Annotated in this window: 97 protein-coding genes, 2 tRNA genes and 2 pseudogenes (2 of these 101 only partly in view); 56 read left to right on the plus strand and 45 right to left on the minus strand. The window is 72.0% G+C overall.

What is annotated here, in order from left to right:
- From JJJ15_RS01860 to JJJ15_RS01885, 6 genes are all read right to left on the minus strand, one after another.
- On the minus strand, positions 1–2287 hold the 5' portion of the coding sequence (locus tag JJJ15_RS01860; RefSeq protein WP_200511256.1) for a DUF5682 family protein. Its footprint begins 1088 nt before the window's first position; 2287 of the gene's 3375 nt are visible here — the first part of the coding sequence; it begins with the start codon at positions 2285–2287; the stop codon falls past the left edge of the window.
- Positions 2284–3363: an AAA family ATPase gene (locus tag JJJ15_RS01865; protein WP_106109273.1), complete on the minus strand. Its 1080-nt coding sequence runs from the start codon at positions 3361–3363 to the stop codon at positions 2284–2286. The genes JJJ15_RS01860 and JJJ15_RS01865 overlap by 4 nt, the downstream gene beginning before the upstream one ends.
- Positions 3363–5978 carry a hypothetical protein gene (locus JJJ15_RS01870; RefSeq protein WP_200511257.1) on the minus strand — a complete coding sequence of 872 codons (2616 nt, stop codon included), beginning with the start codon at positions 5976–5978 and terminating at the stop codon, positions 3363–3365. Before JJJ15_RS01870 ends, JJJ15_RS01865 begins: the two co-directional genes overlap by 1 nt.
- A gap of 218 nt (positions 5979–6196) precedes the next feature.
- Positions 6197–7042, minus strand: coding sequence for a DUF4132 domain-containing protein (locus JJJ15_RS01875; RefSeq protein ID WP_200511258.1), 846 nt, complete (start codon positions 7040–7042; stop codon positions 6197–6199).
- Between the two features lie 309 nt (positions 7043–7351).
- On the minus strand, positions 7352–7876 hold the full coding sequence (locus JJJ15_RS01880; protein ID WP_200511259.1) for a hypothetical protein: 525 nt from the start codon (positions 7874–7876) through the stop codon (positions 7352–7354).
- A gap of 23 nt (positions 7877–7899) precedes the next feature.
- Positions 7900–8799 carry a hypothetical protein gene (locus JJJ15_RS01885; RefSeq protein ID WP_200511260.1) on the minus strand — a complete coding sequence of 300 codons (900 nt, stop codon included), beginning with the start codon at positions 8797–8799 and terminating at the stop codon, positions 7900–7902.
- Between the two features lie 957 nt (positions 8800–9756).
- Between JJJ15_RS01885 and JJJ15_RS01890 the strand changes: the two genes are divergently transcribed.
- On the plus strand, positions 9757–10542 hold the full coding sequence (locus JJJ15_RS01890; RefSeq protein ID WP_200511261.1) for a hypothetical protein: 786 nt from the start codon (positions 9757–9759) through the stop codon (positions 10540–10542).
- A gap of 3 nt (positions 10543–10545) precedes the next feature.
- On the opposite strand, the gene JJJ15_RS01895 is transcribed toward JJJ15_RS01890, so the two are convergent.
- Both JJJ15_RS01895 and JJJ15_RS01900 read right to left on the minus strand, forming a co-directional pair.
- Positions 10546–10956, minus strand: coding sequence for a hypothetical protein (locus JJJ15_RS01895; protein WP_200511262.1), 411 nt, complete (start codon positions 10954–10956; stop codon positions 10546–10548).
- Positions 10957–11001: 45 nt separating this feature from the next.
- Positions 11002–11460 carry a helix-turn-helix transcriptional regulator gene (locus JJJ15_RS01900; protein WP_200511263.1) on the minus strand — a complete coding sequence of 153 codons (459 nt, stop codon included), beginning with the start codon at positions 11458–11460 and terminating at the stop codon, positions 11002–11004.
- Positions 11461–11758: 298 nt separating this feature from the next.
- Here JJJ15_RS01900 and JJJ15_RS13350 point away from each other — a divergent pair, with 298 nt between their 5' ends.
- The 29 genes from JJJ15_RS13350 to JJJ15_RS02045 all read left to right on the plus strand — a co-directional run bounded on the left by JJJ15_RS13350 (position 11759) and on the right by JJJ15_RS02045 (position 39509).
- Positions 11759–11893 carry a hypothetical protein gene (locus JJJ15_RS13350; RefSeq protein ID WP_281433030.1) on the plus strand — a complete coding sequence of 45 codons (135 nt, stop codon included), beginning with the start codon at positions 11759–11761 and terminating at the stop codon, positions 11891–11893.
- Positions 11890–12399, plus strand: coding sequence for a hypothetical protein (locus JJJ15_RS01905; RefSeq protein WP_200511264.1), 510 nt, complete (start codon positions 11890–11892; stop codon positions 12397–12399). Before JJJ15_RS13350 ends, JJJ15_RS01905 begins: the two co-directional genes overlap by 4 nt.
- Positions 12396–12707, plus strand: a complete 312-nt coding sequence (locus tag JJJ15_RS01910) for a hypothetical protein (protein WP_200511265.1) — start codon at positions 12396–12398, stop codon at positions 12705–12707. The genes JJJ15_RS01905 and JJJ15_RS01910 overlap by 4 nt, the downstream gene beginning before the upstream one ends.
- Positions 12708–12852: 145 nt before the next feature.
- Positions 12853–13128 carry a hypothetical protein gene (locus JJJ15_RS01915; RefSeq protein WP_200511266.1) on the plus strand — a complete coding sequence of 92 codons (276 nt, stop codon included), beginning with the start codon at positions 12853–12855 and terminating at the stop codon, positions 13126–13128.
- Positions 13122–13460, plus strand: coding sequence for a hypothetical protein (locus tag JJJ15_RS01920; RefSeq protein WP_200511267.1), 339 nt, complete (start codon positions 13122–13124; stop codon positions 13458–13460). The genes JJJ15_RS01915 and JJJ15_RS01920 overlap by 7 nt, the downstream gene beginning before the upstream one ends.
- Positions 13457–14293 (plus strand): hypothetical protein, encoded by an 837-nt coding sequence (locus JJJ15_RS01925; protein ID WP_200511268.1) that lies wholly within the window; start codon positions 13457–13459, stop codon positions 14291–14293. Before JJJ15_RS01920 ends, JJJ15_RS01925 begins: the two co-directional genes overlap by 4 nt.
- A gap of 12 nt (positions 14294–14305) precedes the next feature.
- The gene (locus tag JJJ15_RS01930; protein ID WP_200511269.1) at positions 14306–15085 is read left to right on the plus strand and encodes a hypothetical protein; all 780 of its coding nucleotides are present in this window, start codon (positions 14306–14308) and stop codon (positions 15083–15085) included.
- Between the two features lie 97 nt (positions 15086–15182).
- On the plus strand, positions 15183–17648 hold the full coding sequence (locus JJJ15_RS01935) for a phage/plasmid primase, P4 family (RefSeq protein ID WP_200511270.1): 2466 nt from the start codon (positions 15183–15185) through the stop codon (positions 17646–17648).
- 15 nt (positions 17649–17663) lie between these two features.
- Positions 17664–17999, plus strand: a complete 336-nt coding sequence (locus JJJ15_RS01940) for a hypothetical protein (RefSeq protein ID WP_200511271.1) — start codon at positions 17664–17666, stop codon at positions 17997–17999.
- 467 nt (positions 18000–18466) lie between these two features.
- Positions 18467–18925 carry a hypothetical protein gene (locus tag JJJ15_RS01945; protein WP_200511272.1) on the plus strand — a complete coding sequence of 153 codons (459 nt, stop codon included), beginning with the start codon at positions 18467–18469 and terminating at the stop codon, positions 18923–18925.
- A gap of 36 nt (positions 18926–18961) precedes the next feature.
- On the plus strand, positions 18962–19750 hold the full coding sequence (locus JJJ15_RS01950; protein ID WP_200511273.1) for a hypothetical protein: 789 nt from the start codon (positions 18962–18964) through the stop codon (positions 19748–19750).
- Between the two features lie 111 nt (positions 19751–19861).
- Positions 19862–20296: a hypothetical protein gene (locus JJJ15_RS01955; protein ID WP_200511274.1), complete on the plus strand. Its 435-nt coding sequence runs from the start codon at positions 19862–19864 to the stop codon at positions 20294–20296.
- A 5-nt stretch (positions 20297–20301) separates the two neighbouring features.
- Positions 20302–21549, plus strand: coding sequence for a PBSX family phage terminase large subunit (locus JJJ15_RS01960; protein ID WP_200511275.1), 1248 nt, complete (start codon positions 20302–20304; stop codon positions 21547–21549).
- Positions 21550–21618: 69 nt separating this feature from the next.
- Entirely contained in the window at positions 21619–23118 is a 1500-nt protein-coding gene (locus JJJ15_RS01965) for a phage portal protein (RefSeq protein ID WP_200511276.1), read from the plus strand.
- Position 23119: 1 nt separating this feature from the next.
- A complete protein-coding gene (locus tag JJJ15_RS01970; RefSeq protein WP_200511277.1) occupies positions 23120–24229 on the plus strand; it encodes a phage minor capsid protein in 1110 nt (369 codons plus the stop codon).
- 18 nt (positions 24230–24247) lie between these two features.
- A complete protein-coding gene (locus JJJ15_RS01975) occupies positions 24248–24865 on the plus strand; it encodes a hypothetical protein (protein ID WP_200511278.1) in 618 nt (205 codons plus the stop codon).
- Positions 24866–24875: 10 nt separating this feature from the next.
- Positions 24876–25823, plus strand: coding sequence for a major capsid protein (locus JJJ15_RS01980; protein WP_200511279.1), 948 nt, complete (start codon positions 24876–24878; stop codon positions 25821–25823).
- Positions 25824–25932: 109 nt separating this feature from the next.
- Positions 25933–26331, plus strand: coding sequence for a hypothetical protein (locus tag JJJ15_RS01985; protein WP_200511280.1), 399 nt, complete (start codon positions 25933–25935; stop codon positions 26329–26331).
- 2 nt (positions 26332–26333) lie between these two features.
- Positions 26334–26666 carry a hypothetical protein gene (locus JJJ15_RS01990; protein WP_200511281.1) on the plus strand — a complete coding sequence of 111 codons (333 nt, stop codon included), beginning with the start codon at positions 26334–26336 and terminating at the stop codon, positions 26664–26666.
- Positions 26667–27016: 350 nt separating this feature from the next.
- A complete protein-coding gene (locus JJJ15_RS02000; RefSeq protein WP_200511283.1) occupies positions 27017–27409 on the plus strand; it encodes a minor capsid protein in 393 nt (130 codons plus the stop codon).
- Between the two features lie 11 nt (positions 27410–27420).
- Positions 27421–27987, plus strand: a complete 567-nt coding sequence (locus JJJ15_RS02005; protein ID WP_200511284.1) for a hypothetical protein — start codon at positions 27421–27423, stop codon at positions 27985–27987.
- 1403 nt (positions 27988–29390) lie between these two features.
- Positions 29391–32945: a tape measure protein gene (locus tag JJJ15_RS02010; protein WP_200511285.1), complete on the plus strand. Its 3555-nt coding sequence runs from the start codon at positions 29391–29393 to the stop codon at positions 32943–32945.
- Between the two features lie 275 nt (positions 32946–33220).
- A complete protein-coding gene (locus JJJ15_RS02015; RefSeq protein WP_200511286.1) occupies positions 33221–33778 on the plus strand; it encodes a hypothetical protein in 558 nt (185 codons plus the stop codon).
- Positions 33779–33783: 5 nt separating this feature from the next.
- Positions 33784–34926, plus strand: coding sequence for a hypothetical protein (locus tag JJJ15_RS02020; protein WP_200511287.1), 1143 nt, complete (start codon positions 33784–33786; stop codon positions 34924–34926).
- Between the two features lie 1478 nt (positions 34927–36404).
- Positions 36405–38087 carry a GH25 family lysozyme gene (locus JJJ15_RS02025; RefSeq protein ID WP_200511288.1) on the plus strand — a complete coding sequence of 561 codons (1683 nt, stop codon included), beginning with the start codon at positions 36405–36407 and terminating at the stop codon, positions 38085–38087.
- A 28-nt stretch (positions 38088–38115) separates the two neighbouring features.
- Positions 38116–38391, plus strand: a complete 276-nt coding sequence (locus JJJ15_RS02030) for a hypothetical protein (protein ID WP_200511289.1) — start codon at positions 38116–38118, stop codon at positions 38389–38391.
- A complete protein-coding gene (locus JJJ15_RS02035; protein WP_200511290.1) occupies positions 38391–38903 on the plus strand; it encodes a hypothetical protein in 513 nt (170 codons plus the stop codon). The genes JJJ15_RS02030 and JJJ15_RS02035 overlap by 1 nt, the downstream gene beginning before the upstream one ends.
- Positions 38891–39160 (plus strand): hypothetical protein, encoded by a 270-nt coding sequence (locus JJJ15_RS02040; protein ID WP_200511291.1) that lies wholly within the window; start codon positions 38891–38893, stop codon positions 39158–39160. Before JJJ15_RS02035 ends, JJJ15_RS02040 begins: the two co-directional genes overlap by 13 nt.
- Before the next feature lie 28 nt (positions 39161–39188).
- Positions 39189–39509 (plus strand): hypothetical protein, encoded by a 321-nt coding sequence (locus JJJ15_RS02045; protein ID WP_200511292.1) that lies wholly within the window; start codon positions 39189–39191, stop codon positions 39507–39509.
- 61 nt (positions 39510–39570) lie between these two features.
- Here JJJ15_RS02045 and JJJ15_RS02050 read toward each other — a convergent pair whose 3' ends face one another.
- The 7 genes from JJJ15_RS02050 to nadD all read right to left on the minus strand — a co-directional run bounded on the left by JJJ15_RS02050 (position 39571) and on the right by nadD (position 44562).
- Positions 39571–40716 carry a site-specific integrase gene (locus tag JJJ15_RS02050; RefSeq protein ID WP_200511293.1) on the minus strand — a complete coding sequence of 382 codons (1146 nt, stop codon included), beginning with the start codon at positions 40714–40716 and terminating at the stop codon, positions 39571–39573.
- An 82-nt stretch (positions 40717–40798) separates the two neighbouring features.
- Positions 40799–40871 (minus strand) — tRNA-Ala (locus JJJ15_RS02055).
- An 18-nt stretch (positions 40872–40889) separates the two neighbouring features.
- Positions 40890–40962 (minus strand) — tRNA-Ala (locus tag JJJ15_RS02060).
- A gap of 138 nt (positions 40963–41100) precedes the next feature.
- Positions 41101–41871: a histidine phosphatase family protein gene (locus JJJ15_RS12805; protein ID WP_246742111.1), complete on the minus strand. Its 771-nt coding sequence runs from the start codon at positions 41869–41871 to the stop codon at positions 41101–41103.
- A gap of 2 nt (positions 41872–41873) precedes the next feature.
- The gene (gene rsfS, locus JJJ15_RS02075; protein WP_106109276.1) at positions 41874–42266 is read right to left on the minus strand and encodes a ribosome silencing factor; all 393 of its coding nucleotides are present in this window, start codon (positions 42264–42266) and stop codon (positions 41874–41876) included.
- A gap of 27 nt (positions 42267–42293) precedes the next feature.
- Positions 42294–43868 (minus strand): hypothetical protein, encoded by a 1575-nt coding sequence (locus tag JJJ15_RS02080; RefSeq protein WP_200511294.1) that lies wholly within the window; start codon positions 43866–43868, stop codon positions 42294–42296.
- Positions 43861–44562 (minus strand): nicotinate-nucleotide adenylyltransferase, encoded by a 702-nt coding sequence (gene nadD, locus JJJ15_RS02085; protein WP_281433031.1) that lies wholly within the window; start codon positions 44560–44562, stop codon positions 43861–43863. The genes JJJ15_RS02080 and nadD overlap by 8 nt, the downstream gene beginning before the upstream one ends.
- A gap of 229 nt (positions 44563–44791) precedes the next feature.
- Between nadD and JJJ15_RS02090 the strand changes: the two genes are divergently transcribed.
- On the plus strand, positions 44792–45568 hold the full coding sequence (locus JJJ15_RS02090; RefSeq protein ID WP_106109279.1) for a DeoR/GlpR family DNA-binding transcription regulator: 777 nt from the start codon (positions 44792–44794) through the stop codon (positions 45566–45568).
- Positions 45569–45620: 52 nt separating this feature from the next.
- Positions 45621–47807, plus strand: coding sequence for a 1,3-beta-galactosyl-N-acetylhexosamine phosphorylase (gnpA, locus tag JJJ15_RS02095; RefSeq protein ID WP_200511295.1), 2187 nt, complete (start codon positions 45621–45623; stop codon positions 47805–47807).
- A 21-nt stretch (positions 47808–47828) separates the two neighbouring features.
- On the opposite strand, the gene JJJ15_RS02100 is transcribed toward gnpA, so the two are convergent.
- From JJJ15_RS02100 to JJJ15_RS02130, 7 genes are all read right to left on the minus strand, one after another.
- Positions 47829–48920, minus strand: a complete 1092-nt coding sequence (locus JJJ15_RS02100; protein ID WP_200511296.1) for a DUF998 domain-containing protein — start codon at positions 48918–48920, stop codon at positions 47829–47831.
- Positions 48898–50229, minus strand: coding sequence for a glutamate-5-semialdehyde dehydrogenase (locus tag JJJ15_RS02105; RefSeq protein WP_106109282.1), 1332 nt, complete (start codon positions 50227–50229; stop codon positions 48898–48900). Before JJJ15_RS02105 ends, JJJ15_RS02100 begins: the two co-directional genes overlap by 23 nt.
- 192 nt (positions 50230–50421) lie before the next feature.
- Positions 50422–51510, minus strand: a complete 1089-nt coding sequence (proB, locus tag JJJ15_RS02110; RefSeq protein ID WP_200511883.1) for a glutamate 5-kinase — start codon at positions 51508–51510, stop codon at positions 50422–50424.
- 134 nt (positions 51511–51644) lie between these two features.
- Positions 51645–53219, minus strand: coding sequence for a GTPase ObgE (obgE, locus tag JJJ15_RS02115; protein WP_200511297.1), 1575 nt, complete (start codon positions 53217–53219; stop codon positions 51645–51647).
- Positions 53220–53309: 90 nt separating this feature from the next.
- The gene (rpmA, locus tag JJJ15_RS02120; RefSeq protein WP_106109284.1) at positions 53310–53564 is read right to left on the minus strand and encodes a 50S ribosomal protein L27; all 255 of its coding nucleotides are present in this window, start codon (positions 53562–53564) and stop codon (positions 53310–53312) included.
- 61 nt (positions 53565–53625) lie between these two features.
- Complete coding sequence (gene rplU / locus JJJ15_RS02125; protein WP_246742112.1) at positions 53626–53934, minus strand: 50S ribosomal protein L21; 309 nt, start codon at positions 53932–53934, stop codon at positions 53626–53628.
- Positions 53935–54229: 295 nt separating this feature from the next.
- Complete coding sequence (locus JJJ15_RS02130) at positions 54230–57040, minus strand: Rne/Rng family ribonuclease (RefSeq protein WP_200511298.1); 2811 nt, start codon at positions 57038–57040, stop codon at positions 54230–54232.
- Between the two features lie 481 nt (positions 57041–57521).
- Here JJJ15_RS02130 and JJJ15_RS02135 point away from each other — a divergent pair, with 481 nt between their 5' ends.
- From JJJ15_RS02135 to JJJ15_RS02150, 4 genes are all read left to right on the plus strand, one after another.
- Positions 57522–59009: a cytochrome ubiquinol oxidase subunit I gene (locus tag JJJ15_RS02135; RefSeq protein WP_200511299.1), complete on the plus strand. Its 1488-nt coding sequence runs from the start codon at positions 57522–57524 to the stop codon at positions 59007–59009.
- A 31-nt stretch (positions 59010–59040) separates the two neighbouring features.
- Positions 59041–60171, plus strand: a complete 1131-nt coding sequence (cydB, locus tag JJJ15_RS02140) for a cytochrome d ubiquinol oxidase subunit II (RefSeq protein ID WP_106109288.1) — start codon at positions 59041–59043, stop codon at positions 60169–60171.
- 388 nt (positions 60172–60559) lie between these two features.
- Positions 60560–62011: an anaerobic sulfatase maturase gene (locus JJJ15_RS02145; protein ID WP_200511300.1), complete on the plus strand. Its 1452-nt coding sequence runs from the start codon at positions 60560–60562 to the stop codon at positions 62009–62011.
- Positions 62012–63019 carry a sulfite exporter TauE/SafE family protein gene (locus JJJ15_RS02150; protein ID WP_200511301.1) on the plus strand — a complete coding sequence of 336 codons (1008 nt, stop codon included), beginning with the start codon at positions 62012–62014 and terminating at the stop codon, positions 63017–63019.
- 331 nt (positions 63020–63350) lie between these two features.
- Here JJJ15_RS02150 and JJJ15_RS02155 read toward each other — a convergent pair whose 3' ends face one another.
- Positions 63351–63998, minus strand: coding sequence for an extracellular solute-binding protein (locus JJJ15_RS02155; protein ID WP_200511302.1), 648 nt, complete (start codon positions 63996–63998; stop codon positions 63351–63353).
- A gap of 33 nt (positions 63999–64031) precedes the next feature.
- Positions 64032–65063 (minus strand): LacI family DNA-binding transcriptional regulator, encoded by a 1032-nt coding sequence (locus tag JJJ15_RS02160; protein WP_200511303.1) that lies wholly within the window; start codon positions 65061–65063, stop codon positions 64032–64034.
- 168 nt (positions 65064–65231) lie between these two features.
- Between JJJ15_RS02160 and cydD the strand changes: the two genes are divergently transcribed.
- The 3 genes and pseudogenes from cydD to JJJ15_RS02175 all read left to right on the plus strand — a co-directional run bounded on the left by cydD (position 65232) and on the right by JJJ15_RS02175 (position 70874).
- A complete protein-coding gene (cydD, locus tag JJJ15_RS02165; protein WP_200511304.1) occupies positions 65232–67067 on the plus strand; it encodes a thiol reductant ABC exporter subunit CydD in 1836 nt (611 codons plus the stop codon).
- Positions 67064–68878: a thiol reductant ABC exporter subunit CydC gene (gene cydC, locus JJJ15_RS02170; protein WP_200511305.1), complete on the plus strand. Its 1815-nt coding sequence runs from the start codon at positions 67064–67066 to the stop codon at positions 68876–68878. The genes cydD and cydC overlap by 4 nt, the downstream gene beginning before the upstream one ends.
- A pseudogene (locus JJJ15_RS02175) lies at positions 68871–70874 on the plus strand (GAF domain-containing protein). Before cydC ends, JJJ15_RS02175 begins: the two are co-directional and overlap by 8 nt.
- A gap of 5 nt (positions 70875–70879) precedes the next feature.
- Here JJJ15_RS02175 and JJJ15_RS02180 read toward each other — a convergent pair.
- From JJJ15_RS02180 to coaD, 6 genes are all read right to left on the minus strand, one after another.
- Positions 70880–71533: a response regulator transcription factor gene (locus tag JJJ15_RS02180; protein ID WP_106109296.1), complete on the minus strand. Its 654-nt coding sequence runs from the start codon at positions 71531–71533 to the stop codon at positions 70880–70882.
- A 33-nt stretch (positions 71534–71566) separates the two neighbouring features.
- Positions 71567–72589, minus strand: coding sequence for a bifunctional DNA-formamidopyrimidine glycosylase/DNA-(apurinic or apyrimidinic site) lyase (gene mutM / locus JJJ15_RS02185; RefSeq protein WP_200511306.1), 1023 nt, complete (start codon positions 72587–72589; stop codon positions 71567–71569).
- Positions 72582–73388 (minus strand): ribonuclease III, encoded by an 807-nt coding sequence (rnc, locus tag JJJ15_RS02190; RefSeq protein ID WP_200511307.1) that lies wholly within the window; start codon positions 73386–73388, stop codon positions 72582–72584. Before rnc ends, mutM begins: the two co-directional genes overlap by 8 nt.
- Positions 73388–73960, minus strand: coding sequence for a DUF177 domain-containing protein (locus tag JJJ15_RS02195; protein WP_200511308.1), 573 nt, complete (start codon positions 73958–73960; stop codon positions 73388–73390). Before JJJ15_RS02195 ends, rnc begins: the two co-directional genes overlap by 1 nt.
- Before the next feature lie 91 nt (positions 73961–74051).
- Positions 74052–74603, minus strand: coding sequence for an ATPase (locus JJJ15_RS02200; RefSeq protein ID WP_106109300.1), 552 nt, complete (start codon positions 74601–74603; stop codon positions 74052–74054).
- A gap of 75 nt (positions 74604–74678) precedes the next feature.
- Complete coding sequence (coaD, locus tag JJJ15_RS02205) at positions 74679–75173, minus strand: pantetheine-phosphate adenylyltransferase (RefSeq protein ID WP_200511884.1); 495 nt, start codon at positions 75171–75173, stop codon at positions 74679–74681.
- 147 nt (positions 75174–75320) lie between these two features.
- Here coaD and rsmD point away from each other — a divergent pair, with 147 nt between their 5' ends.
- Positions 75321–75890 (plus strand): 16S rRNA (guanine(966)-N(2))-methyltransferase RsmD, encoded by a 570-nt coding sequence (rsmD, locus tag JJJ15_RS02210; RefSeq protein WP_200511309.1) that lies wholly within the window; start codon positions 75321–75323, stop codon positions 75888–75890.
- 21 nt (positions 75891–75911) lie between these two features.
- Here rsmD and JJJ15_RS02215 read toward each other — a convergent pair whose 3' ends face one another.
- Positions 75912–77408, minus strand: a complete 1497-nt coding sequence (locus JJJ15_RS02215; protein ID WP_200511310.1) for a sulfatase-like hydrolase/transferase — start codon at positions 77406–77408, stop codon at positions 75912–75914.
- A gap of 606 nt (positions 77409–78014) precedes the next feature.
- On the opposite strand from JJJ15_RS02215, the gene JJJ15_RS02225 reads away from it, so the two are divergent.
- Entirely contained in the window at positions 78015–78476 is a 462-nt protein-coding gene (locus JJJ15_RS02225) for a substrate-binding domain-containing protein (protein ID WP_246742217.1), read from the plus strand.
- 8 nt (positions 78477–78484) lie between these two features.
- On the opposite strand, the gene JJJ15_RS02230 is transcribed toward JJJ15_RS02225, so the two are convergent.
- The 3 genes from JJJ15_RS02230 to JJJ15_RS02240 all read right to left on the minus strand — a co-directional run bounded on the left by JJJ15_RS02230 (position 78485) and on the right by JJJ15_RS02240 (position 84299).
- Positions 78485–79864 (minus strand): MFS transporter, encoded by a 1380-nt coding sequence (locus JJJ15_RS02230; RefSeq protein WP_200511312.1) that lies wholly within the window; start codon positions 79862–79864, stop codon positions 78485–78487.
- Between the two features lie 93 nt (positions 79865–79957).
- Positions 79958–82363, minus strand: coding sequence for an ATP-dependent DNA helicase RecG (locus JJJ15_RS02235; RefSeq protein WP_200511885.1), 2406 nt, complete (start codon positions 82361–82363; stop codon positions 79958–79960).
- Between the two features lie 85 nt (positions 82364–82448).
- The gene (locus tag JJJ15_RS02240; protein WP_246742218.1) at positions 82449–84299 is read right to left on the minus strand and encodes a DAK2 domain-containing protein; all 1851 of its coding nucleotides are present in this window, start codon (positions 84297–84299) and stop codon (positions 82449–82451) included.
- 692 nt (positions 84300–84991) lie between these two features.
- On the opposite strand from JJJ15_RS02240, the gene rpmB reads away from it, so the two are divergent.
- Positions 84992–85183: a 50S ribosomal protein L28 gene (rpmB, locus tag JJJ15_RS02245; protein ID WP_003785965.1), complete on the plus strand. Its 192-nt coding sequence runs from the start codon at positions 84992–84994 to the stop codon at positions 85181–85183.
- A 326-nt stretch (positions 85184–85509) separates the two neighbouring features.
- Complete coding sequence (locus JJJ15_RS12810; protein ID WP_246742114.1) at positions 85510–86148, plus strand: hypothetical protein; 639 nt, start codon at positions 85510–85512, stop codon at positions 86146–86148.
- Positions 86149–86395: 247 nt separating this feature from the next.
- On the opposite strand, the gene JJJ15_RS02255 is transcribed toward JJJ15_RS12810, so the two are convergent.
- The 5 genes from JJJ15_RS02255 to JJJ15_RS02275 all read right to left on the minus strand — a co-directional run bounded on the left by JJJ15_RS02255 (position 86396) and on the right by JJJ15_RS02275 (position 93218).
- Positions 86396–86863, minus strand: coding sequence for a GNAT family N-acetyltransferase (locus tag JJJ15_RS02255; protein WP_200511314.1), 468 nt, complete (start codon positions 86861–86863; stop codon positions 86396–86398).
- Positions 86864–87082: 219 nt separating this feature from the next.
- A complete protein-coding gene (locus JJJ15_RS02260) occupies positions 87083–89059 on the minus strand; it encodes an ABC transporter ATP-binding protein (protein ID WP_200511315.1) in 1977 nt (658 codons plus the stop codon).
- A complete protein-coding gene (locus tag JJJ15_RS02265) occupies positions 89056–90789 on the minus strand; it encodes an ABC transporter ATP-binding protein (protein ID WP_200511316.1) in 1734 nt (577 codons plus the stop codon). Before JJJ15_RS02265 ends, JJJ15_RS02260 begins: the two co-directional genes overlap by 4 nt.
- Positions 90790–90958: 169 nt before the next feature.
- Positions 90959–92056, minus strand: coding sequence for a thiamine-phosphate kinase (gene thiL / locus JJJ15_RS02270; RefSeq protein ID WP_200511317.1), 1098 nt, complete (start codon positions 92054–92056; stop codon positions 90959–90961).
- A complete protein-coding gene (locus tag JJJ15_RS02275) occupies positions 92043–93218 on the minus strand; it encodes a D-alanine--D-alanine ligase family protein (protein WP_200511318.1) in 1176 nt (391 codons plus the stop codon). Before JJJ15_RS02275 ends, thiL begins: the two co-directional genes overlap by 14 nt.
- 69 nt (positions 93219–93287) lie before the next feature.
- Between JJJ15_RS02275 and JJJ15_RS02280 the strand changes: the two genes are divergently transcribed.
- Positions 93288–93983: an AMIN domain-containing protein gene (locus tag JJJ15_RS02280; protein ID WP_200511319.1), complete on the plus strand. Its 696-nt coding sequence runs from the start codon at positions 93288–93290 to the stop codon at positions 93981–93983.
- Positions 93984–94102: 119 nt separating this feature from the next.
- On the opposite strand, the gene JJJ15_RS02285 is transcribed toward JJJ15_RS02280, so the two are convergent.
- From JJJ15_RS02285 to murA, 3 genes are all read right to left on the minus strand, one after another.
- On the minus strand, positions 94103–95146 hold the full coding sequence (locus JJJ15_RS02285) for an NAD(P)H-dependent glycerol-3-phosphate dehydrogenase (RefSeq protein ID WP_200511320.1): 1044 nt from the start codon (positions 95144–95146) through the stop codon (positions 94103–94105).
- On the minus strand, positions 95143–96075 hold the full coding sequence (locus JJJ15_RS02290; RefSeq protein WP_200511886.1) for a lysophospholipid acyltransferase family protein: 933 nt from the start codon (positions 96073–96075) through the stop codon (positions 95143–95145). Before JJJ15_RS02290 ends, JJJ15_RS02285 begins: the two co-directional genes overlap by 4 nt.
- Positions 96076–96148: 73 nt before the next feature.
- A complete protein-coding gene (murA, locus tag JJJ15_RS02295; protein ID WP_106109311.1) occupies positions 96149–97471 on the minus strand; it encodes a UDP-N-acetylglucosamine 1-carboxyvinyltransferase in 1323 nt (440 codons plus the stop codon).
- 247 nt (positions 97472–97718) lie between these two features.
- Here murA and JJJ15_RS13355 point away from each other — a divergent pair, with 247 nt between their 5' ends.
- From JJJ15_RS13355 to JJJ15_RS02340, 9 genes and pseudogenes are all read left to right on the plus strand, one after another.
- Positions 97719–99044: a glycosyltransferase gene (locus JJJ15_RS13355; RefSeq protein WP_129591479.1), complete on the plus strand. Its 1326-nt coding sequence runs from the start codon at positions 97719–97721 to the stop codon at positions 99042–99044.
- Positions 99041–100246 (plus strand): annotated as a pseudogene (locus JJJ15_RS02305) (glycosyltransferase); the annotation flags it as partial. The gene JJJ15_RS13355 and the pseudogene JJJ15_RS02305, both read left to right, overlap by 4 nt.
- A gap of 237 nt (positions 100247–100483) precedes the next feature.
- On the plus strand, positions 100484–101572 hold the full coding sequence (locus tag JJJ15_RS02310) for a glycosyltransferase (RefSeq protein WP_348641499.1): 1089 nt from the start codon (positions 100484–100486) through the stop codon (positions 101570–101572).
- Between the two features lie 64 nt (positions 101573–101636).
- Positions 101637–103355 carry an ABC transporter ATP-binding protein gene (locus JJJ15_RS02315; RefSeq protein ID WP_200511888.1) on the plus strand — a complete coding sequence of 573 codons (1719 nt, stop codon included), beginning with the start codon at positions 101637–101639 and terminating at the stop codon, positions 103353–103355.
- Complete coding sequence (locus JJJ15_RS02320; RefSeq protein ID WP_200511321.1) at positions 103352–104656, plus strand: phosphotransferase; 1305 nt, start codon at positions 103352–103354, stop codon at positions 104654–104656. The genes JJJ15_RS02315 and JJJ15_RS02320 overlap by 4 nt, the downstream gene beginning before the upstream one ends.
- A complete protein-coding gene (locus JJJ15_RS02325; RefSeq protein ID WP_200511322.1) occupies positions 104653–105699 on the plus strand; it encodes a serine kinase in 1047 nt (348 codons plus the stop codon). The genes JJJ15_RS02320 and JJJ15_RS02325 overlap by 4 nt, the downstream gene beginning before the upstream one ends.
- 187 nt (positions 105700–105886) lie before the next feature.
- On the plus strand, positions 105887–107206 hold the full coding sequence (locus JJJ15_RS02330; protein ID WP_200511323.1) for a UDP-glucose/GDP-mannose dehydrogenase family protein: 1320 nt from the start codon (positions 105887–105889) through the stop codon (positions 107204–107206).
- Positions 107207–107244: 38 nt separating this feature from the next.
- Positions 107245–108678: a HAMP domain-containing sensor histidine kinase gene (locus JJJ15_RS02335; protein WP_200511324.1), complete on the plus strand. Its 1434-nt coding sequence runs from the start codon at positions 107245–107247 to the stop codon at positions 108676–108678.
- 23 nt (positions 108679–108701) lie between these two features.
- Positions 108702–109370: a response regulator transcription factor gene (locus tag JJJ15_RS02340; RefSeq protein WP_200511325.1), complete on the plus strand. Its 669-nt coding sequence runs from the start codon at positions 108702–108704 to the stop codon at positions 109368–109370.
- A gap of 24 nt (positions 109371–109394) precedes the next feature.
- On the opposite strand, the gene JJJ15_RS02345 is transcribed toward JJJ15_RS02340, so the two are convergent.
- The 3 genes from JJJ15_RS02345 to leuC form a co-directional block, all read right to left on the minus strand.
- The gene (locus JJJ15_RS02345) at positions 109395–109748 is read right to left on the minus strand and encodes a hypothetical protein (protein WP_200511326.1); all 354 of its coding nucleotides are present in this window, start codon (positions 109746–109748) and stop codon (positions 109395–109397) included.
- 340 nt (positions 109749–110088) lie between these two features.
- The gene (leuD, locus tag JJJ15_RS02350) at positions 110089–110742 is read right to left on the minus strand and encodes a 3-isopropylmalate dehydratase small subunit (protein ID WP_106109319.1); all 654 of its coding nucleotides are present in this window, start codon (positions 110740–110742) and stop codon (positions 110089–110091) included.
- Between the two features lie 23 nt (positions 110743–110765).
- Complete coding sequence (gene leuC, locus JJJ15_RS02355; protein WP_200511327.1) at positions 110766–112319, minus strand: 3-isopropylmalate dehydratase large subunit; 1554 nt, start codon at positions 112317–112319, stop codon at positions 110766–110768.
- A gap of 174 nt (positions 112320–112493) precedes the next feature.
- Between leuC and JJJ15_RS02360 the strand changes: the two genes are divergently transcribed.
- From JJJ15_RS02360 to JJJ15_RS02370, 3 genes are all read left to right on the plus strand, one after another.
- Positions 112494–113246, plus strand: coding sequence for an IclR family transcriptional regulator (locus JJJ15_RS02360; protein WP_106109320.1), 753 nt, complete (start codon positions 112494–112496; stop codon positions 113244–113246).
- A 1062-nt stretch (positions 113247–114308) separates the two neighbouring features.
- Complete coding sequence (locus JJJ15_RS02365; protein WP_210338796.1) at positions 114309–114965, plus strand: DUF6318 family protein; 657 nt, start codon at positions 114309–114311, stop codon at positions 114963–114965.
- 233 nt (positions 114966–115198) lie between these two features.
- A protein-coding gene (locus JJJ15_RS02370) for a zinc transporter (protein WP_200511328.1) crosses the window boundary here: on the plus strand, positions 115199–115343 show its start. Its footprint extends 449 nt past the window's final position; only the first 145 of its 594 coding nucleotides appear in the window; it begins with the start codon at positions 115199–115201; the stop codon falls past the right edge of the window.

Raw genomic sequence — 115343 nt, forward strand, 5'->3', positions numbered from 1 at the left:
CCATACGCCAGCGCTGGGCCGGGGAGAAGGCCAGGTCGGCCAGCCCGAGCTGGGCCAGGCGGCGGCGGGCCCGGGTGTCGTAGCGGGCGGCGGCGACCGTGTCCTTAAGGCTGAGGACCAGTGCGGGGGCCGGGCCGAGCTGGTGGGCCAGGTCCGCCAGGAGGCGCTCGCGGTCCTCGGGTGCCAGGACGTCGAAGCCGCCGCGCAGGGCGGGCAGGATAGCGACGAACTCGGCGTCGGCCATGGTGGAGACCTCCTCCACCAGGGCCCGGGTGGCGGTGGCGGTCTCCAGGCGGCTGCCCGCCGTGACCAGCAGTCCCGCCAGTCTGCGGCGCAGGTCGTGACGGGCCTGGGCGGTGGGGGCGCTCAGCCAGGAGACGAGGCGCCGGGAGAGGTCGTCCTGGCCGGGGGCGTCGAGCAGGAGCCCTGAGGCGGCCCCCTGCATGAGCGGGGAGCCGTGGGTGGTCAGGTGGGCCAGGGCGTGGGACAGGCCCAGCTCGTGGTCGGCCGCCTCGGTGGCGAAGGCGGCCAGGGCCGCGGCGTCCTCCAGCCGGTCCGATCCTGACAGGCCGGCCAGCTCCCGCAGTGCGGCGCCGGTGAGCTCCTGACGCAGCAGCCCGGCCCGCCGGCGTACGTCCTGGGGCAGGAGGCCGGCCCCGGGCACGCGGGCCAGGGCCACGTCGGCCAGGGTGCCGCCCAGGGCGACGGCGTCGGTGAAGCCGACCTGCGCCACCTGGGGGGCGAGGTGGTCCAGGGCCCGCTCCAGGGCCGGGGTGCTGGCGCACTGCGCGGCGTCGGTCAGCAGGCGGTGGAGCGCGGGGGTGTCGGGCAGGGGCCGGGTCATGAGCGTGCTGGTGGCCACCTGCTCGGGGGTGAGTCCGCGAGGGGCGGCCAGCTCGATACCGGCCTCGGTGGCGGCGCTCCAGGCCAGATGCCAGGTCAGGGTGACCCTCGGGGCCCCTCGCCAGCTGCGGGGGTCCTCACAGGTCCCGTAGCCACTGCCTCCGGTGAGCAGGCGGTGGAGCAGGACGTGGCGTTCCAGCTCACGTCCTCCCCGGGCGGGAGCGAGCGTGAGGGTGCGGGGCCGGTCCACGGGCAGTCCCAGGCGCTCCAGCTCGGCGACGACGGCGTCGCGCAGGGGCGCACGCGGGGTCCCGGGGGCCAGGGAGCCGCGTCTGTCACCGACGAGGACGTCCTCCAGGACCGAGGCGACCGCCCGCCCGCGTCCCAGGACCTCGCCCTGGGCGAGCACGGAGGTGGTGGCCTCAATGAGCTCACGGCGTGAGGGGGCGCCCAGGCCCCGCAGGGTGGCCAGGTCCAGGGCGAGGCGGGCGGTGGCGGTGGCCTCACCGGGCCCGGCCGGGTGCCCGGCGTCACGCAGCCCGCGGGTGACGAGGGTCACGACCTGGGTGGTGTCCTGTCTGATCCGCTCAGGATCCAGGCCGGAGTCGACGACCAGCTGCTGCCACGCGGGGTCGCGGATACCAGCCGGGTAGCCGGAGCGGGAGTCGAGCTGGGCGAAGCCGTAGGCCACGACGCAGCCGACGACCCCGTCAGGGTCCTCAGTCCCCTCCGCCTCCTGGTAGCCGACGACGTCGAGCAGCGCCGGGGCGTGGAAGGCCCCGACGAGGGCGGCCACGCGCCTGCCGGCGGCCAGGTGGCGGGCGGTCCGGCGGCGCATGGACTCCTCACGGGCCAGGGTGAGGGCGTCGGGGCGCCCGGCCCGGCAGCGGGCGGCCCAGCCGTGGGCCAGGGCGGCGGTGCGCACCTGCCCGGGAGTGGATCCGGGGGCGTGGGCCTCCACGAGCCGGTCCCAGATCTCCTCGGCGTCCTCGGTGCGCGCCCTGGCCCGCCGGGCCAGGGCCTGCCAGAGGGCGCCCCCCGGCTCCTCGGACCGGGCGCCCTCCTCGTCCTCCTCCTTGAGGCCGCCGGGATCCTCGGGGTGTGCCGCCCCCACGGGCAGGTCAATGCAGTCCACCTCGACACCGTGGTCGCGGGCCCAGCGCAGGGCGACCAGCTCGGGTGAGAAGTCGGCCATGGGGTAGAAGGCCATGTCCCCCTCGTGGGAGAAGGCCAGGGCCAGGGGGGCGCGGGCCCGGGGGTGGGTCAGCCAGCCCAGCCACCCCCGGGCCTGGGACGGCAGCTCAATGGCCAGGACCTGGGGGTCGGCCTCCTCCAGGAGCGCAGGCAGGACGGCCGCCAGCGCGGGCGAGTGGTGGCGTACGCCCACCAGGTAGGGCTCCCGGCTGGCCACCAGCCGGTCCACGACTCCGGCGGGGTCGGTCATGTCTCGAGCACGTGGCGTTGCTGCCACAGCTGGACCCAGCTGGGGCTGCCCTGCTCGGCCCGCCGCCTGACCACCGCGTCCCAGTAGGCCAGCAGGCGGGCCCCGTCCTGGGGGTCGTCCTTGCGCACGGCCCCCAGCAGCTGGCCGGGGACGAGGCGCAGGCCGTCGCGGGCGTGGGGGAAGAAGGCCCCGGCCAGGGCGATGGACTCCGAGACCGCCACGGCCTCGGCGGTGGAGAGCACGGTCGAGGGCCGCTCCACGGCCCACCCCTCCTGGCTCACGCCCCCGCGCAGGTCCCGGAAGGCGGTGACCAGGGTCCGCACGACGACGTCGTCCACGCTGGCGGGGGCGCCCACGCCTTCAAGGGCCCGGCGGGTGCGCTCCCGCACCAGCTCGACCTCGGCGTCGGCGTCGGCGATGGGCTCCACGGCCTCGAAGTTGAAACGGCGTTTCAGGGCGGCGCTCATCTCGCTCACGCCCCGGTCGCGCAGGTTGGCGGTGGCAATGAGGCAGAACCCGGGGCGGGCGGCCACGGCGTGGTCGCCGAGCTCGGGGACGGCCAGGCGGCGCTCGGAGAGCACGGAGACCAGGGCGTCCTGCACCTCCGGCAGGCAGCGGGTGATCTCCTCCACCCGGACCACCCGTCCGCTGGCCATGGCGGCCATGACCGGGGAGGGCACCAGGGCCTCCGGGGCGGGTCCCGCGGCCAGGAGCTGGGCGTAGTTCCACCCGTAGCGCAGCTGGTCCTCGGTGGTGCCGGCGCTTCCCTGGACGGTCAGGGCGCTGGTGCCGCAGACGGCGGCGGCCAGGAGCTCGGAGAGCATGGACTTGGCGGTGCCGGGCTCGCCCACGAGCAGCAGCGCCCGCTGCCCGGCCAGGGTCACCACGCAGCGCTCCACCAGGGAGACGTCGCCGACGAACTTGCGGCTGACGTGCAGTCGTGGTGAGCCGCAGACGAAGGCGACCACGGCCTGGGGGGTGAGCCTCCAGCCCGGGGGGCGCGGGCCGGTCTCCTGGGCCAGGCGCTCCAGCTCCTTGGCGTAGAGGACCTCTGGTGGCGGGACCTGCTGCTCCATCAACGTCTCCTGGTCTGGGTGCTCGGCTCGGTGTAGCCGGGGCGGTCCCCGTCACGGTAGCGCCGCCACGCACCGGCGAAGACCTGCCCCAGCGGCAGGAGGGGCAGGACGGCTGCCAGGCGCGGGCGCACGCGGTCGCTACGGTCGAGATCGTACAGGGGCGCCTTCCACGCCTCCATCGGATGGTGGGGGGCCCGGGCCGGCATCCACCCGCCGGGCAAGAAGAGGCTCCGGCCCGCGCGCTCCCGCCTGGCCTCCACCACCAGGCCCCGGGCCAGCAGGTCGGCGCCCGCCTGGCGCAGCCGGGCGGCGCCCCAGTGGTTCCAGGACCTCACCTGCCGGTCGGCGGGGTGGTGCAGGGCCAGGAGCTGGAGCCAGTAGCGGGCGGCGTCAGCTCCCAGGCCCAGGGCCGCGGAGACGTCGGCCACCACCTGGGGGGCGCTGGCCAGCGGGTCCTGGCCGGCGCCGGTCCCCGCGACACGCAGGTCGGCGACGAGCTCGTCGCAGCGCCCGGAGAGCAGGACGACGGGAGCGTGCAGGTAGTCCGCCAGCTCCCCCAGGGCGGCCACCCGGGCGGCCTCGGCCCGCCAGTCGGTCACCTTGGCGGGCTCCCACACCAGGTGGCCTGCCCGCCCGTCCGTGAGAGTCCACGCCCCGCCGGTGCGCCCGTCGCCGACCCGGCCGTCCGCACGCGGGGGCAGTCCCAGGACGGCGCACGCCTGGGCGCCGTCATCGACCCGGACCTGCCAGGAGCGCTCACGCCAGCTCCCTTTGAGCACCTCGAGCTGGTCGGCGAGCCAGGGGCGGGCGGGGTGGTCGCGCTCCAGGCGGGAGGCCAGCCACAGCAGGGGCTCCAGGCGGGTACGCTGGTCCACGCCCCGGCGCATGAGGGCGTACAGGTCGATGTCGGCCTCCCGCCCCATGACGGTGAGGGCCTCGGGCGCCAGGACGTCGGGCAGGACCACCCAGCCCGCGCGGTGCGCCCGCCAGTAGTCGGCCATGGCCTCCGCGTCCAGGCCCTGGGCTACCACCCGCGCGGGGTCGGCCGCCCCGGCGCCGATCATGCCCACGAGCAGGGCGGGGTCCAGGTGGCTCAGGAAGCCGGACGCCCCCTGCGCCTGGGCCGCGCTCAGGTGCAGGCGCCTGCGCAGGTCCTCCAGGACGGCGCGCGGCCAGTTCCACAGCATCGCCGGGATCTCGGTCAGCAGGAGCTGGGCGGCGGCCACCGACCAGCCGGTGCCCTGCGCCAGGGCCTCGGCCCGACGCGGGTCCCACGGGGGCGGTCCCTGGCGGAGGAGGTGGGTGAAGGCGTCGCTGACGGCGTCGGCCCCCACCCCTGAGGAGTCCATGAGCCTGGTCGTCGGGTAGGGGCCGACACGGGCGGGTACCGTCCCGGTCAGGGACAGGACCGTGCACACCGTGAACTCGTCCTGGTTGATCCGTGACAGCCTCGTGTCAATGACCGTCCCCGTCGCCTGGTCGTCACCCACCCGGGTGCCGCGGGCGTAGGGCTCGGCGCCACGGGGGAACGTGAAGGAGTAGGCCGTGGTCCGTGGCGTCACCAGGCCGGCGTCGGCCAGGGCGGCGTGGAGCGCGGCCGCACCACGCACCCAGTCGGGCCTCTGGCCGGGCACGGCGGCGCAGTGGCTGGGCATGGCGGCGCAGGCCAGCAGCACCTCGGGGTGGGTGACCGCCACGAGGACGAGCTTGCCCATGTAGCCCATGGGGGTCGGCTGGCCGTGCATGGTCCGGCCCAGGGCCAGGATGTCGGCCCGGGTGGGGGTGCGGCTGCCGGCCCGGGGCTGCGCCCAGCTGACCACGAAGGCGTCGGGCTCCACGGACGAGGGGGCCGGGGCCGCCTGCCCGGTAGGGCCGGGGGCGGCCTGCGCCCGGGGGCCGGGACCGGGGTCGTCGGCCAGGGCGCGGCGGATCCGGGGGTTGGAGCGGATCAGGTCCTCCAGGAGGCGCCTGGCCTGGGGGTTGGTGTGGGTCAGGGTGGTCAGGGTCTGGTGGTGGGTCCTCCAGAAGCCTGCCGGGGCCCGGGAGGTGGCCGGCAGGGGCAGCAGGGCTGTCAGCAGGCGGGCCTGGACCTGCCCGGGGTCCACGCCCGCGGCCACGGCCAGACGACCCAGGTCCGCCCCCAGGGACGCGTAGGGAGGCATCCCCCCACGCACCCGCTCCACGTTCAGCCCCAGGAACGCCTCCAGGGCCTCACCCGGGGTGGCACGCCCCGGCAGGGACCGCGCCAGGCGCCCCATCTCCCCGGCACCCACCGCCCCCGCCAGGGCGAACTCCAGGAACACCTCACGGTCACGCTCCTCGTCCACCACCAGGCCGTGCACCCGCTCGGCCTCCCGCGCCAAGGAGAACAACCGCGCCGCGCACACCCTGTTCCCCACCCCCAGGAACACCCGCGCCCCCTCCTCCAGGAACGTCGGCAGGAAGTGCGGCGCGCACCCACCCAGCACACCAGCCACCTCCTCCACCACACCCATCGCCCGACCCGGACGCGCACCCGCCAGACGCGCCACCCGCCCCAGGTCCCCCACCAGACCCAGCGCCAGACCCGCACCCTCCGGGTCGTGCACCACCACCCACCCCGGGAACCCCACCACCCTCCCACGACCAAACCCCACACGCACACAACCCACACCCACCAAACCAACCACACCACACAACGCATCCTCCACACCCACCAAAGACTCCGACACCAACCTCACCACACGACGATCACCCAACACCCCACAAGAATAAGAACGAGCCACAAACCACACACCACCACCCCCACTACTCAAAGCCACACCACCACAACCAACAACCACAGAATCACTAATCACTTTTCCACCTCGATCGTGCGTCCGGCGTAGATGAGCCCGGCCATGCGCACTCCCTCGGAGTAGGCCACCGGCCCCACACTGGCCACCGGCAGGACGGCGTCCTCGCTCTCCCAGTACAGCTCGCCGGTGCTGGTCTCGTAGTCGGGGTTGTCCACACCGATCCAGTAGCGGGCCACAACCTGGTGGCCGTTCTCCCAGACGGTGGTGGTGGCATAGCCGCCGGAGATCTTGAACCCTTTGCTGACGGCCCGTGCCGCGGCGAAGCGCAGCTGGTCGAACTCCCCGCCGGCCCAGGTCTCCAGGGTCCTGACCTCCGGATCCGGTGGCGGGGAGGGCAGGCGGTGGATCTCACGGAAGAGCTGGTCCAGGCGCTGGGTCACGCCCAGCTCGACGGCGAAGGCACGGATCTCCTCCAGCTCGGGCAGCAGCACCGGGTGGGGGATGAGGACCCGGTCGGCCGTCAGGAGCAGGGACTCACCGTCCAGGTCGACGACGCCGAGGCCCTCGTCGTCGGCGGCCCGCAGGAACCCGGTCTGGCCCTCCTCAGTGAGGACGACGGTGTCGGTCAGCCAGGAGCGCCAGGCCTCGTCGGCCCAGACCTGGGTCAGCAGGACGCGCGGCACGGGCAGGGAGCGCAGGAACCAGCGCTCCACCTGCTCCCCGACCTCGGCGTCGTGGGTGCGCAGGAAGTCGAGGAGGGCGGCCAGGGACTCATAGGCCTCCGTGTCCCTGGCCTTGGGCGGTACGGTGGCCAGGACCCTGCCCCTGGCGTTACGAGCCACCACGGCGCCGTCGCGGATCGTGAGCTCGTACCCGGTACCTGTCGGGGTCCACTCCTGCATGTCCGTCTCCTGTGTGGCACGGCGGGAAGTACACCGGAACGTTACCAACAAGACGATACCTGGTACAAACCACCCCGGCAGGACGCCGGGAGGACGGGGAGCCTGTGGAGCTAGGGGGATTCGAACCCCGCAAGCGGGGGACCGCGACAACCGCAGGGTACCACGGTTTTCGTGGTGGTGGCGCCGGAAGGTCCGTGCGTCTAGGCCCCTCCGCGTAGCGTCCTCGCCCGCCTGTCTCGCGCCTTCTGCGTGTCACGTGACACGACGGGCGTACCGCGTGTCACGTGACACGATGGGTGCCGAGGTGCCTCACCCCTCGCTCCTGCGATGCAGCGGGAGGTGCGCGACGTTGTCAAAAGCCGCCTGGTTCTCCTCATCGCGATCCTGCGTGCTGCTCGCCTGCACACAGATCCACAGGAAGAGGAACTGGTAGCTCGTACTGGTCAGAAGGAGTCCACCGCACGCCTCAAGCAGAAGCACAGCCACTCCCCCGGGCACCGGGAGGAGCGTGGTGATCGCGAAGAGCATTGTCATTGTCGGGAGGCCGAACAGGCTGAGTACCTGACGAGAGAGGGACTTGCCGAACTGCTTACGCAGGTTACGGAAGACGAGACCACGCTCGGAGAGCAGGAACGCGCTGGTGATACCGGCTATAGAGGCAAGAAACCCTGCGGCGGTCAGGACCCCGTTGACAATATCGTTGAAACCTTCTGGCCTTCTTATCGGAGCCTGCGTCAAGACTGATGAAACCAGGTGCGCCAGCGGGGGCAGGAGGCTGGCACCAGCGAGGAGGAAGGGGTTGTCGGCAATTTTGCTTACGTCGGGTCGGCTCACTTGTGACCTCCTAGCGTGTCCGATCAGGAACTCAGGTACTCTCTATTATCCCATATTGCCTGCGTCAGCGCACGCAAGGCCTCCTCGTGAGACAAAGGCGTTCCGTCGTCGCACTGGATCACCGCCCGCGCTGTGAGCCTGTCACTAATAAAGTCCACCACCTCCGTCCTGGTGCTCTCGCAGTCGTCAACGAGCAGACGTGCCGTAGCTTTCTGAGCGCCGGGTAGCTCGGATAGCCTTACGACCTCGTCAAGGAGCTGGGACTCGCTGTCCCGCCCTTTCTTGTGGTGTCCGAGACTGAAGGAGAAGGTCACGTCCCCCTCTCCGCCAGCCATACCTCTGCTTGCCTCGAGTACCCGCTTTATGACTCCTGTTGACCCGTCTACGCTGACCGGGACCTTGACGGTGAACCCCAGGGCCCCATGCGCCCGCCTCAGCTTCTCCCTGGCGTCCTTGCGCATCACGGGGAGCAGACGGACCTCGAGGTTGGCGTCACCGAGTCTGGACACATGGGTCATCCAGTCCGCTATGGCGGCGGGGCGGGGGCTGCCTGACGTACCCATGACCGCGATGTAGGGGGAGTGGGACAGGTGCGCGACGTAGGCCTGCTCGATGAGAAGTCCCTTGAGGACGAGGGGCTGTGGCATGTCGGCGCCCACGGTGAGGCTGGGGTTGTCCACGGGCGAGCGCTTCTTGCCGACGATGAGGAAGTCTTTCCCCACGACGTCGGCAGTACTCGCCCACCCGGTGTAGTCCAGGCCGTTACGTCGTGTGCTGCGGTGCTCCGGGGAGGGTGCGGCCATGCAGTGGGTGTGGACCAGATCGAAGATCTGGTCCGCCTTGCCGGGTACGGGGTGTTCGTCGCGGTCGATGACCTTGACCTCGAGGAACCGGACGGTCCGGTTGACGTTTCGTGTCGCCATGGGTGGTGTGCTCCTGCTCGGATGACGCGCTCGGGTCACCCTGGTCCTGGGGCGCGGGCAGGTGGGGTACGGGGGTGCCGGGCTGCGGGGTGGGGTACACGGTAGCCCTTGTCTGGGGCAGTGGTGCCTTGGTCGTGGTGGCGAGTCGCTGCTACCACGCACCATGACATGGACCTTGGTCCTACTTGTTCGCGGGGTTCGGGGCCCGGACCAGCTACTGCCTTAGATGCCCGCCCTGGCCGGGGCGGGAGGTGTCCTGGGGTCCGGGCACCGAGGGCACCGATTTTTCGGAAACCCCTTTTCAGGGAGACGGGCACCGATCGGGGCCAGGCACCGACCCAGGGTTTTCGTTGGTATCACGCCAAAAGGTCCAAGTCCGGGCACCGAGGGCACCGATTTTTCGGAAACCCCTTTTCAGGGAGGCGGGCACCGATCGGGGCCAGGCACCGACCCAGGGTTTTCGTTGGTATCACGCCAAAAGGTCCAAGTCCGGGCACCGAGGGCACCGATTTTTCGGAAACCCCTTTTCAGGGAGGCGGGCACCGATCGGGGCCAGGCACCGATCGGGGCACAGTTTTTTCGGCGTCGTTCCAACGAAAGGTCGGAACGGGCACCGATATGGCCCTCGCTGGGAAAGTTTCTCTCACGCGCGCGCGCGTATAGGGAAAGTTTCCGAAAAATCGGTGCCCTCGGTGCCCGGTGCGACTTTTTGTTGGTATCACGCTGAAAAGTCGGGCACAGTTTTTTCGGAAATCGGTGCCCGATCTGTGCCCGACTTGGACCTTTCGGCGTGATACCAACGAAAAATCGGTGCCCAAATCGGTGCCCGGACCTTGGTCCCATGCCATCGGGTCACCAGCCCCCCGGTCCCAGCCAGCCGAGGCACCTGCGCACGGTCCCCGCGGTACGATCCAGGTACCCTACACAGCCCGTCCTCTACCGAGGAAGACCCGGCCCATGCGCACCGTACGCGCCACCACCGTCCTCCTGGCCGCCCTCGCCCTGACCACCGCGTGCGGCACCGCCCACCACACCACGACCACGACACCATCACCCTCCCCCTCCACGTCTACGTCGCGGTCGGCCGCACCCAGGCCCACACCGACACCCGAGCCCCTGCCAACCTCGCCGTCCCAGCGAGCCGTCGATCTCTCCTGCCAAGCAGACGGCAACTACTCCAGCAGGCTCTTCTTCCGTACCCTGACCGACGCCTGGACCTCAGGACACGCCCTGACCTCCTGCGAGGCCACCAAGGCACCCCCGGCCGGCACCGTCCTCCTCGCCGCTGAGGAGCAGGCCGTAAAGGCCTCCGGGGGACGGGCACTCGCAGCGATGTACGCCCAGTGCGCACGCCCACGCCTCGGCTACCCGGACACCATGACCTCGCTCAGCAGGCCCCAGGTAGACGAGGCCTCAGCCCTGCTGCTCCTGTGCCCGGACCACCCTGACGCGGCCACCGTCCAGACGATGATGACGCAGGGCGAGCAGGACCATGCGGACGTGGCGGCAGGCCGACTGGTCTACGCGGGCTTGCACCACGTCGGCACGGACATCCAGGTCGGCACCTACGTCGCCGAGAGCACGACCGGTTTCCAGGCCTGCTACTGGGAGGCGCTGGATCCCGCCGGGGAGATCCTGGACAACGGCTTCCACGCAGGCGCCTTCCGGGTAGAGATGACCGTCCCGGCTGGCGCGTACTCCGTCCGCGTACAGGGGTGCGGAGGCTTCCGCCTCCAGGGGTAGCTCCTATGCGCCAGGAGCGTCGCGCTCCCGCCTTCCCGCCCGTCTGAGCGCGTCCTGGTAGGCGACGACGACCCAGGTGGGTACCTCCAGCTCTGCGGCGAGGGCTCCTACGGCGGGACCGGCCACGGCCTCGGCGGCCGCGTACCGGCCGACGTCGAGCAGACGACAGGCCACCTGCCTGTCGATCCTGGCCTCCACCCCGCGCCCTTGGTGGCCGGCATCCCCGCGCTCCACGTGGTACAGCTCGTGCATGAGGGTCGGCACGGCCGCCCAGCCCGGCATTCCCGCCCGCAGGTAGATCCGCCCCTCGGCGGGCACGTACAGGCCCCGTAGCGTCCCCGGCAGGTACGCCTCGACCACGGTCAGCCGGTACCGCGCGCACTCGCCCACGAGGGCCTCCAGGGACGGCCTCACGGCGTGAGGGTAACCCCACTTAGCGACGTCCCCCTCTTGGTTTGCCTACAGGGCGCCGAATGCCTCGGTCTCGGCCTCCGGGTTCGTCCCCGGGTCGTGGGCGGCCACGTCCCACTCCCCCAGGTCCGCGGGGGCGTCCACCAGGGGCAGCCCCCGACCGAGCGTCCCGCGGCGCCTCATGGGCACCACGTCAGGCCGCGAGCGCGCGGCCTCTTCCGACCCCTCCTCTTCTATGAGATTGCTCACTCTAGCTTCTGTGATCAGCTGCGCCTCGGCCTCACGCAGCACCTCGACAGGCGCAAGGCCCAGCGCCCTCACGATCGCGACGAACTCGCCAAGAGTCATCGGCCGATCCCCACGGAGCACGTCGTTTGCCCGAGTCCTTGCCACTCCTGCCCGTTCCGCAAGGGCGCGAACAGAGAGTCCAGCGCCGGTGCGAGCCGACTCAAGCAAGACGAGGACGCAGCGGTCGATCTGCGTGACAGCGAGGCTTCGTGATCCCATGCGCCGATTGTCCCCTCTTGCCACCAAGTCGACGAGAGGACCCCAACATGCCCACACCAGCTGCCCTAGTCGCTGAGATCCGCGCCGAGACTGCTCGGCAGGGCCTCACGACCAGCGCCCTAGCCCGAAGGGCTGGCATGCGTAGACAGAACCTGTCTGAGAAGCTCAACGGACGTCGCGTCATCACAGTGCCAGATTTTCTCGCCGTTGCTACGGCGCTCCAGATCCCAGCTTTTGAGCTGTTCCGCCGCGCAGAGTCAGCCATGTCCCTCACCGGCCGTGAGAGGGGTGAGGGCCGGTGAGCGTGGTCGTCGAGATCCGTCTGCGCCTGCCGGTGCCTGTCATCCTGCCGGACGATGACCGGACCGTGATTGACACGGCGCTGCGCGCCTGGCAGGCCGCCACCAACGCCGCCGAGGAGGCCCTCTCATGAGCGCCGTACCGCCTGGGTGGGGGCGCCCGGACCGGGTATGGGCCCGCCACGTGCGCCGCCGCGACGTCGTGTGGGGCCAGGGGTGGCACGGCCGGAGCATCGAGGAGGTGGTGCGCCTGGCCCGTGCGGCGGAGGACGACATCGACCTCCTGCTCGACCAGGTGAACCTCCTCCGAGACGCCCTCACCCAGATCCAGCGCCTGGCCGAGACGGAGGACCAGGAGATCGAGGTCGTCGGAGCGGACAACCTCCTGGGCTCCGTCTGGACGGCAGCACACGACGCCCTGAGCGGGAGGCGCTACCCGTACCTCCCAGCTCACGGAGACCACCCACGCCCGCAAACCCTTGAAGAAGGACGAATGATGCCACCCTACGACTACGACCGCGGCTACGACGGCGGCCTGGACATCGGCTACTGCCCCAGGTGCGGGCAGGACATGACCGGTGAGCCCCCGTCCACCAGCGTGTGCACCACCTGCCTGGCCCTGGACGGGGACGAACGATGACGTCCCTCGCCGGCCTCCCCCCTGTCGTCAGCCTGGAGGAGGCAGCCCGCTTCCTGCGCCTGACCACGGGCACCACACGCCGCCGCCTCGCCGCCGGCGACATCATCGGCTGGAAGGAGGGGAGCGCTGGCTGGCGCACCACCCCCCAGGCGCTCGCCGACTACATCCAGGCCCGGACCCGCACCACCACACCAGCAGGCCCACCAGGCCCACCAGGTCACCGCACCGCCCAGGCCACGGCCCCTAGGAGCCCACGCGCCAGGGCCATGAGAGCCCGCCGCAACACCCGCAGCAAGGAACAGCCGTGAGAGGACACCACCTGGCAGCCACATGGGGCGCAGCCGCAGCAGCAGCCCTGCTCACAGCCGGCCTGGCCAGCGGGTACGTGCACCCAGTGGGACTGGCACTCGCCATCCTGTCAGCCCTGGTCCTCCTCCATGGAGAGACCAGACCATGACCCCCACCAAGGCCCTCACCCACATCCACACCCTCCTACGCCACCACGTACACGTCAGACACATGACCCTCACCCCCGACGGAGACCTCACCATCGGCCTGACCAGTCGCCACCAGGTCACCACAGCCCGCGACCTCCTGGCCCCCTCCGCAAAAGTCACCGACCACACCACTATCGACCTCCTCGGCACCACCACCTGGGACCTCACGGTCAACGCCGGAGACCTCCACCTCACCCACCAGTCCACCGAAAGGCCCACCACGCCATGCTGACCGCCGATCAGATCATGACCCTCACCGACCTCACCACCCGCTACACCAGGCTCAGGGAAAAGCTCGAGGAGACCAGGGCAGAGCTCGACACCATCACCACCGCCATCGCCGCCCTCGCCCCGAAGGGCACCACACAGGTCGGCGACGTCAAGATCACCGTCACCACACCCGGCACGCTCAACATCAAGGCCCTGACCATGGCCTACCCCTACGACGAGCACCCCGACCTCTACACCCACAGGATCAGCACCAAGGCCGTCAGGGACACCCTCGCCCCCAACGCCCTGACCTCCTTCACCCGCACCGGCTCCCCGAGGGTGACCATCAAGTGACCACCACACCACCAGCTCCCACCCCGACCCCGGCAGGCATGGACCACGACCTCTACGGCGACTACCTCGCCCCCTACACAGGAGCAGGCGCCGAGACCGCCTTCACCCAGGTCCGGAACATCATCGAGTACCGGCTCTCCCACTCCCCCCGGTCCCTCCAGAGGCGCATCGGCCCCTCCGAGCTGGGCACCCCCTGCGACCACTGCCTCGCCGCGAAGCTCGCAGGATGGGAGGAGCACACCGGCAGCCCGTCCTGGTACCCCGGGGTCGGGACAGCCGTCCACGCCATGTTCTCCGACCTCCTCATCCAGGAGGTCATCACCCGACGCGCCACAGACGGCACAGGCGCGGAGTGGCTGAGCGAGCAGACCGTCACCGTCGGCCGGGTAGGAGGCGTACCCATCACCGGCTCCTGCGACCTCTACCACGTACCCACCGGCACCGTCATCGACTTCAAGGTCGTCGGCCCCACCACGATCACGGCCGCCAGGACGTCAGGACCGTCAGAGACCTACCAGGCACAGATCGACCTCTACGGTACAGGCTGGCTCAACCAGGGCATGCCGGTCACCGAGGTCGGCATCTGGTACGTCCCCCGCAACGCCCCCACCCTCGCCCGCGGGCACGTCTACCACCGCCCCCACGACCCCGACCACGCCCAGAGGGTGCTGGACCGCGCCGACAGGCTCGCCCAGCAGGCCTCCACCCTCGCCCAGGTAGTGGGCGAGCAGGCACGAGACGCCTGGATCAGCCAGCTCCCCCGCGCCGATGGGTGCCGCTCCTGTGAACGCTACCCCGACTACACACCAGCCCTCGACCAGATCACCGCCTAAGGAGACAGGAAGATGAACCCCATCACCAACCCCCTCGACGCCATCGACGCCGCCCTCGCCGTCGGCGGACGCTCCTTCTTCAACCGGGACACCCCCATTGGTGCCTCCGTCACCGGCACCGTCACCAGCGCGACCCTCCAGCAGATCACGGACTACGTCACCAAGCAGCCCAGGACCTGGGACGACGGCCGCCCCCAGCAGCAGGTCGTCATCACCCTGGAGACCAACCTGTGTGACGGCCCCGACGACGACGGCACCCGATCCGTCTACATCAAGACCTGGGGCATCCAGGGTCGGGCCCTGCGTGACGCCATCCGCGCCTCCGGAGCCACCCGCGCCTCAGAGATCCTCATCCCCGGCACCGTCATGACCGCCACTCTCACCGGCACGACCCCCTCCTCCATGGGCACCCCTGCGAAGGTCTACGCCTACACGTTCCAGAGAGGCGCCGCCGCGGGCCTGGACCAGGCACTCACCCAGGGCGCCCCCACGCCAGCCCCACAGCCCGCCTACCAGGCCCCCACGCCAGCCCCACAGCCCGCCTACCAGGCCCCCACGCCAGCCCCACAGCCCGCCTACCAGGCCCCCACGCCAGCCCCGGACACGGACCCCCGCCCCACCCAGGCCCCCACGCCAGCCCCACAGCCCGCCTACCAGGCCCCCACGCCAGCCCCGGACACGGACCCCCGCCCCACCCAGGCCCGGACCCTCGCCGCCACCGGCCTCACCACCGAGCAGATCGCCGCCGCCCTCGCCACCACACCCACCCAGGTCCAGGACTGGCTCGCCTAGACCACCCAGGGGCCCCACGAAAAGGCGTGCAGCCCGTCCGAGCCGGGCGGCCCCACCACACCACCCGCACCAACGGCGACAAGACGAAGGAGAACCCATGACCACAACAGGCCATGACACCACACCCACCACGAACTCCGTCCTCGCCGCCGCCCTCACTGCCCACGCCACCGGCTACTCCCCCATCCCCATCCGCCCCGCCGACACCAACGGCGACAAGCGCCCCGCCGTCCCCTGGAAGCCCTACCAGACCACCCCCGCCACGACCGACCAGATCCACACCTGGTTCGACCAGCCAGGTCGCTACGGGCTCGCCGTCGCCACCGGCGTCGGCAACCTCCTCATGATCGAGCTCGAGGGCCGCGCCACCAGCCACCTCGCCGACCTCACCACCACCGCCAACAATAACGGCGCCAGCGCCCTGTGGACCAGGGTCCTCACCGGCTGGCTCGAGTCCTCCCCCTCCGGCGGCATCCACGTCTACGTCCGCACCACCAGCCCCACACCCGGCAACGAGAAACTCGCAACCCGCCCCGCAACCCAGGAGGACCACGCCGACGGCTACCAGGGCAGGACCGTCACCCTCGCCGAGACCCGCGGACAGGGAGGCTACACCGTCATAGCCCCCACCCCCGGCACCTTCCACCACACCGGACGCCCCTGGACCCTCCTGGCCGGAGGCCCCACCACCACACCCACCCTCACCGACGACGAGCTCACCACCGTACTCGACCTATTCCGCTCCCTCCACACCCCCACCCAACCACCCACCCCACCCGCCCCCACGCCACCAGCAGCAGGCACGAAAGAGGGCACGACCCCCGGCGACAGCTATGAGGCCACCACCACCTGGCCCCAGATCCTCACCCCCCACGGATGGCGGATCCACCACGAGGACGCCACCACCACCTACTGGACCCGCCCAGGAAAGACCACCGGCATCTCAGCCACCACCGGCCACGCCGACGACCGCGACCGCCTCTACGTCTTCACCACCAGCACCGACTTCCAGCCAGAGACCCCCTACACCAAACTCGGCGCCTACGCCCTCCTCAACCACGGAGGCGACATGCACGCAGCAGCCCGCCACCTCGCCCACCAAGGCTACGGCGAACCCGCCCGCATGAGCACAGACACAACCGTCATCGACCTCCCCACCAGGAACACGACACAGAACAACCCCGACCCAGAGACACCACACACCCCCACAGCCACCACACTCCTCCACACCGACGACGCCAACGCCCTCCTCCTCGCCCGACAGCACACTACCACCCTCCGCCACATCACCGACCGCGGCCGCTGGGCCACCTGGGACGGCACCCGCTGGCGCATCCAACCCACCACCGGCGGACTAGCCCGCGAACTCGCCAAGACCACCGCCCGAAACCTCCCCGAAAATAACAAAACCGCACAATCACACAAAAAATACTCACTATCAGCTAAAGGAATTACAGCAATGCTTACCCAAGCAGCCACAATCCCAGACCTCACAACAACCACTGACCTCCTAGACGCCAACCCAGACCTCCTCAACACCCCAGACGGCACCCTCAACCTCCGCACCGGAACCCTCAACCCACACGACCCACAAGACCTCTGCACCCGCATCACCACCACCACACCAGACCCCACCCACCCCACCCCCATGTGGGACACCTTCCTCACCCAGACCTTCGGCGACACCCCCCAAGGCCACGAAGTACGCGACTACGTCCAGACCCTCCTCGGCTACGCCGCCACAGGACATAGCAACCTCCACCTCCTACCCTTCCTCCACGGCGCCGGAGCCAACGGCAAGTCCGTCCTCCTCGACGTCACCACCACCCTCCTCGGCGACTACGCCACCACCGCACCCGCCGCCTTCCTCATGGCAGGTCGTCAGGACGACTCAGCCATCGCCTCCCTCGCCGGAGCCCGCCTCGTCGTCGCCTCAGAGGTCAACATCACCGACCGCTTCGACGAGGCCAAGGTCAAGACCCTCACCGGCGGCGACCGCATCACCGCACGCTACCTCTACCACGACTACTTCACCTTCACCCCCTCCCACACCATCATCCTCATGGGCAACAGCCAGCCCCGCATCACACAGGGAGGCGTCAGCCTGTGGCGACGCCTACGCCTCATCGACTTCCCCAACACCGTGCCAGCCGACCGGAGAGACCCCGACCTCGCCCACAGGATCATCACCCAAGAGGCCCCCGGCGTCCTCGCTTGGATCGCCACCGGGGCCCGCACCGCCCTCACCCAGGGCATCACCACCCCCACCTCGGTGGAGCAGGCCACCGCCAGCTACGCCGTGGAGGAGGACCACCTCACCCGCTTCATCGCCGACTGCCTCACCGTCGGCGGCGGCGACCAGACCCGCGCCCACTCCTCCCAAGTCATCGTCGCCTACCGGGCCTGGTGCGCCAACGAAGGCGAGACCCCCATGAGCCCCCAGGCACTCGGCCGCGAGCTACGCACCCGCACCGGCACCCGCACGATCTCCAGCCACGGACGCCGCTTCTACACCGGCCTCACCGTCACCACCCCAGACCCCCTCGACCTCACCACGATCTGAAAGGAAACCAGACCCATGCCCATCAGTATCTACAGGACCCGCCCCGCCGTCGTAGAGGCCGTCCGGTGGGGCACCGAGGACCCCGCCACCGTCTGGAATTGGCTGGAGGCCCACGGCTGCCCCTGGCTAGTCGGAAACGCCCTGACCCCCTCCACCCTCCGCCCACGAGATGGCGGCCCGGCCGACCACGGCATCTGGATCCGTCCCGTCGACGGCCACCTCATGATCCGGACCCCCACAGGCGATACCACCGTCATGCCGGGCGACTACATCGTCCACGACGCAGCAGGCGGAATCCACCCCCTCCACCCCGCCGCCTTCGAAGCCACCTACGAGAACGTCCTCCCGTAACGAAAGAAAGCCATGCCCCGCCGACGTCGCCCAATCCCAGCCCTTGTTGCCACCACCATCGAGACCCGTACCGGCATCCACCCTCACCTCGCTAACGGCCGCACCCACACCACCCGCTGCCCCCACTGCCACACCCTCGTCCTCACCGGCATCACACCCCACCCCTGCGGAGCCAACTACACCATCGACCCCACAGCCCTCACCCCCCAAGGGCTCACCGCCGCCATCATTCTCAACACACCCACCTGGACCCTCCACCCCACCCCCACAGGTTGGACAGCCGAGGACCACACCTGGCCGGGCATCCCAGGCACCTGGGCCACTCCAGGACCTCACGACATCACCGCGCCAGCCCACCAATGCGGCCGCACCCTACCCGGCACACCCATCCCACCCCGCCCCAGAACCACGCCAGGGTACGACCTCCACCAGCCCATCCCCTACCTCAAAGACCAGGAACCCCCACGATGGTAAACCGCCCCAAACAGATCGGTACCCGCGCCGAGACCGCCGTCACCCGCTACGCCCGCACCCACGGCCACCCCCACGCCGAACGCCTCGCCCTCCACGGCGCGACAGACCTCGGCGACATCCGCCTTCACCCCGGCCTCATCGCCGAGGTCAAGGCCGGCCACACCGCCGAGACCGCCTCCCCCACCCAGATCCAGACCTGGTGGCACCAGACCATCACCGAACGCCACAATCACGGTGCCACAGCAGCACTCCTCATCACCAAACGCGCCGGTTACAGCCCTAACCGGTGCGGATACTGGGACACCCATATGGACCTCACCACCCTCCTCACTCTCCTCGACGCCCCCGCACCCCAGGACACCACCCCCCTCACCCCCCTCATCCGCATGAGCCTCGACTCCGCCCTCACCCTCACCACCCACTGGGCAGCCCGACAGCCCACGAGCCACTGACCACCGAACACACAGAACCCCAGACAGGAAACCCATATGGCCACCACCGACCGCACCATCATGGAACTCACCGACCTCGCACAGTGGGCCCCACTCCTCACCGACGTAGGCACCGCTGTCCTCGACCCTCACACCCCCCGAGGCCGCACCCACACCACCCCCACCCACTTCCCCTTCCACCTCGACCAGACCTGGGACCACGACGAGGACGGCGCCACCGGCGTCCGTACCCAAGCCGGCCTCGAGGACCTCCTGACCAGCATCGCCCGCCCCGTCGCCACCCTGCTGGACGAGACCATCACCCCCACCGTCTACGCCTACCTCGCCACCCGCTGCGAGTGGATGGCCGAGCACGACGGCGACTGGGACACCACCCAGGACACCATCCACCAGGCCTGGGCCACCCTCGCCCACCTCACCGGCCACACCCCCCAGAACCTCGGCTCCTGCCCCGTCCCAGGATGCCCCGGCACAATACAGGCCGCCACAGGCCGCCAGGGCCGCTCCGACCATGCCTTCTGCGACACCTGCGACACCTACCTCCCTACCGACTACACCAGCCTGGACAAGGACTACCTCCTGCGGATCCTGCGCCCCACCATGCGCACCGCCACCGTCCCCTCAGATGCCGTCGTGGAGATGACAGAGCTTGCCACCATCTGGGCCCCCGACGTCCCCCGCAACACGCTAGAGGTCTGGGCCAAGCGCGGCGTCCTGACCAAGTACCACGACCGAAGACGAACCGTATACCGGCTACGTGACGCGAACACGGCGATCATCGCCCGCCTACCCCTGCACAGACGACCCCCACATCGTGTACCATAAAGCCGTCCAGCAGTGTGCCGAAAACGCCCCCTACGACACCACGTCGTAGGGGGCGCTCCCAACCCAGACCACCAGCAAATGAGCCGCCCATCGCTTCCCCAGGAGGACACCATGGGAGGTAAGAAGACCCGCACCCCAGCAGGCACCAGACGCGACGCACACCGCCGTGAACGCATCCGCCAGGCCCTCGAGCACCGCATCAGCGGCGCCACCTACGGCGATATCGCCACCCAGATGCGCATCAGCCGCTCCACCGCCTACACCTACGTCCAGGACGCCCTCAAGGAGATCACCCGCGAACCCGCCGAACAGGTCCGCACCCTGGAACTCCAACGCTACGACGCGCTCCTCACCGCCCACTGGGCCACCGCCCTGCACGGCGATCAGGCCGCCACAGACACCTGCCTGAAGATCATGGGCCGCATCGAGCTCCTCCACGGAGTCAAACCACCTACCGAGTCCGACGACACCCGCCGCACCTCCAGTCTGCTCGCCACCATCGCCGCCAACGCAGCCACCCTCGCCACCACCCACACCCAGGAGTAAAGCCCATGCCCCTGTCCGTCAAACAGGGGCAGGTCATCCACGCCATCCTCAACGGACCAGCCCGCAGCATCGTCCTCGACGGCGCGATCCGCTCCGGCAAAACCCTCAGCACGCTCCTCGCCTGGGCCACCTGGATAGACCAGAAGGCACCCGCCGGACCCCTGGTGATGATCGGCAGGACTCGGGACACGATCCAACGCAACCTCATCGAACCACTGGCCGAACTGGACCACGGCATCGTCACCCACGTCACCACACGCTCCACCACCGCCACCGTCATGGGCCGCAAGGTCTACCTCATAGGCGCCAACGACGCCCAGGCCGAGTCCAAGATCCGCGGCCTCACCCTCGCCGGCGCCTACGTTGACGAAGCCACCCTCCTGCCCGAGGCGTTCTTCGTACAGCTTACCGGCCGCCTCAGCGTCCCTGGGGCGACCCTCATCGCCACCACCAACCCCGACAGCCCAGCCCACTGGCTCAAGACCCGTTACCTCGACAAGGCCGGCTCCCTGGGATGGGCCTACTACCAGTTCACGATGAACGACAACCCCGCCCTCACCCCTGAGTACGTAGAGGCAAAACGCCGCGAGTTCACCGGCCTATGGCGGCGTCGCTTCATCCAGGGCGAGTGGGTGAGCGCCGAGGGCGCCGTGTACAGCATGTGGGATCCCACCCAGCACGTCGTCCCGCACGACAGCTTGCCACCTACACGCGCCGTCCTCGGCGTCGGCGTGGACTACGGCACCACCAACGCCTCCGCCGCCATTATGCTCGTCCTCGGTACCGACGGCGTCCTCTACGCCGTGGATGAGTGGAGAGAAGACTCCACCGAGACCACCAGGTACACCGACGGACAGCTCTCCAACTCCCTCCGCACCTGGCTCACCTGCCCCCACCTGCCACCCACGGACACCGAGGGGCTCCTCATGACCCCCAGATACATCTGCCTCGACCCCGCCGCCGCCTCCTTCCGAGCCCAGCTCGCTGCCGACGGGGTACGCACCGAGCGCGCCGTCAACAACATCGCTCCTGGGATCGCCCTGGTAGCCACAGGCCTGTCCGAGGGCTGGCTCAGGATCAGTGACCGCTGTACAGCCCTCATTCGGGAGATCCCCGGCTACTCCTGGGACCCCAGAGCCACCGCCGTCGGTGTTGACCGACCTATCAAGACCGCCGACCACTCCTGCGACGCCCTGCGCTACGCCGTCGCGACTCTGGAGTCCCTCTGGCGGCCCCACATCCGCCGACGATAAACAAGGGGGAGGATGCAAGTGTCTCAGCCGTGGACTCCTACTCCCGGGCAGACATGGCCGCCACCAGCCATGGCTGACCTCTGGGCCACTATGACCGTGTGGGACGCCTGGTGGACCGGAACCCCCGCGGCCCTACGCTCTGCCATGGCCGTACCCACTAGTCGGCCCACGAACCACCCGTCTCAGTACCGGGGCGGCATCGTCGGCAGGATCGCACGCTCTTTCTGGGGCCGCCCTCTGCCTGAAGGCGACAGGCCCAGCCGTGGCGACCTGCATCTGCCTCTCGCCTCCGACCTCGCCCGCACCAGCGCGGACATCCTCTATAGCGACCCGCCTACTATCACTACCACCGTACCCACTGCCCAGGACCTCATCACCCAGTACATTGAGGACGGAATCACGGACACCCTGATGGGAGGCGCCGAACTGGGAGCAGCCCTCGGTGGCCGCTATCACAGGGCTACCACGGATCCTACCCACACCCAGGGCTGCCCCTTCGTCACTACGCACGGCCCCGACGAGGTCATCCCCGTCTTCCAGTGGGGCCGCCTTACTGCCGCCACCATTATCAGTGAGTTCACCGACTCTGCTCACCCCGGTGTGGTCTGGCGTCATCTTGAAGACCACTGGACCGACCAGGGCGGGTACGGGCACGTCCGCCACACCCTCTACGAGGGCGCCAACAACCTGCTGGGTCGCCCGGTACCGCTCACTGACCGGCCGGAGACCGCCAGTCTAAAGGTGGACCCTACTGGGGAGTGGGTAGGTAGCGGCCTCACTCCCGGCCTCGCCGTCGTCTACGTTCCTAACCTTACTCCCCAGCGGGCCTGGAGGAAGCACCCGGTAGGCCGCTATCTGGGCCGCTCCGACATCGACGGGCTCACCAGCCTCATGGACGCCCTTGATGAGACGTGGTCCTCCTGGATGCGTGACCTGCGCCTGGGCAAGGCCCGGATCCTGGCAGCCCGCAGCGTCCTGGAGGGTGGTACCGGCGGCCAGCCCTACACGATGGATCTTGACCAGGAGGTCTTCACTGCCCTTGACGTCCTTGACAAGGGCGAGCACACGCCTATCGAGCAAGTGCAGTTCGCTATCCGTGTCACCGAGCACGAGCAGACTGTACGGGCTCTGACGGAGACGATTATCAACCAGGCCGGTTTCTCCCTGGGCACGTTCCAGGAGTCCTCGGACACCGACATCACGGCCACTGAGGTCAAGGCTAGGGAGAAGCGGACCCTGACCACCAGAGGGCGTAAGGCCGCCCACGAGAAGCGGGCTCTGACCGCCCTTCTGACCAAGATGCTCGCCATACAACAAGTCATACCAGTGGATCTCACGGTCACATTCCCTGAGGTCGTTCAGGAGAACCCCCTAGAGCAGGCCGTGAGCATCGCCGCCGTCAAGAACGCATCCCTGATGTCTATGAGGGTCGGTGTCCAGCTTCTCCACCCCAGCTGGGACGCCTCCACCGTGGACGCGGAGGTTGCCGCTATCCGCGATGAGATGGTCACCCCGATCGAGGATCCCACCACCTGGCATCCTGACTATGACGATGACAGGACCAGGTAGAGTGGGTACTGTTCCAGGCCTCGAGTGGCAGGTACTCACCAGTCGGGTCGCCGCCTACTATGCCGACGCCGAGCTGCGGATCATTGAATATCTTGCTGACCGCCTCTATCAGGATCTCGGTGCACCCGAGTGGGCTGTCACCCGTCTCGCTGAGCTGGAGACTGCACGTCGCCACATCGACGTTGTTCTGGGCCGCACCGAACACGGCATAGCCCGTCTGGTGGACAGCATCTTGAACATGGCTCATGATGCGGGACAGGGACGGGCAGTCACCGACCTGGAGGCGGCTGGCCTGCCCGCTACCCTTCCTCCGGCTACTGCGAACGCCGTCGCCGTCATCGCTGCTGACACCATGGCCTACCTGTACCGGATGAGGCCCGTGGCGCTCAGGGCGGTCACGGACGCCTACCAGCACGTCGTCGCCGAGGCCAGTGCCGGTACCGTCTTGAGCGCGCAGACCAGGGCGGACGCCGCGCAGACCGCTCTGACTCGGTTCGCTCGCCACGGTATCACTGGGTTCACCGACAGGGCTGGACGCCGATGGCGCTTGGATTCCTATGCTGAGATGGCCGTACGCACCGGCATCATGGCCGCCATGACCGTGGGGCACGTCAACACCTTGGCTGCCGTGGGGCACCACCTCGTGCTTGTCGCGGGGCACGGCTACTCCTGCCCTCTGTGCTCACCGTGGGAGGGCAAGGTCCTGTCCACCGACGGCCTGCCCGCAGGTACCTACTGGATGCTCTCTGCCGTCACGGACGAGCAGGTGCAGGTGCGAGTTGCGGGGACCCTGGATCAGGCCAGGGAGGCGGGGTTGCTGCACCCAAACTGCGCTCACGCCCTGGGCCTCTACCTTCCCGGGACCAGCCCCTCGATCCGCCCGGGCAGACCAACCCCGGAGGGCGGGTACGAGGCCACGCAGCGGCAGCGGGTCATCGAGCGGGAGATACGTCGTTGGAAGCGCAGACTTGCTGCCGCCCTCACCGAGGAGGTGGCACACGCTGCCCGCGTGAGGATACGCCGATGGCAGCAGGAGCGTCGCCAGCTTCTTGCCCAGTACTCGGATCTGCGTGCCAAACCACGTCGTGAACAGGTCAGGACAGCCCACTAAAGACCCAGGAGTGAACCAATGGACACCACCAACCTTGCTGCAACCACCATTGAGCCTGCTGCCCCTGAGAAGCAGCAGTCCACCATTGAGCCTGCTGGCAGCCCGGAGAAGGCTGACAACAGCGAGGAGCCACAGGACGTGAGCGCTCTTCCCCAGTGGGCACAGAACCTCATCCACAAGACCCGCACCGAGGCCGCCGAGGCCCGCACCCAGGGAAAGAACGCTGCAACCCAAGCCCGCGACGACGTCGTCCAGGCCATCAGCAAGGCCCTTGGCCTTGCTGATGACACCAAGACCCCCACAATCGAGGACCTCACCACCCAGGCCCAGACCGCCCAGGCACAAGCTATCGAGGCCCGTCGTGAGCTCGCTATCATCCACGCCGCCGTCGCCCTCCACGTAGACGCTGCCACCCTGACCGATTCCCGGTCCTTCATGGCAGCCGTCGCCTCTCTCGACCCCGCTAACACCGACGCCATCATGACGGCGGTCCAGGAGCACGTCAGGACCCACCCCCACCTCGCGGCAGGCCCCCAGGCGGGCGCCTCCGCCGTAGACCAGCCCGGCCAGGCGCCCGGCCGGCACCACACCGCAGGCAGCCTCGCTGAGGCCGTCACCCGCCACTACCAGCACTAAGGAAAACGCTATGTCCGTCACCCTTGAGCAGGCCAAGCTGAGCACCCAAGACGATATTGATCTCAACGTCATCGACGAGTTCCGCACGAACCCTGTCCTGGATCGCATGGTCTTCGACGACTGCGTCAACCCCGCAGGAGGAGGCGCCACCCTCACCTACGGGTACACCCGTATCGCCACCACTCGTAAGGCTGCGTTCCGTGCCGTCAACGAGGAGTACATGCCCTCCGAGGTCACCCGGAAGCGCTACGTTGTCGATCTTAAGCCCCTCGGAGGCTCCTTCCAGATCGACCGGGTAATCGCCAACCTCGGCCCGGCCGCCTCTGGTGAGATCACCCTCCAGATGAGCCAGCTCATCAAGGCCACTCAGGCCAAGTTCGGTGACGCCGTGGTCAACGGCGACTCCACCAAGGACGTCAAAGGGTTCGACGGACTTGCCAAGGCCCTCAAGGGATCCTCCACCGAGGACACCACCGAGCACGACTGGACTGGTGCTATGGACACCACCAAGGCGCTCAGTATCCTGACCGATGTCGATGACCTCCTGTCCCGGCTCGACAGCCAGGCCACCCTGCTGCTCGGCAGCCGCAAGGTCATCCAGTTGGTCAAGGCAGCTTCCCGTTTCGCGAACCAGTACGTGGAGCACGTCGGCCCACGTGACACCGCGCTGCCCGCCTACGCCGGCGCGGTCCTGGTGGACGCAGGTCTCAAGGACGGCTCCGCCGAGGACGTCATTCCCGTCACCGCTGGCGTGTCCGCTCTCTACGCTGTACGGATCGGTCTTGATGGGTTCCACGCCGTGTCCACCTCCGGTACCCCGCTGGTGCGTACCTGGATGCCGGACTTCAGCACGTCCGGTGCGGTCAAGACCGGTGAGGTCGAGCTCGGACCTGTCGCTGTCGTCCTCAAGGCGTCCAAGGCCGCAGGCGTGCTGACGAATATCAAGGTGGGCGCGTGAACGTCGAGCGGCTCGGGGCACCGTTGCAGGACGTCTCCACGGGCCCTGCCCCGGACACGCCAGGCACGAAGAAGAGTCCGGCTCCTGCAACGGCGGTGAAGGAGGAGGAGTGAGCGAGCTCGCTACCGTCGCCGATCTGGCTGCCGCCGGGATCGACACGACTGATGAGGTCAGCGTAAAAGCCCGGCTCAGGGCCGCCACCCTCACCGTCCTGGCCGCCCTGCGCGGCTGCGTCTACGACCCTGAGGACACGGCCTTCAGGCAAGTGGCACGAGACGCAGTGGTAGCCCAGGTGGCTGCCATGGCCGCCTACGGCATAACCCCTGGTCAGCCTGTCCGTCCGGTAGTGGTCTCCTCCAAGAGCCTTCAGTCCGCGTCCGTGTCCTACGCAGACGCTACCGCCCTCACCGGTGACGGGGCCAGGCTCCGGACAGGCGGCCTAGCCCCCGGGGCGCAGGCCGTCCTGGAGATCGCGGGCCTGGCCCCGTACGTCACCACCAGAGGATGAGCATGGACGAGTTCACCGAGTTCTGGTCCCATCAGGTAACCGTCACTCCTGTCTCCGAGACCGGGGTGACCGACGACTACGGGTACCCCTCTACCCAGCCGCCCTACACGGTGGACGGCTGGGTAGAGGAGACCGTACGCATGGTCCGTGACCGGACCGGGACAGAGGTGACCAGCACGGCCACCCTCATCCTGCCGTACACGGCAGCCCGTATCCCGCTGGAGTCCACTGTCACCCTCCCTACAGGGAGGACTACCACGGTTCTGACTGTCACGACGTCACGCGACGCCACAGGCCTGGGCCTGCCCGCCCACACCACTTACCACCTCACCTGACAGGGGGACCCTATGGGCAGCACATGGCGTCTGCCAGCTGTCTCACAGGCCGCGAAACAGGCTGCCAGGCAAGGCCTCAGTCTTGCTGCCGAACACCTCCTGACCGCGTCCCAGGCACAGGTCCCCGTGGACGAAGGCACCCTACGAGGCTCTGGGACCGTCTCCCAGGATGGGGACACCGCCACTGTCTCCTATTCCACGCCTTACGCCTGCCGCCAGCACGAAGAGCTCGGCTGGCACCACCCCAAGGGCGGCAAGGCGAAATACTTGGAGGATCCCCTCCACGAGGAGCAGACAATCATCCGTCACATTATCGCTACCCAGATCCGTCGAGCCCACGGAGGCGGGGCATGACCGCAAGCCTGGATGAGTGGGAGGCAGCCGTCCGCGCCCGCCTCGCCGCCTACCTGAATAAGGTCAAAGTCACCATAGGGGTCATGCCCGCTACGCCGGACCAGTGCGTGACCGTGAGGGCCTACGCCGACTCTGTACCAGCAGACCCCGCCAATGACATCAGGCTGATCCGCCTACAGGTCCGCTGCCGCCAGGCTCCGTGCGCGTCCCCGCCGACCGCCACCCGCTTGGCTGAGGCGGCCCAAGCAGCCCTCCTCGGCCACGGCCTGGTCCTCGCCCTGGACCTGCCCAGGGCGAGGGTCACACACCTGTCCACCGCTGTCCTCGGCGTAGACGCCGAGCGACGTGACGAGCGCACCGACAACTACCTCATCACCACCACACGCTAAGGAGTAGCACTATGCCACCGACTCCCCCAGGGGGGACCACACCGCAGGTAGCTAATAACCCCAACCTGGACGAGCGCACCTACTCCTACGAGTACGGCGCCGCCGTGGACTCCGGGACCTCTGACGCGCCGAAGTGGAACATGATCCGCTGGGCGTCCGCTATTGACCCGTCTCGTAGCCCGAAGACGAAGGACGCCGCCACCTACGATGACAAGGGTGCTGCCAATGCACCGGTTGTGGGTGAGGACTGGACACTGTCCTTTACCATGCAGGGGCGCCGCGACACTGCCACCGGCCGGTACCAGCCTGAGCTGGAGGCCCTGCTCGCCTGTACCGGCCCCGAGGCGGTCGGCACAAGGGCTACGGCGCACGTCATGTGGTTCGACAAGCCAGCCGACCCGACGTCGAAGCCTAACCCTGACGACGCCTTCGAGGGGTACGGCACTGTAGACATCAAGCGTGGTGCCACCGACAACGACAGTATCGGCCAGTTCAACGTCACGATCACGGGACAGGGGCGGCGCACGCGCATCAAGAACCCCTACGACCCGGCCACAGGCACCCTGAAGTTCACCTGACAGGGCGTCGTCACAGACAGCCGGTCACGGGACAGGGGTGCTCCTGGGTCACCGCCCCTGTCCCGTGACCGGCCACCATCTCGACCCAGGAGACCCGTATGGAGACCATTGACCTGACCCCCTACCTACCTGAGCCCCTGCGCATTACCCTCGGGGACGGGCGGGAGTGGGTCATCCCGCCCCCCTCGGCTGAGGCCGGGATCGCACTTGCCGCTATTACCGCTCTCCAGACCACCCGGGCCGTCACCGCGGACCTGCCTGAGGAGGAGCAGCTCAGGGCCCTGTCCGAGCTGCCGTCCGGGGTCATGGAGACCTTGCGGGAGCATTCCGAGGACGTCCTCGCCGACCTAGCGCTGACGCCGGGTGTTCACGCAGCGATGCGGGAGGCGGGACTATCCGCACCTGCCATTGATATCGCCTCCGCCTATTCGGCCACCTACTGGGTGACCGGGTCCCGCGACGCCGCCGACGCTGTGGTTCGTGCAGCCGCTCAGTCGCGCCTGGGCAGTAGTGCCGCCGATATGACTGAGGATGGTGACGCCCCAAAAGAAGGCTCCTCACCGTTGACGACTGGGCTCCGTACGGGATCGGGGAGCCGGACGAGAACGGATGGTACCCCGACTACCGGACCCCACCGGCCTGTCTCCGGCCGCTCTCACCGAGGCAACAGGAAGCACGGGAAACGCAGGAGACGGCACAGGTGACTTGGTGGGACATCCTGACCAGGTGGGGGACAGCTTGCGCTGATCTCGCTGAGCGCTACGGCCTGGACGAGGAGGACCCTGCCATGTGGCGGCGGTCCTGGCCCTGGCTGCGACGTCGTATCACGGGTCTAATTACCGTCCCTGGTACGCGCCTGTCCCAAGCCCTCACCCGGTAGAATCCTTAGTTGCTGGGGCTCGCGGCGAGTGCCGGGAGGCCTGACGAGCACCTCCACTGCATGGCTGCTACGAGGGTCTCACGTACTGTACTGTCGGATAGGGCATCCCCCCGGGATGAGCGGGCGCGGACGGTAGGTAGTTGCTGACATGGCGTAGGAGTCCGCCAGTACAAGGGGATCCGTGGCTGCCGTCATTCCTGTGTAGTCACCCATACACCCAGTCCGCGACCTGCTTGATCTGGGTGTCAGAGTACTGGCGCCGATCAAGGCTGGCGGCGGCCGCGACGATCTGCACCCAGGCTGTGTCCTCGTCGAACTGGGTAGGTGTCGCGGAGAGCGTTGGTGACGGGGCGGCGGTAGCAGGGGCCTGTTCCGTAGTAGGGCTGGAGGCTGTCTGCCCGGCTTCTGGGGTACCACCACCGTTTGATCAGGCTGATAAGGTCATGATCACAGTAGCGATAGCGGGGAAGAGCACACGACATCGGGTCATAATCCCAAATGTAGTTAAGGAGAGGCGACACAGATGTCCCTGACTGTCGGTAACCTCGTCGCCTACCTCCGTCTGGACGACTCGGACTACACCTCCAAGACCAGCCGTGCCAGCCAGACCTGGAGCACCCTCAGCAGCTCCCTGAAGACCGGGGCCCAGGCTGCCGCTGGGGCCATCGGTGTCACCGCCGCCGGGGCCGCTACCCTCACGGTCAACCTCGCTAAGACCGGGGCGGCGTACAACAGCCTCCAGCAGAACAGCAGGGCGGCCCTGACCGCCATCATGGGTGGTGCCGAGCAGGCGAATGCCCAGATGGACAAGCTCGACGAGTTCGCCACCAAGTCCCCGTTCAGTAAGTCCACGTTTATCACCGCCCAGCAGCAGCTCCTGGGCTTCGGTATGGCCGCCGAGAAGGTTATCCCGACCCTGGATGCCATCCAGCAGGCTGTTGCTGCCACGGGCGGCTCCTCCCAGCAGGTCGGCGACCTGGCTTTCGTACTCGCCCAGGTGTCTGCGGCAGGCAAGGTCACGGCTGCCGACCTGATGCAGCTCGGACAGCGCGGCGTGGACGCAGCGACGATTGTTGGCTCCCAGATGGGTAAGACTGGCAACGAGGTCCGTGATCTCATCAGCAAGGGCAAGATCGACGTCAACACGTTCCTTGATTCTCTAACCACAGGAATGTCGCAGAAATTCGCCGGGGCGACGGCGAACGTCAAGGCCCAGTGGTCCGGAGCCTCTGACCGTATCAAGGCTGCGAGCAGGGACATTGGGGCCACTATCGCCCGCCCGTTTATCGACCCGCACGGCGGTGGGCAGGCCGTGACCTGGGGGAACCAGGTCGCTGATGTCCTGCGCGCCGTCCAGGGTAAAGTCACGTCTCTCACGGCTGTTGTTGAAGGTCGTATGAGTGGGGCCTTCAGCGCGGTTACCCGCAAACTTGACGCCGCCCGTGACGCGGTCGCAGGTTTTGACGCGGGTCGTATCACCCGCGGCTGGGACCAAATCAAGGCGTACGCACCTCTTGTGTCCGGTCTTGCTGGTGCGATTACCGGGCTCAACGCCTCGATGCTCACTGGTGTCCCGGTTATCGGGCGGTACGCGGCCATGCTCAATCCCCTGGCTCTGGGTATTGGCGCCCTGATCGCCGCGTCTCCTGCCGCGCGGGCGGCTGTCACAGATTTCGCGCGGGCCCTTGCCCCTACCGCCTCCCATCTCAGGTCCGCGGGAGTAGGTGCCGCGGACTTCGCTATGAGTCTCCTGGACCAGCTCACGCCGGCGTTCGCAGCTGTTCTCCTGGCTGCTGCAGGATTTATCAACGGCCTGGCTCCGGCGGGCAGGGCCCTGGCCGAGGCCGGCCGTGGTATCGGTGACCTCGCCGTACGTGTTGTTGGGGACCTCACCCCGGCCCTTAGCAGTCTTCTGCCGGCGGCGGCGCAGGTTATCAGCGCTCTCGCTCCGATGGCGCCCACGCTGGTCGGTCTGATGAGCGCCTCCGAGCCGCTGGCCGTCACGATCGCTTCCCTCGTGCAGTCGGTCTCGGGTCTGCCGACTCCGGTCCTAGCTGCTGTCACCGCAATGACTGCCTTCACGACGGCCATGCCTGGGCAGGCGATCCTGTCTGGCCTGGTCTCAGCCGGCACCCAGGTTGTTGGTGTCTTCAGGGGGATCGGGCAGCACCTGACCGGTGCCGTCCAGGAGGGGATGAGGGCCTACAGCTACGGGCTGAGCAGGACCTCTGCGGCGCTGGTCTCGGTCTCCGCGGCTGCTGCCCCGGCGAAGAGCGCGCTGAAGGGGCTGTTGTCCTCTATCACCCCGATGGGGTGGGCTCTGGCTGGTGTCACCGCCGCTGTGGGCGTCTACGCCTACGCTCAGGCACAGGCTGCCCAGAAGCAGCAGCAGGCCAAGGATGCCGCTGATCGGCTCAGGGACTCCCTGGATAACGTGAGCGGTGCTCTCACGGCAGCCTCCCGCGAGGTCATCACCCAGAACCTCAAGAACTCGGGCCTGGACGATGATCTTAAGGAGCTCGGCTTGTCCTACCAGGACTTGACTGACGCTGCTACGGGCGTCCCTGATGCTCTGGCAAAGGTAGACGCTGCGATTAAAGCCACTGAGAAGACCAGCACGGCGTACGACTCAGCCCTCGGGCAACACTCCTACACCACGCTCTCTACTGCCGCCCAGAATGTCCAGGCCGCGCTGAAGGGTCAGCAGCAGGCCCTTGAGGACGGGAAGAAGTCCTGGCAGGACCAGGCCGCGGTCACGCAGGCCGCCTCTCAGTCGGCCGAGGGCCTGGCAAAAGCCTATCGGGGTGTGAAGCAGGCTCAGGACGACCTCAACCAGGCCTCTATGAGTCTTGACGAGCACCTGGACCGGCAGGCTGAGCTGCTGGAGACAGCCGCCCAGAAAGTCAATCTGTATGGTGAGCAGCATGCTGACGCTACTGGACGTTTTGACGCCAGTACCGCGGCTGGTAGGGAGTACAACTCCACCCTGCGTTCTATGGCCTCCAACTACAAGTCGATCACGGAGGCGATGATAAAGGCCGGGACGCCTATCGCCGATGCTCGCGTGAAAATGGATGAGCTTCGTAAGGAGTTCATCGCCAACGCGACTGCCATGGGTGCTACCGAGGAGCAGGCGGCTGCCCTGGCCGACAGGTACGGGCTCATCCCCAGTCAGGTCACCACTAACGCGGTCCTGGACACCAAGGCCGCCCTGGAGTCCAAGGACGAGCTCATCGCTACCTTTGACGCCTCTACGGGGACCCTGAAGATCAACGGGAACCCCGCTCCGGCGTCAGCGACCCTGGGTGACATCATCGGTAACATTGACTCCTCTGACGGCACGGTTACCATCAACGGGGAGAAGTACCCCGCGACAGCTACGCTCGAGGAGTGCCTGGGACTCATCAACAACTCCGACGGTACTGTCTCAATCCTGGGTGACTCCAGTGGCGCACGCTATACCAGGGACCAGTTGAAGATCAGTATCGACCGTACGTCAGGGACGCTCAGCATCTACGCTGACGGCTCCTCTGTCGCAGCTTGGCAGGGACAGTGGAACGGCGCTACCGTCGGCTGGGGCCAGTACATTATCCGCGAGGTCCTGGTCGGTGCGTCTATCGGGGCTGCGATAGCGACTATGGCCGACGGCGGCTACGTGGGGTCAGACCAGGCGTCACACCACTACGCTGCCGACGGCCTAGCTACCAGGCAGGCCGGCTTTGCCACCGGCGGCTCCTGGATTACCTGGGCTGAGGACGAAACTAGGGGCGAGTGGTACATCCCCGCCGCCTGGGAGAAGCGGCGCAGGTCAGTCCAGGTCCTCGCTGACGCTGCCGCCCACTTCGGTCTCACCCTCACACCGCAACCAAGACAGCAGTACGCGAACGGCACCGACACGGGTGACCACACCCCCAACGGCGTAGACACCGTCACGCTCGCACAGGCCGTCGCCGCCGCCCTTAATGGCGCTGAACTGACTCTCACCACCGACCAGGGTGGCCTCACCGCTTATGTGGACACCCGTGTCCGGCACGGCCTGAGCATGACCGCCATGTCACTGGCAGGGAGGAGGCACTGATGCCGTCCGTGTACATAGAGGCCGAGGACGCCACTGCCCGCGCCGGTCATCCAACAGCCGGGATCACGCTCAAGGGTACAGGCCCCGTGACCGTGACTCGGACGGTAGGTACCACCGTCCGCCCTGTCCGCTCAGTCGCTCCTGGTACACGGATTGCGGGCGAGCTCTTCGTGGAGGACCACGAGTGTCCCGTCAGCGTTGAGGTGACCTATCGTCTGGTAGCTGAGGACGGGCAGGAGGCGACTGCCACAATCACCCTCCCTGACGGAGGCGCCATGTGGCTGTCCGACCCCTTGGACTGGACCTCCTCTATCCGTCTGGGTACCCAGGTGGAGGACTGGTACCAGGGCGGATCCACGATTCAGCGGGACAGTCTGACCGGGACGGTACGGACCCTCCAGGTCCGGGAGGTGCTGCCTCTGGGTGCCAGGGTGCCCGTGGTCCTCGGCGGGGTACGCCTCGCACCCCAGGACGTCCCCCTCGCCCTGCGCACCACCGGGGCGGACACCCTAGGGCTCGTCTCGCTCCTGGATGCCGGGGGCGTACTCCTGTTACGCGGCAGCGGACTGGACGCGGGCTTGGTCGCCCCAGGCGGGGCCATGTACTTCGTGGGCGACTGGACAGCTACCAGCATCCTCACCACCGGCGAGGTGCTCTGGTCCTGCCGCGCCCGACAGGTAGCTCCACCGTCGGCGCTGATAAGCGTCACCAGGTACACCTATGCGGGCGTACATACTATGACGCTGGGCATGACCTACGCCGAGGTCCGGTCCCGGGCATGGGGGGCGACCTACGCCCAGGTACGCCGTACCCCGGAGAGGGTCAGTCGATGATACCCATGACTGAGTGGGCACTAGCCTCCCTGACAGGCTCCAGGACAGGCGAGTCGGTGCGGGTGACCGCTCGCGTAGGCTCCGTGGTAGTGGACGTGACCGAGGTAGGTGGCGTCAGCACGTGGTGGCTGGAGGCCGACGCTTCCCGGGCCGTCCAGACCCAGGGAGGTATGACGGTAGCTGACCCCGACGGCGTGCTGACTCCCTACCTGCCTGGTGACCCCCTGGCCCCGGGCGGGAGGATCCAGATAGCAGTCGTCATGGGGGACGGGTCGCAGGTACCTAGGGCTACGATGGTGATCACCGAGTCCATACCGATGGACTCCTGGCGCCAGCGTCAGGGGGTGTGGCAGCGCACCGGCTCCACGGTCAGCCTGTCCCTGAGTGACCTGGCTGTCCTCCTTCAGCGGGACCGGTTCCAGACACCCTGGTCCCGGGCAGGTGCCTCTGCGCTTACCGAGGTGCAACGCATGTGCGCTGGGATCGTGAACACTATCACCGACACGACCAGCAGTGCTGGTGTCCCTGCTGACTTCGTGGCTGAGAGGGAGCGTCTGGACGCCATCGACGACCTACTGCACCATGCAGGTCTAGATCGGCGCCTCGACGGCGCTGGCGTCCTCCATATCCTCGACCCCACCAGGAGCAGGATCCCCGTGTGGGAGGTGAGCGGGGGTGACGGGCAGGCTCTTGTGGAGGTCAGCCGGTCTATGAGCCTGGTCGACGTCGTGAACGCCGTTGTCGCGACATCCTCCGCCACGGGCGGCGCGAATCACACGGAGCTCGTGGGGCGGGCCTACCTGGAGGACGGCGTCGAGCGGTGGGACGGCCCTCTGGGCAACTGTACCGAGTTTTACGCCTCACCGCTCATCACCACCCAGGAGCAGGCCCAGAAGGCCGCCCGTACCAGGCTGGACAACCTCACGACCAATGCCACCACGTCAGTCAACCTCACGACCCTGCCGCATCCCGGTATCGAGCTGCATGACACCGTCCGTGTCCAGTTTCCCTCGGCCTCCAGGCCCCTGACGCTGACTGGCACTGTTACACGGTGGCGCCTGGAGGCCGACGAGAAGGGGATGAAGCCCATGACCATGACCCTGACCCTGCCACGCCGCGAGATGCTGAGGATGAAGTGGCGGTGGTAGACCTCGCTGCTGCCGTCGCCGGGGCAGCAGCCCATGGTTCAACGAGCCTGGTCGCTGGGACCGTCGTCGCCCACAATGGGCGTCTCGCCATCACGATTGGTGGCGCCCTGGTACCTGCCCGCTGGCTGGCCCATGTGGTAGACGCGCGGGTAGGCTCCACCGTTCTCGTCGCGGTCTCCCAGGCGTCAGTCGGACAGGCCTCCGTCATCGTACTCGGCACCCTGGCTGGGGCGCCGCCGACGACGACGCCGGACACGCCCCTGAGGGTGATGAGGCAGGGTACCTCCCTGCCGTCGGCTGGGACCACGATCGTCCCAGCACTGACTATGGGTACCTGGGTGGCCGGAGCCCGGGGATCTGGCGACGTCCTTCAGGGGACTGACTCTCTCAACCGCCGCTACGCAGGCGCGATCGGGTACGGCGACCAGCTCCGAGCCCTGGGGGACGTGCGGGTCATCAGAGCCGTCCTGACCTTGGGGGGACGCAGCCAGGTTGGGGACAGCACGACGCCGCTGGTGCTCGGACTCGGACTGTCCGCTGACGGGTACATCACCTCAACACCGTCCACCACGCAGGTCGCGACTTTGACGGTTCTGCCCTCAACCACGTGGCCAGCACAGGCAGAGCTGCCTGCAGCGCTTCTCCCGGATCTGCCGCAGGCTGGTTCGATAGCTCTTACCGGTACCCAGACTGGGGGCGTGACGGGTCCAGGTACGGGGACCCTGACAATTACCTGGAGAAGGAGTAATAAGTAATGCCTCTGACTCTCCCGTCCGGGATCGTCGTACCAGTTGATACGGAGCAGTTTGACCCCTCAGGGGATATGCGTCGTATGGGTAGGACAACTCCCACCATCAAGGCCTGCGCCTCTCTCATGGAGGCGCAGGAGTACGTACTGGCTCTCCGGCGCGAGGGAACTCCGGTTCAGCCTGCTACTCCTGCTTTCGTGTGGAGGACAGATCTTGAGGAGCTCCACGTGTGTACAGGTATACAGTGGACTCACCTGCCGTCTCAGAGCGATATTTCCTACATGCTTACGCCCAGCGCAGGATGGGACTGCGGTTTCGAGGAAGGTGTCCGCACCGGTCGTGTGTGTACCGCGATCATGCGTCTGACACTGACAGAGCCTTGGACAGTCGATGACACGCGGACCTACGTGGCCGGCACGATCCCCTCAGAGCTGTCCTCCAGCTGGGGGTGGCGGGGACTGTTCCCCACTGCAGGCCCCAATATTTATGTTGACGTGCAGGGTACCGAGGTAAAGATCATGTCCGTCAAGACGGCGATAATGGAGGCTGGGCGTCACTGGGTGGGCCTGGTGTGGCACACCCGACCCAGGGCATGAAAGTTCCGTTCCTACCACCACACTCAGGTCTGGGTGTGATCTTATACCAGATCCCTGCCGCAATGAGATTTTCCGTACCTGACAGAGAGAGGAGACCCGGTAATGGTGACAGTAATTCCAGGAGGAGGCTCTTGTGGGTGAGAACGCCGTCGCGAGGCACGCGGCGATCGAGATGCGGTACCTGTGTACAACGACCGACCACGGTGGTGTGGGGTACTCCCAGACCCGCCGGGAGTCGGTGTGGGGGGCGCTGGACTGGGCCGGGAACCTGGTCGGCCCGGCCGAGATGGACTGCTCCTCGGCCGTGGCGGCGGCGGTGAGCATCGCCGTGCACGAGGTCGTCCCCGGCCGGTACGCCGACCTGCACGTGCCCATGGACACCTGGACCGGCAACATGATCCCCCGCCTGACCGCCAGGGGGTGGGCGGACATCGGCGACTCCTGGACCGGCAGCGTGCCTGACGGTGGCTTCCGCCCCGGGGACCTCCTCCTGGTCGCCCCCGGGCACGTGGCCATGGCCGTCTACGAGGCCCCCGGCGGGGTCGGCTTCACCCCCGACGACCCCCTGCTGGCCGAGGCCCAGATCGACGCCGCCTGCGACGTCCTGGGATCCGACGGCGACGACGGCTCCCCCGCCGACGACACCGGCTGGGAGACGCGGGTCGTGCGCTACTCCGACCACCCCTACACCCACTCCGCCTCCTGGTCCACCTGCCTGCGATACACCGGCCCCGACACCGACACCACCACCGGCACCGGCACCGGCTCCGCCTCCTCCGAGGCCACCCCGCCCGCGGGTGACGGCTGGGTGCCTCCCCGGACGGTGCGCATGACCGGTATCGACGTCTCCTCCCACCAGGCCGGCCTGGACGTCGCAGGCGTCCCCTGCGACGTGGTGGTCGTCAAGGCCACCGAGGGCGTGGGCTTCGCGGACCCCGGCTGGCGGGCCCGCGCCGACGCCGCGCTCGCAGCCGACCGGTGCCTGGGGCTGTACCACTTCGCCCGCAACGACCCGCCCGACCCCAACGACCCGCGCGAGGAGGCGAACTGGTTCGTCTCCCAGGTCGACCCCTACGTGGGGCGGGCGGTCCTGGTCCTGGACTGGGAGGCCGCCGGCGGGACGTCAGACACGGCGTGGGCCCTGGCCTGGCTGACCCGGGTGCGTGAGACCACCGGGGTGACCCCCATGGTCTACACGAGCGCGTCCGTGGTGGCCGCCTCCGACTGGGACACGGTCTCCTCCTGGGGCTACCCCCTGTGGGTGGCCGGCTACCCGGACGGCGCCCCCACCACCCTGGCCACCCCGGACTGCCCCTGGGACGTGGACCCCTGGGGCGCGCCCCTGGCCTGGCAGTACACCAGCGAGGGTCGCGTCCCCGGCTGGGACGGGGACGTGGACCTGGACGTGGTCTACACCGACCCCGCCCGCTGGGCCGAGCTCGCCCGGCCGGGCTGGGTGCCCCTGGAGACCGACGGCGTCTGGGGGCGGCGTACCGCCGCGAGGATCCGCCAGGTCCTGGGCGTGGCCGAGGACGCCCCCTGGGAGACCGCCTGCCGGGCCCTCCAGTACGCCCTGTCCTGGCAGGTGGACGCCTACCGTCTTCAGGCCGCCACCGGTACCGACCGCGTCCCCGTCACCGGCGTGGACGACGCCATCACCTGGGGGGCCTTCCAGGCCTGGTGGAACGCGTCCGGCGTCCCCGAGGGGCACCGGATCCCTGTCACCGGGCAGTGTGATGAGGAGACCATCCGAGCAGTCCAGATCACCCTCAACCACTCCTGGGCCGGCAGCCGAGGCCTCGCCATCCGACCCTGACCCAGGACCCAACTGATAGGAAAACACTATGGATACTGCTGCTACCCTGGCTACCCCGGCCGCTGTCCTGGCCCTGGTCACCCTCGCCCGCGACCTCGGCCTGCCCGCACGCCTGGCCGCCCTGACCGCCGTCGTCCTGGGCGTGGCCCTGTCCCTGGCCGACCACGCCCTGGCTGGCACCGGTGCCTACTCCGCCGCCACCACCGGCCTCGTCCTGGGTCTGGCCGCCGCCGGCCTCTACGACACCGCCCGCCTCGTCAGCCCCCGCACCGGCCCTGCCAGCGGGGCGGAGGCCGGGTCCTGATGGGAGGGCGGCCGTGGTCCACCGTGTGGGGCACGCTCCACGAGCCCAGGGTGGTCACGGCCGCCCAGGTGACCGCCTACGCGCTCCTGGCAGCCACCGGCGCCCTGGTCCTGACCGCCGCCCACCTGGACGCCGACGTCGCCCTGGGAGCGGTCCTGATGATCCTGGGCGGGGCTGTCGGTATCCCGTCGGCATGGCGGGGGTGGTGGGGGGTGGAGGCGCCGGCCGCCGCCCTGACAGCCCTGGGCCTGGTCCTCGTCACGGTAGCGGACCTGCTCCGTGGTCCTGGAGGCCACTGGGGGGCCTGGCCCGCTCCCCTGGCCTGCTACGCCGTGGTCGCCCTGGTCCAGCGGGTACTACGCACCTGGGGCCGCACATGGGCCCCAGGGCGTGAGCCTGACACGCGGCTGCGTCGTGTCCAGACCGCGCTGCGCGTGGAGCGTGTGCTGGAGGCCGACGCCGTGGCCCGCGCCCAGGAGCGTGGAGGGGAGGAGACAGGGTGCGGGACCTGATCACCATCCTCGTGGCCGTCCTGGGCGGCGGCGGGGCCACCCAGCTGATCGCCCTGATCGTGCGGGCTGCCAGGCAGGTGCGTCGGGAGTCCAGGGACCGGGAGACCCGCGTACAGGCCGCTGAGCGTGAGGCCCGCTCCTGGGAGCTGGTCGCGGTGCGTACACGCCGCGTCGCCGTCGAGCACGGGGCTCCCCTGGACGCCCTGCCCCTGGGGCCAGGGGAGCAGCCTCTGCACCCCCTGGACGACCAGCCGTAGACAGGAAGAGACACCATAAGGAAGGAATATGACCACATCCTCGCACGCGATCCTAGGGGTCGCCCAGGACCACTCCCTCCTGTCACGGGCCAAGGCCCTGGGAGCGGGCATGGGGCTGACACCCATGGAGATGGACGCCAACGCGCTACGCCTGGGCTCCCTGCCCGTCAACGCGGACGGTGACACCGTCGCCTCCGTCTACGAGTACGCCGCCAGCAAGCGGCAGGAGGCGCTGGACGCCGTCCCGCCACCGCCGGGCGAGGACCCGGCGGCCGTGACCGACGCCCACCTGGTCTACGCCCTGTCCAGGCTCCAGGCTGACCTCCACAAGGACGACCCCTCTGCCTGACCTCGTCAGGCAGGACGCGGCCCCTCCACCTCACCGAGGTGGAGGGGCCGCTCTTCTCGTCTCACCAGCTGGACAGCAGCGTGTCCATCGCCTCAGCTGCGCCCGCGTACGCCTCGGGGGCCAAGTGTCCGTAGGTGTCCACGGTCGTCTGGATGGACTCGTGCCCCAGCCTCCGCTGCACGACCGGCAGCGGCACCCCAGCCATGATCAGCACCGAGGCGTGCGTGTGCCGCAGGTCGTGCACCCTGGGCCGCGGCTCCAGGCCCACCGCCGCCACAGCCGGCCTCCAGGCGTGGGTGTGGAACGTGCTGCCGCCGAGCCTGCCGCCCCGCTTCGCGGAGAAGAGGAGGGCGTCGCGTGCCCGGCCCCTCGCCTGCTCCACCAGGACCTCCGTGAGTGAGGCGGGAACGGTCACGGACCGTACCGCGCGCCTGGTCTTGGGTGCCCCTAGGTAGGCGCCACGCTCGCCCTCCTTCCAGGCCCTGGTGACCCTCACGAGCGGGTGCCTGCCACCGAGGGAGAGGTCTGCGGGCGTCAGGGCGGTGGCCTCGCCCCACCGCAGTCCGAGCCCGTACAGGGTCAGGACGAGCGGCCGGTAGTAGGGCTCCATCGCGTCCACGAGGGCGACGACCTCCTCACGGGTGAGGATCCGCATGTCCCTGCGTACAGTGTCGCTGGGGATCTTGACGCCCCTGGCGACGTTGCGGTCCAGGACGCCGTCGTCGACGTAGCGCTGGAGGACGGATGAGAGGACGGCGTGGGCGTTCCTGATGGTCTTGGCCGCGGGCGGCTGCCCGGCGTGCGCCCCACGGGTCAGGGGCGTGGTGCGCATGGTAGCGACCCAGCGTGTCACGGTGTCACGGGTGATGAGCTCGACAGGCAGGTCCCCCATCGTGGTCAGGAACGTCTGCTCGGCGATCCGACGGTACTTGCTGGTGGTGCCGGGGGTGGTGGACGCTGCCAGGAGCTCGAGGTGCCTCCTGAGGGCCTCACGGAGGGTGGGCGTGGTGGTCCCCCTGTGGTCGGCGGCGTCCCTGGCGGCTCGGGCGGCGGCCCCGCCGACCTTCTCGACGAGCCGGGCGAACCGGGTGGCGTCCTGGACGGTCTCGAAGGTCTCGACGACGGGGTTTCCGCCTGGAGCGATACGGAAGCGGACGCGCCAGGCAGTGGTTCCGTCGGCGCGCCTGTGGGGCTTGGGGGTGGGCATAGTCAGGCCTCCTGTGTCACTACCCGTGTCACAGCCCCTTGACCACATAGACTTTTCGGCGGCATCACACCGTTCTACTGTGTGGAGCTAGGGGGATTCGAACCCCCGACCTCTTCCATGCCATGGAAGCGCGCTACCAACTGCGCCATAGCCCCGAGCCGACTGCGTCGGAGTGGAGCTAGGGGGATTCGAACCCCCGACCTCTTCCATGCCATGGAAGCGCGCTACCAACTGCGCCATAGCCCCGAACGGGCGCCGCCCGCGGGCGACGGCGACAACTTTATGGAGTCACCGGCCCAGAGGCAAATCATTTTCCAGTGCGGTACCTCACCCGCACCCGGTGGCACCCACCCACCGCGCCGGTCCCGCCCGCAGCGGGGAGGCTCAGGAGGTCCACAGGCCGGCGTCCCCGGCCTGGCAGGTGATCGTGTTCCAGGACACGACCATCCAGCCCGGCGCCCGCCCGGAGCGGCGCAGTACCGCCCAGTGGGCGTTGTCCAGCCCCTTGAGACCGAACCACGCCGAGGGGTCGGCCCCCAGCAGGTAGGTGGCGCCCAGGGTGATGGCCGAGCCGTGGGCGACCACCACCACCGGACCGGCCACCGGGGGCTGGTCCGCGCCCCCCCCGACAGGCCCGGCCCCCCCGACGGGCCCGGCCTGCCCGCGGGAGCTGACGGGGGCTGGCCCGCAGGAGCTGACGGGCGCCGGCCCACCGCCGCCTGACCGGGCCATGAGGGACTCAATAGCGCTGCCCACGCGCGCGGCGGCGTGGGCCCGGGTCTCCACCCCGACGCCCTGGGGGTCCCCCCCGGCCCGCCACACCTGGGCGGCCTCGGGCCAGCCCGTCTCGATCTGCGTCCGGGTCAGCCCCTCCCACGCCCCGAAGGAGCGCTCGACCAGGTCCTCAACGACATCGACCGGCACGGCCGCACCCGTGCCACCGCCCAGCTCCTCGGCCAGCACCTGGGCGGTGGCGCGGGCACGGGCCAGGGGCGAGGAGACGATCCGGCTGGGGCGCAGGGCGGCCAGGGCCCGGGCCGCCTGCACGGCCTGGGCCGTCCCGGTGGCGTTGAGGGGCACGTCGACGCGCCCCTGGACACGGCCGGCCACATTGTGGTCGGTCTCCCCGTGGCGCCACAGGACGAGGTCGGTCACGCTCAGTACGCCTCCGCCGCCGCGGCCACCTCGGCGAGGTCGTCCGGCAGCGCGACGGGCGGGCAGTCCTTCCACAGCCGCTCCAGGGCGTAGAACTCACGGTCCTGCTCCTGGAGGACGTGGACCACGATGTCCCCGAAGTCCAGGAGCACCCAGTGGGCCTCCTGCGTCCCCTCACGGAACCGGCGTCGGGCCCCGGCCCTGAGCAGGGCCTCCTCCACGGCGTCCACAATGGCCCGTACCTGGCGGTCGTTGGAGCCGGAGAGGATGAGGAAGACGTCGGTCAGGGCGAGGCGCTCGGAGACGTCGATGGCGACGATCTGCGTGGCCTTCTTGAGCGCCCCGGCCCTGGCGGCCAGGGCGGCGAGGGCGGCGGTCTCCGGGTTTGCGGTCACAGGACTCCTTGACTGTGTGGTGCGGAACTAGAGGAGCAGGGGCGTGCTGACGCCCGTGGCGGCAGCGTTGCTGTCAGCCTGCGTCACGACGTACCAGGCTACCGTGCCCAGGACCAGCAGGAGGACCAGGATCAGCAGCCCGATGAGAAGGTAGTGGCCCAGCCGGGACCCGCCCTCCGGCTCGTAGCCGACCTCCAGGTTCGTGACGGACTCCTCCACGAAGGCCTCCTCGTCCGGGAAGACGGGCTCCGGTGCCGGGGCCGGTGCCGGTGCCGGGGCGGCCGCGCCCGTGGCGGCGCCCCGGGCGGCGTCCTTGCGGGCGATGCTGTCGTGCAGGGCCCTCCACTGGGGGGTCTCCAGGCCGTCGAACTCGGCGTCCACCGGCTGGACGTTCTGAAGCACCCCGGTCTCGTGGTCCACCGTGCGCACCCCCTGGACCCCTGAGGGGATCCGTACGATCGGACGCCGTGAGGGCGTGGCGGGGGCCGGGGCGGGGACACGGTCCGTCCCCGCCGACTCCGGGGCGTCGGTGGCCAGGCGGTTCATGAGGGAGCGCCGGGCGGGCACGACGGCGTCGGCGGGGTCAGCCGACTCGGCCGAGGGCGGCGAGAGGGGCACCGGCTCGTCCTGGGCCTCGGCGGCCGGCAGGAGCCCGGTGGAGACGGCGGAGATCTCCTCGATCTGGGAGTCGGAGAGCTTGGTGGCGCTGGTGGTGGCACCCACCACCTGGCTCAGGCGTCCCTTGCGCCCCGGGGTGCGCCCGGAGGTGTCCGGGGACGAGGGCGTCGGGGCGTGGTGGGTGTGGTGGGGCCTGGTGCCACGGTCCCCGGCAGCGGGGGCGGAGGACGGAGGCGCCGGCTCCCTGCGGGTGGCCATCCCGTGGCCCCCGGTAGCGGGGACGGGGGACACGGCCCGCAGCGGCTCCCAGGGCGTGGGGACCGGGCGGGACACCGGCTGCGTCCGGCCGGGTACGGGGTCCTCCTGCGCCGCCGGGCGCGCGGGCGCCTGCGCACCGGACCGCCCCGGTAGCGGGCGGGAGGCCGGGGACGGGCGGGCGGGCGAGGCCGGCCTGCGGGCCTCGCGGACGACCGGGGTGCGTCCTGTGGTGGGCACGGGGCGGGTGGACTGCTGGGTGGCGGAGGCGCGCCCGGAGACAGGCACCTGCCGGGTGGGCTGCCCCGCGGCCGGGACCGGGCGGGCGGGCGGGGCGGCCACAGGTCGCGGGGCGGGGCGGGCGGCGGGCGCCGGGCCGCCTCGGCCCGGTATCCCGGCCCGACCGCGCTCCCGAGGTGCCGGTGTCCTGGCGCCCGCGCGGGCCGACGAGGCAGGCAGGCCGCCGCCCTCCTCCAGGAGGGGGTTCTGGAGGGCCCGCGCCTCCTCGGGGGTGATCTCACCGGCGGCGACGGCCGCACGCAGGGCCTCGGCCTCCTCACGCAGGCGCTTGAGCTCCCGACGTGTCAGTAGAGGCTGCTGTCCTGTGATATATGCCTCACGTTCTGCGGCGCGCTCCGCAGCACGCTTGGCCCGCCGGCTCGAGCCGCGGCCTCCCGCTGGAGCGGCAGCGGGGCCACCAGAGTGGGCGTTGACGTCGTTGTCACTCATCGACGTTCTCCTTCCTCATGGACTGCTCCCGCGCGACACGGGCGGTCATCGACGTCACGGACGCCGTCCGTTCGGCCCTGCGGTACAGGCCGTACTTGCGAATGTATTGCACGACACCATCGGGTACGAGGTACCACACCGGGCTCCCCCGCCCGACACGCTCCCGGCAGTCGGTGGAGGAGATCGCCATGGCGGGTACCTCGACCAGGGAGACGTTCCCCGGCAGGCCGGGGTCGGTCAGGACGTGGCCGGGGCGGGTCACGCCCACCAGGTGCGCTAGGTTGAAGATCTCCTCATTGTCCTTCCATGTGAGGATCTGCGCCAGCGCGTCCGCACCGGTGATGAAGTACAGCTCCGCGCCGGGGTACTCGGCGGCGATGTCGTGCAGGGTGTCGATCGTGTAGGTGGTCCCGCCCCGGTCGATGTCCACCCGCGAGACGGTGAAGCGCGGGTTGGGGGCGGTGGCGATGACGGTCATGAGGTAGCGGTGCTCCGCCTTGGAGACCCGGCGGTCCCTCTTGAAGGGCTGGGCCCAGGTGGGCACGAAGATGACCTCGTCCAGGGCGAAGACGTCCTGGACCTCGCTGGCGACCACGAGGTGGCCGTGGTGGATGGGGTCGAAGGTGCCGCCCATAATGCCGATGCGCAGGCGACGAGAGTCGGCTGCGTCACGCTCCTGCGGGGGCTGAGGCACGTTCCCTCTCCTTGACATGTACTCGCGCGTGCGACCGGGCTCGCACTACCTACCATCCTGCCACGTCTCCTGAGTCACGTGCAGGTTACGACCTCGCCCGCGATCACGACCTATGATCTGTAATGATGCTATTATCGCCTGACCAAGCACCCGGTTGCTCATAGCGAGCGGTCCTTCAGCGTAGCTTCCACGATCTTGCCACCGCCGTCATCATCCCAAGGAGAACGAGATGACCCGTCACGAACGCCTCTCGGCCATACTCGGCATCGTCGTCGAGGAGGGCAGCATCCACATCGACGACATCATCACACGCCTGAACGTCTCCGCCGCCACCGCCCGGCGGGACCTCGACCTGCTGGCCAACCAGCAGCTCGTCACCCGTACCCGGGGCGGTGCCTACGCCAACCGTACCTCCGCCGAGCTCCCCCTGCGCTACCGGGCCTCCCGCATGGCCGACGAGAAGACCCGGATCGCCCGGGCCGCCACCGCCCTGGTCAGGGCCGGGGACACCGTCGGCCTCAACGGGGGGACCACCACCACGGAGGTCGCCCGCGAGATCGCCCTGCTGCCCGTGGGCATCGACCCCGACCGTCCGGTGACGGTCGTCACCAACGCCGTCAATATCGCCTCCGAGCTCACCGTGCGCCAGAACGTGCGCGTGGTGGTCACCGGGGGCGTGGCCCGGGCCCGCTCCTACGAGCTCACCGGGCCCCTGAGCGACCTCATCCTCCCCCGCATCTCGGTCGACACCACGTTCCTGGGCGTGGACGGCATGGACGCCACGGGGGCCTACGCCTTCCACGAGGGCGAGGCCGCCGTCAACTACGCCCTGGCCCGCGCCGCACAGCGCGTCGTGGTCGTCGCCGACCACACCAAGCTCTCCAGGAGCACCTTCGCCCTGATCTGCCGTGCCGACGAGATCAACATGCTGATCACCGACATCGGCGCCACGGAGGAGCAGCTCGCCCCCATCCGTGAGGCGGGCATCACGATCCGCCAGGTCTGAGGCCCCGCGCCGGCACCCGAACCGCACTCCCCCACCGCCCTCAAGGAGAACCATGCCCCGTACGACCGGTCGCGTCACCATGCCCATCCAGGAGGGCATTGACGACCAGATCCGTGAGCTCGCCGCCGCGCTCGGCGCCGACGCCGTACGCAACTCCGACGGCACCTGGCTGCCCGAGATCGCCTCCGAGCTCGTGGACAAGGTGTACTCCACCTACTTCCCGGCCCGCGGGGACCAGGAGTGGGCTCTGGCCCACCCCGACACCCTCGTCAACCAGTACCTCATGAGCGAGCGCGTCACCGCCACGGGCCCCGGCCCGCTGCGGATCGACGTCCTGGCCGGGTACTACCGGGAGCAGTTCCGCCCCTGCTACGAGCGCGTCGAGCGCTTCTGGGAGGTCATTGACCGCACCACCGGCCAGGTGGTGCCGGTCCCGGGCTGGGACGTGGAGGAGTCCACCGGCGTCCTGACCGTCCACGAGCCCGTCCCCTGGCACGAGTACACCGTCGGGTTCCTGGCGGACCAGGTGTGGGACACCACCCAGATGTACAACTACATCACCAACGGCTGGGGGCAGACCGACCCCACCCGCGTCAGGGAACGCCCCTACGACGTGCGCAAGGACGGGGTGTGGGAGCACGCCCGGCAGGCCCTGACCACCTGGCTCGCCGAGCACCCCGAGGTGGACGTGGTGCGCTTCACCACCTTCTTCTACCACTTCACCATCGCCTTCAACGACCAGGCCAAGGAGCGCTTCGTGGACTGGTTCGGCTACTCGGCCTCGGTGTCCCCCCAGGCCCTGGACGCCTTCGAGGCCGAGTACGGCTACGCCCTGCGGGCCGAGGACTTCGTGGACGCCGGCTACTACAACTCCCCGTTCCGGGTGCCCTCCCCCCGCTTCCGCGACTGGATGGACTTCACCAGCCGGTTCGTGGCCCGGCGGGCCAAGGAGCTGGTGGACATCACCCACGCGGCGGGCCGTGAGGCCATGATGTTCCTGGGCGACAACTGGATCGGCACCGAGCCCTACGGGGAGCACTTCGCCTCCATCGGCCTGGACGCCGTCGTGGGCAGCGCTGGCAGCGCCGCCACCACCCGTCTCATTAGCGACGTCCCGGCGGTGAGGTACACCGAGATCCGCTTCCTGCCCTACTTCTTCCCCGACGTGTTCAACCACGACGGCGGGGACCCGGTGGGCCAGGCCAACGACTCCTGGATGACCTCCCGGCGGGCCGTGGTGCGCCACCCCCTGGACCGCATGGGCTACGGCGGCTACGTCTCCCTGGCCCTGGAGTTCCCCGACTTCGTGTCACGCATTACGCAGATCGCCCAGGAGTTCCGCGACATCCACGAGTTCTCCGGCGGCCAGCGCCCCCAGGACGCGCCCGTCGTCGTCGGCGTCCTCAACCACTGGGGCGCCCTGCGCTCCTGGCAGACCCACATGGTGGCGCACGCCCTGCGCTACAAGGCCACCTACTCCTACGTCGGGGTCCTGGAGTCCCTGGCCGGCCTGCCCTTCACGGTCCGCTTCCTGGCCTTTGAGGAGGTGCTCGCCAGCGGGGTGCCCGACGACGTGGACGTGCTCGTCAACGCCGGGGCGGCGGACACCGCCTACTCCGGCGGCCCGGTCTGGGACGACCCGCGCCTGGTGGAGCTCCTGCGCTCCTGGGTGGCGGCTGGCCACGGCCTCATCGGGGTGGGTGAGCCCACCGCCTACGCCAAGGGCGGATCCTTCTTCCAGCTCTCCGACGTCCTGGGGGTGGACGAGGAGCGTCAGCTCACCCTGTCCACCGACCGCTACCCCACCATGGTGGACTCCCACCCCGTGACCGCGGACCTGTCGGGGGCCTTTGACGACGGCGAGGGCGCGGGCCACGACATCTACGCGGTGAGCCCCCGCACCCAGGTCCTGTCCTACCAGGACGGCACCGTGCGCATCGCCGCCAACGAGTTCGGGCGGGGGCGGGCGGTCTACTTCTCCGGGCTGCCCTACTCCCACGAGAACTCACGCACCCTCCAGCGCGCCCTGTACTGGGCGGCCGGGCGTGAGGACCTGGTGGAGACCTGGTGGTTCACCTCCGACACGGCCACCGAGGTGGCCTGGTACCCGGACCGGGGACGCTTCCTGGTGACGAACAACGCCTACGAGCCCGTCTCCACCACCGTCACCGGCCAGGGCCGCTCCTGGGAGCTGGAGCTGGAGCCCATGGGCTGGGCCTGGGTGGACGTGGAGGACTGAGGCCAGCCGGGCCCGGGTGCCTCACCCGGTACCCGGGCCCGACCGTGGGCGGGCGCGGCCGCGACCCTGCCGGTACAGGTCCGCGGCCACCCCCAGGCACCAGACCAGGACCACGAGCAGGTGGACACGCTGGGCCACGCCGGCCCCGCGCCCCACCAGCTCCAGGACGCCGGAGAGGACCGAGTAGACCACGGTGACCGCCAGGACCACCGGGGAGAGCCGCCGGGTCACCTGCCAGGGGCCCCGGGCCGGGGTGCCGCGGGTAGCCAGGAAGGCGCCGAGGTGCACCGCCACCCAGGCCGCGCCCACCACAATGGAGGCGGCCTCGTGGACGTGGTGCCTTAGGGACGTGTGCTGGGCCAGGTGGGCCTGGCAGGAGCTCAGGGAGAGCGCGCAGTCCATGGGGGCGGCGGCGTCCACCAGGGTGGCGGTGGCGGTCACCACCAGCCCGCCCCACCACAGCCACCAGCCCCACCGGGTCCACCCCCGCCGACACCGGGCCAGGGCGTGCCATCCCCCCGCCTGCGGGGGGCCGCCGGCGCCCGGGGAGGGGTGGTCCGGGCGGGCGGCGCCGTCCCACCGCGCCGGAGCGGCGCCGCATCCGGGATCCCTGCCAGCCACACGATCCGTGCCGTCCCGCCGCGCCGGGGCGGTGCCGGGCAGCGGGCGCAGGACCGCCAGGCAGGCCAGGAGGCACAGGAGGGCGAAGGTGACGTCCCCGGCACGGGCCGCCGCCGCCGTGGGGCGCCCCGTGGCGGCCAGCTCGGAGACGTAGGCGTCGCGGACGGACAGGCCCGAGGTCCACATGGGGGGCAGCAGCCACAGCGAGTAGGCCAGGGCGGCCAGGGTGAGCAGGACCGCACTGGTGCGCAGGCGCCGGGGGGCGCGCGGCGCGGTCCGGCCGTCCTCGGGCTCCCCGCCCGGTGCCGTACCGGGGTCCCGGTCCCCGCAGGCCCAGGGGGTATCGGCCCTTCGCCCGGGGCGCGCCCGACGACGAGGGCCGCAGGAACGCGGGAGTCCTGCGTCGGCCCCCCGACGTCCGGGGCGGGCGTCCCCGGCTCCGGCCCGCGCGTCCCCGGCTCCGGGACACTCAGGGACGGATATGCCCGTCACCCTGGACGATCCACATGGTGCTGGTCAGGGCCTCCAGGCCCATGGGGCCGCGGGCGTGGAGCTTCTGGGTGGAGATGCCCAGCTCGGCACCCAGGCCCAGCGCCCCGCCGTCGGTGAACCGGGTGGAGGCGTTGACCATGACCACCGCGCTGTCCACCCCCGCGACGAAGGCGTTGACCACCCGCACGTCCCGGGCCAGGACGGCCTCGGTGTGCCCGGTGCCGTAGGCGCGCACGTGCTCCACGGCGGCGTCCACGTCCGGTACCACGCGCACGGCCAGGTCCAGGGAGCCGTACTCGGTGGCCCAGTCCTCCTGACCGGCCTCCGCGAGCAGGTCCTCACGCCCCCGGGCCGCCTCGGCCAGGACGGCGCGGGCGGCGGCGTCGGCGTGCAGGGTGGTGCCCGCCTCCCACAGGGCCGCGGCGGCGGCAGGCAGGTAGTCCCCGGCCACCGCCTGGTGGACCAGGAGGGTCTCGGCGGCGTTGCACACCCCCACCCGCTGGGTCTTGGCGTTGACCACGACGTCCACGGCCTGGGCCAGGTCGGCCGAGGCGTCCACGTAGACGTGGCAGTTGCCCGACCCGGTCTCAATGACCGGGACGGTGGACTCCTCCACCACCGTGCGTATGAGCCCCGCCCCGCCCCGGGGCACCAGGACGTCAATGAGGCCGTGGGCGCGCATGAGGGCCCGGGCGCCCTGCCGCCCGGCGGCGTCGATACTGGACACCAGGTCCTCCCCCAGGCCCACCGAGGCCAGGGCCGAGCGCAGGGCCGCGACAATGGCGGCGTTGGAGTCCCGCGCGGCGGAGCCCCCACGCAGGACGACGGCGTTGCCGGACCTGACCGCCAGGCCCGCCACGTCCGCGGTGACGTTGGGACGGGCCTCGTAGACCATGCCGACCACCCCCAGGGGCACCCGGACGCGGCGCACCTCCAGGCCGTTGGGCAGACGTCGGCCGTCAACGACCTGCCCCACCGGGTCGGGCAGGGTGGTGAGCTCCTCCAGGGCCCCGGCGACCCCCTCCAGGCGGGTGGTGCTCAGGGCCAGGCGGTCCACGAGACCCTCCCTCATGCCGGCGGCTCGGGCCCGCTCCACGTCGGCGGCGTTGGCGGCCAGGACGTCCGGGGCCCGGTCGCGCAGCGTCCGCGCCATGGCCTCCAGGGCCCGGTCCTTGAGCTCCGTGGTGGCCGCGGCCAGGGGCCTCTGGGCGGCGCGGGCGGCCCGGGCGACCCGGGTCACCAGGGCGGTGGCGTCAGCCCCGACGCCGTCGGGCACCTGGGAGCTCGGATCCGTCTGTGTCTGCGTCATGACCCCACTCTACACAGCCCCCTGGGGCGGCCCCCGCCAGAGCCGACCCGGGCGGCGTCGCGGGCGGGTGCCTGCGGGCGCGCGGTGCCCGACGCCGGCGCCGGCGTCCTCGTAGCAGGGGCGCACCACGGGCTCGTCGGCCCTTCGCCGGCGCCGGTGCAGGAGCCCTGGGTGAGGGGCCCGGCACGGGGCTCAGGGGATCCGGGGCAGCTCGGCCAGGTCGTCACGGTGGACCACGGGGGCCACGTGCTCGGGCACCGCGCACCGCGAGCCCCGCAGCGCCAGCACCTCGGCGACCTCGGCCGCCGCGTAGCGGCAGACGCCGCGCGCCACCGGGCCCCGGGGGCCGACGACCTCGACCACCGCCCCGGCCTCGAAGTCGCCGTCGACCCCCGTGACCCCGGGCAGCAGGAGGGACTTCTTGCCCACTGTCAGGGCCCGGGACGCCCCGGCGTCGACCAGCAGGCGCCCCTCGGGCACGGAGGCGTAGGCCATCCACAGGCGTCGGCTGGGGCGGTGCGGGCCGGTGGGGGCCAGCCAGGTCCCCAGGTCGTCCGGGAGGGCGGAGCCGCCCAGGAGGGGCACGGCGTCGTCGGCCCGGGCGATGAGGGTGGCGGTTCCGCAGGCGCAGGCGATGGCGGCCGCCTGGACCTTGGTGCGCATACCCCCCGTGCCCAGGGCCGAGCCCCTGTCGGAGACATCCACGCCCGCCAGGTCGGCGCCGCCGGCCACGTAGCGCAGGGGGCGGGCCCCGGGGGTCCCGGGCCGGGCCGTCCACACCCCGTCCACGTCGGTCAGCAGGACCAGGACGTCGGCGGTGACCAGGTGGGAGACGAGGGCCGCCAGGCGGTCGTTGTCCCCGAGGCTGAACTCGGTGGTGGCCACCGCGTCGTTCTCGTTGACTATGGGCACGGCCCCCATGGTCAGCAGGGCGTCGAAGGTGGCCCGCACGGTGCGGTAGTGACTGCGTACGGCCACGTCCTGGGCGGTGAGCAGCACCTGGGCGGCCACGGTCCCGTAGGCGCTCATGGCCGTCTGCCAGCTGGCGACCAGGCGCCCCTGCCCCACCGAGGCGGCCGCCTGGAGCAGACGCAGCTCCGTGGGACGGCGCTCCATGCCCAGGGCGGGCAGGCCCGCGGCCACGGCCCCGGAGGAGACCAGGACCACGTCGTGCCCGCGGTGCCGCAGGCTGGCAATGAGACGGGTCAGGACGTCAATGCGGTTAAGGTCCAGCCCGCCGTCGTCACGGGTCAGGGAGGAGGAGCCGATCTTGAGGACCACCCGGGCCCCTGACGGCAGGCGGGCAGGCCGCCCCGGGCCCGCAGGCTGTGGGCCAGCCTGCCGGTCCGCCCCGCCGGGGGCCTCGGCCCCGTGGCCCACGGCCAGCTTCCCGGGACGCTCGACGCCGCCCACGCTCACACCCCGTCCGTCTCGTCCCAGGCCCCTGGGTCGGTCCACAGGCCCTGCTCGGCCTCCTCGCGCAGCTCGGCCCGGGCGGCCTCCTTGGCGTCCATCCACCGGTGGTAGGCCGCCCGACGCTCCGTGTTGGTACGGCGGTGGTAGTCCTCCACCCGCGTATCGGTTCCCCGGGCGCCCAGGAGCTCGGCGCCGGTGGTCACGGTGGGCTCCCAGGTGAAGAGCACCCCCCCGTCCAGCTCGCCAATGAGCACGGGGTCGCCGGCGTGGGCCCCCGCCCGCACCAGCTCCTCCTCGACCCCGGCGGCGGCCAGGCGGTCGGCGAGGTAGCCGACGGCCTCGTTGTTGGCGAAGTCGGTCTGGAGGACCCAGCGCTCGGGCCGCTCCCCGCGCACCTGGTAGACGTGGCCCTCCACGGGGTGGCCCACGCGCCGGACGGTGGCGACGGGCTCCTTGGCACGCCGTCCCACGGAGGCGGGGCGGATAACAGGGCGCTGGGCGCAGGCGGCCTCGTGGGCGGCGGCGTCCTGGCGGGCCCGCTCCACCAGGGAGGCCAGGGCGAAGGACAGCTCACGCAGGCCTGTGCGGGCCACCGCCGAGACGGCGTGGACCGGCAGGCCGCGGGCCTCCAGGTCGGGGGTGACGAACTCGGCCATCTCGGCGGCGTCGGGGACGTCCACCTTGTTGAGCACCACCACCCGGGGACGCTCCATGAGGGGGAGGCGCCCGGTGCGCTCCGGGTCGTTCTCCTCCCCCAGGCGCTGGGCGTAGGCGGCCAGCTCGGCCTCGATGGTGTCCAGGTCGCTGAGGGGATCCCGGTCCGGCTCCAGGGTGGCGCAGTCCAGCACGTGGACGATGACGGCGCAGCGCTCCACGTGGCGCAGGAACTCCAGCCCCAGCCCCTTGCCGGTACTGGCCCCGGGGATGAGGCCGGGCACGTCGGCAATGGTGTAGCGCACCTGCCCGGCCTCGACCACCCCGAGGTTGGGCACCAGGGTGGTGAAGGGGTAGTCGGCGATCTTGGGGCGGGCGGCGCTCATGGCGGCGATGAGGGAGGACTTGCCGGAGCTGGGGTAGCCCACCAGGGCCACGTCCGCGATGCTCTTGAGCTCCAGGGTGACGTCACGCACCTGGCCGGGCAGGCCCAGGAGGTGGAACCCGGGGGCCTTGCGCCGGGAGGAGGCCAGGGAGAAGTTCCCCCGCCCCCCGGTACCGCCCTGGGCCACCACGACCTGGTCCCCGCCCTGGAGGAGGTCGGCCAGGACCTGCCCCTGGTCGTCCTTGACCACGGTGCCCTCGGGCACGGGCAGGACCAGGTCCTGGCCGTCCGTACCGCGCCGCCAGCCGCCCATGCCGGGGGTGCCGGACCCGGCCCGCCGGTGGGGTGAGCGGTGGTAGCTCAGCAGGGTGCTGGTGCGTGGGTCGGCCACGAGGGTGACCGACCCGCCGTGCCCGCCGTCGCCGCCGTCGGGACCGGCCAGGGGTCTGAACTTCTCACGGTGGACGGAGGTGCAGCCGTCGCCGCCGGCCCCGCCGCGGGCGTGGAGGACGACGCGGTCGATAAAGGTGGGCATGTGGGTCTCCTGTGGGGTGGGGGGCGGCCTACAGCACGAGGGCGGACGGCTACGGCCGTCCGCCCTCAGGGTCTGCGGGGCGCAGGAGGCTCAGGCCCCGGTCCGAACGTTGACGACCTTGCGGCCGCGGTGGGTACCGAACTCGACGCTGCCGGCGACCTTGGCGAACAGGGTGTCGTCGTTGCCGCGGCCCACGTTGAGGCCGGGGTGGAAGTGGGTTCCACGCTGACGGACAAGGATCTCGCCGGCCTTGACGACCTGGCCGCCGAAGCGCTTGACACCGAGGCGCTGGGCGTTCGAGTCACGACCGTTGCGGGAGGAGCCGAGGCCCTTCTTGTGTGCCATGGTGAGGCTTCTTTCTTCTCGTGCGGGAGCGTTCAGGACGCCGGGCTAAGACGCCGGGAGGTCACTTGATGGCGGTGACCCTGACGGCCGTGAGCTGAGCGCGGTGGCCCTGGCGCTTGCGGAAGCCGGTCTTGTTCTTGAACTTCAGGATACGGATCTTGGGGCCCTTCTCCTCACCGACGATCTCGGCGGTGACACGGGCCCTGGCCAGGTCGGCAGCGGTGGCGGTGACCTTGTCGCCGTCCACCAGCATGACGGGGGCGAGGTTGACCTCGTCACCGACCTGACCGGCGAGCTTGTCGACGACCACGACGTCGCCGACGGAGACCTTCTCCTGACGGCCGCCGGCCTTGACGATCGCGTAGACCACTTGTTGCTCAATTCTGTCGAGTGCGTCTCAGACCGCCACGACCTCGGCCCGGACGGGCAGGAGGGCGATCTCCTGGGCAATGGTGCGCGAGGCACCGGCAGACAACTCTAGGGGATGTCCGGCCGGGGGCCAACCTCGGGGGCAAGCGGGTGCCTGTGTTATTCCGCACGCCAGCGCGGTGGCCCCGCCGCGTTAGGCACGGGGCGGCTACGGGCCGTGAGCCACTCCGTCAGGATCCGCGGGCCGGCGTCGGGCACGGGGGCGCCCCCGTGCCCGACGCCGGCACCCATCCCGGTCAGGCGTCGGAGTCCTCCTTGGCCTCGTGGGCGTGCTCAGCGGCGGCGGCGATCTGGGCCAGGGCGCCGCGTACGGCGGCACGGGCCTCGTCGTGCTCGGGGGCCGGTGCGGCCTCCGCCTGCCCCGGCGTATCACCGGCGTCCTCGGCCTCTTGGGGGGCCTCCTCCTTGGCTGCCTTCCTGGCCGCCTTGGCGGCGCCCTTGGTCTTCCTGGGGCCCTCGGAGCGGGACCGGCGAGGGCGCCGCTCGGCGGAGCGCGAGGCCGAGGCGGACATGTCCACCTGCTGGTTCTCCACCGGGGCGTCGTGGACGATAAAGCCCCGGCCGCCGCAGCACTCGCACGGGGTGGAGAAGGCCTCCACGAGCCCCTGACCCACCCGCTTGCGGGTCATCTGGACCAGGCCCAGGGACGTGACCTCGGTGACCTGGTGGCGGGTGCGGTCCCGGCCCAGGCACTCCACCAGCCGGCGCAGGACCAGGTCCCGGTTGGACTCCAGGACCATGTCCACGAAGTCGATGACCACCATGCCGCCGATGTCGCGCAGCCTCAGCTGGCGCACGATCTCCTCGGCGGCCTCCAGGTTGTTGCGGGTGACGGTCTCCTCCAGGGTGCCCCCGGCCCCCGTGAAGCGGCCGGTGTTGACGTCGATGACCGTCATGGCCTCGGTGCGGTCAATGACCAGGGTCCCGCCGCTGGGCAGCCACACCTTGCGGTCGAAGCCCTTGGCGAGCTGCTCGTCAATGCGGTGGGCGGTGAAGACGTCCTCGGGATCCACCCAGTGCTCGAGACGCTCCACCAGGTCCGGGCTGAGGTCGGAGACGTACTCGCTAATGGTGCGCCAGGCCTCCGGGCCGGAGACGATGAGCTTGCGGAAGTCCTCGTTGAAGACGTCACGCACCACGCGCAGGGCCAGCTCGGGCTCGCCCTTGAGGAGGGCCGGCGCCTTGGCGGAGCCCCTGAAGATGGACTGGGACCTCTTGTCAATGGTCCTCCACTGCTTGAGGAGCCGCTCGACGTCGGCCCCCAGCTGCTCCTCGCTGGCGCCCTCGGCGGCGGTGCGCACAATGACGCCGGCGTCGTCGGGGACGACCTTCTTGAGGATCTTCTTCAGGCGCGCCCTCTCGGTGTCGGGGAGCTTGCGGGAGATGCCGGTCATGGTGCCCCCGGGCACCAGCACCAGGTAGCGGCCCGCCAGGGTGACCTGGCTGGTCAGGCGGGCGCCCTTGTGCCCGATCGGGTCCTTGGTGACCTGCACCAGGACGGGGTCGCCGCTGGAGAGGGCGTCCTCGATACGGCGCGGCCTGCCCTCCATGCCAGCAGCGTCCCAGTTGACCTCGCCGGCGTACAGGACGGCGTTGCGCCCCTTGCCCAGGTCCACGAAGGCGGCCTCCATGGAGGGCAGGACGTTCTGGACCCGCCCGACGTAGACGTTGCCCACCATGGAGGACTGGGTGCGCCGCGCCACGTAGTGCTCCACCAGGAGGCCGTCCTCCAGCACGGCGATCTGGTTGAGGCCGTCGACCTCCCGGACGATCATCTGCCGGTCCACGGACTCGCGCCGGGCCAGGAACTCGGCCTCGGTGACGATGGGCCGGTGCCGTCCCGCGGCCCGCCCCTCCCGGCGGCGCTGGCGCTTGGCCTCCAGGCGGGTGGATCCCTTCAGGGCGGTCACCTCGTCACGCACGTCCCGTCCACGCGCCTCCCGGGCGTCGGAACGGGACCGGGAGCGCCGTCGCCGCCGACGTGTGGACGAGGTCGGCTCGGCCTCGGGCGTCTCGACCGCCTGGGCGTCCTCCTCGCCGTCCGGCTCGCCCTGACCGGTCTGCTCGGGGGCCTCGGCGCCCTGCCCCCGGGAGCGCCGACCCCGTCCGCCGCGGCGGCGCCTGCGGCGGGCGGTCCCCTCCTCCGGGACGTCGGCCTCCTCCGGGGCGGGGCCGGCCTGGTCGGGGGCCTCACCGGCCTGGTCGGGGGCCTGGGGGGCGGTGGCGGCCGCGGCGGCCTTACGACGGCGGCGCGTGCGACCACGGGGCCCCGCGCCCTTGGCGGTGCCCTCACCGCCAGCGTCCCCGCCGTCAGCCTCCCGGCCGCCAGCGTCCTGGTCGGCCTGGGCGTCCTCCTGGGGAGGGTCCTGCGCGGCCCGGGGGGCCGGCGCGGTGGCGGCCGCGGTGGCCTTGCGCCGGCGACGGGCCCGGGAGGGGTCGGGGACCTGGAAGAGCAGGGAGGCCGCTGGCAGGTGCAGGACGGCCTCGGGCTCCTGGTCCGGATCCGTGGGGGAACCAGGCGCCTCGGGGTCCTGGTCGGGGCCGGGCCCCTGGTCCGCTGCCCGGGGACCGGTCCCCTCGTCCTGGGTGGGGGCATCGTCCTGGTCGTCCTGGTCGGGGGCCTCGTCCTGGGTGGGGTCCTGGTCCTGGTCGCTGACCTGGACACCGGTCTGGTCGGGGGCCTGGGGGGCGGGCTCGGGGGCGGTGGCGGCCGCGGTGGCCTTGCGCCGGCGGCGGGGCTGGCGGCCCGGCGCCTCCCGGGGCGAGTAGTCCTCGGCCTGGTCCTCCCGGGTGGCGGCCGTCTGTCCCCCGGCCGGGGAGGCGGTCGGCTCAGGGGCTGGTGCCGGGTCGGCGTCCTGGGCGGCGTCCGGGTCCTGGGCGGGGCCGGCGGGGCCCTGGGTCAGGTCCTGGTCGGGGGCCTGGGGGGCGGGCTCGGGGGCGGTGGCGGCCGCGGTGGCCTTGCGCCGACGCCTTGGGGCACGGGCAGTGGGCTGTTCCGCCGTCTCCTGGGGCTCCTCGGGCGTGGTCGTCTGTCCAGTGGGTGCCATATGGGGGCTCTACTCTCCGGGCGTCCGCGACGCCGTCGTACCACCGGCGCCGCGGCGCGGTCGTTGCTCCGCGGGTGACGGAGCAGAAAGTCTGTGCGCGCACGGTGGCGCCGGCCCGCGGGTACCCGCGCAACCAGGACTGCGGCAACGCTCTGGGCGGCGCAAGGCTCCTGGTCGGGGTGTCCCGCAGGGGTCGGGCCCCTGCACCGGTACGAGGCGCGGAGGGCCGGCGCCATCTTCTCACAGGTAGCCACCCGCCCCGTCCCCCGTCCCCGGGCCGACGGGCCGGTATCGCTGTAGGCGCAGGCGGCGCCAGCGACAGCACAGTGAAAGATGTGTCACATCCTGGACGTCACCTGCGAGGGGACCCGGTTTTTGCGACACCCTGTCATCCTGTGGCAGTACACTCCGCCTATATATCCCTGACCTAGGTCATGGACCTACCTATCAGTCTTATAGTCGTCCTCGAAAGGTGGCGTCGATGGTCCACGTACCCCTGGCGCTGGACTCCCTCGACCTGGCTCGATGGCAGTTCGGCATCACGACCGTCTACCACTTCTTCCTCGTCCCCCTGACCATCGGCCTGGCCCCGCTGGTGGCGGCCATGGAGAGCCTGTGGCTGCGCACGAGGAACCCGCAGTGGCTCACGGCGACCAAGTTCTTCGGCAAGCTCTTCCTCATCAACTTCGCCCTGGGGGTGGCCACCGGCATCGTCCAGGAGTTCCAGTTCGGCATGAACTGGTCGGAGTACTCCCGCTTCGTGGGCAACATCTTCGGCGCGCCGCTGGCCTTCGAGGCGCTCCTGGCCTTCTTTATGGAGTCCACCTTCCTGGGCCTGTGGCTCTTCGGCTGGGACCGCCTCTCCCCCCGGCTCCACAACGCCTGCATCTGGATGGTGGCCCTGGGCGTGAACTTCTCCGCCCTGTTCATCCTGGCCGCCAACTCCTGGATGCAGCACCCCGTGGGAGCCGTCGTCAACCCCACCACCGGGCGCGCCGAGCTCGACGGCGTGGGCGGGTTCGTTCAGATCCTCACCTCCGAGCTGACCTGGGTCACCTTCGGGCACGTGGTCACCACCGCCTTCCTCGTGGCCGGCACCGTCATGATGGGCGTGTCGGTGTGGTGGATGGTCAGGGCCTCCCGCGCCGGGCAGGAGGTCGAGGCCCGGTCCCTGTGGCGGCGTACCGCCCGCCTGGGCGCCTGGGTCATGCTGGTGGCCGGGGTCCTGGTGGTGGGTACCGGGCACGTGCAGGGGCAGCTCGTGGCCAGGGAGCAGCCCGCCAAGATGGCCGCCGCCGAGGCCCTGTGCGAGACCACGGCGGGGGCGGGCTTCTCCGCCATGGCCTTCGGCAGCTGCGAGGACGGCGTCGTCCACCTCATTGAGGTCCCCGGCGTCTACTCCTTCATGGCCACCAACGACCCGGGCGCCACCATGCCCGGCCTGAGCGACCTCCAGGACAGCTACGCCAGGGCCTACGGTGCCACCGACACCGCCGGGAACCCCGTTGACTACACCCCTGACGTCATGGTCACCTTCTGGTCCTTCCGCATGATGATCGGCCTGGGCACGGTGTCCGTGGGGGTGGGGGCGGTTATCCTCTGGCTCAGCCGCAGGGACCGTCTCATCACCGCCAGGCCGTGGGCCCGGGTGGCGCTGTGGACCATGCCGCTGCCATTCATAGCCGCCTCCTTCGGGTGGATCTTCACCGAGATGGGACGCCAGCCCTGGGTGGTCGTCCCCAACCTGGCCGACCCCACCTCCATGGTCCACATGCTCACCGCCGACGGCGTCTCCAGGGTGGTCTCCTCAGCCACCGTCCTGGCCTCGATGGTCGTCTTCACCCTCCTGTACGCGGGCCTGGGCGTCGTCTGGCTGCTCCTCTTCCGCCGCTACGTCCGTGAGGGCGTACGCACCCCCGTGAGGAAGGACGACGGCGAGGTCGCCCCCGGCCTGTCCTTCGCCTACTGACCAGGGAAGCACAAGGAAACAAGGACACACCATGACGCTCTCCACCCTCTGGCTCATCCTCATTGCCGTCCTGTGGACCGGCTACCTCACCCTCGAGGGCTTCGACTTCGGCGTGGGCATGCTCATAAGGCTCCTCGCACGCGACGAGCGCGAGCGCCGTGCCATGCTGCGCACCATCGGCCCCCACTGGGACGGCAACGAGGTCTGGCTGCTCACCGCCGGCGGGGCCACCTTCGCCGCCTTCCCCGAGTGGTACGGCACCCTGTTCTCCGGGGCCTACCTGGTCCTGTTCCTCATCCTCCTGGCGCTCATTGTGCGCGTCTGCGCCCTGGAGTGGCGGGCCAAGATCAATGACGAGACCTGGCGCGCACGCTGGGACTGGGCCCTGACGGCGTGCTCCTGGCTGCCCGCCGTGCTGTGGGGCGCGGCGTTCGCCAACCTGGTCTCCGGCATGAGGATCGAGGTCATTGAGACCGCCTCAGGCGCCGCCGTCCCCGCCGCGGAGGTGCCCGCCGGGACCCTGCTGGCGGGCACCGCCCACCAGCTCACCGGCGGCTTCTGGAGCCTCATCACCCCCTTCGCCCTCCTGGGCGGGGCGGTGACCGCCCTGCTGTTCCTCAACCACGGCGCCCTGTACCTGGCCCTCAAGACCGGGGGCGACCTGTCGGTGAGGGCCGGCAGGCTCGCACGCAGGACCTCCCTGGCCTCCACGGCGGTCACGGCCGTGTGGGCCCTGTGGGCGCAGCTGGCCTACTCCCCCAACGTCCTGTCCTGGATCCCGCTGGTCCTGGCTGCCGCGGGCCTGGTGGCCTCCTACCTGGCCTGCCTGCGGGGACGCGACGGCTGGGCCTTCGCCCTGCACTTCGTGGGTATCGGTGCCGCGGTGGCCTTTATCTTCGCGGCCATGGCACCCGACGTCATGCGCTCCTCGATCGACCCGGCCTACTCCCTGACCTACGTGGCGGCCGCCTCGGCGGACACCACCCTGGTCATTATGCTGGTGGCCGCCGTCGCCTTCGTGCCGGTGGTGCTGTTCTACACGGTCTGGGGCTACAAGGTCTTCTCGGCCCGCGTCCACGCCGAGACCATTGACCCCGACGAGGGCCTGCACCCCACCAGGGTGCGTGACTCCGCCCAGCCCGAGGCGCACATCGGCTACTGAGGCGCGACGCGGTCGGGTGCCCGGTGGCCGCCGTCGCCCACGAGCAGGACACCTGTCAGCTGGCGGCCACGGGCGCTCATCCGTCCGTGTGGCCCGCCCCCTGCGGAGGGTGGGCCACACGTGTCGTCGAGGGCCGAGGACCAGCGGCGACCACCTGGGGGGCGCCTCCCCTGAGACCGGCCACCTGGGGGCGCGCCCTTCGCAAACCAGCCGCAACCTGCGCAGACGTGGTAACCACCTCCTCGCGGAGCCGGTAGCGGACGTGACAGACTGGGGCCTGCCGCCGGTCGGCGCCCGCCCGACCTCGACACCCGGCACCGTAGCCGGGTGGGACGGAGGCGCGGCGACAGCACCCGTGGAAGGCACCCGGGCGAGAGGAGGACTCTGAATGGACCACACGGCTCCGGGGGCGCCCGGCGGCCCCCTGGCGCGACGGCGCCTGCCCCTGTCCGTGGTGGCCAAGCCCACAGGTGCGGCCTGCAACCTGGACTGCCAGTACTGCTTCTTCCTGTCCAAGGAGCTCCTCTACGACGTCCCCCGTCAGCTCATGCGCGAGGAGACCCTGCGCACCTACGTGGCGGAGTACCTCGCGGCCAGCGGCGACGGCGAGGTCACCATGCTCTGGCAGGGCGGGGAGCCGACCCTGCGGGGCCTGCCCTTCTACCGCGAGGTCGTCCGGCTCTGCGAGGTCTACCGGCGCCCCGGGCAGAAGGTGGTCCACGCCCTGCAGACCAACGGGACCCTCATTGACCGGCAGTGGGCGGACTTCCTGGCCGAGAACGACTTCCTGGTGGGGGTCTCCCTCGACGGCCCCCCCGCCCTGCACGACGTCTACCGGGTCAACAAGGGCGGGCGGGGCACCTACGCCCTGGTACGGCGGGGCTGGGACATCCTCCAGGAGGCCGGGGTGCGCACCAACGTCCTGTGCACGGTCCACCACGCCAACGAGGCCCACCCCCTGGAGGTCTACCGCCACTTCCGCGACGACCTGGGGGCCCGATACCTCCAGTTCATCCCCATTGTGGAGCGGGTCAACGCCGCGGACCTGGCCCGGGCCGAGCTGGGCTGGGGCCGACGGCGCCCGGCGCCCCGCAGGGCTGGGGGTACAGGGGCCGGCAGTACCGGGGGCACAGGGGCTGGCGGCACCCGCCCCGGGGGCCCGGGCGGCCCCGAGCACAGTCCCGGCGGCCCGGGCGGCCCGGGCGGCCCCGAGCCGCTGGTCCCGCTCATGTACCAGCAGTGCGGGGACGCCGTCACCTCCCGCTCCGTCACCCCCCAGGGGTACGGGGACTTCCTGACCGCGGTGTTCCAGGAGTGGGTGGCCCACGACGTGGGGGACGTGTTCGTGCAGGACGTCGACTCCGCCCTGTCGGCCCTGTTCGGGATCTACCCGACCTGCGTGCACGCCCCCGAGTGCGGGGTGAACCTGGCCCTGGAGTTCAACGGGGACGTCTACGCCTGCGACCACTGGGTCGAGCCGGACTGGCTGCTGGGCAACGTCGCCGACGCCTCCTTCGCCACGCTCGCCGCCACGCCGCGGATGCGTGACTTCTCCGCCAAGAAACGGGTCCAGCTCCCCGCGGGCTGCCTGAGGTGCCCGGTGCTGCCGCTGTGCCACGGGGGCTGCCCCAAGGACCGGTTCGTCCGCACGGCCGACGGCGAGGAGATGAACTACCTGTGCCCGGGCTACCGGGCCTTCTACACCCGGATCCTGCCCGACCTGCGGACCATGGCCCGGCTCATCCAGGTCGGCCGCGCGCCTGCGGAGATCATGACCCTGCGTCAGCGCCCCCGTCCCGACCGGGCGGAGCGGCTGGCCCTGAGCACCCAGGAGCACTGAATGGCCCTTCTCCTCGCACTCGGCATCGGTACCGGGGTCGGCCTCATTGTGGGCGCCCTGGGAGCCGGCGGCGGCATCCTGTCGGTCCCCGTCCTGGTCTACGTCCTGGGGCAGAGCCCGCACCAGGCCGCCTCCGGGTCCCTGGTGATCGTCCTGGTCACCGCGCTGGTGGCCCTGCCCTCCCGGGCCCGGCACGGGCAGGTGCGGTGGCGCGACGGGGCGCTGTTCGGCCTGCTCTCGGCCGCCGGGGCCTGGGGCGGCTCCTGGCTGAGCGCCCAGGTGGACGGGGAGGCCCTCATGGTCATGTTCTGCGCCCTCCTGGTCGTCGTCGCGGCGCTCATGGCCCGCCGGGCCCTGCGGGAGCGCCGCGACGAGGGCCTCCAGAGGGGGGCCCTGGGTGGGCCGGACGCCATAGGCGGCACGGGCACGGACGCCGCGGGTGGGTCAGGCACCGCAGACGGACCCGGCGCCGTAGGTGGGCCAGACACGGATGCCGCAGACAGGCCCGGCACCGTAGATGGGCCCGGTGGCCGCACCACCCCCGTACCGGACGCCCCCGCCTCTGGCTCACCTGGCCAGGGTCGGGGCGCCGGGCCGGACCAGGGCGCCGGACCGAGTACCCCGGGGGGTGCGGGCCAGGGCGCGAGGAGGGTCCTCATGGTGGTGCTCACAGCCACCCTGACCGGGCTGCTCACGGGGTTCTTCGGGGTGGGCGGGGGCTTCGCCGTCGTCCCCGTGCTCCTGCTGGTCCTGCACTGCGACGTGCGGGAGGCGGCAGGGACGTCCCTGCTGGTCATGATTATCGCCGCCCTGGTCTCCCTGGCCCAGCGGGCCAGCGGGGGCCTGGAGGTAGCGTGGGGCACGGTGGCGCTGTTCACCCTCGGCTCCACCGCTGGCGGGCTCGCGGGAGGCCCCCTGTCCCAGCGCCTGCGGGCCTCCACACTCAACGCCCTCTTTGCCGCCCTGCTGCTGGCCGTCGCGGTCGGCAGCCTCATAGGTGCCACCTGATTGCCCGCCTGGCCCCGGGATCCGCCAGGGACGTCGGGGCACGTCCACGCCGAAGAAGATCCGCCCGCCTGGCCCCGGGATCCGCCAGGGACGTGCCTTAGCCGTCGGGGACGTACCTTAAAGGTACGTCCCCACTGACCAAGGTACGTCCCCACTGACCAAGGTACGTCCCGGAGGCGGTACCACCAGGCGGCAGGTAGGCGGCACCCGCCCAGGACCGCACCGGCTGGCCGGTCCTGTGAGGCAGCTGTGAGCATGCCCGTTCTCAGCACAATCAAGTACCGTTCTCGCGACGAATAAGTACCGTTCTCGCGAAGGAGGGGAGGCGGCCTCAGCGCGCCTGGGGGCTGGGTCGCACGGGGGTGGTCAGGACCGCACGGACCGGACGCCCCGCCACAATGGCCCGGGCGGCGGCGCGGAACTCCTCCCAGGTGGTGGGCACCTGCACGCCGGCGGCCTGGAGCATGTCCTGGTTGGCGAAGACCAGGCCGCCCATGGTCACGTGCAGGGGGACGGCGTAGGTGGCGCCACCGGCCTGGCGCACCTGGACCCCGGCGGGGACGAAGTCGTCGAGGAACCCCGGCTCCTGCTCCAGGAAGCCGTTGAGGGACATAATGTTGCCGTCCGCGCCGAACCGGGTGGCCCAGAAGCCGCCCGGCTCCTCCACCAGGTCGGCGGTGTCCCCGGAGAGGAAGTCGGCGGTCAGCTTCTGCTGGAGGTCGCTCCACTGGAAGGTCTGGACGGTGACCTTCACGCCCTTGTCGGTCTCGAACCTCCTGATCACGTCGAGGTAGGGCTGGTAGTCGTGCCCGGCGGAGAGGTAGAGGAGGAGCTCCTTGCCGGTGCGCCCACCGGTGACACCGGTGGAGCCGGCGTCGGCCCCACCGACCCCGGCGGGCGAGCTGCAGGCCGCCAGGGCGGTCAGGCCTGCGCCGAGCAGGAAGGAACGACGGGCCAAGGTCCAGGGGGTACGCGTCATTGCGTCTCCTATGCTGAGTTGGGAAGATCCTGGTCAGAGCCCCACCGCGGGTGTCGTCCCGCGGGGGACCAGCCGCCATCGCTCGGTGATGGCGGACGCCTGGGTGGAGTCGTCGCTCAGACGGCTCCAGAAGTGCTCCAGCACGGCGGCGATAGAGGCCTGCGTCATACCGATCGTGCTCAGCGGCGGGTCGAGGTACTCGGCGTCCTGGGAGTTGCCGGTGCCCAGGACGGACATCCGGGCGGGGACCGGGATGCCCAGGTGCTGGGCGGCGAGCACGACGCCGATGGCGGTGCGGTCCGCGGCGCAGTAGACGGCGTCCGGCAGCGCGTCCCGGTCCCTGGCCTCCCGCAGCACGGCGACCGCCTGCTGGTAGGCGCAGGCGATGTCCGGCGCGCAGGTCATGAGCAGCCCCGGCTCCTTGCCGTGGGCCCCCATGAACCGCGCGTAGGCCTGCCAGCGCAGGTCCGAGCGCACCTGCTCCTCCTGGCGGTGCTGGCCGGCGAAGAGGACGCGGCGGGCCCCGGCGTCCCACAGGCCGGCCAGGGCCTCCTCCACGGCCTGGGGCTCCCCGGTCATTACCACGTCGTAGCCCGGGCAGGGGGCGGTGGCCCCCAGGAGCAGGACGGGCAGCGGGGGCGTCGGCTGGGCGGCGACCAGGCGCAGCCCGGTCTGCTCCGAGCAGGCCACGAGCGCCCCGTCGCACATCCCGGAGCGGATCGCCTCGACAATGGTGTCCACCTCGCCGTCCACCACGGCGATCGCCACCAGCAGGTAGCCGCGCTCCCGCAGGGTGCGCACCGCCTGGAGCTGGTAGCGCTCCACGAAGCGGTCCATGGGCGCCTCGTAGAAGAGCGCCACGGTCCGGGTGCGCCCCTGCCTCAGGGAGCGGGCCGACCGGTTGCGCACGTACCCCAGGTCACGCGCCGCCTCCACGACACGCCTGCGGGTGCCCTCGTTGAAGCGGCGGGCCCCGTCCTTGCCGCTCAGGACGTAGGAGGCGGTCGACACCGAGACGCCGCTGCGTGCGGCGACGTCGGCGAGCTGGACCCTCCTGGCTGGCATGGCACTATGATGCACACCATGGCTTTCTGAGGTGAAACGTTTGAACAAACGATTGAAATGCGATTCGTCACATTTGTGCGCCTCTCCTCGCTGCCGTGCGCCTGACGTCCTCCCACCGGATCCACCCCCGTGTCAAGGCCCAAGGTCCCGACCGCCTATCCTGGGAGGGTGAAGCCTCTGGATCCCCGCCTCATGCGGTACGCCCGCGCGGCGCGCCGCTACATTGTGACGACGGCGGTCACCGGGACCCTCACCGCCGGCCTCCTCGTAGCGCAGGCCTACCTCGTCTCCCGCGCCGTCTCGCCGGTGGTCACCCACCCCACCGCGCCGGGGGCCGTCGCCACGCTCGCCACCTGCCTGGCGGCGGTCGTGGTGGCGCGCGCCGTCGTCCTGCTGGTCCAGGAGACCCTGGCCCACCGCGCCGCCCGGGACACCGTCGCCCAGCTGCGCCGTCGGGTCCTGGAGCACGCCGCCGCCCTGGGGCCGCGCTGGCAGGCCACCCACGCCGCCACCACCTCCACGCTGCTGACCCGGGGCCTGGACGACATCGAGCCCTACCTCACCCGCTACCTGCCCCAGCTGCTCATGTCCGCCACGGTGACCCCCGCCGTCGCCCTGGTCATGCTCACCCAGGACCTCGCCTCCACCGTGGCGGTGGTCCTGACCATCCCCCTCATCCCGGTCTTCATGGTCCTCATCGGACGCCTGACCCAGCAGCACTCCCGGGACCGCCTGGCGGCCATGGAGCGGCTCGGCGCCCAGGTGCTGGACCTCATCGCCGGCCTACCCACCCTCAAGGCGCTGGGCCGCGAGCAGGGGCCAGCCGCGCGGGTGGAGCAGCTGGGGCGCGCCTACAACCGCACCACCATGTCCACCCTGCGCGTGGCCTTCCTGTCCGGGGCCGTCCTGGAGTTCCTCACCACCCTGAGCGTGGCCGTCGTGGCCGTGGAGGTCGGCTTCCGCCTCGTGTACGGCGACCTGGACCTGGCCACCGGCCTCCTGGTGCTCATGGTGGCGCCCGAGGTCTACCAGCCCCTGCGGCAGGTCGGCTTCCAGTTCCACGCCTCCGCGGGCGGCACCGCCGCCGCCCAGGCCGTCTTCGAGATCCTGCAGGTCCCCCTACCCGAGACCGGGACGGGCCCCTGCCCCGACCTGGCCACCGCCACCATCGAGCTCGACGGCGTCGCCGTGGCCGCCCGCGGCTCCTGGGCCCCGGCCCCGCTGAGCGCCACCATCCGGCCCGGGCGGCTGACGGCCCTGGCCGGGCCCTCGGGGGCCGGCAAGACCACCACCAGCCAGGTGGTGCTGGGGCTCCTGCGCCCCGACCGCGGGCGCGTCCTGGTACGCGGGGCCGACGGCGACCTCGCCGACCTGGCGGGTATCGAGCCCTCGGCCTGGTGGGAGCAGGTCACCTGGGTGCCCCAACGCCCCGTCCTGTCCCCCGGCACCGTCCTGGACAACGTCATGGGGCCCGAGGCGGCCGGACGCGCTGGGGGTCAGGCGCCGCCCGAGGTCGTCTCGGCGGCCCGCGCCACCGGGCTGGCGGAGGTCCTGGCCGCCCTGCCCGACGGCTGGCTCACCCGCATCGGCCAGGGCGGGGTCGGCCTGTCAGTGGGCCAGCGCCAGCGCCTGGCCCTGACCCGGGCGCTGGCCTCCACCACTCCCCTGGTGGTCCTGGACGAGCCCACGGCCCACCTCGACGCCGCCAGCGAGGCCCACGTCCTGGAGGCCGTGCGGGCCCTCATGGGGGCCGGCAGGACCGTCCTGGTCATTGCCCACCGCCCCGCCCTGCTGGCCCTGGCCCAGGACGTCATTACGGTGCGCAGCGAGCCCGACCCGGCCCTGGCAGGCGTCCAGGACGCCCCGGCGGCCGGGGACAGGCTGGCAGCCGGGGCGCCTGACGCCCCCACGGCGCCGGGGGCGGGGCCGAAGCCCCCCGGCGGTCGGACGCCGACGGGGCCTGCCACGACGACGTCGGCCCACACCGCCGAGGGGGCCCGATGAGCCTGGTCCTGACCCCCGCCGAGCGCCGGGCGCTGCGCCGGGCCACCACCCTGCTGGACCTGGACCGTGGCCGCCTGGCCTGCTCGGTGCTGGCCGGCAGCCTGTCCCTGGCCAGTGCCGTGGGCCTGTCCGCCGTGGCCGCCTGGCTCATTGCCCGGGCCTCGCAGATGCCCGACGTGGCCGCCCTGGGCGTGGCCCCCGTGGCGGTGCGCCTCTTCGGCGTCAGCCGGCCGGTGCTGCGCTACTGCGAGCGCCTGGCCTCCCACGACACCGCCCTGCGCGGCATGACCGCCCTGCGCACCCGCCTGTACACGGCCCTGGCCGCCTCGCGCGCCGACGTGGTCGCCGGGCTGCGGCGCGGCGACGTGCTGGAGCGGGTCGGCCGCGACGTGGACGCCGTGGGCGACCTGGTGGTGCGCGCCTACCTGCCCATGTGGGTGGCGGGCGTGGTGGGGGCGGCCACGAGCCTGGGGGTGGCGCTGGTCCACCCTCCCGCCGGGGCCGTCCTGGCCGCTTGCCTCCCGCTGGCCGGGGTCGTGGGGCCGGCCGCCACCGTCCGGGCGGCCCGGGCCGCCGAGCTGGCCCGGGCCGAGCACGCCACCGAGCTGTCCGCCACCGTCATGACGGTGGCGGAGGGTGGCGGCGAGCTGGCGGTCAACGGCCGCCTGGCACAGGTCATGGACGGCCTGGCGGACCTGGAGGGCCGTCTGGCGCGCGCCCGTGACCGCGCCGCCCGCCCCGCCGCCCTGGCCGCCGCGGTGGACACCCTGGCCATGGGCCTGGCGGTCCTGGGCTGCCTGGCCGTGGGGGTGCCCGCGGTGGCCTCCGGGACGCTGGACCCGGTCATGCTGGCCGTCACCGTGCTGGTCCCCCTGGCCGCCTTCGAGGCCACCAGCGCCCTGGGGCCGGCCAGCGCCCAGCTGGTGGCCTCCGCCGGGGCCGCCGTACGCATTGTCTCCCTGGTGGAGTCGGCCGAGGCCTCCACGGCGGCCCTGCCCGCCCCCCGGCACCTGCGCCCGGCTCCTGACGGCGGCCCGGTCCTGGTCGCCCGCGACCTGGCGGTGGGCTGGCCCGGGGGGCCGGTGGTGGCCCGGGGCATCGACCTGGAGCTGCGTCCGGGCAGGCGCCTGGCCGTGGTGGGCCCCTCCGGGGTCGGCAAGACCACCCTGCTGCTGACCCTCGCCGGGCTCCTGGAGCCCCGGGCGGGCACGCTCACCCTCAACGGCGTCGCCCCCTGGGGCGCGGCGCGCCAGGAGGTGGCCGCACAGGTCACCCTCACCGCCGAGGACGCGCACGTCTTTGACACCACCGTCCTGGAGAACCTGCGGGTGGCCCGCGGTGACGTGACCGCCTCCCAGGCCACCGCCCTCCTGGAGCGCGCGGGCCTGGGGCCCTGGCTGGCCTGCCTGCCCCGGGGCCTGGACACCCCGGTCAGCTCCGACGCCGCCACCCTGGCCGGCGGGGAGAGGCGCCGCCTGCTCCTGGCCCGGGCCCTGGCCTGCCCCGCCCCGCTCATGCTCCTGGACGAGCCCGGCGAGCACCTGGACGCCGACACCGCGGACCGCCTGGTCGCGGACCTCCTGCGCGCCGGGGCGCCCACCTCCGGGGACGGCGGGGCAGCGGGGGACGGGCGGGGGACCCTCCTGGTCACCCACCGCCTGAGCGCCCTGGGCCACGCCGAGGAGGTCCTGGTCCTGGGCCGAACCGGGTCGGGGCCCGCCACGGTCGTGCGCCGGGGCAGCCACGCCGACCTCATGTCCGCTGACGCCGACTACCGTTGGACCGTGTCCCAGGAGCAGAGCGATGACTGACACCCCCACCCCCGCAGACCTCCCCCGGTCCCAGGAGCCCCTCCCGCCCCAGGAGTCCCAGGACCGTCCCGCGGTCTTCCCGGGGATGCCCGACGACGACCTCCTCCTGGTCCTGCCCACGGGCCCCAGCCCCGAGGAGGACGCCGTCGGCCCCTACGCCGTCCACTCCCAGGCCGCCCCCCACCTCCAGAAGGACACCCTGCGCCTGGTCCGGGCGGCACTGGGCCTGACCAGCTCGCTCAAGGTCTCCGAGGCGCTGAGCCGGCTCGTGGAGTCGGCCTGCTCCATCACCGGGGCCACCTGGGGCACCATCTCCGTGCTCAGCCACGCCGACCCCTCCCAGCGGCAGGACGCACCGGTCACCCTGACCTGCGGGCAGGCCGAGGCCTCCCCCGCCCAGCTCGACTCCCTCCTGGAGTCGGCCTGCCCCACCGGCCCCCACCAGGCGGGCGTCCTGGTCGACAACGACCTGGCGGTGACCGGCGCCTTCACCGGCGTCATCGAGGAGGGGGCGGCCAGCTCGGTCCTGTCCGCGCCGCTGAGCCTGCACGGCCAGGTCTACGGGCGCCTCTACCTGTGCGACAAGCCCGGTGGCTTCGACGACGGCGACGTCACGGTGGTCCTGACCCTGGCGGAGGCCGCCGCCGTCGCCGTGGAGAACGCGCGCCTGTACCGCGAGGCCCGCGAGCGCGAGCAGTGGATGTCGGTCTCCCAGGAGCTGACCACCCTGCTGCTCTCCGGCGCCGAGGAGGACGACGCGCTCAGCCTCATCGCCCGCCGGGTGCGCACGGTGGCCCACGCCGACACGGCGGCCCTCATCCTGCCCAGCGTCGGGGACACCTGGGTGTGCGAGATCGCCGAGGGCACCCACGCCTCGGAGCTCATTGGCGTCCGCTTCCCCGCCCGGGGGCGGGCCCTGACCACGCTGGCCCACCAGACCGGCCTGCTGGTGGAGTCCCTGGCACGGGCCTGGGCCGAGGGGGACCTGCTGGTGGAGTCCCTGGCGCGCCTGGGCCCCGCCCTGTACGCCCCCATGCTCCACCGGGGCCGGGGCGTGGGGGTCATGCTGCTGGTGCGCTAGGAGGGCGCCGCCCCCTTCACCCACCAGGACCTGGAGATCGCCGAGCTGGTGGCGGGCCAGGCCACCATGGCCTTTGAGCTGGCTGACGCCCAGCACGCCCAGGAGGTGGCCACCCTCCTGGACGAGCGTCACCGGATCGGGCGCGACCTGCACGACCTGGCCATCCAGCAGCTCTTCGCCACCGGGATGCAGATCTCGGCGGCCAAGGAGCGCCTGGAGGCCCAGTCGGAGGGCTGCGGGGCGGGGCGGGACCAGCGGCTCGCCACGGCCTGCCGGGCCCTGGAGGCCTCCCTGGCCGCCGTGGACGACTCGGTGCGCCAGATCCGCTCGATCGTGCGCTCCCTGCGTGACCGTGACGAGGACGTCTCGGTGGTGGAGCGCCTGCGCCGGGAGGCCTCCCTGGCGCGGACATCCCTGGGTTACGCCCCCTCCCTGCTGCTCAGCGTGGACGGGCGGGGGCTGTCCGCGGCCGACCGGGCCGGGGAGGACGAGCTCATCGCCCTGATCGACGCGGCGGTGGACCCGGAGGTCGCCGACGACATGGTGGCCGTGGTCAGGGAGGGCCTGGCCAATGTGGCCCGTCACGCCCATGCCTCCTCGGTGACCGTGGACGTCAAGCTCGAGGGCGTCCTGCCGCCGGGGCAGGGGGGCGGGCGGGCGGGCGCGGCGCTGCCCGCCGAGGGCCCCGCCTCGGGCAGCGCGCCGACCTTCAGCGGCTCCCCGGTGGTGGAGATCGTCTGTCGGGACGACGGCGTCGGGGTGGATCCCACGGTGGCCCGCCGCTCCGGGACCTCCAATATGGCCGAGCGGGCGCGACGTCACGGCGGCAGCTTCGTCATCGGGCCGCGGGCCCGCTCCGACGGGGAGCGCCGCGGCACCTGCTTCACCTGGCGGGTGCCCCTGGACGGGGCCTGAGCACCTCAGCCGTTGCGCCAGCCGCTGGCCCGCTGGCCCGCGACCCAGGCGGCCACCTGGGTGCGCCGCTGGAGGCCCATCTTGGCCAGGAGGGAGGTGATGTGGTTCTTGACGGTCTTCTCCGCCACGCCCAGGCGCTCCCCGATCTCACGGTTGGACATGCCGTCGCCAATGAGGTCGAGGACCTTGCGCTCGGCGTTGGTCAGGTCCGCGGTGGGGTCGTCGTGGTCGGCGCGCCGCCGGGTGACGGTGCGCTCGTCCAGGAGGACCCGGCCGGAGGCGACCGCCCGGACGACGTCGCTGATCTCGGCGCCGTGGATGGTCTTGAGCAGGTAGGCACGGGCCCCGGCCTCCAGGGCCTCGGCCAGGGCGTCGTCGTCGTCGAAGGAGGTCAGGACAATGGGGAAGGCGTCCGGGACGAGGTCACGCAGCTCGTGCATGAGCTCAATGCCGGTGCCGTCGGGCAGCTGGAGGTCCACCAGGACGACGTCGGGGCGCATGAGCTCGGCACGGCGGACCGCCTCGGCGCGTCCCCCGGCCTCCGCCACGACCTCCATGCCGTCGGCGCGGTCAATGATCTCAGACACTCCACGGCGGACGATCTCGTGGTCATCCACGATCATGACGCGGATGGTCTCTGCGGAAGGGACGTTCGGCATGCCCCTGAGCCTAGCAGCGCCCGGGGACCTACGTCACACAGATCGTGGCGGACGGTCCGGCCCGTGCCCGCCCGCGCCCGGGGCGGACGTCCCGGGTGCGGGGCTGGCCGGGTGGCGCGGGCGCCTCTGGCAGCGCGGGCAGAAGGTGTGGCTGCGCGCGCCCACGGTCTCACGGCGGAGCGCGGTGGCGCAGCGTCGGCAGGGCCAGCCGGCCCGCCCGTAGACGGCCAGCTCGCGGGCGAAGTACCCGGCAGCGCCCTCGGCGTCCACGTAGAGGGCGTCGAAGCTGGTCCCGCCCGCGGCCAGGGCCCGCCGCATGACGGCGGCGACCAGGTCCAGGAGGCGGTCGGCCACGCGCGGTCCGAGCCAGGTGCCCGGGCGCAGGCCGTGGACGCGGGCCTCCCACAGGCCCTCGTCGGCGTAGATGTTGCCGATCCCCGACACGAGGCCCTGGTCCAGCAGGAGGGTCTTGACGGCCCGCCGGGAGGCGCGCATCCGGGCCAGCGCCCCGGCGCGGTCGAGGTCGGGGTCCAGGAGGTCGCGGGCAATGTGCGTGGCGTCGGCGGGCAGGAGCGCCAGGGGGCTGCCCGCGCCGCCGGGGGCGCCGTCAGGGGTGGGGACCAGGTCCACCGTGTGCAGCCCGCCGAGCATGCGCTGGTCCACCAGGTCCAGGGAGGCCCCGCCAGGGTCGTCCCCCGCCGCGGGCTCCAGGTGCAGGCGCACGCGCAGGTGGCGTCGCGCCGCAGGTACGTCCCGCACGTACCGGGGCCGGTCAGGGGCGCAGCGCCGGGCCGCCCCGCGCACCAGCAGCTGCCCGGACATGCCCAGGTGGGCGCTCAGGGCGCGCCCGTCGTCCAGGGGCAGCCACAGGAACTTGCCGCGCCGCACCACGGCGGTCAGCGTGCGACCGGTCAGGGCGCGCACGAGGGCCTGGGGCCCGCCGGCCTGACGGCGCAGGGGGCGGGGGTCGAGGATCTCCACGTCCCTGACGACACGGCCGACCAGGTAGCGTTCCAGGCCCGCACGGACCACCTCGACCTCGGGCAGCTCAGGCACCGGGTGGCGTGGCGCCGGCGTCCTGCGCGTGCGCGACCAGGTCGGCCCTCAGGGCGTCGTTGACACCGGGCAGGTCCAGGCCCCCGTCCCCGCGGGCGGCCAGGATGGCGGCGTAGGCGGCCTCGGCGGCGTCGTGCTCGGCCACCTTCTTGGAGCTGCCGGTGCCCGTGCCGTAGACCTCGTGGTCGATCACGGCGGTGGCGGTGAAGACGCGGGCGTGGTCGGGGCCCTCGCCGGTCACCTGGTAGACGGGCGCGCCCAGGTCGTGGACGGCGGCGAGCTCCTGGAGGCTCGTCTTCCAGTCCAGCCCGGCGCCGCGGGTGCGGGCCTGGGCCAGGAACCGGGAGACCAGGCGCTCGACCACCACGCGGGTGGGCTCCAGGCCGTGGGTGAGGTAGGTGGCGCCGATGAGGGCCTCGACGGTGTCGGACAGGATGGAGTCCTTGTCCCGGCCCCCTGAGAGGGTCTCCCCCTTGCCGAGCCGTATGAACTCCCCCAGGCCCAGGTCCCGGCCCACGGCGGCCAGGGCCGGCTCGGAGACGGTGGCCGCCCGCATCTTGGCCAGCTGCCCCTCGGGGACCGTGGGGTGGGCGCGGTAGAGGTACTCGGTGACGACCAGGCCCAGGACGGAGTCCCCCAGGAACTCCAGGCGCTCGTTGGTGGGCAGGCCGCCGTTCTCGTGGGCGAAGGAGCGGTGGGTCAGGGCCAGGACGAGCAGGTCGGGGTCGATCGTGGGGCCCCAGCGAAAGACGAGGGTCTCCACGTCACGGCGGGCGGCGGGGGCGCTGCGACGGCCCATTAGGCGCGCCCCTGGCTGTCGGCGTCGTCCTGGGGGGTCTGGGCCAGGAGGCTGGCCAGCACCGACCAGCGGGGGTCGCGGTCCTGGTGGTGGTGGCCGGGCGGCAGGTCGTCCAGGCGCTCACCGCACCTGGGGCACAGCCCCCGGCAGTCGGGGCGGCACAGGGGGCGGAAGGGCAGGTCCCCGACCAGGGCGTCACGCAGGGCCGGCTCCAGGTCCAGGGTGGTCTCCCCCAGCAGCAGGACGTCCTGGTCCTCCTCATCCTCCTTCGCGGCGGCCCCGTGGGGCAGGTGGTAGAGCTCCTCGAGGCGTACCGTGCGGTCCTCGTCCAGGTCCTGCAGGCAGCGCACGCACTCGCCGTGGACGTGCAGGTCGGCCGTGGCGCGCACCAGGACGCCGTCCTCAAGGACGGTCAGGGTGGCGTCCACGGCGACCGGGCTGCCCTCGGGGGTGCCGATGACGGCGGTGCCCAGGCCGGGCGGGGCGGGGACCCGCAGGCGGACGTCCTTGGTGGCCCCGACGGCGTGGGGCAGGTCGACGATGTCAATGACGAGTCCGCTCGGGGCGCTCACGTGTCCTCCTGGGGTACGTCCTGCCGGGTGGCCGGTGCTTGCGGTACCGAATGTACCGCGTCCCGGCGTCCTCTCGGCCTACCGGGGCGGCTCAGCGGGTGGCGGAGGGGTCCACCGACCACACGGCGCGGCGTCGGGGCTCCTCGACGACCGCGGGCTGCGCCTGGGGGGCGGCGGTCTCCCCGATACGGGAGGCCAGGACCTCCCGGCCCGCCCGGACCTGGTCACCCACGCGGGCGAGCTCGCTCTCCAGGCCGGCCAGGACCTTGTCGCAGTAGTCGTCGGCCCCGGCGCGCAGCTGGGCGGCCTGGGCCTCGGCGGCCTCCACAATGAGGTCGGCCCGCTGGGTGGCGTTGCGCACCACGTTCTCGGAGGCGATGAGCTGCTCGGCCTCGTCCTGGGCGCGGCGCACAATGCGCTCGGCCTCCGCCTGGCCCTGGGCGACCCTGTCGGTGGCCTCGTCCAGGACGCTCTGGGCCTCCCGGACGGAGGTGGGCACGGCGGCCCGGGCCCGCTCGATGAGGTCCAGGGCCTCCTCGCGGTGGACGATGACGAGGGCGCTCATGGGCATGGTGCGGGCCGTGGAGATGAGGATGTCGAGCTCGTCCAGGATGGTCAGGAGCTCTCCGGTACGACTGGTCATGACGTCCCCTAGGTCAGGTAGGTGTGCGTGTTGGTGTGGGCTGCCACGGGCGGGTGCGGCGTGACGGCGTCGGGCTCACGTGCCCAGGGCCGCCACCAGGACGGGCAGGACGGGGGCCGGCACCAGGGCGCTGACGTCCCCCCCGTGGCGGGCCACGTCCTTGACCAGGGAGGAGGAGAGGTGGGCGTGGCCGGGGGCGGCGGCCAGGAACACGGTCTCGGGGCCCCCCAGGTCACGGTTGAGCAGGGCCATGGGCAGCTCGGCGTCCAGGTCGGTGCCGTTGCGCAGGCCCCTGACGATGGCGGTGGCCCCGCGCCGGCGGCAGTAGTCCGCCAGGAGCCCGGGGACCACGTCCACCTCCACCCCCGGCAGGTGGGCCAGGGCGGCCCGGGCCGTGTCCAGGCGCTGCTCCAGGCTCAGCAGGTGGCGTCCCGCCTTGTCGGCGTTGTGGGCGACCCCCAGCACGACCCGCGTGAACAGGCCCGCGGCCCGCTCCACGACGTCCACGTGCCCCAGGGTCAGGGGGTCGAAGCTCCCGGGGCAGACCGCGAGGGCCTCCCCGGCCGGGATGCTGGGCGTGCTGGTCACGGCGTGCAGGGTAGTGGGAGCGTGTCAGGCGGTGGGGGACCCTCGCCGGACAGGAGTCGTCACAGTCAGGTCACGGTTGTCCCAGGTCGGCCGCCCCCACCGCCCCGCGCCCTCGCGTAGGCTCCGGGTATGACCAGGATCGTGGCAGGCAGCGTCGGGGGCCGACGCATTGAGGTGCCCCGAGGCGGGACACGCCCCACCTCCGAGCGGGTGCGGGAGGCGCTCTTCGCCCGCCTGGGGCACTACGGGGTGCTCGACGGCGCCCGGGTCCTGGACCTGTGCGCGGGCTCGGGGGCCCTGGGCCTGGAGGCGGCCAGCCGCGGCGCCACGGACGTCACCCTGGTTGACTCCTCCCGTGCCGCGACCGCCGTGTGCGCACGCAACACCCGCTATCTGGGGCTGCGCGGGGTGCGCGTGGTGACCGCCAAGGTGGTCCCCTTCCTGGCCGGCGTGGCCGGGGCCCCGGTGGAGCTGGTGCTCCTGGACCCGCCCTACCACCTGCCCGAGGCCGACCTGGCCGCGATGCTGGCGCCCCTGGCGCGTACGCAGGACCCGTGGCTGGCCCCCGCCGGCGTGGTCGTGGTCGAGCGCTCCTCGCGCACCCCCGAGCCCACCTGGCCCGTGGGCCTGGAGCGCCTGGCCCACAGGCGCTACGGCGAGACCGTCCTGTGGTTCGCCGCTCCGGCCGGGGAGGGCTGAGGCGGCTCGCTGACGCGGCTCTCAGCTGGCGTCGTCCCCGGCGTCCTCTCCGGCGTCGTCCCCTCCGGCCTGGATCCCGTCCAGGGAGGGCCCGCCGGGCACGTAGGTGCGGGCGTCGTCGTAGCCGCGGCGCGGGGGGTGGACCTGCCCGCGGCCGCGCACGTCGCGCTCCCAGGCCCGGTCCACCGCGTTCTCGTGGGCGGCGAACCAGTCCTCCAGGGCGGCGTGCAGGTCGGAGACGACCGTGGCGTAGGCGGGCAGCGAGGCCAGGTTCTCGCGCTCCTGGGGATCCTGGGCCAGGTCGTAGAGCTCGGTGGGGCCGACGTGGCGCTCAATGAGCTTGAGGTCCCCGTCGCGGATCATGCGCCCGCCACCGTACTCGTCGTAGACGACGACGCTCGCCTCCGGGGTGTCGGGCACCTGCCCGGTGACGAGCCCGGCCACGGATCCGGCCACGCGCAGGGGGTCCTCGGGGGCGCTGACCCCGGCGAGCTCGCACACGGTCTCCAGAAAGGTGCAGGCCGAGGCGTGGGCCGTCACGCGCCGCGCCTGGGTCTGGCCGGGAAGGTGGACGAGGAAGGGGACGCGCACCGAGCTCTCCCAGAAGTTGAGCGGCCAGGTGCCGTTGCCCTTGCCCCACACGCCATGGTGACCGGTGGAGAAGCCGTTGTCCGACATGTACACGATGATCGTGTCCTGCTCCGCCCCGCACTCGCGCAGCTCGTCGAAGATGGCTCCCAGGGCGCGGTCGACGCCGGACAGGCTGGCCGCGTAGCCGCGCAGGCTGGGCAGCGGGTCGGCCCAGGCGTCGTCGAAGTCGTCCAGGGCCCGGGCCCAGGGGTGGCGCTCCTCCCGCGGGACGGAGGGGAAGTCGCAGTCCGCGTACAGGTCGGTCAGCTCCCTGGGGTGGGCGTCCACCCACGGGGAGTGGGGGGCGGTGAAGCAGACCTGCAAGTAGAAGGGGCTGCGGGTGGTGGCGTCCTGCGCCCCGGCCGGGCCGCCGGTGGCCTGGCGGAGGAAGGCGCAGGCCTCCTCGGCGATCGCGTCGGTCAGGTAGCGCCCCTCCTCGGCCCGTCGCCCGTCCCTGGTCCACACCGGGGCGCCGTAGTAGGGCCCGCCCCCCAGGCGGTGGGCGTACCAGTAGCTGAAGCCCGGGGCGGGGCGCTTAGAGGAGCCCACGTGCCACTTGCCCACCATGGCGCACACGTACCCGGCCTCCTCCAGCGCCTGCGGGAGGGTCGTCAGGCCGCCGAGGTAGTCGTCCTCGTGGGCGTCGGGGTGGCGCTCCCCGACGAGCCAGTCGTGGACCCCGTGCGCGCTGGGCATGCGCCCGGTCAGGAGGGAGGCCCGCGACGGGGAGCACACCGGGGAGGCGCAGTAGTAGTTCTCGAAGCTGGTCGAGCGGGACACGAGGTCGTCCAGGACCGGGGTGACGAGCTCGGGGCACGTACGGCTCATGGCCCAGGGGCCCTGGTCATCGGTGAGGACTACCAGCACGTTGGGGTGCGGCTGCGTCATGGTGATCACCTCTCGGGTGGTGTCTCTGGTCGTTATCATTGGTCGGGAGCAGGGGAGGTCTGATGGGACGTGCGACCAGGGCGGACGTGGCCCGCCTGGCGGGGGTCTCGCTGGCGACCGTGTCGCACGTGATGAACGGGCACGCGGAGAGGCTGGGGTTCGCCCCGGCGACGGCCGAGCGCGTGCGGGCCGCGGCCGCCGAGGTCGGCTACGTCCCACGGGCCTCGGCCCGCACGCTGCGCTACCAGCGCAGCCGGGTGGTGGCCGTCGTCGTCCCCGACCGCTCCCACGCGCTGCGCCTGCCGGTGGTCAACGAGATCCTCATTGGCGCGATGGACCGGGCCCGGTCCCTGGGCTACTTCGTGCTGCCGGTCCCCGTGGACCAGGATCCGGGCCAGGCCCTGGTGCACGCCCTGGGCGACGTCGACCTGGCCGGGGCGGTGTGCCGTCCGGAGGACCTCGACGACGCCACCCGCAGGATCCTGCTCAAGGCCGAGGTGCCGGTCGCGTGGGTACGTACCGGCGAGCCGGCCGTCCCCGCCCCGGGGGCCGTGAGCCTGGGCGTGGACGAGCAGGTCGGGGTCAGAGCCATCCTGGCGGCCACGGATCTGGAGGGGACGCGCCGCCCGGTCCACCTTACCGGCCCGGGGCCCCTGTGGTCGCGCGCGCCGGGCCTTCCTGGAGCGGCTGGCCGGGGCCCGGGTGGTGCGGGCCGACGGGTGGCTCATCGAGGACGGCCTGGCGGCCATGACGGCCCTGCTGGAGAAGGGGGCGCCGGACCTGCTCTTCGGGGCCAACGACCAGCTGGCGGCCGGGGCGGTCCTCGCCGCCCGCCAGCACGGCGTCAGGGTCCCGGAGGACCTGCAGGTCATCGGCTTCGGGGACGCCACGCAGAGCGTGTCCCAGGCGCTGGGGCTGTCCACCGTGACGTGGCCCGTGGCCGAGCTCGGGGCCCTGGCCGTCCAGGCCGTCATCGACGGCGGGAGGCAGGGCCTGTGCCGGACCCTGGGGACGAGTCCCAGGGTCCGCATGACCACCCGGCCCCGGGGGCGGTCCCCCCGGGGCTGAGGACGGGCTCATGGGGCGACGGCCTCCGCGGCCTTAGGCACGTCGGCCGTGGCGGTGACCTCCTCCAGGCTGGCGGCGGTGGACGCCAGCCACGGGTTGCGCAGGACGAGGACGAACATGAGCGCGTAGACGACGCTGAAGGGCGCGATCGCGTAGAAGCCGTGGTCGTTAATGAGGCCCGGGAGCAGGAAGGCGGTGGTCGCCGACATCATGCGGGACAGGGACTGGGTGAGCCCCTGCCCGAAGCCCCGCAGCTCGGTGGGGTAGGCCTCGGAGGCCCACACCAGGCACAGGACGGCCGGGCCGAGCCAGGTGGCGAAGGACCAAGCGATGAAGGAGCCGAACAGGGCGACCTGGGAGGCCTGCCCCAGCAGCCCCATGGTCAGGGCCGCGACGGTGAGGACCGCGGCGGTGACCAGGCCCAGGCTGCGGCGGTTGACGGAGTCAATGAGCCGCACGCCGATGAGGACGGCCACCAGGCCCACGCAGTTGGCGATCAGGGAAATCAGGAGGTTGTTCCCGGCGGGCACGCCGGCCTGCTCGAAGATGACCGGGCCCATGAAGGACACGACGGGGCCGGCGGTGGTGTTGAGCATGAAGAAGGCCGTGCACACGAGTACGCGGCGGCGGGCCTCGCCCTTGAAGAGGCGGCGGTACTCGCGGTTGGTCCGGCGCGGCGGGGCCTGGAGGACCTCCTCGGAGAGCTCCAGGGCGTCCAGTATCTGCCAGGCCTCCTCGTCCCGGCCCTTCTGGATGAGCCAGCGGGGGGACTCGGGCAGCTGCTTGCGCAGCATGAGGACGCCGAAGGCCGGCAGCGCGGCGAAGAGGAACATGCCGCGCCACACCCAGTCGTGGTGCGCCACGGGCACGACGGCCTTGAGGAACATCGCCAGGAGGATGGAGAAGATGGCCCCGAGGATGAGGGTGATGGTGGGCAGGGAGCCGGCCAGGCGGCCGCGGCTGGACTTGGGGGCGACCTCGGCGAGGAAGGCGCAGGAGGTGGACAGGTCCATGCCGATGGCCACGCCGATGAGGAAGCGCATCACCCACAGCATCCACACCTGGGTGATGAACGCGGCGCCGACGGCGGTGACGATGAAGACCCACAGGTTGAAGGCGAAGACCTTCTTGCGGCCCACCCGGTCCGCGATGTCGCCGAAGAGGACCAGCCCCAGGGCGGTACCGACGAAGGAGATCGCCACGAGGAGGCCCTTGTCCGTCGCGGTGAGGGTGAAGGTCTTGGTCAGGAAGACCATGGCGACGCCTATGACGGTGAGGTCGTAGCCGTCGATGAACTCCCCGAAGGCGATGAGGGTGGGGGACCATCGCTTGATGAAGCGGGCCCGGCGCGCGTCCACGTAGACGGTGCCCGTCGCTGACTGACCCATGGCTCTATAGCTCCTTTGCTGGCGGGATGGGCGAGTGGGCCCTACTTTATCACGTGATAAGTGCAGATGGTGACACCTTTCGGCCCCTGTCGCTCAGGACCGCTCAAGGTAGGCCTGGTTCTCCTCGTCGAGGCGCTGGGTGATGGCGGCGGCCAGGGCGGGGTGGTCCTCCAGGCCGGGGTCGGCGGCGACGATCGCCTCCGCCTGGGACCGCACCCGCTCAATGAGGTCCGCGTCCCGGGTGACCCGCAGCAGGTCCAGGTCGCTGCGGCGCCCGGACTGGGCGGCCCCCAGGACGTTGCCCTCGCTGCGCAGCTCCAGGTCCGCCTCGGCCAGGGCGAAGCCGTCGGTCGTGCCCGCGAAGGCCTTGAGGCGGTGGAAGGCGGTGGAGTCCACCTCCGCGCCGGTCACCGCCATGCAGACGCTGGGCCGGCTGCCGCGCCCTACGCGCCCGCGCAGCTGGTGGAGCTGGGACAGGCCGAAGCGGTCGGCGTCCAGGACCACCATCATGGTGGCCTCGGGCACGTCCACGCCCACCTCGACCACGGTGGTGGAGACCATGAGCGGGCAGCGCCCGGAGGCGAAGGCCCGCATGGCCGCCTCCTTGTCCGCCGGGCTCATGCGGCCGGTCAGGCTGGTGACACCCACCCCGGCCAGGGCGGGCTCGGCGGCCAGGAGACGGGCCCACTCGGCCACGGAGGCCAGGGGGCGCCCCGGGGCCTCGCCCGGAGGCGGGGGCGCCCCGCCGCGACCCTGCCCGCGCCCGGCACCCCCGGGGCCGGTGGGGCGGCCGGGGCTGGCGCGGCCCTGCCCGCGCTCGCCGCGCCCGGGGCCAGCCGCCTCCCCCGCGCCCGCCGTCGTCCCGGCACCGTCCTCCTCCCCGGCGGTGTCGGTGGCGTCGATACGGGGGCAGACCACGTAGACGCGCCCGCCCGCGGCGACCTCCTGGGCGGCACGGCGCCACAGCCCCGCGACCCAGGCGGGGCGGTCCCAGGGCACCAGGAAGGTCTGGACCCGGCCGCGTCCGGCGGGCAGCTCGTCCAGGACGCTGACGGCCAGGTCCCCGAAGACGGTCATGGCGATGGTGCGCGGAATGGGGGTGGCCGTCATGACCAGCAGGTGCGGGGTGCGGGGTACACCGGTGACGGGGTCGGCCACCGCCCCGCGCTCACGCAGGGCGTCACGCTGGGCGACGCCGAAGCGGTGCTGCTCGTCCACCACCACCAGGCCCAGGAAGGGCAGCTGGACGGTCTCGGCGAGCAGAGCGTGGGTGCCCACCACGACCGCCGGCTCCCCGCCCGCGAGCGCGGCCAGGATCTCGCGGCGCCGGGGGGCGGGGGTGGAGCCGGTCAGGAGGTGGACGCGGGTGGCGCGCACGACGTCCCGGGCCGGCGGGGCGGGGGTGGAGCCGGGGGCCACGACGCCGGGGGCGGGCGGGGCGGCCGCGTCCGCCCCGCCCAGGCGCCCGGCCTGCCCGCAGGGCCCCAGCAGCTGCTCCAGGGAGTCCCGGTGCTGGGCGGCCAGGACCTCGGTGGGGGCCAGGAGGGCGGCCTGCCCGCCGGCCCCGACCACCTGGAGCATGGCCCGCAGAGCCACCAGGGTCTTGCCGCTGCCCACGTCACCCTGCAGGAGGCGCTGCATGGGGACGGTGGAGGCCAGGTCCTGGGCGATCTCCGCCCCCACCCGCTGCTGGGCGCCGGTCAGGGCGTAGGGCAGGGCGGCGTCCAGGTCGGCGCGCAGGGAGCCGGTGGGCGCGGGGACGGGCCAGGCCACGGCGCTGGTGGTGGCGGCGTGCTCGGCGCGGGCGGCGGCCAGGGCGGTCAGCAGGACGAGGGCCTCCTCGTGGCGCAGGCGCCGTCGGGCCGCCTTCCACTGCGCGCTAGTGGCGGGGGCGTGGACCCACTGGTAGGCGGTCAGGGCGTCCACCAGCTGCTCGCGGGCGCGCAGGTCGGGTGGCAGGGGCTCGGGGACGTCGTCGGGGCCGAGCTGGTCCAGCACGGTGCGCACGGCGGTGGCCACGCGCCAGGAGGGCAGGGCGTCGGTGGCCGGGTAGATGGGGACGGGGCGGGCCAGGAGGGCCTCGCGCCCGGCCTGGTCGAGGTCGTCCAGGACCTGGAAGCGGGGGCTGGCCAGCTGGCGGCGCCCGTGGTGGCGCCCCACCTTGCCGCTGAGCAGGACGGTGGTGCCCGGGGCCAGGCGGGTGGCGTAGGTGGACATGAGCCTGACGGTCCCGAACAGGACGACGTCCATCTCCCCCACGCCGTCGGTGACGGTGGCCTCCAGGACGGCCGGGGGGCGGCCGCTGCGGGTGCGGCGCGAGGAGCAGCGGGTGACCTCGGCCTGGAGGGTGACCTGCTCGCCGTCGACCAGGGTGCGCAGGTCGGTCAGCTCCCCCCAGGTGTCGTAGCGGCGGGGCAGGTGGCGCATGAGGTCGGCGCCGGTGTCCAGGCCGTACCGGGCGAGCTGGGCGGCGGTGCGGCCGCCCACCAGGCGCCCCAGGGGCCGCTCCAGGACCGGCACGGACTCCGGGGGCGGGACGACGGCGCCCCGGCCCGTGGGCCCGGTCCCCGGGGCGGTGGCTCGGCTACTCAATGGCCAGCAGGACGTCGGGGTGGATCTGGCCGCCGGCGTGGACGACCACCTCCACGCTGTCGCCCCCGCCCAGGTCGTCGGCGCTGTGGACGCCCCCGCCCGGGGAGGTCCCCGAGGCGGCGCCGGCGGCCAGGGCGCCGACGTCGGGGACGGCGTCGCGGCCCAGGATGACGGTCAGGAGCTCGTCGTCGGCACGCAGGACGGAGGCGATGGTGCGGGCCACGGCCTCCGGCTCGGCGTCGGCGCCGGACAGGGCGATGGTGCGCATGCGCGCGGCGGCGCGGGAGGCGCGGCGCACCACCTCGACGGCCTGCTCCCCCTGGTGCTCCTCGGCCACGGCCACGGCGGCCGCCAGGACGCGGGCCTCGTCGTCGGTGTCGCACACCAGGAGCTGGATGCCCTCCCGGGCGACCTCGCACTCAGCCGACCGGGACCCCCAGGAGGGCGCGCCCTGGGTGCTGGCGGTGGAGGAGACGGCGCGGGCCGCCAGGAGGCGGGCGGCCTCGTGGGCCGCGGTCACGCAGGCGGCGTCGCAGGGCAGGACCACGGCCTCGTTGAGGCCGATGTCCCCGGCGGCCCGCATCACCCCCTCGCGCTCGGGGTCCAGGACGACGACGGCGCCGGTGCGGGCCAGCTGCTCCACGAGCCCCGGGGCGCGGGTGCAGGCGATGACGCCGATACGGCGCGGGGGCGGTGCGGGCAGGGAGCGGCCCGGCGGGTACTGGGAGGGGTGGGTGCGCACGGAGTGGGCCCGGCGCCCGGCCCTGCGCGCGGCCAGGCGCTCGAAGGAGACCACGCGCGCGCTGCCATCCCCCTCCCCGGCGCCCCAGGGCAGGGGCGGCTCGTCGGGGACGTGGACCAGGGCCGTGGGGTGGAGGTGGTGGACGCAGATCTGGCGGGCGCGGCCAGCCCGGGGCAGGGCGGCCCGGGGGACGTCGGTGTGGACGTGGACCTGGAACAGGCCCACCCCCAGGGCGTCCGGGGTGCCGACCACGCCCACGGAGTCGCCGACCTCCTCCAGGTGGCGGCGCAGGGAGGCGGCCTGGGCGCTGGTGGCCTCCAGGAGGTACATGACCTCGAACTCGCCGGTGGAGACCCCGTCCACCTCCGACCCCGAGGCCTGGTGGAGGCCGCCGGCGGCGAGGTCGTTGAGCATCTGGCAGGCCACGTCGGAGTAGGGCGAGCGCACCGCGCCACGGGAGGCGAGGTAGGGGGTGGCACCGGCGACCCCGGCGTCAATGGTGTCCGACAGGGCGGTCAGGAGCAGCATGAGGGCCGCCCCCCCGGCGTCCACCGGACCGTGTCCCAGCCCACCGGTCTCCACCACGGACTCCTGGGCCCCGAAGGCGGCGGAGGCGGCGACGGCGGACAGGGTGGCGGGGCAGTCGGCGGAGGAGTCGGCCAGGGCGTCCCGGGCGGCGGCGGCGGCGTCCTGGGCGACGGTGAGCAGGGTGCCGGTCACCGGGTGGGAGACGGCCGCCCAGGTGGTGGTGGCCATGCGCTCGTAGGCCGTCACGAGCTCCACGGGGCGCAGGCCCGCGGGGTGGGGCGTCTCGGCGCTGACGTCCGCCAGGGCGGCCAGGGCCTGGGAGATGAGCAGCCCGGAGTTGCCGCGCGCCCCCCGCAGGGCGCCGTCGGCTGCCGCCCGCGCGGTCTGGGCGACGTCGGCCCCCGCGGGCAGCAGCCGCAGGGCGTCGGAGGCAGCACGCAAGGTGAGCAGGACGTTGGTCCCTGTGTCTGCGTCCGGGACGGGGAAGACGTTGAGGGAGTCCACCAGGGCCCGGGTCCGTTCCGCCAGGTGCACGGCCAGTCCCAGCCAGTGTGCCACGACCCGGGCACCCATGATCTCTAACGGGGCGGAGGCTTCGCAGGACGCACTGACTGACTCCATCACCGCCTCCCTCCTCCAGGCGCCGTCGCGCTCGACGGCCGATAGTGCGGACGTATCAAGCCTACCCGTCGGGGGACCATCCCTCACTTCGAGTGACAACCGGCCTGGTGGAGGACGGCGGCGTAAGCACCGGGATCAGGCGGGTGGGCGGGCGCGGGGCCGGGGGTGCGCCCCGGGCCGGGGTGCGCCCCGGGCCGGGGTGCGCCCCGGGGCGGGCGGGTGGGCTGGGGTTGGTGCGCCCAGGGCGCCCCCGGGGCCGGGTGGGTGGCACGAGCGACTCCGGGCACCCCTCGGATCAGGCAGGTGGGCGGTGTGGTCGCCCGCCCCGGGCGCAGGGCCAGCCGGGCGACGCCGAGGCCGGAGCCGGGCGGGCAGGTGGCAGCCGGTCGCAGGTGGTACGGGCGGCCCCGGGCGCCCAGGTCCGGGTCCCGCTCCTCCGGTGGGCCAGCCCGTGCCGGACGGCCCCGGGGGCGCGCAGGCCCGGGACCAGCGGCATGTGCCTCATTCCACGCCGTCTTCGCTTGGGGGCGGCCCCGGGCGTCGGCTATGGTGTCCGGGTTGCCCTAGGCGCGCCCTGGGGCGGTAGACCTTTCGCCGGGCCGTTCGGCTCGAGCGTTCACGCAAGAAGATTCAGGAGTGAGACCGTGGCTGCTGTGTGCGACGTCTGCGGCAAGGGACCCATCTTCGGCAAGAGCGTCTCGCACTCCCACGTGCGGACCAACCGCCGGTGGAACCCGAACATCCAGCGCGTGCGTGCCCTCGTCAACGGCGCCCCCAAGCGCCTCAACGTGTGCACGTCCTGCCTCAAGGCCGGCAAGGTGACGCGCAATATCTGAGGCGCGCCTCCCCGACCTCACCTCCCAGGGCCGTCAGCCACCGTGGCTGGCGGCCTCTTGACGCCCACCCACCTCCCACTCCCTCTCCCGCGAGAACGGTACTTATTGCTCGCGAGAACGGTACTTGTTCGTCGCGAGAACGGGCGCTGTCCACAGTCTCCCCCACATCGGGCCGCGCACCACCAGCGGCACCCGAGCTGCACGTTCACCTTGACTGGACGGCGCCGCGCCAGCCACCCGGACGACGCCCGGGCACGCTGGGGCCAGAAGGGGCGTGCGGCGACCATGGCCACCCGGACGACGCCCGGGCACGCTAGGCTACCGGCATGAGCCCTGCGGTCCCGGCCCTCGACGTCCCCGCGGTGCCGCTGGAGGCCGTGCCCCGCTACGACGTGTGGGTGGTGTGCCCCCGGTGCGCCGGCCCCGCGTACGTGAGCGTCCACGACGTCCTGTGCACCCGCTGCACCTGGCTGGCCCGCGGGGCGAGCCCGGGGTACTGGTGCGGCTGCTGCCAGAAGTGGGAGGGGGACCGGCCCTCCCCCGCGAGCCCGGTACCCACCCACCTGACCTGGCGGTGCCCGGCCTGCGGCCGCCGTGAGTCCACCTCGGCGCCTTTGACCGCCCGGGCCCGTCCCACCCGCCGGTGCGCCTGCGGCACCGCCCAGACACTCACCGGCCGCCGTCCCCTGATGCCCGTGGCCCAGGGGGTGGACGCCCTCTACGGGCTGCCGTTCTACCTGAGCACGCCGTGCGCCGGGCACGTGCTCTGGGTGGCCAACGCCGAGCACGCCCGCTACCTGGAGCGCTACGTGGGGGCCCGGATCCGCCCCCGCCGCCACCAGGACGGCAGACTGGAGCTGGGGCACTTCCTGCCTGCCTGGATCACCAGCGGCCACAACCGTGACACGGTCCTGCGCGCCCTGACCCACCTCCTGGCCCGAGCCGCCGAGCTGGACCGGCGGTAGGCCCGCGCCGGGGCACCCACCCGACGTCGCCCACCTGGCACCACCTGCCCGACGCCGCACGCCGCCCCCGGCCCGCGGTAGGTGGCCGGGACGCCCTGCCAGGTGGCCGGGATGTCCTGGAGCCCGAGGACGAGCTCATCATCCCTTGGCCGCGGCAGGTGGCCGGGAACCCTTGCGGGGTCCGTAGCGCCCCGGCCCGCGCGCAGCACGCAGGGCGCACCGCGGCAGGCCGGGGGCGCGGTCGTCCTCAGCTGGCCGTATCGCGCACGTAGCAGCACGTCCCCAGGGCCTGGGCGGGCAGCAGGCCCAGTGAGCGGTAGAAGGCGAGGGTGGCCTCCTGGCTGTCGGTGAGCAGCGCGAGCTGACGCACGTGGGCAAAGCGCTCCAGGGCAGCGCGCAGGAGCACCGTACCCACCCCCTGACGCTGGTGGTCAGGGTGGACCAGGAGGTCCTGGACCCAGGCGATGGTGGCGTCGTCCCCCACCACCCGGACCAGGCCCACCAGCTGCCCGCGCGCGTCCCGGGCGGTGCTCACCCACAGGCTCTGACGTACCGCGCGCTCCAGGTTGTCGGGGTCGCGGGTGTACACCCCCCACCCGACGGCGTCGTACAGGACCACGAGCTCCTCACGGCGTGGAAGGCCGTCACCGTAGGTCCGGCCTGCGCCGTCGGTGGTACTTGCGGTCGCGGCGTCGGGGCAGGTGTCAGGGGCCATGGCCGAGGATCCTACAGGGTGAGGGTATCGGGCCGGGCCGCGACGAGCTCACTGGGCCGCGACGAGCTCGCCCGGCCGGGGCACCCGCCCGGTCCGGGCCCCGTGAGCCGCTGTGAGCGCCCGTTCTCACGACGAACAAGTACCGTTCTCACGACGAATAAGTACCGTTCTCACGGGAGGAGGCGGGGCGGGCGGGGGCGGGACGGGGCGGGCGGCGGGTCAGCCGGTCTCGCCCGCGAACTGGGAGGCGTGCAGACGGGCGTAGGCCCCGCCCGCAGCCAGGAGGGTCTCGTGATCCCCCTGCTCCACAATGTCCCCGTGCTCCATGACCAGGATGGTGTCGGCGTCACGGACGGTGGACAGGCGGTGGGCGATCACGAAGCTCGTCCGGCCCTGGCGCAGGGCGTTCATGGCCTGCTGGACCAGCAGCTCGGTGCGGGTGTCCACCGAGCTGGTGGCCTCGTCCAGGATGAGCACGCTGGGGTCGGCCACGAAGGCCCGGGCGATGGTGAGCAGCTGACGCTCCCCGGCGGAGATATTGGCGGCGTCCTCCTCCAGGACCGTCTCGTAGCCCTCGGGCAGGGCCCGGACAATGTGGTCCACGAAGCAGGCCCGTGCGGCCGCCTCCACCTCCTCGTCGCTGGCCCCGGGGCGCCCGTAGCGGATGTTCTCCCGGATCGTCCCCCCGAAGAGCCAGGGGTCCTGGAGGACCATGCCGGTGCGGGCCCTGACGTCGTGACGGCTCATGGTGGCGATGTCGCGGCCGTCCAGGAGCACCACCCCGCCGTCGACCTCGTAGAAGCGCATGAGGAGGTTGACCAGGGTGGTCTTGCCCGCGCCGGTGGGCCCCACAATGGCCACGGTGTGCCCGGGCTCCACGTGCAGGGACAGGTCGGTAATGAGCTCGGTGCCCGGGCTGTAGGAGAAGCGCACGTGACGCATCTCGATCACCCCGGGCCCGTCCGGGTCCACGTCGGTGGTGGCCGCCTCCTGCGGGCTCTCCTCCTCGGCGTCCAGCAGCTCGAAGACCCGCTCGGCGCTGGCGGTACCGGACTGCACGGCGGTGACCATGCCCCCCAGCTCGCCCAGGGGCTGGGAGAACTGCTGGGAGTACTGGATAAAGGCCTGCACGTCGCCCAGGCGCATGGACCCGGAGGCCACCATGAGCCCGCCGACCACGGCGATGGCCACGTAGGACAGGTTCCCGATGACCAGCATGACCGGCATCATGATCCCCGAGAGGAACTGGGCGCGCAGGCTGGAGCGGTACAGGTCCTCGTTCTGCTCGGCGAAGGCCTGGCGCACGGCCTGGGTGCGCCCGTAGGTACGCACCAGGGAGTGGCCGGAGAAGGACTCCTCCACACGCACGTTGAGCTTGCCGGTACGGGCCCACTGGTGGGTGAAGGCCCGCTGCGAGCGGGTGCCGACCACACCCGTGACGACGCCCATGAGCGGGATCATCCCCAGGGCCACCAGGGCCAGCTTCCAGGAGATGGAGAACATCATGGCCAGCACCCCGACGATCGTCATGATACTGGTCAGCGCGGTGGACATAGACTGCTGGAGGGTGTTGGTAACGTTGTCAATATCGTTGGTAACCCGTGAGAGCATCTCACCGCGCTGCATGCGGTCGAAGTAGCTCAGCGGCAGGCGGTGGATCTTGTCCTCCACGTCCTGGCGCAGGGAGTACAGGGCCCTGACGGTGACCCGGTTGAGCAGGTAGCCCTGCAGCCAGGTCAGGACCGCCGAGCCCAGGTACAGCAGGGTGACCAGCACCAGGATCCGCCCCAGGCGCGGGAAGTCGATACCGGCACCGGGGACCAGGTCCATGGCCGAGATCATGCTGGCGAGGTCGTCCTGGCCCTGGGCCCGCAGCGCGGCCACGGCCTGCTCCTTGGTGGTCCCCGCGGTCATACTGGCGGAGATGACGCCCTCGAAGATGACGTTGGTGGCCCGCCCCAGGATCTTGGGCGCCGCCACGGCGGCCACGACGCCGGCCACGGCAGCCGCCACGCACACCACCAGCTCGACCTTGAAACGGGTCAGGATCCCGATCATGCGGGTGAAGGAGGGCCAGAAGGCCTTCGCCCTGCCCGGGGGCGGACCGGCCTCGGGGCCCCCGGAGGCGGCCAGGGCCTCCTGGGCCAGGGTCAGGTCGTCCTCGGCGAGGACGTCGGTGGTGGTGGGCTCGCTCATGCGGTGGCCTCCGTTCCGAGCTGGGAGGTGACGATCTCGCGGTAGGTCTCGCTGGTGGCCAGGAGCTCGGCGTGGGTGCCCACGCCCACCAGGCGCCCGGCGTCCAGGACGAGGATCTGGTCGGCGTTGACGACGGTGGACACGCGCTGGGCCACGACGATCTTGGTAATACCCGGGGTAGCCGGCCCCAGGGCCCGGCGCAGGCGCGCGTCGGTGGCCACGTCCAGGGCGGAGAAGGAGTCGTCAAAGAGCAGGACGGCGGGACGACGCACCAGGGCCCGGGCAATGGACAGGCGCTGGCGCTGGCCGCCGGAGACATTGGTACCGCCCTGGGCGATGGTGGCCTGGAGGGCGCCGTCCATGTCGGCCACGAAGTCGGCGGCCTGGGCCACCCTCAGGGCCTCCCACAGCTCCTCGTCGGTGGCGTCCTGGCGCCCCAGGCGCAGGTTGGTGGCCACCGTGCCGGCGAACAGGAAGGACTGCTGGGGCACGTAGCCGAGCTGGGACCACAGGGCCTCGGGGTCGGCGTCGCGTACGTCCACCCCGCCCACGACCACCCGTCCGCTGGTGGCGTCAATGAGGCGGGCGATGAGGGACATGACGGTGGACTTGCCCGAGCCGGTGGACCCCACGACGGCGGTGGTGGTCCCGGGTGCCACGCTCAGGCTCAGGTCGGTCAGGACGTTCTCCTGGGCGCCGGGGTAGGCGAAGCAGACCTTGTCCAGCTCCACGGAGCCGGGGGTCGGGAAGGTGGTGACGGCGTCGGGCCGGGTGGTCAGGGTGGGCTCGGTGGCCAGGACCTCGCTAATGCGCTCGGCGCACACGGCGGCGCGCGGGATCATAATGGTCATGAAGGAGGCCATGACAATACCGATGAGGATCTGCATGAGGTAGGCCATAAAGGCGATGAGGGTGCCCACCTCGGTGCTGCCGTTGCCCACCTGGTGGCCCCCGAACCAGACGACGCCCACGATCGTGAGGTCCAGCAGGAGCATGACCAGGGGGAACAGGAGGACGAAGAGCTGGCCCACGCGCTCCCCGACGTCGGTAATGCCCTGGTTGGCCGCCCGGAAGCGCTCCCTCTCGGCGTCCTCGCGCACGAAGGCGCGCACGACGCGGATACCGGTGAGCTGCTCGCGCAGGACGCGGTTAATGGTGTCCAGCCGGTCCTGGTAGGAGCGGAAGAGCGGGACCATGCGCGAGACCACCAGGACCACCGCCAGGAGCAGGACGGGCACGGAGACGGCAATGAGCCAGGACAGGCTGGGGGCCCGGCGCAGGGCCATGACAATGCCGCCGACGGCCATCATGGGGGCGGTCACCAGCATGGTGCACGACATCATGACGAACGTCTGGACCTGCTGGACGTCATTGGTGTTGCGCGTAATGAGGGAGCCCGAGCCGAAGCCGGAGACCTCCCGCTCCGAGAAGTCCCCCACGCGCTCGAAGACGGCTGCGCGCAGGTCGCGGCCCATGCCCATGGCGGCGCGGGCGGCGCACCAGGTGGCGGCGATGGTGGCGGCCCCCTCGAGCACGGAGACGACGAGCATGAGGCCGCCGGTGCGCCAGATGTAGCCGGTGTCACCGGTGGCCACACCCTTGTCAATGACGTCGGCGTTGAGGGTGGGCAGGTAGAGGGCGGCCATGGTCTGGACGAACTGGAGGACCAGGACGCCCACGAGCAGGCCCGTGTAGGGGCGCAGGTGCCTGCGTAGCAGTCGAGTGAGCACGCACGGAACATAGCAGCCTCACGCCACGTGAGGGTAAAGCGCGGGCCCGGCCGGACGCTCCCACGGACCTGCCCGGGGCGTGGCGGCCCGGGCTGCCGCGCCCGGCCCGCGTGGCTCGGCGGCCCAGCGCGGTCTGCCGCCATACCCGGCCCGATCCGCTGCGTCCGGCTCAGTGGAAGTGGTCCCAGCCCATGGAGGCGGGGGCCCTCCCGGCGACCAGGACCCCCGGGGCCTGCCCGGGGCGCGGGGCGTGGACGGACCCGATGGTGCGGGCCCCTGGGGGCAGGTGCCCCAGGGACGAGCGCGGCAGCGTGGACAGCATGCCGTGGTCCTCTCCCCCGGTCAGGACCCAGGTGCGAGCCAGGGGGCGCGCACCGACGCACGCCCCGGCACGGGAGCCCGGGACCGCGCCAGTACGGGAGCCCGGGACCGCCCCACCCCGCCCTGCCAGGAGCAGGGCCACCGGCTCCAGGAGGGCGAGGTCGGCGTCCAGGGCGCCCGGTGCGTCCGGCTCGTCGATCTGCACGACGACGCCGCTGGCCCGCGCCAGGCGGTCCGCGTCACGCACCAGGGAGTCCGAGACGTCCATCATGGCCGTGGCCCCGGCCAGCGCGAGCGCGGGGCCGGCCTCCAGCGGCGGGCAGGGGACCCGGAACAGCTCCCGGCAGCGGGCCGCCGTACCGCTCAGGTCGGCGTCCCCGTACCCGGCCTCCAGCAGGGCCAGGCCCGCCGCGCCGCACCCCAGGTTGCCCACGTGGACCAGCAGGTCGCCGTCGTGCGCCCCACCGCGCAGCACCGGGGGGCGTCCCCGGAGATCCCCCATGACAGTGACCGATACCACGATGGACTCCCCGCTGGACAGGTCCCCGCCCACCACCCCGACGCCGAGGGGGGCGCAGGCCCGCCCCAGGCCCCGGGCCAGGTCGGTCACCCAGGACACCGGGGTGTCCCCGGGCAGCACCAGGCCGACCACCAGGGCCACGGGGACCGCCCCCATGGCGGCGACGTCAGCGAGGTTCTGGGCGGCGGCCCGTCGCCCCACCTGCTGGGCGCTCATCCAGTCGGTACGGAAGTGGCGGCCCTCGACCAGCACGTCGGTGCTCACGCAGTAGCGCCCGTCAGGGGCGGCCAGGACCGCGCAGTCGTCCCCGACGCCCACCAGGGCCGCCGGGCTGGGAGGCAGCAGCGGGGCCAGGGCGGCCAGGAGCCCGGTCTCACCCAGGTCCGAGACGGTCCCCCCGGCGGCGGGCGCCTCAGCGGTTGACATCCGCAGGGCGCTCCAGGGCCAGCTCAATGAGCTCGGTGATCAGGTCCCGGTAGTCCAGGCCGGAGACCTGCCACATGTAGGGGTACATGGAGAAGGGGGTGAAGCCGGGCATGGTGTTGACCTCGTTGACGACGGCCGTCCCCTGGGGGGTGAGGAAGAAGTCCACGCGCGCCAGGCCCTCGCCCCCCAGGGCCTCGAAGGCCCGGGCGGCCGTGGTCATGAGCTGGTCCCGCTCCTGGGGACGCAGCGGGGCGGGGCAGACCATGTCCACCGCGTCGTGCGCCAGGTACTTGGTGCGGTAGTCGTAGAACTCCCCGGCACCGTGGGAGACGTCCATCCTGATCTCCCCGGGCTCGGCCACGCGCGGGGCGGCGTCGCCGTGACCGCCCAGGACCGCGACCTCGATCTCACGGCCGAAGACCCCGGACTCGACCAGGACCTTGGGGTCCACCTCACGGGCGGTCCCAATGGCGGCGGACAGGTCCTCGGGGCGGTCGACCTTGCTGATACCCAGGGAGGAGCCGGCGCGGGCGGGCTTGACGAACAGGGGGTAGGTCAGGGCGGCGCAGGCGTCCAGGACGGCGGCCGGGTCGTGGTGCCAGGCGCGGGGGGTGACCACCACGTGCGGGGCGGTGGGGATGCCCGCGGCGTTCAGGAGCACCTTGGTGACCTGCTTGTCCATGCCGGCGGCACTGGCCAGCACCCCGCAGCCCACGTAGGGCAGGCCCATCATCTCCAGCAGGCCCTGGATGGTGCCGTCCTCCCCGTAGGGGCCGTGCAGCAGGGGCAGGACGACGTCGACGGCCCCCAGCAGGTGCGTACCGGCGGGGGTGACGGCGCTCAGCGCCCCGCCGCCCGGGCGCATGGTCAGCTCGCCGCGTCCCAGGCCCGTGGCCGTGACCTCCACCGGCGGCTCGTCCCCGCGCAGCTCCAGGGCTGCGGGGTCGTCGTCCACCAGGACCCACTGGCCCTGCCGGGTCACGCCAATGGGCAGGACGTCGTAGCGCCGGCGGTCAATGGCGGACAGGACCCCGGCGGCGGTGGCGCAGGAGATGGTGTGCTCCCCGCTGCGGCCCCCGAAGACGACGGCGACGCGCGTCCTGCGCCCGCCAGCAGGGTTCGAGGGGGAGGTGACGGGGAGGGTCTGGGGTGTGTCAGGCATAGTCCCACGCTACCGCGCCGTGACACCTATCCTGGATAACGCATCCGGTTCCTGACGTGAGGAGAACCCATGACACGCCACGCGCTCGCCCCCGCCCTGGTCATGCTGCTGGCCGGTGCCCTGGCCCTGGGCGCCTGCGGCACCCACCCCGCCGCGAGCCCGTCGGACCCGGTACCCGAGACACCCGCCACCGGGGCCGCTACCAGCACCTCCACCGCCACGGGCGGCAACGCGCCGCTCGCACCCGCCACCTCGGCACCCCCGCTGTCCCCCGACGAGAGGACCGCCTCCAACGAGCCCGCCTGGGGCACCGGCGAGCAGGGTCAGGAGGCCTCCGCGGGCTCCCAGCTCGTGATCACCGACATGCGCGTGGGCTCCCACGACGAGAACGGCCGGGAGTACGACCGCATCGTCCTGGAGTTCGCCGGGGAGGGGACCCCAGGCTGGCTCCCGCCGCAGTGGGTCACCCAGGCCTCCACCACCGGCAAGGGCGACCCGATCAATATCAAGGGGGACCACCTCCTGGTCGTCAAGGGCACCGGCATGGCCGGCGTCCCCGACGCCGACCAGCAGGCCCACAGCTACAAGGGCCCGCGGGAGCTCAACCTGGACGACAGCCCCCAGGGCGACGAGATCGAGGGGGTCCACCTGGACATGCCCTTTGAGGGCGAGTTCCAGCTGGTGCTGGGCACCGACTCCAGGACCTACCGGATCTTCACCCTGTCCGGCCCCACGCGCCTGGTCATTGACGTCGCCGACGACTGACCGCGGCCCCGCGGCGCCAGCCGTCGTGACCCCGGGGACGGACGCCTGGGCGCAGACCGCGGCGTCGGCCCCCTGCCCGCCCTGGGGATGGGCAGGACGGGGCGGGCAGGCGGCACCGCTCAGAGCGGGGCGGCGTTGACGCCCTCGGCCTTGCGCGGGCGCGACAGCAGCGCGTCAGAGACCTCCCTGACGGAGGCCCGGCCCTCCACCACGGCCACGACCCCGGCGGTGATGGGCATCTCCACCCCGTGGGTGTCGGCCAGGTCCAGCACGGCCCGGGCCGACTTGGCCCCCTCGGCCACGCCCCGGGAGACGGCGGTGGCCCGGGCCACGCTCATCCCCTCCCCCAGGCGGCGGCCGAAGGACTGGTTACGGCTCAGCGGGGAGGAGCAGGTAGCCACCAGGTCCCCCATGCCGGCCAGGCCGGAGAAGGTCTCCGGCCGCGCCCCCAGCGCCAGGCCCAGGCGGGTGATCTCCACCAGGCCGCGGGTAATGAGCGTGGCCTTGGAGTTGTCCCCCAGCCCGCGTCCGGCCGCCATGCCCACCGCGAGCGCAATGACGTTCTTGACCGCGCCGCACAGCTCCACGCCCAGGACGTCGTTGTTGGTGTAGGGGCGGAAGGTGGCGGTGGCGCAGGCGGCGGCCACGGCGGCGGCGGTGGCCTGGCTGGAGGAGGCCACCACCGTGGCGGTGGGCTGCCTGACGGCGATCTCGTCGGCGAGGTTGGGGCCGGAGACGACGGCGACCCGCTCCCCCGGGACCCCGAGCACCTGGGCCAGGACCTCGCTCATGCGCATCCGGGTGCCCAGCTCAATGCCCTTCATGAGGGAGACCACCAGCGCACCGGGCTCGACGGCGCCTGCCAGGGGCTCAATGGCGCCGCGGGCCAGCTGGGAGGGCAGGGCCACCACCACGATCCCCGCGCCCGCCACGGCCGCACGCATGTCGGTGGTGGCCCTCACCTCCGGGGGCAGGCTCAGGCTGGGGGCGTAGCGGCTGTTGGTCCCCGAGTTGATCTCGGCGGCGACCTCCTGGCGGCGGGCCCAGACGGTGGTGGGGGCACCGGCCTCGGCCAGGAGGCTGGCGAAGGTGGTCCCCCAGGCCCCCGCGCCCACGACGGCGGCGCGGGAGGGGAGCTGGTGCGCGGTGTGGGTGGGGCTCACTGCGGGTCCTCCTGGGCGACGTCGTTCTGCGCGGCGGCCGGGGCTGCGGGGGCCTCAGCCGGCTCCGGGGCCTCAGCCGACTCCGGGGCGGCTGCCTGCGGAGCTCCCGGGGCCTTAACCGGTTCAGGTGCCACAGCCGGGGCCGCGGGGGCCTCAGCCGGCTCAGGGGCTCCCGGGGCCTCAGCCAGCTCCGGCAGCGGGTCGGGCCTGCGTACCCCGATCCTGCCCTTGCCGGGGTCGCCGTCGTAGTGCATGTCGTAGGGGCGGGGCGCCTTCTCGCCGCGCAGGTCCTCCACCAGGTGGGTAATGGCCTCCATCATGGCGGCGGTGCACTGGCGTACGGCCTCGTGGTCCTGGGTGTCGGAGCCGAACCGGGACAGGTCCAGGGGGGTGCCGATCTTGACGCGCACCTCCTTGCGCGGGAAGGGGTGGAAGACCTTGCCGTAGGTGTGGAGGACGTCCTGGGCGCCCCACTGCCCCACAGGAACCACGGGGGCCCCCGAGACCATGGCCAGGCGGGCGGCCCCGGTCTTGGCGACCATGGGCCACTGGAGGGGGTCGCGTGACAGGGTGCCCTCGGGGAAGATCATAATGGCCCCGCCCTCGGCCAGGACCTTCCTGGCGGCCTCCAGGGACCTGGCCGCGTCCCGGGTGCCGCGCTGGACCGGGATCTGCCCCCCGGCCCGCAGGATGGCGCCCAGGACGGGGACCTTGAACAGGGTCGCCTTGGTCAGGGAGTAGACGGGCACGTCGGCGTCGACGAAGGCCCGCATGGCGGTCAGGGAGTCCAGGTCGGTGAGGTGGTTGGCCACCGCGATAAAGCCGCCCTCGGAGGGGATGTTCTCGGTGCCCTCCACGTGCTGGCGGGAGACGGCCTTGAGGAAGGGGATGATCGCCCCGCGCGCGGCGAGGCGGTAGAACGGGGTCATAGGGCGCTGGGTCACGCGCTGAGCCTAGCCGCTCGGCCGCCGTGGCCCCTTTGAGGAACCGTACAAGCCGGTCTCAGGCCAGGCGGGTGACATTGGCCTCCAGGCAGCCGAGCTTGTGCATAAAGTGCTCGTAGCCGCGGTCAATGAGGTTAATGCCCTCCACCCGGCTGGTGCCCTGGGCGGCCAGGGCGGCAATGAGGTGGGAGAAGCCACCGCGCAGGTCGGGGACCACGATGTCGGCGCCCGTCAGGGGGGTGGGGCCGGAGACGACGGCCGAGTGGTAGAAGTTGCGCTGCCCGAACCGGCAGGCGCTGCCCCCCAGGCACTCGCGGTAGACCTGGATGGTGGCCCCCATCTTGCACAGGGCGGCGGTGAAGCCGAAGCGGTTCTCGTAGACGGTCTCGTGGACGATCGACAGGCCCTCGGCCTGGGTCAGGGCCACCACCAGGGGCTGCTGCCAGTCGGTCATGAAACCGGGGTGGACGTTGGTCTCCACCACGATGCTGCGCAGGTCCCCGCCGGGGTGGTAGAAGCGGATGCCGTCGTCGCGCACGTCAAAGGCGCCCCCGACCTTGCGGAAGATGTTGAGGAAGGTGGTCATGTCCCCCTGGTGGGCGCCGTGCACCAGGATGTCGCCGCCGGTGGCCAGGGCGGCGGAGGCCCAGGAGGCGGTCTCGATGCGGTCGGGCAGGGCGTGGTGGTTGTAGCCCACGAGCCCGTCGACCCCCTCGACGTGGATGGTGCGGTCGGTGTCCACCGAGATAATGGCGCCCATCTTCTGGAGCACGTCCACCAGGTCCAGGATCTCGGGCTCGACGGCGGCGCCGCGCAGCTCGGTCAGGCCCTCGGCGCGCACGGCGGTCAGCAGGGTCTGCTCGGTGGCGCCCACGGACGGGTAGGGCAGGTCGATGACGGTCCCGTGCAGCCTGTCGGGGGCGGTCAGGCGGATGCCCTGGGCCTGCTTGTCCACGGTCGCCCCGAACTGGCGCAGGATCTGCAGGTGGAAGTCGATGGGGCGGTCCCCGATGCGGCAGCCGCCCAGGTCGGGGATAAAGGCCTCCCCCAGGCGGTGCAGCAGGGGCCCGCAGAAGAGGATGGGGATGCGTGAGGACCCGGCGTGGGCGTCGATGTCGGCCATGTGGGCGGACTCGACCTTGGAGGGGTCCAGGCGCAGGACGCCCTCGGTCTGGTCGTAGTCGATGCTCACCCCGTGCAGGGCCAGCAGGCCGGAGACCACGTCGACGTCGCGGATGAGGGGCACGTTGCGCAGCACCGAGGGGGTGGCCCCCAGCAGGGCCGCGACCATGGCCTTGGGCACGAGGTTCTTGGCCCCACGTACGGTGATCTCGCCGGTGAGCGGGTGTCCGCCCTCAACCTGAAGCAGACCGTCAGCCATTGTTTCCTCCGGGGGTGGGTAGGCCCCGCGGGGTGGGCGGGGTCGCCCCAGCATAGGTGCCCGCGCACCCCGTCGTCCGTCCCCCGCCGGTGACAAGGACCTGCCGACGGCGAAAACCAGCTGGTCAGGGCGTTCCGCCCGTCACCGGCCACCGGGACACGCCGACGGGCACAGGGGCCGCAGGAACCTAAGGAAGTTCTCACACAGGCCTCACAGGCCTGTAGCCTCCGCCTCCCAGACTCGGGGTATGAGCCAGACAGCACCCTCACCCGCGCCCCTGCGCGTCGTGCTCTACTCCCACGACTCCCTGGGGCTGGGGCACCTGAGGCGCAACCTCGCCCTGGCCCACGCCCTGGCCCAGGACCTGCCCGCCCTCAGCGGCCGGGACGTGGCCGGGCTGCTGGTGCGCGGTCTCACCCCGGGGGTGGACCTGCCCCTGCCGCCGGGCTTTGACTGGCTCACCCTGCCGGGCGTGGCCAAGGGCCCCGGAGGGTATGAGCCCCGTCACCTAGGGACCGGTACCGCTGACCTGCTGGCCCTGCGCTCGGCCCTGCTGGAGACCGCCCTGACCTGTTTCGGCCCTGACCTGGTCGTCATCGACCGCCACCCCTACGGGGTGCACCGCGAGCTGCTGGCCCCGCTGCGCCGCCTGAGGCGGGCCCGTCCCTCCTGCCAGGTGGTCCTGGGGCTGCGGGAGGTCCTCGACTCACCGGGGTGCGTGCAGGCCGAGTGGCACCGCCTGGGCGACACCGGTGAGCTACGCCACCTCATTGACCACGTCTGGGTCTACGGCGACCCCGCGGTCCACGACCTGCGCCGCAGCGGTGAGGCGCCGACGGCGCTGGCCGACCGGATCACCTACACCGGCTACCTGGCCGCCGGCCGCGCCCGCACCGACCGGCCCGAGGCCCTGCTCACCACCCGCCCCTACGTGCTGACCACCACCGGCGGCGGCCAGGACGGGGCGGTCCTGGTGCGTGCCGCCCTGGGGGCGAGGATCCCGCCCGGCCACGCCCACGTCGTCGTGGCCGGCCCCCAGGCCCGGGCCCGTGACCTGGCCGACCTGACGCCCCGGGCGGGGACGCGCCTGCTGCGCTGCCTGCCCGGCCTGAGCCTGCACATCGCCCAGGCCAGCGCGGTCATCGCCATGGGCGGCTACAACACGGTCAACGAGGTCCTGGCCTCCACCACGCCCGCGCTCATCGTCCCCCGGGAGGCCCCCCGCGCCGAGCAGCTCATCCGCGCCCGGGCGCTGGCGGCCAGCGGCGCCGTCGACCTCATGCGGGTGGCCGACCTGAGCCCCCAGGCCCTGTCGGAGTGGGTCCACCGGGCCGTGGGCCGGCACCGGGACCGCTCCCACCTCAGGCGCGACGGCCTGGCCCGGGTCGCCCGCCTGGCCGCAGACCTCCTGGCCCCCTCGGCCGGGGCCAGGGGCCCTGGTCCCGCAGGGCCCACTGGCCCCGGGGTGCGCCCCGTCCCGGCCCCCCGTACCCGTCAGGCCCCCGCCCGGGGGCGCCCTTCCCACCAGCGGCCGGCCGCCCCGGCCACCACCAGCCCCAGGAGCACGTCATGACCACACCCCACGTCGGCTACGTCCTGAAGGTCTACCCCCGGTTCTCCGAGACCTTCGTCGTCACCGAGATCCTGGCCCGTGAGGCCCTGGGAGACCGCCTGAGCGTCTACGCCCTGCGCCCCACCACCGACTCGCGCTTCCACCCCGAGATCTCCCGGGTCAGGGCCCCCGTGCGCCGGGTGCCCCGCCCCCACCTGCTGGAGAGCCTGTGGACCTGCCTGGGCGCGGGCCTGGACCAGGAGCCGGTGCGGCAGGCCTTCTGCGAGATCCTGCCGGTGCTGGCCGGCCTGCCGGGTGAGGACGTGGCCCAGGGCGTGGCCCTGGCCCAGCAGGTGCGCGCCGACGGCGTCACCCACCTGCACGCGCACTTCGCCTCCCTGGCAGGACGCACCGCCTGGATCGCCTCCCGACTGACCGGCGTGCCCTACACGGTGACCACCCACGCCAAGGACATCTACCACCGCGACGTGGACCGCACCTGGCTGCGCCGGGTGTGCGGGGACGCCGAGCGGGTCATTGCCATCAGCCGCTTCAACCGGGACTTCCTGGAGCGGGTCCTGGAGGGCAGCGGCGCCCGCGTGAGCCTGCAGTACAACGCCCTGGAGCTGGACCGCTTCCCCTTCCGCGCCCGCCCCGCCCCGGGCCCCGACCGGCCGCTGCGGGTCCTGGGGGTGGGCCGGCTCGTGCCCAAGAAGGGGTTCGGGGACCTCGTTGACGCCGCTGCCAGCCTGCGCCGCCGCGGCGTAGAGGCCCAGGTCACGGTAGCGGGCGAGGGCGAGCTGCGCACCCCCCTCCAGGAGAGGGTGCGCGAGGCGGGCCTGGAGGGGGCCGTGACCTTCCTGGGCGCCCGCACCCAGGCCGAGGTCCGCGACCTGCTGGAGCGGGCCGACGTCCTCGTGGCCCCCTGCGTGGAGGCCGAGGACGGCAATATCGACGGCCTGCCCACCGTGGTGCTGGAGGCGATGGCCTGCGGCACCCCGGTGGTGGCCACCTCCGTGTCCGGCCTGCCCGAGGTGGTCCAGGACGGTGTCACGGGGATCCTGCTGGAGCCCGGGGACGTGGGCGCCCTGGCCGACACCCTGGCCGACCTGGCCGCCGGGAGGCGGGACACCGCCGCCCTGGCCAGGCGCGCTCGCGCCCTCGTGGAGGAGCGCTTCGACTCCCGCCGGCAGGCCCGGCGCCTCTCACGCTGGGAGGGCGGCACCGGCCGGACGCCCCAGCCCGACCCGGGGCCCGCGCGCCCCGGCTCGGGCTCCCCGGCCCGGCCCGGGGCCCCCACCAGGCCGGAGGCCCCCACCAGGCCGGACGCCCCCACCCGGCCGGAGGCCCCCACCCGGCCGGAGGCCAGCCGCACGGACCCCACCGGGCCCGCCGCGCCCTGCCACACGGCCCCCAGGGCCCTGAGGGTCGCCTACCTCAGCGTGGACCCGGGGGTCCCCGTGTTCGGCACCAAGGGGGCCTCGGTCCACGTCCAGGAGGTGGTGCGTGAGCTACGCGGACGCGGGCACGAGGTGAGCGTGTACACCACCCGGGCCGGTAGCCGCGTCCCGGCCGACCTGGAGGACCTGCGCGTGGTCGAGGTGCCCCTGGGCCCCCACCCCGGTACCGCCGCCCGGGAGGCGGCCCAGGCCCGGGCCGCCCGGGAGCTGGCCGCCCGGGCCGAGGCCGACCACCCCGACCTGGTCTACGAGCGCTACTCCCTGTTCTCCCGGGCCCTGAGCCAGGTCACCGCCACCACGGGGGCCGCCAGCGTCCTGGAGGTCAACTCCCCCCTGGTGGACGAGCAGCGCACGCACCGGGGGCTGTGTGACGCCGAGGGGGCCCTGGAGGTCCTGCACGCCCAGGTGGGGGCGGCCGGCCTCACCCTGTGCGTCTCGGGCCCGGTGGAGGCCTGGGTCCGTGGCCACTGCCCCACGGGCAGGGTGCGTACCCTGCCCAACGGGGTCAATACCGTCCGGATCACCCCCCGGCCGGAGGACCCCGACCAGGTGGTGGTCACCTTCGTGGGCACCCTCAAGCCCTGGCACGGGGTGGAGGACCTGCTGCGGGCGGCCGCCCTGGCCAGGGAGCCCTGGAGCCTGCGGGTGGTGGGCGACGGGCCCCAGGGCCCGGCCCTGCGCTCCCAGGCGCGCGAGGACGGCCTGGAGGTGGACTTCCGGGGCGCCGTCGCCCCCGAGCAGGTGCCCGACCACCTGGCGGGGTCGGCCGTCGCGGTCGCCCCCTACCCCGAGCCGACTACCGGGCAGGGGCACTACTTCTCCCCGCTGAAGGTCTACGAGTACATGGCGGCGGGCCTGCCGGTGGTGGCCTCCGCGGTGGGCCAGCTCCCCGGTGCGCTGGAGGGCTGCGGCCTGCTGGTCCCGCCCTCGGACCCCCAGGCCCTGGCCGACGCCCTGGACGCCCTGGCCTCCGACCCGCGGCGCCGGCGCGAGCTGGGCCGACGGGCCCGGCAGGAGGCGGTGGACCACCACTCGTGGTCCCGGGTGGTCACCCGGGCCCTGGAGCTGGCGGGGGTGGACAGTGCCTGAGAACCGCGGCGCCCTGCGCAGGAGCCTGCACCTGGTCGCCCCCGACCTGCGCCCCCAGTGGGGCATGGTCCTGGCCGGGGTCCTCGCCCTCGTGCTGGAGGTGGGCTTCCGGGTCATGGAGCCCTGGCCCCTGAAGATCGTCATTGACGCCCTGGTCTCCTCCCTCAAGGGGCCCGGCTCCCCGGGGGCGACGGTCCCCTTCCTGCTGCTGTGCGGACTGGTCCTGGTGGCCGTCACCGCCCTGCGGGCCCTGTGCAACTACGTGGCCACCGTGTGCTTCGCCCTCGTTAGCTCACAGGCCGCCGCTCGTCTGCGTGAACGTGTCTTCTGCCACGTCCAGGGGCTGTCCCAGCAGTTCCACGCCCGCAACCGCAGCGCCGACACCGTCCAGCGGATCGTCTCCGACGTCGCCCGCCTCCAGGACGTGGCCGTCCAGGCGGGGCTGCCGCTGCTGGCCAACGTGTCCACCCTGGCGGTCATGCTGGGGGTCATGGTCCTCCTCGACCCGGTGCTCGCGGTGGTCGTGGTGGCCGCCGTCGGCGCCTTCTGGCTCACCTCCCGGGGCGCCGGGGCCCGTATCACCCAGGCATCGCGCCGTACCCGCCAGGGCGAGGGGCGCCTGGCCGACACCGCCCAGGAGTCGCTCAGCTCCATCGCCGTGGTCCAGTCCTACGGGCTGGAGGACCTCATCGCCCGACGCTTCGCCAGCGCCAACCAGGTCTCCCTGCGCCAGGGGATGCGGGCGCTGTGCCTGTCGGCCCGCCTGGAGCGCGGCACCGACGTCATCGTGGGCCTGGCCACCGCCGCGGTCATGGTGGGCGGGGGCGTGCGGGTCCTCCAGGGCGCCATGTCCCCCGGGGACCTGGTGCTGTTCACCACCTACCTGCGCACCACCATGAAGCCCCTGCGCGACATGGCCAAGTACACCGGGCGCCTGGCCCGGGCCGGGGCCTGCGGGGAGCGGGTGGCCGACCTGATGGGCCGCACGCCCCAGGTGACCAGCCCCGCCGCCGCCCTGGTCCCGGCCCGGCTGCACGGACACGTCCGCCTGGAGGACGTGCGCACCGAGTACGACGGCGTGGAGGTCCTCCACGGGGTGAGCCTGAGCGTCTCCCCCGGCGAGTACGTGGCCGTGGTGGGCCCCTCCGGGGCGGGCAAGTCCACCCTGGTCTCCCTGCTGACCCGGGCCCAGGACCCCGTGGGCGGCACCGTGTCCCTGGACGGCTACCCGCTCCAGGCCCTGGACCTGGGGCTGCTGCGGGCCAGCGTCTCGGTCCTGCACCAGGAGGCCCTGCTCCTGACCGGCACGGTGGCGGAGAACATCCGTATGGGACGCCAGGACGCCACCGACGCGCAGGTGGAGGCGGCGGCCCGGGCCGCCGGCGCCCACGGCTTTATCACGGACCTGCCCCAGGGCTACGACACGGTGGTCGGCGAGCGCGGGGGCACCCTGTCCGGGGGGCAGCGCCAGCGGGTCGGCATCGCCCGCGCCCTGCTGCGCTCGGCGCCCGTGGTGGTCCTGGACGAGGCCACCACCGGGCTGGACCCCCACTCCGCGTCCCTGGTCCTGGACGCCGTGGACCGCCTGGTACGGGGACGGACCACGATCGCCGTGACCCACGACGCCGAGGTCGCCGTGCGCGCCACCAGGGTGGTGTGGCTGGAGGAGGGCCGGATCCTCATGGACGGGACCCCGCAGGAGCTGGCCGCGACCTCACCCCGTTTCCGTACCTGGCTGGACAGCCGTCGCGCCGCCAGCCTGGCCGGCGGAGGCGTGTCATGAGCGCACCCACCTCACCCCCCAGCGAGGTCGCCGTGCTGGAGGCCGCCCTGGATCCCGCCTGGCTGGCGGAGCACTGCGGCCGCCCGGTGCGGGCCTCCCGCCTGCGTCTCAAGCCGGGGGTGTCACTGGCCCTGTCCCTGGTGGACGCCTGCCGGGGCACGCCCGTGGGCTGGGCCCGGTTCCTGTGGCCCCGGGCCCGCAGCCGGGCCAGGTCACTGGCCGCCTGGGCGGGGACCCGGGGGCTCGCGGTCCACCAGCGGGACTGGTCCGGGCTGGTCCTCCAGTGGGGCGGCCTGGCCAGCGACCCGGCTCTGGGACGGGTGGTCGCCTCCAGCCTGGGCCCCTGGGCCGCGGCCCTGCCCGGCCTGGAGGGGCCCGGTGGCACGGGACCGGGCAGGGCGGTCGCTGAGGCGCCGTGCGATCCCCCAGCACCAGGAGACCCCCCGGCGCCGGGGGACCTACCGGGCCGCCGGGGAGCCCCCGGGGCCGAGGGGACCTTCCAGGTCATGCGTCACAACCCCTTGCGGCGTCTGGTGATACGAGCGGGTTCCTACGTGGTGCGCCTGAGCGCCCGTCCCACGCCCTGGGGGCCGGCCCCGCTGTCCGAGCTCGCCGCCCTGGTGCCCACCCCGCCCCCGGTGGAGCTGCCCACCAGCCCCGCCCCCGGGCTGCCCGCCCAGGTCAGGGGTGAGGGCGGGGTCCACGTAGCGGCCCAGACCCTCACCGGTGACACCGACCTGGGGCGCTGCCCCGACCCGGAGGCCACCTACCGGGCCGGGACGCTGCTGGCCCGGCTGCACCGCGCCCGCCCCGCCCCCGGTGGGGCCCTGGAGGCCGCCCTGGGGCCGGCACCCGACGCCGGGCGCGCCCTGCGGGCCCACGCAGGCGTCCTGGACCACCTGGACCGGGCCCTGGCCGGGCGCGCCCGGGCCCTGGTCGGGCGTCTTCCCCGCTCCCCGGTGGGGCCAGGTGTCCTCAGCCACGGTGACGCCTCCCCCGACCAGGTGCTCCTGGAGCGCGCCTCGGGCCTGGTGTGGCTGACCGACTTCGACCGTCTCTGCCTGGCTGAGCCGGCCACGGACCTGGGCTCCTACCTCTCGCAGGTGGACCCGGAGCTGGGGCAGGCGCTGCTGGACGGATACCGCGCCGGCGGAGGGCGCCCGCCCAGTCCCGCCGAGCGCGAGGCGGCCCTGACCCGCAGCCTCGCCCTGCGGGCGGCCGAGCCCCTGCGCGCCGCCGATCCCGCCTGGCGCCAGGCGCTGTCCGCCACGCTGGAGGACCTGGAGGAGCGCTGCCCATGAGACCCCTGAACGTCCTGCGCCGCACCGAGGGCGTCCGCCGGGCCTGGCCCGCACCCGACGGCGGGCTGACCTTTGAGACCACCGACGCCCGGGGCCGCCTGCGGGCCGGACGGGTCACGCCCCGGGGGCAGGTCCACCTGGTCCCCTACGCCACCGACCCGGACCTGCCCGCCCTGGGGCCCCGTGCGCAGGGCCGCCTGGTGGTCCACCGGCTCTCCCGCCGCGCGGTCGTGCTGTCCCCCACCCGGGCCGTGAGGATCCTCAGGCCCGCTCGGGTGGACAGGACCCTGGAGGTGGGGGCCACCATGGCCGGCCTGTGCACCCGGGCAGGGGCGCGGGCCGCGGTGTCGCGCCCGGCGGGCGGGGGCGCCACCACCCAGCCGCTGCTGGAGGGGCGGAGCCTGCACGACCTGGGTGCGGAGGCGCTGCCCGCCTGGCAGGCCCTGGCAGGCACCTGGCCCGCCCTGGCCGCCCTGGCCGACTCCCCCCAGGCACTCTCACTGCCCCGGCACACCGCCTGGGACGAGGCCCAGGTGCTGCGCGGCTGGCTCACCCAGGTCCGGCGGCACCGGGCCGTGGGCCCCCTGAAGGCGCTGGAGAACGCCGTGGAGGCGGCCTGCACCGCCCTGGTCCGCCAGGACGCGCCGGTGCGGACCACGTCCCGGACGGGTGCCGGGTCCCGGGGCAGGCCGGTGACCGAGGTCCCCAGTCACCGTGACCTGCACGACAAGCAGGTCCTGTGGGACGGCCGCACCCCGGGCCTGCTGGACCTGGACACGGCCGCCCGCGCGGAGGCCGCCCTGGACGTGGGCAACCTGCTGGCCCACCTTGAGCTGCGCGCCCTAGCCGGCTCCCTGCCCGCCGAGGCGGCCCGGGCCGCGGCGGGGTACCTGCGCGACGCCGTCGAGCACCTGCCGACCACCCCTGAGCGCACCGAGGTCTACACGCGCTCCGCCCGCCTCCGGCTGGCCTGCGTGTACGCCTTCCGCCCCACAGCTGGCCCCTGGCTGGACGCCTGGCTGGACCACGTCCTGGGCACCTGAGGGCCCGGACGCCTGCCCCCCAGCAACTGCTCACCAGCTACCCACCAACCATCCACTAAATGCTCATCAACCGCTCACCAACCACCCACCAACCGCTCACCAACCACCGACCGCCAGATCCGCGCCCCGGCGCGGCAGGACACCCGACCACGGCGCCTGAGGGCGTCAGAGAGTGTTAGGAGCCACCATGAAGATCACCGTCACAGGGTGCGGCTACCTCGGAGCCGTCCACGCCGTCTCCATGGCCGAGCTCGGCCACGAGGTCCTGGGCATCGAGGCCGACCCGGACAGGGCACACTCCCTCCAGGAGGGCCGGACGCCCTTCTACGAGCCCGGGATGGACCAGGCCCTGGGATCCGCCCTGGGGTCGGGCAGGCTGCGCTTCACCTCCTGCCCGGACCCCGGCGAGGTGGCCCGGGCCCAGGTGCACTTCCTGTGCGTGGGCACCCCCCAGTCGGCCCACAGCGGCGCCGCCGACCTGCGGTTCCTGTGGTCGGCGGTGGACCGTCTCCTGGACTGCCTGCCCGCCCCCACCCAGGCCGTGGTGGTCGGCAAGTCCACCGTCCCTGTGGGGACCGCCGCCGAGGTCGCGCGGCGTCTGGGCCAGGTAGGGGCCACGCTGGTGTGGAACCCCGAGTTCCTGCGGGAGGGGCACGCCGTCCACGACACCCTCCACCCCGACAGGATCGTCTACGGGCTGCCGGATGACCCCCGGGCCGCCGAGCACGCCCAGGGGGTCCTGGACGAGGTCTACGCCCCCGTCCTGGCCGAGGGCGTGGAGCGGATCACCGCCAACTACGCCACCGCCGAGCTGGTCAAGGTCGCCGCGAACTCCTTCCTGGCCACCAAGATCTCCTTTATTAACGCCATGGCCGAGATGTGCGAGGCCACCGGCGGGGACGTGACCGTCCTGGCCGAGGCGATCGGCAGGGACGAGCGCATCGGCCGCAGGTTCCTGGGCGCCGGGGTCGGCTTCGGCGGGGGCTGCCTGCCCAAGGACATCCGCGCCTTCACCACCCGGGCCCGCGAGCTGGGGGTCCAGGACGCGGTGGCCTTCCTGCACGAGGTGGACCTCATTAACCAGCGCCGCCGGGACCGGGTGGTCTCCCTGGCCCGCAGGCACCTGGGCGGGGACCTGCGGGGCCGGCGGGTGACCTTCCTGGGGGCCGCCTTCAAGCCTGACAGCGACGACGTGCGCGACTCCCCCGCCCTGGACGTGGCCCGCCGTCTCCAGGAGGCGGGGGCGCTGGTGACCGTCTGCGACCCGCGGGCCCTGCCGGTGGTGCGCTGCCAGCACCCCGGGCTGCGTACCGAGGAGGACCCCGCCGCCGCCATGAGCGGGGCGGAGGCCGTCCTGCTGCTCACCGAGTGGGACGAGTTCACCGGGCTCGACCCGCACGAGGCCGCCACCTGGGTGTCCCGCCCGGTCATGATCGACGGGCGCAACGCCCTGGATCCCGAGCAGTGGCGCGAGGCCGGGTGGACCTACGCCGGACTGGGGAGGTGAGGGCCGCCGCGGAGGGGGGCAGGCGTCACAATAGGGTCATGGAGGCTGCCCGCACCACACTGAGGTCCCGCATCGTGGGGACCATGGTCCTGGTCGCTACCGTGGCCCTGAGCGTCTCCGGGACCCTGCTGTGGGTCCTGGAGGAGCGCAGCATCCACCACGACGCCGACCGTCAGCTGGATCGTGTCCACACCCTGCTGACCGACCTGGCGGTCACCGGGACGGACCCGGGCACCGGCGCGCCCTTCACCTCCCCCTCCCGGGTGCTCCACGCCTACCTGTCGGCCACGGTGCTGGGCCCCACCCAGGGGGCGGTGGCCCTCCTGGGCTCCCGGGTCTACCTGCTGGCGCCCCGGGGGGTCACCCTGCGCCCTGAGGAGGACCCCGAGCTCATGTCCTACGCGACGGCGCACGCCACCGGGGTGGACGCGGTGGTGGACACCCTGCGCACCGCCAGGGGCACCTACCGGGTGCTGGTCTCACCCATTACCACCCACGGGGAGCAGGGGGCCCTGGTGTACGTCATCGACCTGCGCGCCCCCACGTCCTCGCTACGCCAGTCCATGGCCCTGTACGCCCTGTCCGCTACCGTGAGCCTGGCCGCGGTGGCGGTGCTGGCCAGGGTCGCCGTCGGACGCCTGCTGCGCCCCATCGGTGAGCTGCGCCAGGCCGCGGAGGCCATTGACGAGCGCAACCTCTCCCAGCGGGTGCCCGTGCGCGGCCGGGACGACCTGGCGGCGCTGGCCTCCGCCTTCAACCGGATGGTGGGCCGGGTGGAGCGGTCGGTGGAGGCGCAGCGGAGCCTGACCGACGACGTCGGCCACGAGCTGCGCACCCCCATCACCATTGTGCGCGGCCACCTGGAGCTGGTGGACCCCCACGACCCTGAGGACGTGGTCTCCACCACCCACCTGGCGCTGGAGGAGCTGGACCGCATGGGGGTGCTCGTCAACGACATGCTCACCCTGGCCAGGTCCCTGGACTCCCAGCACGTCCGGCCCCAGGACCACGACGTCGCCGCCCTGACGCGCACGGTCCTGGACAAGGCGCGTGCCCTGGGGGAGCGCCGGTGGCTGCTGGAGGGGACGGCGCAGGTCACCGCCCGGGTGGACCAGCAGCGCCTGACCCAGGCCTGGCTCCAGCTGGCCGCCAACGCGGTGCGCTACTCCGACCCCGGATCCACCGTGGCCCTGGGCTCGGCCGCCACCGGATCCGAGCTGCGCCTGTGGGTGCGTGACGAGGGCACAGGGATCGACCCGCAGGACCTGGAGCGTATCCGGCAGCGCTTCGTACGCACCGCCCAGGCGCGGGCGCGCTCCAGCGGGTCGGGGCTGGGGCTGCCCATCGTGGAGAACATTGTGGCCGCCCACGGGGGCCGGCTGGACATCGCCTCCGAGCCCGGTACAGGCTCGGTGTTCACCATGGTCCTGCCGTGGAGCCCCGACGAGGCGGCGGGGCCCACCGGACGGTAGCAGGCAAGCACGAGGGAGAAGGTATGAGCACGGTACTGGTCGTCGAGGACGAGGCGCGCATCGCCTCCTTCGTCTCCAAGGGGCTGCGGGCCGCCGGCCTGAGCGTGGAGGTCACCGGGTCCGGCAGGCAGGCCGTGGCACGCGCCTGCCAGGAGGGGATCGACCTCATCCTGCTGGACGTGGGCCTGCCCGACGTGGACGGCTTCGAGGTGCTGGAGCGGATCCGCGGCCAGGGGGTGAGCACCCCGGTCATTATGCTCACCGCCCGCTCCTCGGTGGAGGACCGGGTCGCTGGCCTGAGCGGCGGGGCGGACGACTACGTGGCCAAGCCCTTCGCCTTCGAGGAGCTGCTGGCACGGGTGCGCCTGCGTATGCGCTCCCAGGGGCGTGAGCCCGGGGGCGGCTCGGCGACCCGGCTGACCCACCGGGACCTGGTGCTGGATCTGCGCACCCGCCGGATCCTGGCGGACGGATCCTGGCGCGACCTGTCGGCCCGCGAGTTCGCCCTGGCGGAAACCTTTATGCGCAACGCCGGGATGGTGCTCAGCCGTGAGCAGCTGCTGGGCGCCGTGTGGGGCATCGACTTCGACCCCGGCTCCAACGTGGTGGACGTCTACGTGTCCTACCTGCGCTCCAAGATCGGGCGGGAGCGCCTGGAGACGGTGCGGGGCATGGGCTACCGCCTGGTGTGAGCGCCCCGGCACCGGCCCGGGGGCTCAGTCGTCGTCACGGTCGTGGTCGTCGTGGTCGTCGTGGTCCTTGTCGTCATCGTCGTCGTGGTCGTCGTCGACGACCACCGGGGGCGCGGGGGCCACGGGACGGGGAGCGGGGACGGTGCCCCCCGACGGCGTCTCGGCCGGTGGCAGGGGGCTGCCAGCGGGGCCGGTGGTGGGCGTCGCGTCCCCGGGCCCGGTGGTGGCGGAGGGGGCGGGGCTGCGGCTGGGGATGGTGATCCCCGGCTTGCTCGCCGGGCCGTCGGTGTAGGAGGCCAGGGCCACCAGGCCCAGGAGGAGCCCTCCTGCGGCCACGAGGATGCTGAGGATGAGGACGACGAGTCGGGATCGGTGCATGAGCTTCACGGTTCTACCTCCGCCACCATGGCACCACACGCCCCTGAGACGTGGGCCAGGCCAGGATGAGAGTCCTCTCATGGAGCGGGTGACGTGTCCGGGGCCGCGCGGGGTCGACCCGGCAGGCGGGCAGGCCTGCGCCTGGGCGGCGTCCGTGGACTGTTGCGCCACCCGGCAGGCGGGCAGGTCGGCGGCCGGGCTCGCCGGGCACCGGCCCTTGGTGCCCGAGGCCGTGAACCGGGCCGTGCGGCCCCAGCCCCCGGGCGCCGCGAGGCGGAGGCCGTCGGGCAGCGGGCCGCGCGGGCCGGGTGCCGCACCTGCCCCGGGCGCCGCACCGCGCTCAGGGGCGCGGCATGTCGGCGGCCCGCGCGGGCACCACCGGGACCGGGGGCAGGTGGCGGGCCGGCAGCGTGGCCGGTTTGAAGGCCGGCCGCGCCCGCTCGTAGGCGACGATCTCCTCCTCGTGCTGGAGGGTCAGCGAGATGTCGTCCAGGCCCTCCATGAGGGTCCAGCGCACGTAGTCGTCGATGGAGAAGGTGCACCGGAAGGCGCCCGCCTCCACGGTGCGGGCCTCCAGGTCCACGGTCACCTCGGTCCCCGGGGCGGTCTCCAGGATCTTCCACAGCTGCTCGCAGTCCTCCTGGCTCACCACCCCGGCCACCAGCCCCTGCTTGCCGGCGTTGCCGCGGAAGATGTCGGCGAACCGGGGGGCCAGGACCACCTTGAAGCCGTAGTCCTTCAGGGCCCACACGGCGTGCTCGCGTGAGGAGCCGGTACCGAAGTCGGGCCCGGCCACCAGCACGGAGGCCCGTCGGTAGGCCTCCTGGTTGAGGACGAAACCGGGGTCGCCCGCCCTCCAGGAGGCGAACAGGGCGTCCTCGAAACCGGTGCGGGTGATCCGCTTGAGGTAGACGGCCGGGATGATCTGGTCGGTGTCCACGGCGCTGCGGCGCAGGGGGGCGCCGATACCGGTGTGGCGGATGAACTTCTCCATGGGTCTGGATCCTCCGTTACGTCTCAGGCCGCGGCGGGGACGGGCAGGGTGACGGCGGCCGGGGCGGGCCCGGGTGCCGGGGCGGGTCCGGCCACCGGGACGGGCCCGTCCACCAGGGCGGGCCCGGGCGCAGGGACCCCGGGTGCCGGGGCGGTGGCCGGGCGGGCGGGCAGGGGCGGCAGGTCGGCGGGGCTGGACAGGGTGCCGCGCACCGCGGTGGCCGCGGCCACCGCCGGGGAGACCAGGTGGGTGCGCCCGCCCTTGCCCTGACGCCCCTCGAAGTTGCGGTTGGAGGTGGAGGCGGCGCGCTCCCCGGGGGCGAGCTTGTCGGGGTTCATGGCCAGGCACATGGAGCACCCGGCGTTGCGCCACTCGGCGCCGAAGTCCTTGAAGACCTGGTCCAGGCCCTCGGCCTCGGCCTGGAGGCGGATGCGGGCCGAGGCGGGCACCACCAGCATGCGCAGGCCGGGGGCCTTAGTGCGGCCCCGGACCACCTCGGCGGCGGTGCGCAGGTCCTCGATGCGCCCGTTGGTGCAGCTTCCCACGAAGACGGCGTCGACCGGGATCTGGCGCAGGGGCGTGCCGGGGGTCAGGTCCATGTACTCGATGGCGCGCTGGGCGGCGAGGCGCTCGGTGGCGTCGGCAATGTCCTCGGGGTCGGGAACGGCCGCCGAGATGGGCAGGCCCTGGCCGGGGTTGGTGCCCCAGGTGACGAAGGGCTCGATGTCGGCGGCCTCCAGGACCACCTCGGTGTCGAAGACGGCGTCGGCGTCGGTGCGCAGGGAGTCCCAGTAGGCCACGGCGGCGTCCCAGTCCGCGCCGACGGGGGCGTGGGGCCGCCCGGCGAGGTAGTCGTAGGTGACGGCGTCGGGGGCGATCATGCCGGCGCGGGCCCCGCCCTCGATGCTCATGTTGCAGATGGTCATACGGGCCTCCATCGAGAGCTGCTCGATGGCGCGGCCGCGGTACTCGATGACGTGGCCCTGGGCGCCGTTGGTGCCGATCTTGGCGATAATGGCCAGGATAATGTCCTTGGCCCCGCTGCCCGCGGGCAGGTCGCCGTCAATGGTCACGCTCATGGTCCTGAAGGGGGCGATGGGCAGGGTCTGGGTGGCCAGGACGTGCTCCACCTGGGAGGTGCCGATGCCGAAGGCCAGGGCCCCGAAGGCGCCGTGGGTGGAGGTGTGGGAGTCCCCGCACACCACCGTCATGCCGGGCTGGGTCAGGCCCAGCTGGGGGCCGACGGCGTGGACGATGCCCTGGTCGGCGTCGCCCAGGGAGTGCAGGCGCACCCCGAACTCGGCGCAGTTGCGTCGCAGGGTCTCGATCTGGGTGCGGGACGTGGGGTCGGCGATGGGCAGGTCGATGTCCAGGGTGGGGGTGTTGTGGTCCTCGGTGGCCAGGGTCAGGTCGGGGCGGCGGACCTGGCGGCCGGCCAGGCGCAGGCCCTCGAAGGCCTGGGGGCTGGTGACCTCGTGGACGAGGTGGAGGTCGATGTAGAGCAGGTCAGGGGCGCCGTCGGCACCCTGGGTCACGACGTGGTCGCGCCAGACCTTCTCAGCCAGGGTCATACCCATCGTAATGTCCTCTCAGTGGTCTGTTACATACTTCCCAGGAGGACCTGCGTAGCGACACCGCAGGCAGTCGCACCATGAGACCATGGGGCATCCCGTCTCAGCATTCGCGCAGATCCTGGAATCTGACGCGGAGTCTAGTTGAAATCTCATCCCTTGGGATGCCAGTATCAGATTATGGACGCACGGAGTGAGGCCATGAACGACTCGGAAAACGGCAGCGGCGTCGGCGTCATCGACAAGGCCGCCCTGGTCATGAACGCCCTGGAGGCGGGCCCGGCCACCCTGGCCCAGCTCGTCACGGCTACCCACCTGGCCCGCCCCACCGCCCACCGCATCGCGGTGGCACTGGAGTTCCACCGCCTGGTGGCACGCGACTCCCAGGGACGGTTCGTCCTGGGGCCGCGCCTGAGCGAGCTCGCCTCCGCCGCCGGGGAGGACCACCTCCTGGCCGCCGCGGGCCCGGTGCTGGCCGCCCTGCGGGACAAGACCCACGAGTCGGCCCAGCTCTACCGGCGCCAGGGGGACGTGCGGGTCTGCGTGGCCAACGCCGAGCGGCCCATCGGCCTGCGCGACTCCATCCCGGTAGGGGCCACCATGTCCATGCTCGGCGGCTCGGGCGCCCAGGTCCTGCTGGCCTGGGAGGAGCCCGACCGCCTGCACCGGGGGCTGGTGGGGGCGCGCTTCAACGCCACCATGCTCTCCACCGTCCGACGTCGCGGCTGGGCCCAGTCCGTGGGCGAGCGCGAGCCGGGGGTGGCCTCCGTCTCAGCACCTGTGCGGGCCACGGGGGGCAAGGTCATTGCCGCCGTGTCCATCTCCGGGCCCATTGAGCGGATGGGACGCCAGCCCGGCCGGGTCCACGGCGCCGTGGTCATGGCCGCGGCCCGCCGCCTGTCCGAGGTCCTGCGCAGCTCCGACGAGGACTGACCCCGCCCCGCCCCCTCCCCTCCCCCGCCCCACTCCCGCCCTTCCGCGAGAACGGTACTTATTCGTCGCGAGAACGGTACTTGTTGGCCGTGAGAACGGTACTTGTTCGTCGTGAGAACGGAGTGCTTGTGGGGACGGGCGGTTGGCGTGGTCCGCAGGTCGCACTGGTTGCCGTGTCCCTCCTCCAGCGGTCCCCGGGGGATCGGAATAATCCCACGGATCCCGCAGGCGCCTCCTGCAGGGACTCATGAGATCTGCAGGAGCCGGTACGACTCGTGGCGGGCACGCCGTACAGGCTGGGCCCGTTGGGCCCAATACGGGACCACCGCCCCTGGTGGCGGACGGGTGCCGGAGGGATTATGCGCGACCAAGACCGTACCGGGCGCCCGACTTGTCACAATCTGAGGATCAGAACCGGACCCACCCCTCTCTCACCTTTGTGCACTTAATGTCCACGCAGGTCAGAGACCCGGATCCTGCTGCAGTTGAGGGTGCTCCTCGTTCTGATCCTCAGATTTGGACACGCGCCAGAGCCGGGACGACGAGCAACCGAGAAATTACTCAGAGATCCACATAACCCACTCAGATTTGCGCAAGGAAACGGGGGTGGTGCTGCGGGCGGGGTGCCCGCGTCCTCCCGTCTGTCCCCTCCGTCCTTCCGCGAGAACGGTACTTGTTTGTCGTGAGAACGGTACTTGTTTGTCGTGAGAACGGGTGCCGGGTTGCTGCCTGGGGTGTGGCTGGTGGCGTGCTTGTCTGGGTGTGTCCTGAGGGGTCTGGCTGGGTGGGTGGTTCGGCCAGGGTGTGGCCGTCACCGTCCTCCCCCTGCTCCCGGGTCGGTTGGGTGGGTGTGGGACGTGGGTCCTGGTTTGGGGGTGTGGGTGCTGGGCTGCCTGGGTGTCGGGTTGCTGGGTGGTTGTGGTGTGTGTGCATGGGTTGGGTGGTGGTGTTATGGTGGTGTGTGTCGTCTGGTTGGCGGTGGGGTTGGTCGTGGTGGCGCTGGTGCCGCCGGGCCCGCCCCCTTGTCCTGCTCTTGTTCCTGGGTGTGTGAGGGGGGTCGCGATGGTGCGGTCCGGGTCGTGGGTGCCTGCCCTGGCGGTGGTCATGGTGTCCGTCCTGGCGGGGTGCTCCGGTGGTGGCGTCTCTGGTGCGTCGCCGAGTGTGGATCCCTATGAGGTGGGTGCCAGTGCGATGGCGGCGGCGGCCTCGGCGTCGGCCAGTGCGCGGGCCAGTCGTGACGCGGCCCTGGGGCCGGACCTGGTGGCCAGGCGTGATGCGGCCCTGGCCACACCACCGCCGGACAAGCCTGAGAACCTGGGCGAGGACAGCCTGGAGGCCGCAGCTGCCGCGGCCGTGTACTTCTTCAGTCTCTACCGGTACGCGGCGGTCACCGGTGACACCAAGGACTTTGAGGCCATGAGCGAGCAGCGGTGCAAGTTCTGCGCCGACCTTGTTGACAAGACCACCAGGCTGCACCAGGAGGGGGGCTGGGCCGACCCCTGGGAGCAGACCGCCGAGAAGGTCGAGGCCTACCCCCTCAACCCCGGATACGAATACCACCAGGTAGACGTCACCCTCTTTATGGGGGACATTACGACGTGCGAGGGAAACAGTCCCGACACCAAGACTACGCCAGCGGAGACGGAGAAGCTCCACGTGGCGCTGCGTTATCATGACGGTACGTGGACCGTCGGAGGAGTGGAGGTTGTTAAGCCATGACGACAAGACGTTTTCTCAGCACCAATCTACTGCTAACGAGTCTGCCTCTGACTCTTATCTGCTCTCCTGCGACTTATGCGGACGAGAGGTCATCAGACTTCCATGCCGAAACGTCCCCGGGCGACAGCACGATCACCTTGTACGGTGATCAGTATGAGCGTCTGGATCCGGGTCCGGGCTCGGGTGGGTCTGGTGGTTCTGGGTCGGGTTCGTCTGGTGGGTCGTCGGGTGACGTGGTGGTGTCGTTCTCGGTGTCGAAGCCGGGCAAGACCCCGCTGGTGTGCGTGGCCTACGCGCCGGACCCCAACCACCTGTTCTGCAGGCCCTACGAGCCCGAGGAGCCCGAGGAGCCCGCCCCGGCAGTGGTGCCGGTGGTGG

The sequence above is a fragment of the Actinomyces sp. HMT897 genome, assembly GCF_016626125.1.
GTDB lineage: Bacteria > Actinomycetota > Actinomycetes > Actinomycetales > Actinomycetaceae > Actinomyces.

Excerpts from the sequence above, each read along its gene's own strand:
- JJJ15_RS01865 (WP_106109273.1), bottom strand. The coding sequence starts at position 3,363 with ATGGAGCAGCAGGTCCCGCCACCAGAGGTCCTCTACGCCAAGGAGCTG.
- JJJ15_RS01875 (WP_200511258.1), bottom strand. The coding sequence starts at position 7,042 with ATGCAGGAGTGGACCCCGACAGGTACCGGGTACGAGCTCACGATCCGC.
- JJJ15_RS01885 (WP_200511260.1), bottom strand. The coding sequence starts at position 8,799 with ATGGCGACACGAAACGTCAACCGGACCGTCCGGTTCCTCGAGGTCAAG.
- JJJ15_RS01890 (WP_200511261.1), top strand. The coding sequence starts at position 9,757 with ATGCGCACCGTACGCGCCACCACCGTCCTCCTGGCCGCCCTCGCCCTG.
- JJJ15_RS01900 (WP_200511263.1), bottom strand. The coding sequence starts at position 11,460 with ATGGGATCACGAAGCCTCGCTGTCACGCAGATCGACCGCTGCGTCCTC.
- JJJ15_RS01905 (WP_200511264.1), top strand. The coding sequence starts at position 11,890 with ATGAGCGCCGTACCGCCTGGGTGGGGGCGCCCGGACCGGGTATGGGCC.
- JJJ15_RS01910 (WP_200511265.1), top strand. The coding sequence starts at position 12,396 with ATGACGTCCCTCGCCGGCCTCCCCCCTGTCGTCAGCCTGGAGGAGGCA.
- JJJ15_RS01915 (WP_200511266.1), top strand. The coding sequence starts at position 12,853 with ATGACCCCCACCAAGGCCCTCACCCACATCCACACCCTCCTACGCCAC.
- JJJ15_RS01920 (WP_200511267.1), top strand. The coding sequence starts at position 13,122 with ATGCTGACCGCCGATCAGATCATGACCCTCACCGACCTCACCACCCGC.
- JJJ15_RS01930 (WP_200511269.1), top strand. The coding sequence starts at position 14,306 with ATGAACCCCATCACCAACCCCCTCGACGCCATCGACGCCGCCCTCGCC.
- JJJ15_RS01935 (WP_200511270.1), top strand. The coding sequence starts at position 15,183 with ATGACCACAACAGGCCATGACACCACACCCACCACGAACTCCGTCCTC.
- JJJ15_RS01940 (WP_200511271.1), top strand. The coding sequence starts at position 17,664 with ATGCCCATCAGTATCTACAGGACCCGCCCCGCCGTCGTAGAGGCCGTC.
- JJJ15_RS01945 (WP_200511272.1), top strand. The coding sequence starts at position 18,467 with ATGGTAAACCGCCCCAAACAGATCGGTACCCGCGCCGAGACCGCCGTC.
- JJJ15_RS01950 (WP_200511273.1), top strand. The coding sequence starts at position 18,962 with ATGGCCACCACCGACCGCACCATCATGGAACTCACCGACCTCGCACAG.
- JJJ15_RS01955 (WP_200511274.1), top strand. The coding sequence starts at position 19,862 with ATGGGAGGTAAGAAGACCCGCACCCCAGCAGGCACCAGACGCGACGCA.
- JJJ15_RS01960 (WP_200511275.1), top strand. The coding sequence starts at position 20,302 with ATGCCCCTGTCCGTCAAACAGGGGCAGGTCATCCACGCCATCCTCAAC.
- JJJ15_RS01965 (WP_200511276.1), top strand. The coding sequence starts at position 21,619 with ATGGCTGACCTCTGGGCCACTATGACCGTGTGGGACGCCTGGTGGACC.
- JJJ15_RS01975 (WP_200511278.1), top strand. The coding sequence starts at position 24,248 with ATGGACACCACCAACCTTGCTGCAACCACCATTGAGCCTGCTGCCCCT.
- JJJ15_RS01980 (WP_200511279.1), top strand. The coding sequence starts at position 24,876 with ATGTCCGTCACCCTTGAGCAGGCCAAGCTGAGCACCCAAGACGATATT.
- JJJ15_RS01990 (WP_200511281.1), top strand. The coding sequence starts at position 26,334 with ATGGACGAGTTCACCGAGTTCTGGTCCCATCAGGTAACCGTCACTCCT.
- JJJ15_RS02000 (WP_200511283.1), top strand. The coding sequence starts at position 27,017 with ATGACCGCAAGCCTGGATGAGTGGGAGGCAGCCGTCCGCGCCCGCCTC.
- JJJ15_RS02005 (WP_200511284.1), top strand. The coding sequence starts at position 27,421 with ATGCCACCGACTCCCCCAGGGGGGACCACACCGCAGGTAGCTAATAAC.
- JJJ15_RS02010 (WP_200511285.1), top strand. The coding sequence starts at position 29,391 with ATGTCCCTGACTGTCGGTAACCTCGTCGCCTACCTCCGTCTGGACGAC.
- JJJ15_RS02015 (WP_200511286.1), top strand. The coding sequence starts at position 33,221 with ATGTGGCTGTCCGACCCCTTGGACTGGACCTCCTCTATCCGTCTGGGT.
- JJJ15_RS02020 (WP_200511287.1), top strand. The coding sequence starts at position 33,784 with ATGACTGAGTGGGCACTAGCCTCCCTGACAGGCTCCAGGACAGGCGAG.
- JJJ15_RS02030 (WP_200511289.1), top strand. The coding sequence starts at position 38,116 with ATGGATACTGCTGCTACCCTGGCTACCCCGGCCGCTGTCCTGGCCCTG.
- JJJ15_RS02035 (WP_200511290.1), top strand. The coding sequence starts at position 38,391 with ATGGGAGGGCGGCCGTGGTCCACCGTGTGGGGCACGCTCCACGAGCCC.
- JJJ15_RS02045 (WP_200511292.1), top strand. The coding sequence starts at position 39,189 with ATGACCACATCCTCGCACGCGATCCTAGGGGTCGCCCAGGACCACTCC.
- JJJ15_RS02050 (WP_200511293.1), bottom strand. The coding sequence starts at position 40,716 with ATGCCCACCCCCAAGCCCCACAGGCGCGCCGACGGAACCACTGCCTGG.
- JJJ15_RS02080 (WP_200511294.1), bottom strand. The coding sequence starts at position 43,868 with ATGAGTGACAACGACGTCAACGCCCACTCTGGTGGCCCCGCTGCCGCT.
- JJJ15_RS02090 (WP_106109279.1), top strand. The coding sequence starts at position 44,792 with ATGACCCGTCACGAACGCCTCTCGGCCATACTCGGCATCGTCGTCGAG.
- gnpA (WP_200511295.1), top strand. The coding sequence starts at position 45,621 with ATGCCCCGTACGACCGGTCGCGTCACCATGCCCATCCAGGAGGGCATT.
- JJJ15_RS02105 (WP_106109282.1), bottom strand. The coding sequence starts at position 50,229 with ATGACGCAGACACAGACGGATCCGAGCTCCCAGGTGCCCGACGGCGTC.
- obgE (WP_200511297.1), bottom strand. The coding sequence starts at position 53,219 with ATGCCCACCTTTATCGACCGCGTCGTCCTCCACGCCCGCGGCGGGGCC.
- rpmA (WP_106109284.1), bottom strand. The coding sequence starts at position 53,564 with ATGGCACACAAGAAGGGCCTCGGCTCCTCCCGCAACGGTCGTGACTCG.
- JJJ15_RS02130 (WP_200511298.1), bottom strand. The coding sequence starts at position 57,040 with ATGGCACCCACTGGACAGACGACCACGCCCGAGGAGCCCCAGGAGACG.
- JJJ15_RS02135 (WP_200511299.1), top strand. The coding sequence starts at position 57,522 with ATGGTCCACGTACCCCTGGCGCTGGACTCCCTCGACCTGGCTCGATGG.
- cydB (WP_106109288.1), top strand. The coding sequence starts at position 59,041 with ATGACGCTCTCCACCCTCTGGCTCATCCTCATTGCCGTCCTGTGGACC.
- JJJ15_RS02145 (WP_200511300.1), top strand. The coding sequence starts at position 60,560 with ATGGACCACACGGCTCCGGGGGCGCCCGGCGGCCCCCTGGCGCGACGG.
- JJJ15_RS02150 (WP_200511301.1), top strand. The coding sequence starts at position 62,012 with ATGGCCCTTCTCCTCGCACTCGGCATCGGTACCGGGGTCGGCCTCATT.
- JJJ15_RS02155 (WP_200511302.1), bottom strand. The coding sequence starts at position 63,998 with ATGACGCGTACCCCCTGGACCTTGGCCCGTCGTTCCTTCCTGCTCGGC.
- JJJ15_RS02160 (WP_200511303.1), bottom strand. The coding sequence starts at position 65,063 with ATGCCAGCCAGGAGGGTCCAGCTCGCCGACGTCGCCGCACGCAGCGGC.
- cydC (WP_200511305.1), top strand. The coding sequence starts at position 67,064 with ATGAGCCTGGTCCTGACCCCCGCCGAGCGCCGGGCGCTGCGCCGGGCC.
- JJJ15_RS02180 (WP_106109296.1), bottom strand. The coding sequence starts at position 71,533 with ATGCCGAACGTCCCTTCCGCAGAGACCATCCGCGTCATGATCGTGGAT.
- rnc (WP_200511307.1), bottom strand. The coding sequence starts at position 73,388 with ATGGGCCGTCGCAGCGCCCCCGCCGCCCGCCGTGACGTGGAGACCCTC.
- JJJ15_RS02200 (WP_106109300.1), bottom strand. The coding sequence starts at position 74,603 with ATGACCAGTCGTACCGGAGAGCTCCTGACCATCCTGGACGAGCTCGAC.
- rsmD (WP_200511309.1), top strand. The coding sequence starts at position 75,321 with ATGACCAGGATCGTGGCAGGCAGCGTCGGGGGCCGACGCATTGAGGTG.
- JJJ15_RS02215 (WP_200511310.1), bottom strand. The coding sequence starts at position 77,408 with ATGACGCAGCCGCACCCCAACGTGCTGGTAGTCCTCACCGATGACCAG.
- JJJ15_RS02230 (WP_200511312.1), bottom strand. The coding sequence starts at position 79,864 with ATGGGTCAGTCAGCGACGGGCACCGTCTACGTGGACGCGCGCCGGGCC.
- JJJ15_RS02240 (WP_246742218.1), bottom strand. The coding sequence starts at position 84,299 with ATGGGTGCCCGGGTCGTGGCACACTGGCTGGGACTGGCCGTGCACCTG.
- JJJ15_RS12810 (WP_246742114.1), top strand. The coding sequence starts at position 85,510 with ATGAGCCCTGCGGTCCCGGCCCTCGACGTCCCCGCGGTGCCGCTGGAG.
- JJJ15_RS02255 (WP_200511314.1), bottom strand. The coding sequence starts at position 86,863 with ATGGCCCCTGACACCTGCCCCGACGCCGCGACCGCAAGTACCACCGAC.
- JJJ15_RS02260 (WP_200511315.1), bottom strand. The coding sequence starts at position 89,059 with ATGAGCGAGCCCACCACCACCGACGTCCTCGCCGAGGACGACCTGACC.
- thiL (WP_200511317.1), bottom strand. The coding sequence starts at position 92,056 with ATGTCAACCGCTGAGGCGCCCGCCGCCGGGGGGACCGTCTCGGACCTG.
- JJJ15_RS02275 (WP_200511318.1), bottom strand. The coding sequence starts at position 93,218 with ATGCCTGACACACCCCAGACCCTCCCCGTCACCTCCCCCTCGAACCCT.
- JJJ15_RS02280 (WP_200511319.1), top strand. The coding sequence starts at position 93,288 with ATGACACGCCACGCGCTCGCCCCCGCCCTGGTCATGCTGCTGGCCGGT.
- JJJ15_RS02290 (WP_200511886.1), bottom strand. The coding sequence starts at position 96,075 with ATGACCCCGTTCTACCGCCTCGCCGCGCGCGGGGCGATCATCCCCTTC.
- murA (WP_106109311.1), bottom strand. The coding sequence starts at position 97,471 with ATGGCTGACGGTCTGCTTCAGGTTGAGGGCGGACACCCGCTCACCGGC.
- JJJ15_RS13355 (WP_129591479.1), top strand. The coding sequence starts at position 97,719 with ATGAGCCAGACAGCACCCTCACCCGCGCCCCTGCGCGTCGTGCTCTAC.
- JJJ15_RS02315 (WP_200511888.1), top strand. The coding sequence starts at position 101,637 with ATGGTCCTGGCCGGGGTCCTCGCCCTCGTGCTGGAGGTGGGCTTCCGG.
- JJJ15_RS02320 (WP_200511321.1), top strand. The coding sequence starts at position 103,352 with ATGAGCGCACCCACCTCACCCCCCAGCGAGGTCGCCGTGCTGGAGGCC.
- JJJ15_RS02325 (WP_200511322.1), top strand. The coding sequence starts at position 104,653 with ATGAGACCCCTGAACGTCCTGCGCCGCACCGAGGGCGTCCGCCGGGCC.
- JJJ15_RS02330 (WP_200511323.1), top strand. The coding sequence starts at position 105,887 with ATGAAGATCACCGTCACAGGGTGCGGCTACCTCGGAGCCGTCCACGCC.
- JJJ15_RS02335 (WP_200511324.1), top strand. The coding sequence starts at position 107,245 with ATGGAGGCTGCCCGCACCACACTGAGGTCCCGCATCGTGGGGACCATG.
- JJJ15_RS02340 (WP_200511325.1), top strand. The coding sequence starts at position 108,702 with ATGAGCACGGTACTGGTCGTCGAGGACGAGGCGCGCATCGCCTCCTTC.
- JJJ15_RS02345 (WP_200511326.1), bottom strand. The coding sequence starts at position 109,748 with ATGCACCGATCCCGACTCGTCGTCCTCATCCTCAGCATCCTCGTGGCC.
- leuD (WP_106109319.1), bottom strand. The coding sequence starts at position 110,742 with ATGGAGAAGTTCATCCGCCACACCGGTATCGGCGCCCCCCTGCGCCGC.
- leuC (WP_200511327.1), bottom strand. The coding sequence starts at position 112,319 with ATGGGTATGACCCTGGCTGAGAAGGTCTGGCGCGACCACGTCGTGACC.
- JJJ15_RS02360 (WP_106109320.1), top strand. The coding sequence starts at position 112,494 with ATGGACGCACGGAGTGAGGCCATGAACGACTCGGAAAACGGCAGCGGC.
- JJJ15_RS02365 (WP_210338796.1), top strand. The coding sequence starts at position 114,309 with ATGGTGCGGTCCGGGTCGTGGGTGCCTGCCCTGGCGGTGGTCATGGTG.